The organism is Collinsella sp. OM08-14AT, assembly GCF_003438115.1.
Lineage (GTDB): Bacteria > Actinomycetota > Coriobacteriia > Coriobacteriales > Coriobacteriaceae > Collinsella.
On the sequence record NZ_QSTE01000013.1, the window covers coordinates 1 to 85,828 of the forward strand.

General features: G+C 60.8%; 65 protein-coding genes. 18 read left to right on the plus strand and 47 right to left on the minus strand.

Annotated elements, in window-relative coordinates; all coding sequences use genetic code 11:
• Positions 1–341 precede the first annotated feature (341 nt).
• The 9 genes from DXC18_RS07680 to DXC18_RS07720 form a co-directional block, all read right to left on the minus strand.
• Positions 342–731, minus strand: a complete 390-nt coding sequence (locus tag DXC18_RS07680) for a metal-dependent transcriptional regulator (protein ID WP_117583779.1) — start codon at positions 729–731, stop codon at positions 342–344.
• Positions 732–940: 209 nt separating this feature from the next.
• Positions 941–1,711, minus strand: coding sequence for a Cof-type HAD-IIB family hydrolase (locus tag DXC18_RS07685; protein ID WP_117583780.1), 771 nt, complete (start codon positions 1,709–1,711; stop codon positions 941–943).
• A gap of 6 nt (positions 1,712–1,717) precedes the next feature.
• On the minus strand, positions 1,718–3,577 hold the full coding sequence (locus DXC18_RS07690) for an ABC-F family ATP-binding cassette domain-containing protein (RefSeq protein ID WP_117716842.1): 1,860 nt from the start codon (positions 3,575–3,577) through the stop codon (positions 1,718–1,720).
• 203 nt (positions 3,578–3,780) lie between these two features.
• Complete coding sequence (gene pstB, locus DXC18_RS07695; RefSeq protein WP_199412244.1) at positions 3,781–4,653, minus strand: phosphate ABC transporter ATP-binding protein PstB; 873 nt, start codon at positions 4,651–4,653, stop codon at positions 3,781–3,783.
• Entirely contained in the window at positions 4,650–5,567 is a 918-nt protein-coding gene (pstA, locus tag DXC18_RS07700) for a phosphate ABC transporter permease PstA (RefSeq protein ID WP_117716843.1), read from the minus strand. Before pstA ends, pstB begins: the two co-directional genes overlap by 4 nt.
• A 1-nt stretch (position 5,568) precedes the next feature.
• The gene (pstC, locus tag DXC18_RS07705; protein ID WP_117716844.1) at positions 5,569–6,477 is read right to left on the minus strand and encodes a phosphate ABC transporter permease subunit PstC; all 909 of its coding nucleotides are present in this window, start codon (positions 6,475–6,477) and stop codon (positions 5,569–5,571) included.
• Positions 6,478–6,501: 24 nt separating this feature from the next.
• A complete protein-coding gene (locus DXC18_RS07710; protein ID WP_117716845.1) occupies positions 6,502–7,440 on the minus strand; it encodes a phosphate ABC transporter substrate-binding protein in 939 nt (312 codons plus the stop codon).
• A gap of 432 nt (positions 7,441–7,872) precedes the next feature.
• Positions 7,873–9,309 carry a M20 family metallopeptidase gene (locus DXC18_RS07715; RefSeq protein ID WP_117716846.1) on the minus strand — a complete coding sequence of 479 codons (1,437 nt, stop codon included), beginning with the start codon at positions 9,307–9,309 and terminating at the stop codon, positions 7,873–7,875.
• Positions 9,310–9,363: 54 nt separating this feature from the next.
• Positions 9,364–10,026, minus strand: coding sequence for an HAD hydrolase-like protein (locus DXC18_RS07720; protein ID WP_158552050.1), 663 nt, complete (start codon positions 10,024–10,026; stop codon positions 9,364–9,366).
• 156 nt (positions 10,027–10,182) lie between these two features.
• On the opposite strand from DXC18_RS07720, the gene DXC18_RS07725 reads away from it, so the two are divergent.
• Positions 10,183–11,043, plus strand: coding sequence for a DegV family protein (locus DXC18_RS07725; RefSeq protein WP_117716848.1), 861 nt, complete (start codon positions 10,183–10,185; stop codon positions 11,041–11,043).
• A gap of 223 nt (positions 11,044–11,266) precedes the next feature.
• On the opposite strand, the gene DXC18_RS10600 is transcribed toward DXC18_RS07725, so the two are convergent.
• Complete coding sequence (locus DXC18_RS10600) at positions 11,267–11,464, minus strand: hypothetical protein (RefSeq protein WP_199412245.1); 198 nt, start codon at positions 11,462–11,464, stop codon at positions 11,267–11,269.
• 293 nt (positions 11,465–11,757) lie between these two features.
• On the opposite strand from DXC18_RS10600, the gene DXC18_RS07735 reads away from it, so the two are divergent.
• On the plus strand, positions 11,758–14,769 hold the full coding sequence (locus tag DXC18_RS07735) for a DEAD/DEAH box helicase family protein (protein ID WP_117716850.1): 3,012 nt from the start codon (positions 11,758–11,760) through the stop codon (positions 14,767–14,769).
• A 64-nt stretch (positions 14,770–14,833) separates the two neighbouring features.
• Here DXC18_RS07735 and DXC18_RS07740 read toward each other — a convergent pair whose 3' ends face one another.
• From DXC18_RS07740 to DXC18_RS07760, 5 genes are all read right to left on the minus strand, one after another.
• Positions 14,834–15,142, minus strand: a complete 309-nt coding sequence (locus tag DXC18_RS07740; RefSeq protein ID WP_117716851.1) for a type II toxin-antitoxin system YafQ family toxin — start codon at positions 15,140–15,142, stop codon at positions 14,834–14,836.
• 2 nt (positions 15,143–15,144) lie between these two features.
• A complete protein-coding gene (locus DXC18_RS07745; protein ID WP_117716852.1) occupies positions 15,145–15,444 on the minus strand; it encodes a type II toxin-antitoxin system RelB/DinJ family antitoxin in 300 nt (99 codons plus the stop codon).
• Between the two features lie 114 nt (positions 15,445–15,558).
• Positions 15,559–16,317: a TIGR00730 family Rossman fold protein gene (locus tag DXC18_RS07750; RefSeq protein WP_117716853.1), complete on the minus strand. Its 759-nt coding sequence runs from the start codon at positions 16,315–16,317 to the stop codon at positions 15,559–15,561.
• Positions 16,318–16,531: 214 nt separating this feature from the next.
• A complete protein-coding gene (tgt, locus tag DXC18_RS07755; RefSeq protein WP_117716854.1) occupies positions 16,532–17,671 on the minus strand; it encodes a tRNA guanosine(34) transglycosylase Tgt in 1,140 nt (379 codons plus the stop codon).
• Between the two features lie 405 nt (positions 17,672–18,076).
• Complete coding sequence (locus DXC18_RS07760) at positions 18,077–18,877, minus strand: SDR family NAD(P)-dependent oxidoreductase (protein WP_117637303.1); 801 nt, start codon at positions 18,875–18,877, stop codon at positions 18,077–18,079.
• A 295-nt stretch (positions 18,878–19,172) separates the two neighbouring features.
• Between DXC18_RS07760 and DXC18_RS07765 the strand changes: the two genes are divergently transcribed.
• A complete protein-coding gene (locus DXC18_RS07765; RefSeq protein WP_117716855.1) occupies positions 19,173–20,954 on the plus strand; it encodes a hypothetical protein in 1,782 nt (593 codons plus the stop codon).
• 306 nt (positions 20,955–21,260) lie between these two features.
• Here DXC18_RS07765 and queA read toward each other — a convergent pair whose 3' ends face one another.
• From queA to DXC18_RS07780, 3 genes are all read right to left on the minus strand, one after another.
• Positions 21,261–22,472, minus strand: a complete 1,212-nt coding sequence (gene queA / locus DXC18_RS07770; RefSeq protein ID WP_117629596.1) for a tRNA preQ1(34) S-adenosylmethionine ribosyltransferase-isomerase QueA — start codon at positions 22,470–22,472, stop codon at positions 21,261–21,263.
• 70 nt (positions 22,473–22,542) lie between these two features.
• Positions 22,543–23,118 (minus strand): epoxyqueuosine reductase QueH, encoded by a 576-nt coding sequence (locus DXC18_RS07775; RefSeq protein ID WP_117564473.1) that lies wholly within the window; start codon positions 23,116–23,118, stop codon positions 22,543–22,545.
• A gap of 67 nt (positions 23,119–23,185) precedes the next feature.
• Positions 23,186–23,755 carry a DUF3267 domain-containing protein gene (locus tag DXC18_RS07780; protein ID WP_117564474.1) on the minus strand — a complete coding sequence of 190 codons (570 nt, stop codon included), beginning with the start codon at positions 23,753–23,755 and terminating at the stop codon, positions 23,186–23,188.
• A 133-nt stretch (positions 23,756–23,888) separates the two neighbouring features.
• On the opposite strand from DXC18_RS07780, the gene DXC18_RS07785 reads away from it, so the two are divergent.
• The gene (locus DXC18_RS07785) at positions 23,889–26,039 is read left to right on the plus strand and encodes a methionine--tRNA ligase (RefSeq protein WP_117629595.1); all 2,151 of its coding nucleotides are present in this window, start codon (positions 23,889–23,891) and stop codon (positions 26,037–26,039) included.
• Positions 26,040–26,075: 36 nt separating this feature from the next.
• Positions 26,076–27,179, plus strand: coding sequence for an RsmB/NOP family class I SAM-dependent RNA methyltransferase (locus DXC18_RS07790; protein ID WP_117629594.1), 1,104 nt, complete (start codon positions 26,076–26,078; stop codon positions 27,177–27,179).
• A gap of 24 nt (positions 27,180–27,203) precedes the next feature.
• Here the strand turns inward: DXC18_RS07790 and DXC18_RS10475 are convergent, their stop codons facing one another.
• Positions 27,204–27,374, minus strand: coding sequence for a hypothetical protein (locus DXC18_RS10475; RefSeq protein WP_156058414.1), 171 nt, complete (start codon positions 27,372–27,374; stop codon positions 27,204–27,206).
• A 190-nt stretch (positions 27,375–27,564) separates the two neighbouring features.
• Between DXC18_RS10475 and DXC18_RS07795 the strand changes: the two genes are divergently transcribed.
• A complete protein-coding gene (locus tag DXC18_RS07795; protein ID WP_117629593.1) occupies positions 27,565–28,656 on the plus strand; it encodes a hypothetical protein in 1,092 nt (363 codons plus the stop codon).
• A gap of 81 nt (positions 28,657–28,737) precedes the next feature.
• Here DXC18_RS07795 and DXC18_RS07800 read toward each other — a convergent pair whose 3' ends face one another.
• The gene (locus tag DXC18_RS07800) at positions 28,738–29,628 is read right to left on the minus strand and encodes a DegV family protein (RefSeq protein ID WP_117629592.1); all 891 of its coding nucleotides are present in this window, start codon (positions 29,626–29,628) and stop codon (positions 28,738–28,740) included.
• Between the two features lie 320 nt (positions 29,629–29,948).
• Here DXC18_RS07800 and DXC18_RS07805 point away from each other — a divergent pair, with 320 nt between their 5' ends.
• The 3 genes from DXC18_RS07805 to DXC18_RS07815 all read left to right on the plus strand — a co-directional run bounded on the left by DXC18_RS07805 (position 29,949) and on the right by DXC18_RS07815 (position 32,965).
• Positions 29,949–31,865, plus strand: a complete 1,917-nt coding sequence (locus DXC18_RS07805) for a fructose-1,6-bisphosphatase (RefSeq protein WP_117629591.1) — start codon at positions 29,949–29,951, stop codon at positions 31,863–31,865.
• Positions 31,866–31,943: 78 nt separating this feature from the next.
• On the plus strand, positions 31,944–32,339 hold the full coding sequence (locus tag DXC18_RS07810) for a GtrA family protein (protein ID WP_117629590.1): 396 nt from the start codon (positions 31,944–31,946) through the stop codon (positions 32,337–32,339).
• Positions 32,340–32,557: 218 nt separating this feature from the next.
• The gene (locus tag DXC18_RS07815) at positions 32,558–32,965 is read left to right on the plus strand and encodes a GtrA family protein (protein WP_117629589.1); all 408 of its coding nucleotides are present in this window, start codon (positions 32,558–32,560) and stop codon (positions 32,963–32,965) included.
• A 160-nt stretch (positions 32,966–33,125) separates the two neighbouring features.
• On the opposite strand, the gene DXC18_RS07820 is transcribed toward DXC18_RS07815, so the two are convergent.
• The 7 genes from DXC18_RS07820 to DXC18_RS07850 all read right to left on the minus strand — a co-directional run bounded on the left by DXC18_RS07820 (position 33,126) and on the right by DXC18_RS07850 (position 43,642).
• Positions 33,126–34,019 (minus strand): DUF4430 domain-containing protein, encoded by an 894-nt coding sequence (locus tag DXC18_RS07820; protein WP_233505679.1) that lies wholly within the window; start codon positions 34,017–34,019, stop codon positions 33,126–33,128.
• 9 nt (positions 34,020–34,028) lie between these two features.
• On the minus strand, positions 34,029–37,808 hold the full coding sequence (locus DXC18_RS07825; protein ID WP_158552055.1) for a DUF4430 domain-containing protein: 3,780 nt from the start codon (positions 37,806–37,808) through the stop codon (positions 34,029–34,031).
• Between the two features lie 431 nt (positions 37,809–38,239).
• Positions 38,240–40,003: an AarF/ABC1/UbiB kinase family protein gene (locus tag DXC18_RS07830; protein ID WP_117629587.1), complete on the minus strand. Its 1,764-nt coding sequence runs from the start codon at positions 40,001–40,003 to the stop codon at positions 38,240–38,242.
• Between the two features lie 8 nt (positions 40,004–40,011).
• Complete coding sequence (locus DXC18_RS07835; protein ID WP_117583986.1) at positions 40,012–40,428, minus strand: hypothetical protein; 417 nt, start codon at positions 40,426–40,428, stop codon at positions 40,012–40,014.
• Between the two features lie 99 nt (positions 40,429–40,527).
• Complete coding sequence (locus DXC18_RS07840; RefSeq protein WP_117629586.1) at positions 40,528–42,051, minus strand: C69 family dipeptidase; 1,524 nt, start codon at positions 42,049–42,051, stop codon at positions 40,528–40,530.
• A gap of 101 nt (positions 42,052–42,152) precedes the next feature.
• On the minus strand, positions 42,153–43,007 hold the full coding sequence (locus DXC18_RS07845) for a bifunctional 5,10-methylenetetrahydrofolate dehydrogenase/5,10-methenyltetrahydrofolate cyclohydrolase (protein ID WP_117716856.1): 855 nt from the start codon (positions 43,005–43,007) through the stop codon (positions 42,153–42,155).
• Positions 43,008–43,009: 2 nt separating this feature from the next.
• Positions 43,010–43,642 (minus strand): cyclodeaminase/cyclohydrolase family protein, encoded by a 633-nt coding sequence (locus DXC18_RS07850; protein WP_158551663.1) that lies wholly within the window; start codon positions 43,640–43,642, stop codon positions 43,010–43,012.
• Between the two features lie 308 nt (positions 43,643–43,950).
• Here DXC18_RS07850 and DXC18_RS07855 point away from each other — a divergent pair, with 308 nt between their 5' ends.
• Positions 43,951–44,538, plus strand: a complete 588-nt coding sequence (locus DXC18_RS07855; RefSeq protein WP_117583982.1) for a hypothetical protein — start codon at positions 43,951–43,953, stop codon at positions 44,536–44,538.
• Positions 44,539–44,842: 304 nt separating this feature from the next.
• Positions 44,843–47,332, plus strand: coding sequence for a phosphatidylinositol-specific phospholipase C (locus DXC18_RS07860; protein ID WP_117716857.1), 2,490 nt, complete (start codon positions 44,843–44,845; stop codon positions 47,330–47,332).
• Between the two features lie 95 nt (positions 47,333–47,427).
• On the opposite strand, the gene DXC18_RS07865 is transcribed toward DXC18_RS07860, so the two are convergent.
• On the minus strand, positions 47,428–47,697 hold the full coding sequence (locus DXC18_RS07865) for a hypothetical protein (protein ID WP_117583980.1): 270 nt from the start codon (positions 47,695–47,697) through the stop codon (positions 47,428–47,430).
• Positions 47,698–47,785: 88 nt separating this feature from the next.
• Here DXC18_RS07865 and DXC18_RS07870 point away from each other — a divergent pair, with 88 nt between their 5' ends.
• Positions 47,786–48,226, plus strand: a complete 441-nt coding sequence (locus tag DXC18_RS07870) for a helix-turn-helix domain-containing protein (RefSeq protein WP_117583979.1) — start codon at positions 47,786–47,788, stop codon at positions 48,224–48,226.
• A gap of 94 nt (positions 48,227–48,320) precedes the next feature.
• On the opposite strand, the gene DXC18_RS10605 is transcribed toward DXC18_RS07870, so the two are convergent.
• Positions 48,321–48,788: an SHOCT domain-containing protein gene (locus DXC18_RS10605; RefSeq protein WP_117583978.1), complete on the minus strand. Its 468-nt coding sequence runs from the start codon at positions 48,786–48,788 to the stop codon at positions 48,321–48,323.
• A 114-nt stretch (positions 48,789–48,902) separates the two neighbouring features.
• A complete protein-coding gene (locus DXC18_RS07880) occupies positions 48,903–50,240 on the minus strand; it encodes a hypothetical protein (protein WP_117716858.1) in 1,338 nt (445 codons plus the stop codon).
• Between the two features lie 218 nt (positions 50,241–50,458).
• On the opposite strand from DXC18_RS07880, the gene DXC18_RS07885 reads away from it, so the two are divergent.
• The gene (locus tag DXC18_RS07885) at positions 50,459–51,640 is read left to right on the plus strand and encodes a cation diffusion facilitator family transporter (protein WP_117583976.1); all 1,182 of its coding nucleotides are present in this window, start codon (positions 50,459–50,461) and stop codon (positions 51,638–51,640) included.
• Between the two features lie 12 nt (positions 51,641–51,652).
• Here DXC18_RS07885 and DXC18_RS07890 read toward each other — a convergent pair whose 3' ends face one another.
• The 12 genes from DXC18_RS07890 to DXC18_RS07945 all read right to left on the minus strand — a co-directional run bounded on the left by DXC18_RS07890 (position 51,653) and on the right by DXC18_RS07945 (position 74,383).
• Positions 51,653–52,642: a hypothetical protein gene (locus DXC18_RS07890; RefSeq protein ID WP_089572154.1), complete on the minus strand. Its 990-nt coding sequence runs from the start codon at positions 52,640–52,642 to the stop codon at positions 51,653–51,655.
• Between the two features lie 176 nt (positions 52,643–52,818).
• Positions 52,819–54,486 (minus strand): formate--tetrahydrofolate ligase, encoded by a 1,668-nt coding sequence (locus tag DXC18_RS07895; RefSeq protein ID WP_117583975.1) that lies wholly within the window; start codon positions 54,484–54,486, stop codon positions 52,819–52,821.
• Positions 54,487–54,632: 146 nt separating this feature from the next.
• On the minus strand, positions 54,633–55,700 hold the full coding sequence (gene ruvB / locus DXC18_RS07900; protein ID WP_117716859.1) for a Holliday junction branch migration DNA helicase RuvB: 1,068 nt from the start codon (positions 55,698–55,700) through the stop codon (positions 54,633–54,635).
• Positions 55,700–56,320: a Holliday junction branch migration protein RuvA gene (ruvA, locus tag DXC18_RS07905; RefSeq protein WP_117583973.1), complete on the minus strand. Its 621-nt coding sequence runs from the start codon at positions 56,318–56,320 to the stop codon at positions 55,700–55,702. The genes ruvB and ruvA overlap by 1 nt, the downstream gene beginning before the upstream one ends.
• Positions 56,320–56,841: a crossover junction endodeoxyribonuclease RuvC gene (ruvC, locus tag DXC18_RS07910; protein ID WP_035137351.1), complete on the minus strand. Its 522-nt coding sequence runs from the start codon at positions 56,839–56,841 to the stop codon at positions 56,320–56,322. Before ruvC ends, ruvA begins: the two co-directional genes overlap by 1 nt.
• A gap of 137 nt (positions 56,842–56,978) precedes the next feature.
• Positions 56,979–58,964 (minus strand): hypothetical protein, encoded by a 1,986-nt coding sequence (locus DXC18_RS07915; protein WP_117583972.1) that lies wholly within the window; start codon positions 58,962–58,964, stop codon positions 56,979–56,981.
• 117 nt (positions 58,965–59,081) lie between these two features.
• A complete protein-coding gene (locus tag DXC18_RS07920) occupies positions 59,082–59,444 on the minus strand; it encodes a desulfoferrodoxin family protein (protein ID WP_089572163.1) in 363 nt (120 codons plus the stop codon).
• Positions 59,445–59,594: 150 nt separating this feature from the next.
• On the minus strand, positions 59,595–63,059 hold the full coding sequence (locus tag DXC18_RS07925) for an SNF2-related protein (protein WP_117716860.1): 3,465 nt from the start codon (positions 63,057–63,059) through the stop codon (positions 59,595–59,597).
• A gap of 28 nt (positions 63,060–63,087) precedes the next feature.
• A complete protein-coding gene (gene dnaE / locus DXC18_RS07930) occupies positions 63,088–66,891 on the minus strand; it encodes a DNA polymerase III subunit alpha (protein ID WP_117716861.1) in 3,804 nt (1,267 codons plus the stop codon).
• A 175-nt stretch (positions 66,892–67,066) separates the two neighbouring features.
• Positions 67,067–70,690, minus strand: a complete 3,624-nt coding sequence (locus DXC18_RS07935) for a UvrD-helicase domain-containing protein (protein WP_117583969.1) — start codon at positions 70,688–70,690, stop codon at positions 67,067–67,069.
• Between the two features lie 3 nt (positions 70,691–70,693).
• The gene (locus DXC18_RS07940) at positions 70,694–73,864 is read right to left on the minus strand and encodes a PD-(D/E)XK nuclease family protein (protein ID WP_117583968.1); all 3,171 of its coding nucleotides are present in this window, start codon (positions 73,862–73,864) and stop codon (positions 70,694–70,696) included.
• A gap of 219 nt (positions 73,865–74,083) precedes the next feature.
• A complete protein-coding gene (locus tag DXC18_RS07945; protein ID WP_022094855.1) occupies positions 74,084–74,383 on the minus strand; it encodes a YerC/YecD family TrpR-related protein in 300 nt (99 codons plus the stop codon).
• A gap of 323 nt (positions 74,384–74,706) precedes the next feature.
• Between DXC18_RS07945 and DXC18_RS07950 the strand changes: the two genes are divergently transcribed.
• Complete coding sequence (locus DXC18_RS07950; protein ID WP_117583967.1) at positions 74,707–75,072, plus strand: phage holin family protein; 366 nt, start codon at positions 74,707–74,709, stop codon at positions 75,070–75,072.
• Positions 75,073–75,209: 137 nt separating this feature from the next.
• On the opposite strand, the gene DXC18_RS07955 is transcribed toward DXC18_RS07950, so the two are convergent.
• On the minus strand, positions 75,210–75,638 hold the full coding sequence (locus DXC18_RS07955) for an Rrf2 family transcriptional regulator (protein WP_117583966.1): 429 nt from the start codon (positions 75,636–75,638) through the stop codon (positions 75,210–75,212).
• Positions 75,639–75,891: 253 nt separating this feature from the next.
• Between DXC18_RS07955 and cysK the strand changes: the two genes are divergently transcribed.
• Both cysK and mnmA read left to right on the plus strand, forming a co-directional pair.
• Positions 75,892–76,830, plus strand: coding sequence for a cysteine synthase A (gene cysK, locus DXC18_RS07960; RefSeq protein WP_055250951.1), 939 nt, complete (start codon positions 75,892–75,894; stop codon positions 76,828–76,830).
• Positions 76,831–76,887: 57 nt separating this feature from the next.
• Positions 76,888–78,111 (plus strand): tRNA 2-thiouridine(34) synthase MnmA, encoded by a 1,224-nt coding sequence (gene mnmA, locus DXC18_RS07965; RefSeq protein WP_255413462.1) that lies wholly within the window; start codon positions 76,888–76,890, stop codon positions 78,109–78,111.
• Between the two features lie 92 nt (positions 78,112–78,203).
• On the opposite strand, the gene DXC18_RS07970 is transcribed toward mnmA, so the two are convergent.
• A complete protein-coding gene (locus tag DXC18_RS07970; protein WP_117583964.1) occupies positions 78,204–79,223 on the minus strand; it encodes a M42 family metallopeptidase in 1,020 nt (339 codons plus the stop codon).
• Between the two features lie 274 nt (positions 79,224–79,497).
• Positions 79,498–80,664 (minus strand): lactaldehyde reductase, encoded by a 1,167-nt coding sequence (gene fucO / locus DXC18_RS07975; RefSeq protein WP_022094861.1) that lies wholly within the window; start codon positions 80,662–80,664, stop codon positions 79,498–79,500.
• Positions 80,665–81,076: 412 nt separating this feature from the next.
• On the opposite strand from fucO, the gene DXC18_RS10360 reads away from it, so the two are divergent.
• Positions 81,077–81,382, plus strand: coding sequence for a hypothetical protein (locus tag DXC18_RS10360; protein ID WP_147330264.1), 306 nt, complete (start codon positions 81,077–81,079; stop codon positions 81,380–81,382).
• Positions 81,383–81,738: 356 nt separating this feature from the next.
• On the opposite strand, the gene DXC18_RS07980 is transcribed toward DXC18_RS10360, so the two are convergent.
• Positions 81,739–82,455, minus strand: a complete 717-nt coding sequence (locus tag DXC18_RS07980) for a YoaK family protein (protein WP_089572184.1) — start codon at positions 82,453–82,455, stop codon at positions 81,739–81,741.
• A gap of 250 nt (positions 82,456–82,705) precedes the next feature.
• On the opposite strand from DXC18_RS07980, the gene DXC18_RS07985 reads away from it, so the two are divergent.
• Positions 82,706–84,838 (plus strand): YgiQ family radical SAM protein, encoded by a 2,133-nt coding sequence (locus DXC18_RS07985; RefSeq protein ID WP_233503843.1) that lies wholly within the window; start codon positions 82,706–82,708, stop codon positions 84,836–84,838.
• On the opposite strand, the gene DXC18_RS07990 is transcribed toward DXC18_RS07985, so the two are convergent.
• The gene (locus DXC18_RS07990) at positions 84,835–85,746 is read right to left on the minus strand and encodes a CPBP family intramembrane glutamic endopeptidase (protein WP_147329348.1); all 912 of its coding nucleotides are present in this window, start codon (positions 85,744–85,746) and stop codon (positions 84,835–84,837) included. The two genes, DXC18_RS07985 and DXC18_RS07990, sit on opposite strands and share 4 nt — an antisense overlap.
• Positions 85,747–85,828: the final 82 nt, after the last annotated feature.

Sequence of the window (85,828 nt, forward strand, 5' to 3'; positions counted from 1 at the left end):
CATCGACGTCTTCAATACAGAAGATATCAGTGCGGAATGTTTTCAAAACCAAGCCCGGACCCGGCCTGCGGTGACGTTGCTGGCGGTTCTTGGGCATCGCTTGCTGGCGGGGTTCCTTGTCTGAGTTGGACTTAGTTGATGGGGCTACTGGTCCCGGTCGCTGTCCCGCGCCTTTGGCGCGTGACAGCGCGCCTCTTTGGGAACGCAGAGATGGCTCAGCTGTGGTGGCGTCGCGCACCGATTGCTCCACTTTGGACTGCGTCGGACTCGCTGTTGTTCGAATCCCCTATCCCCTTTCGCTGGTTCGCGTTTTGCGCGAACTCCGCACTATTGGGGGTCAATTAGGCTTCCGTTGTTGGACCCGTCGCATCTTCCTTGCTCAACATCGCCCTCAGCTTCTCGAAGCTCTCCTCGCTCAGGCAATGCTCCATGTGGCAACCTTCTTGCGAGGCAACCTCTGCCGAAACGCCTGCTTCCTCGAGCAGCTCTACAAAAAAGCAGTGACGCTCCCACATTTGGCGGGCGACCTCAAGCCCTCGCTCCGTCAGGTGCACATCGCGCTTGCCCATTTCGACATAGCCGTTGCTTTCCAGCGTCGCCATGGCCTTGGAGACGCTTGCCTTGGTTACGCCAAGGTATTCGGCAACGTCAATCGAACGAACGGTACCCTGCCGTTCCGAGAGCACATAGATAGATTCGAGATAGTCTTCTCCAGATTCACGCAGGGCCATGGGCCGCCTTTCGCGATGGCTTCTAGTTAGCCTTTGGATACTTTTGCTTGATTTACTTTACCGCAAAAGTTGCCCATGTCTTACTACTTTGCCTAAAAGTTAGCCGTGTTTCACAAAACATGCGGGACGAAAACAAAATGGGGACGCCCCGCAAGGAGTGTCCCCAGCTGCCGGCAGAAAAGGAACGTCCCCAGATGCCGAATCCGCAGCTACAGCAGGCCAAAGTGTTTGGCGGCGTTGTAGATGCCGTCGTCGTCCACGGCGGTCGTCACGTAGGTCGCCACGGCCTTCACGGTATCCTGCGCGTTGCCCATGGCCACGCTCGTGCCCACGGCGGCAAACATCGACAGGTCGTTCTCGCCGTCGCCAAAGGCAATCGCCTCGCTCGCGTCGATGCCCAGGCGCTCCAGCGTCGCCGCCACACCCAGGTCCTTGCCGCCGTTTGCCGGAATAATGTCGCAGAACAGATCGCACCAGCGCGTAGTGAGCGAATGCGACACCGCATCGGTCACGATATGCTCGTCGGCCGGGTCCACAAAGGCGCAGAACTGGTAGACCGGTGCGTCAAAGGCGCGCTCAAACGGTTCCTCGTGGTAGACGATCCCCGCGTTGTTGCCGGCCGTCACCACGCGCTCGGACAGGCGGTTCACAAACGAGTTCTCGCCCTGCATACACAGCGAGTCGCAGCGTCCCTGCGCCACCTGGTCCACGATCACCGCAACGTCGTCCGGATCGATCGGGCAGCTGCGGTAAACCCCCTCGGCATCAAAGCAGTGCTGGCCCGAGAGCGTAATGTACGCATCCCAACCCAATTCGAACAGCCAATCGGGCATCTGATAGGTCGGGCGACCCGTGGCGATCACGCACGCAATCCCCTGCTCATGAAAGCTGTCGAGCACCTGCTGCGCCGACGCCGGAATCCGATGGGTCTTAAAGCTCAGCAACGTGCCGTCGATATCGAAAAACGCGGCCTTGATCATCCTCGCCTACTCCTCGCCCTCGAGCCTCTCGCTCGCCTCGAGCCACGCCAGCTCCAACTCGTCCATGGCGGCGTGGGCCTCGTCGATCTTTGCCTGCTGCTCGCCCAGCGCCGTGTAGTTGGTGGGGTCGACCTGAGCCATCGCGGCCTCGGCCTCCTCCACGCGGGCGCGCTGCGTCTCCATTTTGCGCTCGAGCGAGCTCACCTCGCGGCGAAGCTTCTGGCGTTCGGCGTTGGAAAGGCCATTGGGCTGGCCGCTCGACTTGGGCTTTTCGGCCGCAGCCGCCGCGGCACCGGTGTCAAACGTGCCGGTCTTGGCGCTCGGTGCACCCACGGGCTCGCCCTCGGCGGTGGCGTTGCACAGGCGCAGGTACTGGTCGACGCCGCCAGGCATATGCGTCAGATGGCCATCGAGCAGCGCCCACTGCTGGTCAGTCACGCGCTCCATCAAAAAGCGGTCGTGCGTCACCAGAATCAGCGTGCCGGGCCAGCCGTCGAGCAGGTCCTCGACAATCGCCAGCATATCGGTATCCAGGTCGTTGCCGGGCTCGTCCAAGATGAGCACGTTGGGTTCGTCCAGGATCGTCAGCAACAGCGACAGGCGACGGCGCTGGCCGCCCGAAAGATCGCCGATGCGGCTCCAGAGCTGCTGCGTCGTAAAGCCCAGACGCTCGCAGAGCTTCTCGGGTGAAGTCTCCTTGCCGTCAATGACGTAGTACTTCTTATAGTTGCCGAGCACCTCGCGGATCGTGTCACCCATGTAGGGCTCGAGTTCCTCGAGCTGCTGCGACAGAACGCCAAAGCGCACCGTCTGGCCAATCTTCACACGGCCGCGCGTGGGCTCAATCTTGCCCTGGATCACGTCGAGCAAGGTCGACTTGCCGGCGCCGTTCTCGCCCAAAAGACCATAGCGGTCGCCCGCGCCGATGAGCCAGGTCACATCGGTGAGCACCTGCTTGGGCGCACCATCGGTATCCGCATAGCCGGCATCCACGTCGATGACATCGATGACCTGCTTGCCTAGGCGGCTCACGGCAAGGCGCTTGAGCTCCAGCTCGTCACGCACGGGCGGTACGTCGGCGATCAGCTCGCGAGCAGCCTCAACGCGAAACTTGGGCTTGGTGGAACGCGCCTGGGCGCCGCGGCTCAGCCACGCGAGCTCCTTGCGCGCCATGTTGCGACGGCGCTCCTCGGTAACGGCGGCCATGCGGTCGCGCTCCACGCGCTGCAGGATATATGCGGAGTAACCGCCCTCGAAGGGATCGACCTGGCCGTCGTGGACCTCCCACATGCTGGTGCAGACCTCGTCCAAGAACCAGCGGTCGTGCGTGACCACGAGCATCGCGCCCTGACCGCGCTGCCAGCGGGCCTTAAGATGGCGTGCAAGCCAGTTGATGGTGCGCATGTCCAGGTGGTTGGTGGGCTCATCGAGCATGAGCACGTCGTAGTCGCCGATCAGCAGGCGCGCGAGGTCCACGCGGCGGCGCTGACCGCCCGAGAGCTCGCCTACCATGCCCTCCCAGGGCACATCGCTAATGATGCCGGCGAGGATCTGGCGCGTACGGGGGCTCGACGCCCACTCGTACTCGGGCGTGTCGCCCACAACGGCATGATGCACGGTATCGGTGTCGACAAGCTGATCCTTTTGGCCGAGTAGACCGATCGTGGTGCCGCGGCGGTGCGTCACGCGTCCGTCATCGGGCTCCAGCGTGCCGGCGAGCACGCTCAGCAGCGTCGACTTGCCGTCGCCGTTTTTACCGACAATACCAATGCGGTCGCCCTCGCCCACGCCGAGCGTCACGCTATCGAAAATATGCTTGGTGGGAAACTCTAGGCTGACGGAATCGCATCCCAAAAGAATCGCCATATGCCCTGCTCCTTCGTAGAAATTCAACGTTGTCCATGATAGCGAAAACCACCACAAAGGGGACAGGCACCTTTGTGGTGGTTTTGGGCAAGCGCACCAGCACGCGACGCAAAAAGGCGGGCCATCTCCCGCAAGAGATGACCCGCCTCTCCAATCAGCCCCGCGGCAACCGTGGCCGCCGCGGGCCTCAAGCATGTCCCGGACTAGGAGAACATGCCGGTGAGGTAATCATTCAGCCGCTTATCCTTGGGCCGTTGGAAAATCTCGTCGGTCTCGTCGTACTCGACCATATCGCCCATGTAGAAAAACGCCGTGCGGTTGGAAACGCGCGACGCCTGCTCCATGTTGTGCGTCACGATGACGATGGCGCGGTCGGCCACGATCGACGACATGAGGTCCTCGATCGCCAGCGTCGAGATGGGGTCGAGCGCCGAGCAGGGCTCGTCAAACAGGATTACGTCGGGGTTGAGCGCAAGCGTGCGCGCGATGCACAAACGCTGCTGCTGGCCGCCCGAAAGCGCGTAGGCGCTCTTGTCCAGCTTGTCCTTGACCTCGTCCCACAGCGCGGCGCCACGCAAGCTCTCCTCGACCATGCGGTCGAGCTCGTCGCGGTCGGTGATGCCGTGGCGCTTGGGCGCAAACGTAATGTTGTCGCGAATGGACTTGCGGAACGGGTTTGGCTGCTGGAACACCATGCCAATGGACCGACGCAGCTCGTAGGTGTTCTCGGTCTTGGTGTTCACGTTGCGGCCGCGGTAGTTGATCTCGCCCTCCACGCGACAGCCGCGAATCTCGCGATTCATAAGGTTGAGGCTGCGCAAAAAGGTCGACTTGCCGCAGCCCGAAGGCCCGATGAGCGCCGTGATCTCGCCCTTGTGAAAGTCGAGCGACGCATCGTGCAGCGCATGGTGGTCGCCATAGTACACGTTGACGTCCTTGGTGGAGACCACGACCTCGTCGCTCACGGCCTTGCCGCTCACGCGAACACGTTTCTCGCTCTCCCCCACGCTCGACAAAAAGTCCTGGGTGTCGGACGATGCCGCCTCGGTTGCGGGCGTTGTGTTCATCTCGCTCATTCGGCCGTCATCTTCCTTGCCAGTTGCTTGCCCACGATACGGGCGACTACGTTAAACAGCAGCACGCAAATCATCAGCAGTGCCGCGATGCCCCAGACGATCTGCTGGGCCTCGGGGCTGCCCTCGCCATAGATCTTGTAGATGTGCACGGCCAGCGACTCGCCGGGACGGAACACGTTCCAGGCGCAGGTGGGGCTCGACAGGTTAAAACTCAAGAAGTTCAGGCGAACCGGCGAGCTCATGCCCGAGGTAAAGAGCAGCGCCGCGGCCTCGCCAAACACGCGGCCGGCCGAAAGCACGATGCCGGTCACGATGGCGGGCATGGCCTCGGGAATCAGGATGTGCAGTGTGGCCTCCCAGCGAGTGAGGCCCATGGCAAGGCACGCATCGCGCTGGGCCTGCGGCACGTCCTCGAGCGCCTGCTGAATCACGCGCACCAGGATGGGGATGTTGAACATGGTGAGCGCGACGGCGCCGGAGATGATGGAGTACTTCCAGCCCAGCTGCACCGAGAACACCAGAAAGCCGAACATGCCTACGACAATGGAGGGCAGCGAGGACAGCGTCTCGATGGCGGTCGAGGCGATGTCGCGAATAGGCCCATCGGGCGCGTACTCAACCAAAAAGACCGCGCCGCCCAGGCTGATGGGCACCGAGATGATCAGGGTGATCAGCAGCAGATAGAACGAGTCGAACAGCTGGTAGAGCACGCCGCCCTGCGTTCCGTTGGCGCGTGCGGGCTGCGTGAGAAAGCCCGGCTGGAACAGCGTCGAGATACCCTCGAACAGGATGTAGGCCACCATGGAGACGACGATAAGCATGACGATGGCGACAATCGCCGTCAGCACGCCCGTGGCGATGCGGTCCTGCTTTTGGACAAGCCCGAGTCTCGCCTCGTCGATGTGGATGCGCATGCTAGCCACGAGCCTTCGCCCCCTTGCGGCCAATGAGATGGATGATCAGGATAAAGATGAGGCTCATACCCATCAGCAGCAGACCGAGTGCCCACAGGACGTCGTCCTGGGCCGAACCCTCGGCATAGACCGCCATGGACGTGGTGAGCGTGGTGGTGATGGTCGACGCCGGCGACAGCAGCGACGTCGGCATGGCCTCAATACCGCCGATGACCATGCGCACGGCGAGCGTTTCGCCAAAGGCGCGGGTCATGCCAAGGATGACTGCGGTCATGAGCGACGGCATGGCGGACTTAAGTACCACGTGCCAGATGGTCTGCCAGCGGGTGTAGCCCAGCGCAAGCGAACCCTGGCGATAGCTGCTGGGCACGGCGCGCAGGCCATCGACCGAAAGCGTGGTCATCGTCGGCAAGATCATGACGGCTAGCACGATGGCGCCGGGCAAGATACCCAGGCCCGTGCTCGCGTGGAAAACGCTCTTCATAAGGCCGACGACCACGTGAAAGCCGATTAGGCCAAAAACGACCGAGGGAATACCGGTCAAAAGCTCAATAAGCGGCTGAAAGACCTTGGACCCAAACTTAGGCTGGATCTCGACCGCAAAGATGGCAGAGCCGATGGCGATGGGCAGCGCAATGAGCGTGGAGAGCGCCATGACCGCAAACGAGGTGACGATCAGGGGCAGGGCGCCGGTGTAGGGCAGGCCGTTTTCGGCCGTGTTGGCCAGGTCCCATTTGGTGCCGGTAAAGAACTCGACGACCGAAACGCCGTCCTTGAGAAAAGCCGAGAGACCCTTTTGGGCGACCATAAAGATGAGCGCGGCAACAACAAGCGTCACGAGCGCTACGCACGCGCCCGTGACGCCCAGGCCCACGTTCTCAAGGTCGCGCTTTGGCAGCTGTTTTGCCATTGCAAACCTTTCCGGGGCGATTACCTATTTAGTGGAGACCTTGCCGCTGGCGTCCTTGACGACCTTCATGGCAGAGACGGGGATAAAGCCCTGCTCCTCGACGAGTTTGCCTTGGACGTCGTCGGAAAGCATGAACTTCAGGAAGGCCGTGGTGGCCTCGTCGGCGTCCTTAGCACAGTACATGTGCTCGGTCGCCCAGATCTTGAAGGAGTCGTCGGTGACGTTTGTGCTCTTGGGCTCGACGCCCTCGACCATGATGGCGTTGAACTTGGAGTCATCGAAGTGCGAGAAGTCAAGGTAGGAGATGGCGTTGTCGGTGCTGCCCATCTGAGTCTGGACATCGCCGGACTTGTCGAGCTCGGCGTCGCCCTTAAAGTCGACGGCCTCGTCGCCAAAGACGGCGGCCTCGAAGGTGGCGCGGGTGCCGGAGCCGGCCTTGCGGTTGAGAACGACGATCTTGGCGTCGTCGCCGCCGACCTCCTTCCAGTTGGTGATCTGGCCGGAGAAGATGCCCTTGAGCTGCTCGAGGGTCAGGTCGTCGACTGTCACGTTCTTGGAGACGACGGGGCCCATGCCCACGACGGCGACCTCGTGATCGACGAGGTTCTTGACCTGATCGGCCTCGAGCTTGGTCTCGGCGAAGACATCGGAATTACCGATGGTGACGGTGCCGGCGGCGACAGCGGTCAGGCCCTTGCCCGAACCGTTGCCCGAACCGGAGACGGAGACGTCGGGGTTGGCATCCATAAACTTCTCGGCAGCAGCCTCGACGAGAGCCTGGAACGAGGAGGCGCCGTCGTAGGTTACCTCGCCCGAGACGGACTCGGCAGCAGCGGCGCTACCCTTGTCGGCGGCGTCGGTTGCGCCTGCGCCGCCGCAACCAACGAGACCGAGGCCGACGATGCTGGCAAGACCACCAGCGAGGCCGAGGAACTGACGACGAGAATAAGCCTGATCGAGCATGATCTTCCTTTCATACAAGCGACTCGCGGGCACCCTGCCCGCTTTGCTGTTTGGAAAGATACGATCTCGATCGGGCAGCGCCCGCGTCAGCTGCGCTTTATTACGGGCATCTGATAGACCCTTACCGCAAGCGCGGCTCGGCTTTACAAACGAATAACAAACCCGCCACCAAGCATGACCCGCCTTTTACACCAGAGGAAGGTAGTCATTGGAGACAGTCTTGTTTGACTAGTCATTTAAGAACGTCCCCAACGACTACCCCAGCAACGCCGATGTTTTGGCAACGACAGCGAAAGCCCGCCAGAGCGAGCAAGGTGCCTTGAAACAAGGTGGCATTGATCTTTTGATCATGCCACCGAAGTTGAAAGGCAGATTGCCGCTCTGGCGGGCTTGCAGCGTCGACTGGTTACGCGGTTTGGTAAAACCGCGTAACTATAGTTCGAGTTCGTTGAGGCGCAGGATTGCCACGATGTAGATCTTGAGCGCCTGCTTGAGCTGTTCCTCGCTGGCGCACTCGTTGGGGCCGTGCATCTGGCCGCCCCACGCGGGCAGCTCAAGACCGGTCTCCTCGGGGCCAAACGACACGGCGCGGGCAAAGTTGCGCGCGTACGTGCCACCGCCCATGGCGAAGGGCTCAGCATGCTTGCCCGTAAACTCGTTATAGGTATCAATAAGCGCCTTCACGGCCGGATCGTCGGCCGAAACTGAGAACGGCACCTTGGCACGACCCACGCGATACGTCACACCAAAGCGGCCCACGAGCGGCTCGAGCTGCTCGCAGATGGTATCGGCACTGGTGCTATCGGGGAAGCGCACGTCGATGACCTGCTCAATGTGGCCATCCGCCACGCGAATGACGCCAGCGTTGCAGGTAAGCGGGCCAAACGCCGGGCTCGTCGCGTCGATACCCAGGCCGCGGCCATAGGCGTCCGCATGCACAAAGGCCAAAAACTTGACAAACTCGTGCTCGGCAGGCGTCAGCAGGCGCTCATCGCGTGCACCAAACGCGTCCTCAGCCTCGCGCAGATACGCCACGATCAGGCCGACGGCGTTGATGGTGCCCTCAGGCATCGAAGCGTGGCCGCCAATACCGTGGGCGAAAATCTGCGCATGCCCGCTATCGAGCGTCGTGATCTCCAGGCGGTCGGCGTTCTCGACCGGCGCCGGCAGCTCATCGGCGGCAATCGCAAGCTCGCAGATAGACTGCGACGGAATAGCGTTGCTCGCCTCGACACCGCTCCAGGACACAATGCGCCCGCCGTCGATCTTGGAGCTCACAAATGTCGCCCCAAACTGGCCCTTCTCGGCATTGCAGACCGGGAACTCGGCATCGGGCGTAAACAAAAAGTCGGGGTCTGCGTGGTTCTCCAGATAATGGTGAACGTCGGACATGCCCACTTCCTCATCGCAGCCCAGCAGCGCGCGGAAGGTATAGCGCGGCACAATGCCGTACTTGAGCAGGTACGCGCCGGCATAAAGCGACAACACCGCCGGGCCCTTGTCGTCGATCACGCCACGGCCGAGCAGCCAGCCCTCGCGGCGCTCCATCGCAAACGGGTCGGTGTTCCAGCCGGGGCCGGCGGGCACCACGTCTACGTGGCAGATGGTCGCGAGCTGCTTGTCGCCGCGACCCGGGATATCGGCAATGCCCACATAGCCCTCGTCGTCGCTCGTCTGGTAGCCGAGCTTTTGCGCAATGCCGAGCGCGCAATCGAGCGCATCACGGACCGGGCGGCCAAACGGCGCACCGGGCTCTGCATTGGCAGCAACGGCCACGGACGGATAGCTCACCAGTTGTTCGATATCGGCGACGACATCTTCCCAGACCTCGTCAACATACTCGCTAACGCTCTGCTCCACCTGATTCATGGACGACCTCCTTACCAATGAGCGACGGGTACGCCCGTCCCTCACATCACATACTTATATAGCGAAAAGTTTAGCAAGCTCGGCCACCGAGTGCACCACTGCATCGGCACCCGCCGCCTCGTGCTCGCCCGGCGCCGCCGCGCCCGAATAGATACCAATGCACGGCACGCTCATCGCGTGCGCGCCCTCGACGTCGTTAAAGCGATCGCCGATCATCACGGCCTCGTCGGCAGTCGCGCCGAGCTCTGCCAGGGCATCGCGGACCGAATCGGCCTTGGTCTCGCGCCCCTGAGGCGGATTCATGCCAACCACCGCTTCAAACTGAGAAAGCCCGAGCTCACGTACCATGTCGATGCACTTTGCCTCCATGCGCGACGTCGCCACGGCCATACGCTTGCCCCGGGCGGCCAACCCATCCAGCAACTCGGGGACCCCAGCGAACACGGGATACTCCTCCGGTCCCAGCTCATCAAAAAAAGCGCGGTACTCGTCGGCCACCACAAGCGACTCCTCGCGCGTAAAGCCGTAAAAGTCGTGAAAGCTCTTCCACAGGGGCGGCCCGATCATGCAGCGCAGGTCACCCATCTGCGCCTCCGAAAACCCGCGCGCAGCCAGCGTCTTGCGCGTCGAGGTCATCACCGCCCGGCCCGTATCGGCCACCGTGCCGTCAAAATCGAACAGCACGACCGGCCGCTTGCATATCTCCAGCGCCTCCATCGGCATTCCTCTTCCCCAGTTGACGATTTCCACACCGACACTTCAAACTGTTGACTATTCAACAATTGAACCTAGTAATGTGGAACGACTCAACTATACTTGTCGCACTTTGCTCTCAGAAGGCGGCGCGCAGGCGCCCCAACGAAAGGTGCAATTATGTCTTTTGCCATCATAACCGACTCCACGTCGGACATCTCCCCCGCCCGCGCCCAAGAGCTCGGCATTTACGTGATCCCGCTGCATGTGATTATCGAGGGCGAGGACCTGCTCGACCAGGTGCAAATTACCGCCCAGGAGTACGTCGCGCGCATGGCCGGCTCCGAGCAGCTGCCGCACACTTCGCAGCCGAGCGCCGGCGAGTTCAAGGCGCTCTTTGATCGCGTGCTCGCCGACGGCCACGACAGCGCCATCTTTATCTCGCTGTGCAGCGAGTGGTCCGCCTGCTATGCCAACGCCAGCCTGACGGCCGAAACGCACGAGCTCGACGTGCGCTGCATCGACTCGCGCACCGGCTCGGGTGCCGAGGGCCTACTGGTGGAGTACGCACTGGCCATGCGCGAGGACGGCCGCAGCCTGAACGAGACCGAGGCGCAGATCCGCGCGACGCTGCCCGACGCCCACCTGCTGCTGATTCCCCGCACGCTCGAGAACCTCGTTAAGAACGGCCGCGCACCCAAGCTCGCCGGCCAGCTCACGCAGATGCTCAACATTCGCCTGGCCGTTTCGCCGGAGTGGAAATCGGGCGAGATCAAGGCCATCAAAAAGGGCCGCGGCGCCAAGCGCATCGTCGCCAACACCATGGCCGATTGCCTCGCATTTTTGGCCGAGCATCCGGGCTCCAGCGTGCGCGTGCTCACGACCGGCGCCGCCGAGGAGCAGGAGCTCGTCAGTCAAGCGCTCGCAGGCCAGGACTACGTGGACGCCGGCACCGGCCCCATCGGCTGCACCATCGCCACCCACGTGGGCGTCGATGCCATCGCCATCAGCTACTGCCCCCGCTACCAACCTGCCAATTAGGGACAGGTTTATTTTGGCAGGTTTTATCTGGGCAAACGTTAAACGGTAACAAAGGCTTGCCTGGCAAGATCGGACATGCCAAAGCCGTCGAACAACCGAAGTACACCCAGCCACAACAAAGCCATCACGCCGACGCGCCGCAACTCAAGGCGCGCCGGCGTCTTTTTAGGAGTCGCGGCGGAAAAGGGGCCGTTTTAGCCAAAAGGCCGCGAAACGCTTCCCATTACGCCGCAACTTCATTGCCGCCCAACCAGCCAATCGAGAAATTGGCGGCGATCGATGCTTTGTCCAACCCCCTTGCGATACCCTCTGGGCAAAAAATGGCAAATATGAGTACTGTTACCAGTTTAGTAACAGCGAAATCTGGCTGAATTTGCCATCTTCCGCCAATTCCGAGCGTCATAAAGTCCCGAATCGCCATGTTTAGAGGGTTGATTATATCCAATCCGAATCGATTGGTCTTAAATACTTTCCAGATGATATGTTACCGCTCAAACCACAGTACTCATATTTGCCATTTTTTGCCCACAGGGTCTATTCGAGGATAGTTTCCTGCGCCTCCAGCCCACCTCATGGCCGCCAAAACCCATTCAGCAACAGCTACCGCACATTTTGACATCAGCCAAACACCACTCACGGAGCTGTACTCCGCTATCACCGAACCAAAATCAGAGTCGAGTCCCTTAAAAATCAAAATAACGTACCCTCATTTCAATGAACTCCGACAAGAACGGCATTTACATGAGCACCGTCACGCATCAATACGCCCTCATCGGGGGTACGCTATTCCAATTCAAGAAAACCGTCGCCCATGTATCGGAGCCGCACAGCCAAATCGTCATCTGCGGCAACGGTCCAGACATCCGTTATACAACGCTGGAAGAATGGGAGAAAGCTGGCACATCTTTCGATAGACGGGCGCAGGTCGAGGGTATCGTCACCAGTGCGAGCCCAGCGCGCGACAAACTCGAGCTCTTCCGCAATCTCTTTTCTGGCCGCAAAGATGTCTACGCTCATGGGTACCGCAGAAAAGACGGAGGAATCGGCTATACGCCCGTCTGCGCAAATGAGTGGAAGTCAGGCATTTGCCCCAAAGCAAGCCACCAGAGAGTCAAATGCACGGAATGCAGCAGCCGCGTCTTCCCCGAGTTGAGCGATGCCGCGATCATCGCCCATTTCAGAGGCAATGACGATAGGCTTCGAGACGTTATAGGCCAATATGTGCTCGATAAAGACAGTAACACGAAAGTCCTGGTCATCGATTTTGACGGAGCCGATTGGAAAGAAGCGACGAATGCCATTCGACATGTCGCAAAAAGCCACGGAATCGATGTCGCAGTCGAGCGATCGAGATCGGGCGACGGCGCACATGTCTGGTTTTTCTTCCTAGAGCTCGTCAGCGCAAAGACCGCACGAGATTTTGGAAGCGGCCTTATCACCGAAGCGGCGATACTGAACAAGACAATCACCTTCAAAGCATTTGACCGAATGCTGCCCGCGCAGTCCACCATTCCTGAGGGCGGCTTTGGAAATCTCATAGCGCTGCCTTTTCAAGGAAAAGCGCAGCGAAAAGGGAACAGCGTATTTGTTGACGAGCAATTTGAGCCCTTTCCCGATCAATGGCTTTACCTTTCGCAAATCCAGTTAATCCCGCGCGTGACGGTGCAAAATCTGATCGAGAGCATCGAAAATAGGTCACATGGAATAGCAGCTGTTGCGGCGGCAAACACCGGTGTGCCACATTCCCAGAGACTGCGAAAGCGGCTCCCGCTCACACCGCGGGACTTCCCGTCATCGCTGTCCGTCACGCAGGCCGATATGCTCTATATCCCCGAAAAATCTCTGAGTCCCGCAGCTCAAATGGAAGTCCGCAGGCTTGCAACATTTGCCAACCCAGAATTCTTCCGCGCACAATCTATGCATCAATCGGTATTCGGCAAACCGCGGTTCATAGACCTCAGCGAACTTAGAGATGGCTACGTCGCGATTCCCAGAGGCTGCAAGGTTCAACTTGAGCGGCTGCTTCAAGAAGCCGGCGTTTCTGCCCACTATTCAGACAAACGCAAGTCGAGCAATCCAATTGTGATGGCATTTAAAGGGACTCTTCGCCCTGAACAACAAATTGTCGCTGAACAGATGCTCGGCTATGAAGACGGGATCATGTCCGCACCGACGGGGTTCGGCAAAACCGTCATCGGAGCTTATCTTATTGCTGCCATTGGTCTTCCAACGCTCGTCATCGTTCCTAAAACTGCGCTCATTGCCCAATGGAAATCCCAACTCGAACGATTTCTCGACATCACGGACAACAGAGAGCCCGTCCGAACCCCAAAGGGACGAATCAGCAAAAGACAGCCTCCGCTCATTGGGCAAATCGGAGGAGGCAAGACCGCCATAAGCCGTCTCATCGACATTGCTTCATTCCAGTCGCTATCCGGCAAGGATCCCCAAACCGGCGAGTCATTAGCCAAGGAGTTTGTTCGCGATTACAGTCTCATCATCTGTGACGAATGCCACCATGCGGCCGCGCCACAGCTTGAGCTTGTCCTCAAGTCCGCTCCTGCCAAATATGTATATGGCCTTTCCGCAACGCCCGAGCGTTCGGACGGACTCACGCGGGCACTCTCGATGCTCTGCGGCCCGGTTCGCTATGTCGTCGATCCAAAAACGCAAGCAATCCAGCAGGGGATTCAGCGCATTGTTAGACCGCGTTTCACCGGAATTCGATTACCCACCTACGAACCAGGAGCATCCTTTAACCAAATTCTCGATCTCCTGTGTGTACACGCCGCGAGAAACGAAGCAATTATCGAGGACGCCCTCGAGGCCGCATCAAACGGCCGGCATCCGCTTGTGCTATCTAAAAGAAAAAAGCATGCCGAAGAGCTATGCAGGCTACTTCAAAGCCGTGGACACGAACCCATACTCTTAACCGGAGAAATCGACGCCAAAGAAAGAAAAGCAATACTGAAGAGTCTTCCCAGCTTTGAGCATGAGCATCGAATCATCGTCGCAACTGAAAGTCTTCTGGGCGAGGGCTTCGACCTGTCTTACCTTGACACTTTGCTCATTGCCACTCCAATATCTTGGGACGGCAGCATAACGCAGCAGGCAGGTAGGCTACACAGAAGCCACGAGGGCAAACAGCGGGTTGAGATATTCGACTATGTTGACCTGTCGATACCCATGTTCGCGCGCATGTACCAAAAGAGGCTCAAGACCTACGCCAAGCTGGGATATAAAGTCTTTGCGGCAAACGACAACAGACAGGACGATCGAAATATCCTCGTTAGGTCGGCAAGAGCCGTGGAGGCTTTAGCGAATGACATCGAGAACGCATCGAAAAGCATTTTTATTGCCGCACCCTACGCGTCCGCCGCATGCCTTGAAAAGCTCGCCGCTGCACTCGCGGATGCCGCTACCCGTGGAATTGCCCTTGAGATTTCTATTGCTTCAACTCCACGCGATGACGTGAAAGCGATTTTTGCCGAGATGAACGTCAACTATCTCATCAAAGCCGAAGGACGCCTGTGCGCATCAGTGATTGACGAGGAAACTGTCTGGTACGGAGCTATTCCGTTGCTGGCTTTCCCAAAGAAAGAAGACTGCAGCATTCGTTTCAAAAGCAGCGAAGTCGCAGCCGAGCTTTTGAGCGAAATTCAGCGAAAAGTGGAACCGGAGGCCGCGGCGACGAACGGGGTACCCCCAGCAGTTGCGGTTAAATAGGGACTGTTTTTGACTTATTAGCCGTCAATCAATCCCTATTCCACCGCAACTTAGAAATCGGCAATCAGCCCTGCGGGCCCTGGAACAGCTCCTCATGCGAGCCCATTCTGACCAGCCGGATCACAGGATTAGTCTTATGCGGTAAGTAGAGAACGACCACGTCGACCAAGCCATCGGATAGGTGGAAATCGATGTGGCCGTTGTAGTTTCCGCCCGGGTTTGAAAGCTCATGGGCGCCATATTCCGCGGGAAGCAAGCCGTGAGCTGCAAGCTCTGCGACTGCCGCCTTAAACTCACTCTTTAGCTGCGGATGCATGCGCATCGTTCGTTTGTAGTCCGCCTTAAATTGAGCCTCGACTTTAATCTCGAACATCGCTATTCCTCATCGAGGAATGTCATAAGCTCATCAGCGTTGTTGAATGACGGGCTATCGTCCGGCAAAATCCCCAACTCATGAGCCTCGGCGATCACCATGGCACGCCTCGTCGCCTCGTTAGGCACCTCCGCCCTTCCTACAATCTCAAAAGGAATCTTTCGCTGATTTACAAGCTGCCGAACGGCAAGATTGAGATAGGAATTGAGGCTGAGGCCGACCGAATCCAAGAACTCAGTCGCCTGCTCCTTGAGCCCCTCTTCGATGCGAACCGTCGTAGGCTTAACCGTTGCAGTAGACATACGCGACCTCCTCGCCCTCGTCTTTTACGTCAGTATACCCAATATAAATGTCAACCTGACGTTAGATAGCATCAGATTGCCATGCATATTCATGTCGCTGTGGGCACGATTGCTCTACATCAACCCGCCGAGCGCAATGTCGACGGCCTCGTTGAAGTCGTCAGTGATGTGCACCAGCTCCGGATCGAGCGGGCTAATCATACCGGCGTCCATCACCGGGCCGTTGAGCCAGTCGAACAGGCCCTGCCAGTACTCGGTTCCCACCAAAACGAGCGGCATGCGCTTGACCTTGTGCGTCTGTACCAGCGTGAGCACCTCGAACATCTCGTCGAGCGTACCAAAGCCACCAGGAAACACGATGGCGCCCGAGCTGGATTTGACGAACATGGTCTTGCGCACAAAGAAGTAACGGAAGTCCATGCCAAGGTTCACGTATTTGTTGAGCCCGTGCTCGTGCGGCAGCTCGATACCCAAGCCGACCGACTTGCCGTTGACACTTGCCGCTCCCCTGTTGGCCGCTTCCATGATGCCGGGGCCGCCGCCGGTGATGACCGCCACGCCACGTTGCGCGATCTTGCGTCCGACGGTACGCGCCGCCTTGTAGAGCGGATCGGTCTTGGGCGTGCGGGCGCTACCGAAGATGGTCACCGCAGGACCAAGCTCGGCAAGCGCGCCAAAACCATCGACAAACTCTGCCTGGATGCGCAGCACGCGCCACGGATCAGCATGCAGCCAGTCGGTCGAGTCCTCGGGCGCCAGCAGGTTGGCGTAGGTGTTGTCCTTGGGAATCATGGGACCGCGCATGACCACGGGGCCGCGGCGGTACGTCTCGTCGTAGGCTGGCTCGCCCTCGACGTTCTCATTCTTAATCATGGGATACTCCTATCGAGAAAAAGAAAAACGGGCGGGGTCGACGCCATGCGCCAAACATCCGCCCGAACATCAACTATTCGGTATGGTACCCACGATGCATCAAGTGCTTGCAAGCTATCGGTCATCGGTCGCGCAGACAGTGTTAGCGAACGTGATGACCGGCCGGCGCTCGCCCCTTGCCGTTGCCCGCGCTCTGCAAGCGCCCGCGCCGCTCTTAGTAATCCACCGCCGCAGGGCTGTTCATCCAGTCGTTCACGAACGCACCGTAGCGGCCCTCGATAATGGCCTGACGCGCCTGCTTCATAAGATTGAGCAGGTAGTAGATGTTGTGCATCGACAGCAGAATACCGCCGAGCATCTCCTTCTGCGTGACCATGTGACGGATGAGCGCGCGGCTGTAGCCGCCCGTGCACACCGGGCAGGTGCAGGTGGGATCGATGGGGCCGTCGTCGTGCGCAAAGCGCGCGTTGCGGAAGTTAAGGCGACCTTCACTGGAGAACGCCGTACCCATGCGGCCGGTGCGCGTCGGCAGCACGCAGTCGAACATGTCGATGCCCACGCCAACGCCGCGCACGAGCGTGGTAGGGTTGCCGACGCCCATGAGGTAGCGCGGCTTGTGCTTAGGCATATACTCGGAAACCAGCGGCGCCAGTGTCTCGAACATGGTCTCGTGGTCCTCGCCCACCGAGTAGCCGCCGATGCCGTAACCGGGGAAGTCACCGCACTCCTCCAGGTGGCGCAGCGATCGCAGGCGCAGATCCAGATGCATGCCACCCTGGACGATGCCAAAGAGTGCCTGGTCATCACGGGTGTGGGCCTTGTAGCAGCGCTCGGCCCACATACTCGACAGCTCCACGGCGCGCTCGACGTAGGCACGCGTGGCGGGATAGCCGGGGCACTGGTCGAGCTGCATGCAAATGTCGGAACCGAGCTTCATGGCGATTTCCATGTTGTCCTCGGGCGTCCAGAACACGTGGCGACCGTCGTAGTCGTTGACGATAAAGCGCACGCCCTCGTCGGTGAGCTTGACGGCGTCGTTATGGCTAAAGACCTGGAATCCGCCCGAGTCGGTGAGGATGGGGCCGTGCCAGTTCATGAACTTATGCAGTCCGCCCAGCTCGGCGATGGTGTCCTCGCCGGGGCGCATGGACAGGTGATAGGTATTGGCGAGCACGATCTGCGCACCGAGCTGCTTGACGGTCTCGGTAGGAATACCCTTGACGTTTGCCTTGGTGCCCACGGGCATGAAGATCGGTGTCTCGATGTCGCCGTGCGGGGTGTGCAGCACGCCGGCACGCGCATGTGTGGTCGGATCCTCGGCGATCAGGTCGAATTTAAAAAGGCTCTGGTCCATAAACTGGAACTCCTTGGTTGCGGCTCATACGCAAACCATTATACGGGCAACCCGCAAGAAGCACCGACTCGACAGAAACTAGTGCATTAGGATCAGGTTCCCGCGCTAGTCGTTGGGGACGTTCTTAAACGACTAGACGTTGGGGACAGCCTTCAGCGCCATCTTGCAAAGGAGTGTCCCAATCTGCCGGCACTTAGGGACTGTCCCCAACTGCCGACAACGCCGATGCTCTGGTAACGCCGATGCTCTGACAACATCAGCGAGCGGTCGCCAGGGCGAACAAATTGGCATGAAAAGAGGGCGGCATAGACCTTCTGGTCATGCCGCCCTCTTTGAATGACAAGTTGTCGCTCTGGTGACCGCGCAGCGTCGGCCGGTCCGCCGTTCGGTAGAACGGCGGAACACCTAAGGACGCTGGCCCATGCCGCCCTCGAGGGTGACGGTCTCGCCGTTCATGTACTTAAAGTCGGGGCCGCAGAGCTGAACGACCACGCGGCCGATCTCCTTCTCGACGTCGCCGTAGTGGCCCGCCGGCGGCATGTGGACGTTGGCCTTGAACGCCTCGGGATAGGCATCCTGGAAGTTCTCGAGCGCAGCAGTCCAGGCAAGCGGGCAAACGATGTTGACGTTGATGCCGTCCTTGCCCCACTCGTTGGCGGCGACGCGAGTCAGGCCGCGGATGCCCTCCTTGGCAGCGGCATAGCTGCACTGGCCGTAGTTGCCAAACAGGCCGGCGCCCGAAGCAAAGTTGACCACGGAGCCCTTGGTCTCCTTCAGGTGCGGATAGGCCTTCTGCATGTACAGGTAGGTGGCATACAGGCCAGAGTAAATGGCCAGGTCAAACTGGTCCATGGTGTGATCGGCAATGGTCACGCCCGAGGCGCTGGCCTGAGCGTTGTTGACGACGGCGTCGATGCGACCGAACTCCTCAATCGCTTTGTCGATGACGTTCTGGACGACGGCTTCGTTGTCCTGACCAGCCGAGACATCGGCCTGAACAGGCAGAACCTTAACGCCGTACCCCGCCTCGAGAGACTCCTTGGCAGCCTCGAGCTTGGCGACGTTGCGGCCGGTAATGACGAGGTTTGCGCCCTCCTTGGCAAAAGCGATATCGATGCCGTAGCCGATGGAGCCAGCGGAGCCGTCCTTAAGCGTAGCCTTGCCGCCGCCGGTGATAATCACGGTCTTGCCAGTGAAAAGTCCCATAAGAAAGTCCTTTCAAATCACGACGGGCACGCCCGCCGACTGCGCGCACCCAAATTCACGCGCCAAAAGCTGAAATGCAACTTTAACGTGTTCAAGTGAAAAATAAAGACCGCAGCAGGCGAACGGCACAACGTTATTCGGCGAAGGGGATGTCAAGCACGAACCGGATAAAGAGGCCGAATTTTTGTCATCCAAATGAGCTATCGAACACGTTTTGAAACTTTGCTGCGGCGCGTGGGATGTCGGCGCGAGACTTTATCATAGGGTGACAAACAACGATGAGGAGCGCATGCCTATGACAGACGAGCTGGACCCCCAGACTCAGCAGCATATTGATCATTCCGCAGACGCCATCGACGGCTGCGACACTTCTGCCAGCAGCGATGGCGGCATTGATGCCGCTGTCGAGGAGGCTCCTGCCGCCGCAGACGAGGCCGCAGACGCAAATGTCACCGCAGAGCAAGATAAAGAAGAGCAGCTAGAGCAGCCGGACCCGAGCGATACCGAGCCCAAGACTGAGAACGCCCCGCAAGCAGCAGGCCCCATCGAGGTATCTTCGGAAGAAGAGCTCGACGCCGTCATGGACTCCATGATGGATGCCGTCAAAGCGATGAAAGACGCCGTGGCCGACGCTGACGTTGACGCCGAGGAAGAGGAGGCCGCCGAGGCAGCCTCGACCTTCGTACCCGGCGAGACTCCGGTTGCCGACCAGGGCAGCACCATGCCCTCGTTTCTGCAGCTCGAGCATCCCACGATTGGCGCCGATGCGGTCGACCCGCACGCAGCAGGCTTTTCTGTGATCGAGGGCGGTACCGGCAATATCGCCGTGCCGCAGGCTGCCGATACGGACGCTGCCGACACCGCTCGCCCGACTGCCCCGCACTCCCCCGCCGCGAGCCGCGATCTGGGGACCGCTGTCTCGAACACTGCGAACGCCGTGGGCACCTTTATCGCCCAGGGCGCCTCGGCCATGCGCGAGATGAACGCCGCGAAAAAGGCACTTGCCGATGGCCGCGCCCACCTGGCCGAACTTGAGCAGCGCATTGCCGATCAGGCCGAGGAACTCGAGACGCGCCAGGATATCGCAGGCCGCTACGACCAGATCGTCGCCGACCAGCGCCAGGCGATTGCCACGGCCCAAAAGACTGCAGCGGCCGCCGAGATTGACCGTGATGCCCACGCCTCCAAAGCGACAGAGCTCAAGGGTCAGCTCGAACAAATGAAGACAGAGGATGACGCGACTGAGCTCCGCCTGAAGGCCGCGCTCGACGCCGTGGAGGCCCGCGAGGCGAGCTCACGCGAGACCGGCAACCGCCTCGTTCGACGTCTTGAGGATTCCAAGCGCATCCGCGACAAGGTGAAGGCAGAGCGAGACGCCGGCATTGCCGCCGCACAACAAACCGTCGACGCCACGCGCGCCCAGCTCGAGACGCTGCGTCATGAGTATGCCGAGCTGCAACGCAATCCCTCGGCAAATCCCGCCAACTATACGGTGCGCACCAGCGAGCTCTCGATGCAGATTTCCGACACGGCAGATGCCCTGCGTAAAGCCGAAGAAGATGTCCCGCGCATCACCGCCGACCTTGAGCACTCGCTTGCCGCAGCCGAGCAGGCCGTCGAGCAGGCTCAAGCCCCTATCGCCGACGCAAAACGCGCGCACCAAGCCGTGACGACCGAAGCCGATGCCGCGCGCGACGAGCTGCAGACGGCGAAGACCGCCGCCGCGACTCATCAGCGCGAACTGCGCGAGAAGATCGCCGCGGAGGACAAGGCACGCCGCGAGCAGGAGCAGACCATCGCCAACGCCCAAGCAGATGCCGCACATGCACAGTCGATCATCGAACAGGCGACCGAGGTGCACGACCACCCAGAAATCACTGAGTCGCTTGCAGGATCCTTGGCCCGAGACAAAGCCGAACACGCCAAGACCGAGCAAGAAGTCGACCAGCTCGAGGCCGCCGAAGACGACGTACGAGAGCGCACCCGCGACTCACGCATCAAATTCACCGGCGCCATCGTCTGCATCGTTGCCGTAGTTCTCGTGATCATCTTGATCTGGCTGTTCGCGAGCAAGTAACCACTCCCCAACGATTACAAGGACTGTCCCCAGGTGCCGGCACATAAGGAACGTCCCCAAGTGCCAACAAAGGCGACGCCGATGTTTTGGCGCGGACAGCGAAAACCCGCTAGAGCGGCATCCTCTTGACAACCAAAGAAATGCCGGTGTTTTGGCAACGACAGCGAGCGGGTCGCATTTGAGACAAGGTGACGTGAAACGAAAGGGCGCTGACCTTCTGGTCGCGCCCTTGAAGTTGAACGTCAGATTGTCCAAATGCGGCCCGCGCAGCGTCGGCCGGTTACGGCGTTTGGAAAACGCCGTAACCTACAAAATGAGCATGGCGTCGCCAAAGCTGAAGAAGCGGTAGCGCTCTTCGATAGCAGCGGCGTAGGCATCCATGATCTGGTCGCGGGTGGCAAGCGCGCTCACGAGCATCATGAGCGTGGAGCGCGGCACGTGGAAGTTTGTGATCAGCGCGTCGACCACGTGATAGGTCGATCCGGGCATGAGGTAGAGCTGCGTCGTGGCGTTCTCGCGCACCACGATGTCACCGCGGCCAAGTGTATCGGCCCCGTCCTCGCGGCCCTCAAAATAGCGCGCCGTCACGGCCGGATCGGACACCGGTGCCTCAGCGTCAAAGGCGCTCTCGAGCGAGCGCACTGCGGTGGTACCGACAGCAATCACGCGGTGTCCCTCGGCCTTAGCCTTATGCACGGCGTCGACAACCTCCTGCGACACGTGGTAGCGCTCGGTGTGCATCACGTGCTGCGTGGGGTCGTCCTCCTCCACCAGACGGAAGGTATCGATGCCCACCTCGAGTTCGACGGCGGCAAACTTGGCACCCTTGGCCTCGATGGCAGCCATAAGCTCGGGCGTAAAGTGCAGACCCGCCGTGGGAGCGGCAGCCGAGTGCTCCTCCTTCATGGCGTAGACGGTCTGGTACTTCTCGGGATCGCCCTCGTAATCGGTAATGTAGGGCGGCAGCGGCACGTGACCGGCAGCATGAATGGCCTCGTCGAGCGTGCGCGGCTCGCCGGCGGCATTGCAGCCGGCCGGCTCAAAGCGCACCAGACGGCCTCCGCGGCTATCGGTGACAAAGTCGATGACCTCGGCCGTCAGCACCACGGGAGCCCCCTCGGGCGCATGGGCGCCACCGGCGCGATACTCAATCTGAGCACCGGGCTTCAGGCGCTTACCCGGCTTGACCAGGCACTCCCAAACGTGGCCCAGCGGGTCAACATCCTCACGGCGCTTGAGCAGCAGCGTCTCGACCACGCCACCCGAGCCGGCTTTGCGACCGATCAGGCGGGCCGGCATCACACGCGTCTTGTTGATGACGAGCACATCGCCCGGCTCGATATAGTCGATGATGTCGCGGAAGATGCGGTGCTCAACGGTACCGCCGTGCTCCAGCGGCTTCCCCGCCTGGGAGCCTTTGCGATCCACCACCAGCAGGCGGCAGGAGTCGCGCGGCTCGGCAGGAGCCTGGGCAATCAGTTCCTCAGGAAGGTTGTAGTCAAAATCATCGGTACGCATAGACACGTCGGATACTCCTTATATAGCTAAAGTCCGCTCTACATCCTAGCAGGCTGACGTCCCAAACGAACTACTTTTTGGCGGCTTTGCGCTCGTCGCGGATGCGGGCGCGGTCCATGGCCGCCTCGACAGCAGAAAAGCGGCAGCCGCAGTAGTTCTGTCGATACATGCCCAGTTCGCGCGAACGGCGCGTAGCCTCGGGATAATACGGGCGAAAATCGCGAATCACCGGGGTGAGCCCATGGGCGGCCGCCAAACGCTCAAGCACGTCATTGCAGGTGTCGAACAGCTGATACGGCGAGACGGCGAGCGTCGTACCCACATATTCAAACCTGCGCTCCTGGGCAACGCGGCATGCCTCGGCCAAGCGCAAGGCATAGCACGAGCGACAGCGACGGGGCCGATCGGCACCCAGCGGGGCCACGCCGGCCTCCCAGCGCTCGCGGTCCTCCCCCGCCTCGATGAGCTCGATGTCGCCATCGGCACACCACCGGCGCAGCTCGTCCAGACGCCGCCGCCATTCATCGCGCGGTTGAATATTGGGATTGGTCCAGCAAATCGTGGGCTCAAACCCCTCCTCGCGCAGCAGGCGAACCGGCTCAAGCGAGCATGGTGCACAGCACGCATGCAGCAACAACGACTTCATCGACATCCCCGTCCCAGAAAACTCACCCCGACATCATGGCAGCTAAAATAGCCCCGTCCCAAAAAGACTACTTTGCGAAAAAGCGCACGCCAAAGGACGTATCCTCGCAGGCGACGATGCGGCGGTCGCGCAGAATGGTCCGCACGTAATACCAATCACCCACACAGCCCGACAAGTGCAGACCAGCCGCCAGGTAGCACAGCAGCGGATAGTCCGAGAACGCAAACCCCAGGGCAAATGCTGTCGTCACAACAACCGTCGGCGCCAGGCAAACCGCCATGTACCGCCGGCGCGAATACACAACGCCCTCGGCGCAGGCATAGATCATCGCCGTCTCGCGATTCGCCCCAAAGGTCACCTGCGCGCCCGCAGGCGCCAGCAGCTTAAAAAACACCGCATGCACCAGCTCGTGCACGGCAAACGATGCCATTGAGACCGCAGCCAAGCCGACTATCCAGCCCACGACAGCCATCCAGCCGCCCGCCTCAGCCGCGTCCAAGTCCGCAGGCCCGCCCAACAGCATAAACACCGGCACCAGGCACACGGCAAACACCGCGATCACGGCCATCCCCCACACGAAGCAAGCGTGTAGAAAATCCTCGTCCTCAAACGCATGTATGTTGGAAATCTCATTCATAGCATCTTAGGATAGCGCCCCTGCCACGCACCCGCCCGCATGTGCGATAATGTCGAACGATATGCACGAATTGACCACCGCGCCGCCGAACCCCGTGCCCGGCCGCGCTCTTACCTATATGCGAAGGAGTCCCATGGCATCCAAATACTCCATGAACGACCGTCCCAGCTGGCCGCGCCGCGCCATCGTTACCGCCGGCGAGCCCTACGGCAACAAGGGTCTGCACTTTGGCCACGTCGGCGGCGTCTTTGTCCCGGCCGACTTCTTCGCCCGCTTCCTGCGCGACCGCCTGGGCCGCGAAAACGTCATCTTCACCTCGGGCACCGACTGCTACGGTTCGCCCATCATGGAGAGCTACCGCAAGCTCAAGGAGAACGAGGGCTACGACAAGTCCATCGGCGAGTATGTCGAGTCCAATCACTCCCGCCAGGCCGCGACCCTCAACAACTACAACATCAGCTGCGACATCTACGGCGGCTCGGGCCTTGAGCCGGCGGCCCAGATCCACAACGAGGTGACTGCCGAGATTATCGAGCGCCTGCACGAGCAGGGCACCATCTCCAAGCGCTCCACGCTGCAGTTCTACGATGCCAAGGCCGGCACGTTCCTCAACGGCCGCCAGGTCATCGGCCGCTGCCCCATCCAGGGCTGCAAGTCCGAGAAGGCTTATGCCGACGAGTGCGATCTGGGCCACCAGTTTGAGCCCGAGGAGCTCATCGCGCCCAAGAGCCAGCTCACCGGCGAGGTGCCCGAGCTGCGCCCGGTCGACAATCTCTACTTTGACCTGCCGGCCTACCTCGACTTTATGAAGACCTACACCGCCAAGCTCGCCCAGAACCCGCAGGTTCGCTCCGTGGTCTCCAAGACCATGGAGGAGTGGCTGCTGCCGGCTCAGCTCTACATCCAGAACAAGTTCCGCGAGGCCTTCGATGCCGTCGAGGACCAGCTCCCCGAGCACACCGTGCTGGAGCCCGAGGGCAACAAGAGCAGCTTTACCGTCACCTTCCCCAGCTGGAAGGAGCGCGACGACGCCCACGCGGTGCTCGCCAACGGTGGCGTGCGCTTCCGCAGCGGCAAGGCACTCGTGCCCTTCCGCATCACCGGCAACATCGACTGGGGCGTTCCGGTGCCCGAGGTCGATGGCGTCTCCGACGTCACCTGCTGGTGCTGGCCCGAGAGCCTGTGGGCGCCCATCAGCTATACGCGTACCGTGCTCGCGCGCGATGCCAAGGCCGCCGGCGTGACCGAGGGCGTCGCCGCCCAGGATGCCGCCCTCATGGGCGAGCCCGCCGCCGACTCCACGCAGGTGCCCGCACCCACCTACCAGCACAGCTCGCTCGACTGGCGCGACTGGTGGTGCTCTGACGACGCTCAGATTTACCAGTTCATCGGTCAGGACAACATCTATTTCTACTGCATCGCGCAGACCGCCATGTGGGAGGCCCTGGGCTGGGACCTCACGCAGAGCACCGTCAGCGCCTGCTACCACCTGCTCTACATGGGCAAAAAGGCCAGCTCGTCCTCGCAGACGCCTCCCCCGCCGGCAGACGACCTGCTCAACCACTATACCTGCGAGCAGATGCGCGCGCACTGGCTGTCGCTCGGCCTATCCGAAAAGCCGGTGAGCTTTAGCCCCAAGGCATACGACACGCGTGTGACCGGCAAGGACAAGGACGGCAACGAGGTACGCGCCTGCGACGACAAGCGCGTTATCGACCCGGCCCTTAAGGAGAGCGCGCTGCTGACCGGCGTGTTCAACCGTCTGGCCCGCAGCTGCTTCTACGGCGTCGCCGTCAAGGAAGGCGACGAGAGCCCCTACCGCAACGGCTGCATCCCCGCCGGTGCCGCTTCTGACACCGTGGTCGAAGCCGCCGAGCAGGCAGCTCTCGCCTTTGAGCAGGCTATGTACAAGTTCGAGACGCACCGCGCGCTTGCCGTGTGCGACGACTACCTGCGCGCCGCCAACAAGCGCTGGAGCGACGCTTCCAAGGCCGCCAACAAGCTCGAGGGTAACGAGGCAAACGCCGCAATGACGCAGGCGCTCGTCGACGCCTTTACCGAGCTGCGCGTGGTGACCGTGCTCATGCACGGCATCGTCCCTGCCGGCTGCGAGCTCATCTGCGAGTACTTCGACATCGACCCGGTCGCCTTCTTTAGCTGGGATAACATCTTCGCCTCCACGGATGAGTTTGTGGAGAGCTTGGGCGAGAAGCCCGGCGAGCACCGCGTAAAGCCGCTGCCCCAGCGCTTCGACTTCTTTAGCAAGCACGAGAGCCAGTACTAAACACTCGACATGTAATGGAATGGGAAGGAAAGACGGATGTCCAAGCCGCGTCGTCGTAAGCAGAAAAAGCAGGTCAAGGCCGAGCTCAAGCTCAGGCAGTTTGCCGCCACCGAGCTTTCCGACCAGCTTGCCGCCCTTCCTTGCGCCGCCGACCTGCCGCGCTTTATGGTCGACACGGTCGCCGGCGCCTATGCGCCCGCCGATGCCGAGCTCATGATCGAGGGCTTCGGCGCCGCGGCCACACGCCCGGTCACGCTGCGCGCCAACACGCTCAAGGCAACCGCCGAGGACATCGCTGCGGCGCTCGATGCCGCCGGCATCGCCCACAACGCTGTCGCCTGGTACCCGGACGCCTTTATCCTGCCCGAGGCCCAGGTTTCCGATCTGTGGGATCTCGACATCTACCGCGACGGCAAAATCTACCTGCAGAGCCTGTCGTCCATGATGCCGCCGCTGGTCCTGGGCGCACAGGCAGGCGAGGACATCCTGGACATGTGCGCAGCCCCCGGTGGCAAGACGACGCAGATCGCCGCCCTCACGCAGGGGCAGGCGCACCTTACCGCCTGCGAGATGAGCATTCCCCGCGCCGAGAAGCTCGAAGCCAACCTCCACCGCCAAGGCGCAAAAAACGTGCCCGTCATGCGCATCGACGCACGCGAGCTCGACGAGTTCTTCCGCTTTGACCGCATCCTGCTCGACGCCCCCTGCACCGGCACGGGCACCGTCATCAGCGGCAACGAGAAAAGCCTGCGCGGCCTGACCGAGCAGCTGCTGAGCAAGTGTGCCCGCTCGCAGCGAGCACTTCTGGACCGCGCCATGGGAGCCCTTAAACCGGGCGGCACGCTCGTCTATTCGACTTGTTCGATCTTGCCGCAGGAAAACGAGGACGCCCTGCAAGAGGCCCTCGACAAGCACATGGATTGCGAGCTTATCCCCCTCGACGGCACGCCGAGCGAAAGTGAAACGCGCCGTGCTCAGGAAGTTGGCGAAGAGCCACGCATCGAGTGCAACGCCCTCACCGAGGCCATCGCCGCCAGCCACGTCTCGTCCGTCGCCAACGGTATGCCCGGCACGCTGACCATTCCGCCTAGCCGCGACTTTGAGGGCTTCTACATTGCCCTGATCCGAAAACGCAGCTAGCGCACGGATCCAAAACTCAACAAGCTATCTCTGTGCGCGTTTGCCCTGCTGGTCGCGATGCTGTTTAAGCATCGTGCGCTCCTTGCGTTCGGCCCTTTTGCCCTTAATGGCCGTGACCACAAAGTAGATGACCGCGGCGGCTACGATTGCGCCCACGCATAGGCCAATCGAGCCCAACATTGCCGAAAATTCCATACCGCGTCACCTCTCTTTTAAACGGGACTTTCAAGATAGCACCCCGATCACCGCCACCACAGCTCCTTCACGTTCGCCGCCCTTCGGTCTAACGGAGGACGCGGCGGGGAAAAATCAACTCGTCAAACGGTTTAGCATTCGCAATTCCGGCTGCATCGCGCCGGCCGTCATCACATAGAATCGAGCTTCCATGGATACCCTCAACGATCTAAATGAGCGCGTCGACGCCTTCGTCGGCACCAGCTCTTTCGACACGCCTGCCGCGGCAAACGACCAAGCCCCCATCGATGTGCCCGCCGAGGTTCACGAGGACATTGTCGCCTCGGTCGATTTCTCCGAGGTCGAGCTCGCAGACGAGTTCACCGAACCCCAGGTAGCTGTGACCCCCAACGGACTGCTTCCCATGGAGCCGCTGCCCATCGACGGGCGCCTGCGCAAGGCGGCCCTTCGCATGCCTGACGAGATTGAGGAGGCCAGCGGCTTCACGCTCTTCGGCCGTCGTATCAAATCGCTCATCTACACCACCGACGTCGCGGTCATCCGCAACTCCAACGCCGATGCCGTCTTTGCCGTTTACCCCTTCACGCCGCAGCCCGCCATTACGCAGGCGCTGCTGACCGTCGCCGAGTGCCCGGTCTTCGTAGGCGTGGGCGGTGGCACCACCACCGGCAAGCGCTCCGTTCAGATGGCAGCCGTCTCCGAGATGCAGGGCGCGGCGGGCTGCGTGGTCAACTCCCCCGCCACCGCCGAGATGGTCGAGCACATCACCAACATCGCCGACATCCCCGTCATCGCCACGGTCGTACGTTGCGACGACGATGCTCACGCAAAGGTGCGCGCCGGCGCCAAGATTCTTAACATCGCCGCTGGCAAAAACACGCCGCAGGTCCTGCGTGAACTGCGCGAGCACTATCCCAACCTGCCGCTCATCGCGCCGGGCGGCAAGACGCCCGAGAGCATCCGCGAGACCATCGCTGCCGGCGCCAACGCCATCATCTGGACGCCGCCTTCGGCACAGCAGCTACAGACCGACATGATGCAGCGTTATCGCAAGATGAAGGAAGACGCCACACCTGTCATCTCGCACGACGATGTGCCCATTATCGACCAGGTCTCCGCCGCCGAGGTCAGCCAGGTCGAGAACATGAATCCCGACGTGCCGATTCCCGACGAGGTCATCGAGCGCGTCGCTTCGATCCACGAGCGCGTCGAGGAGCGTCGCGCCAACCGCGGGCTCAAGCCCTCACTGCACGGCTTTTTCTTCCGAGGAAAGAAACGCTAACCCCAACAGCAAGGCCCGCCCCACAAACGTGAGGCGGGCCGTTTTCGTTTGAGCAATCATGCAGCGATGTGATGGGGCAAATTAATCCACGCGCTTGTCGCCCATAAAGAAGAGCGCCACCGTACCAGGTCCGGTATGCGAGCCAATCAGAGTACCGATGTTATTGATCTCAATCTTGCCTTTAAGCTGCGGAACCTGTTCCTCAATCAGCGCCGCAACTGCCTCGGCATCCTCGCGGCACGCCGAGTGCGACATGATGCACTTACCCGAATAATCCGCACCGTCCTGCACGTGTGCCATCATGGTCTTAGCCATCTCGGAAATCGCGCGCTTCTTAGTGCGAATCTTCTCACGTGGCGACAGCTTACCTTCGCAATCGACCGTCATAAGTGGGCAAATCTTAAGCGCCGTGCCGATGATCGCGCTCGCAGCCGAAATGCGACCGCCGCGCAGGTAGCTCGACAGATCGGTCGAGAAGAACCAGTGGTGCAGGTTGAGCTTATGCTCCTCGATCCAAGCGGCCGTCTCGTCGAGTGAAGCCCCGCTATCGCGCACGTCGGCGGCACATTCCGCCAGCAGGCCAAAGCCCGAAGACGCTGCCAGCGAATCGATGACGCGCACCTTGCCGCCCTGGGGATAGCGATCCGCGAGCATCTGCGCCGCAACGCAGGCCGATCCATACGTGCCCGAAATACCCGACGACAACGTCAGGTGCAGCACGTCTTTGCCCTCGGCAACAAGCGGCTCCCAAAACTCTTCGTACTCACCCACGCTCACCTGAGACGTCTTGGGCATGGCGCCCGCGGATATCTGGGCAAAAAACTCGTCCGGCGTAATCGACTGATACAGATCGTCCGTATAGACAACATCGTCGATCTCGTAATGAAAACACACGACGGGGATATTGCGCGATTCAAAGAACTCACGGGTTCGATCGGCGGCAGATTCACAGGTCAGGACAAAATCACTCATATGAGGCTCCTTAAGTATTGCTGCGCAAATTATCGCACAGCAAGCCTAAATACGATACAAATGTCCGCTATTTACCAATGCGAACCATTTGCATCCAATATCTTTATCATGAACATCCCCATCCCCCGCCATGGGCCAACGTGGGCAAAATCACCCGCTTCGTCTCCACTCAACCGCCATATCTACCTCCACTAAATCGATTTAGCAAACCGTTCGGCTAACAATTCGGCCGCCCATCCCCAATCGAAACAAAAGCGGCGCATACTGATAAACGTTTGACACTGTTTATCAGTTTTACCAGCCCTATCGGAAGGTGTTTCATGGTCGCATTCGATCGCAATCCGCAAGACTTCAAGTATCTGCGCCTGCTGTCGAGACAGTTCCCCACCGAACAATCCGCATTTACCGAAATTATCAACCTCTCGGCCATCCTCAACCTACCCAAAGGCACCGAGCATTTTATGAGCGACGTGCATGGCGAGTACGAAGCCTTTATGCACATCCTCAACAACTGCTCGGGCGTCGTGCGCGAACATGTCGACGAGATTTTTGGCGACACGCTTTCCTTTGACGAAAAGGGCGAGCTGTGCACGCTCATCTACTACCCGCGCGAGAAGATCGACCTGGTCCGCAGCCGGCGCGAAGACTCGCCCACCTGGTACAGGACGATGCTTGACCAGCTCATCATGGTCGCCCGCTCGCTTTCGAGCCGCTATACGCGCTCCAAGGTGCGTAAGGCCATCCCACGCGATTACGCCTACATCATCGACGAGCTGCTGCACACGCATCCGGACGAGAACAACTATCGCGTGCGTTATCACGAGCGCATCGTGGAGTCCATTCTGGAGACCGCCAGCGCCGACGACTTTATCGAGTCGCTCGCCTCGCTCATCAAGCGCCTGGCCGTCGACCACCTGCACCTGGTGGGCGACATCTTCGACCGCGGCGGCGGCGCTGCCAAGATTATGGACCGCCTGCTCACCTACCATTCACTCGACATCCAGTGGGGCAACCACGACCTGCTGTGGATGGGCGCTGCGGCCGGTGAGCCCGCCTGCATCGCAACGGTGCTGCGCAACAACCTACGCTACGACAACTACGAGATCCTGGAGAACGACTACGGCATCTCGCTGCGTGAGCTTGTCGCCTTTGCCGATGCCACCTACACCGCCGGTGAGTCCATCACCCCACTGATCAAGGCCATCAACGTCCTGCTCTTTAAGCTCGAGGGCCAGATTATCCAGCGCCATCCCGAGTTCGACATGACCGACCGTCTGTTACTCGACAAGATCGATCACGGCACCGGCACGGTCACGCTCGCCGACGGCAGCGTGTGGCCGCTCACGACCAACGACTTCCCCACCGTCGACCCGGCGGACCCCTATACGCTCACGTCTCAGGAGCAGCACATCATCGACAAGCTCGTGTCCGAGTTTGTCACCGCCGATCACCTGCATCGCCATATCGATTTCCTCTATTCCCACGGCTCGATGTACAAGGTCGCCAACGGCAACCTGCTGTTCCACGGCTGCGTGCCGCTCAACGAAGACGGCACCTTTAGCAGCATGAACTGCCTGGGCACCTGGCACGCTGGCCGCGATTATCTCGATTTTTGCGACCACATCGCCCGCCGCGCCTGGCGCGTGGGCGACCGCGACGCTCTCGACTGGATGTGGTACCTGTGGATTGGCTTTAACTCACCCGCCAGCGGACGCCTGGTGCGTACCTTTGAGCGCGCCTATATCGCCGACAAGAGCACCTGGGTCGAGCCGATGGACCCGTACTTTACGCTTACCAAGTCGCCCTCGGTCTGCGACGACATCATGCGCGAGTTTGGCGTCGCGCCCATGGCATGCTCACCGACCGGTCACATCATCAACGGCCACACGCCCGTTAAAACCACCAAGGGCGAGCAGCCCATCCGCGCCGAGGGCAAGCTGCTGGTCATCGATGGCGGATTCTGCCGCGCTTACCATCCCAAGACGGGCATCGCCGGCTACACGCTTATCTCGAGCTCGCGAGGATGCCGCCTCAAGTCGCACCAGGCCTTTACCACCGTTGCCGAGGCACTCACGCGCAACGTGGACATCGAAAGCGAGACCAACCGCTTTGACGAGGCCGACCGCCGCCGCATGGTGAGCGACACCGATACCGGCGCCAAGATCCGCAGCCAGATCCAGGATCTGCGCCAGCTGCTCGATGCATATAGAAACGGTGCTATCGAGGAGCGCGTCTAGCCCCACCCGCGGGGATTGGCTAAACTTGCTGAGTTTGTCATCCCCGCGGCGCCCCGGCGCCACCATAAGGCAGGTACCATGCAAAAGCTCCTTGCGCAGATCATGAAGTTTGGCGTCGTCGGCGTCATTGCCACGGTCATCGACTTTGGCATTATGAATCTGCTCCACTACGGTCTGGGCCTTAACATCCTAATCGCCAACACCAGCGGCTTTATCATCTCACTCATCTTTAACTACCTCGCAAGCATGAAATACGTGTTTGCGCACAAGGAAGGCATAAGCCGCCGCCGCGAGTTCATTATCTTTGTCGTGCTGTCCGTGATCGGCCTGGCACTCAACGACGGTATCGTGTTGACACTCAACGCCGGCCTGGGACTCGAGGCCAATATCGCCAAGATCTGCGCCACCGCGCTTGTCATGGTCTACAACTTTGTGACCCGAAAGATCTTCCTGGAAGGCGACGAGACCAAGTAACTCGCAACCTTACAGCTTTACAATGCCCACGGATGACGCGCGTCGAGCGCCGTGTTGTTCGCGGGCATTGCTCGTTTACGGGCAAGTTTTCAACGTTTGCGGATTAGCTCTTGAAAATTTGGCGAGTTCGTATAGTTCTTGGCAAGGACCTTACGTTTCCCTTGCAAAAGCTCTAAAGTATCCTCTGCTCGATTCATCAACGCATTGGATGTGATTACGTGCGCAAGGCACTGGCACAACCTCATACCAAGCAGTTCCTCAAGTTCGCTGTCGTGGGTCTTGTCTCCTTTGGCATCGACTGGGGTATGCTCATTGCGCTCGTCGAGCTGTTTCACCTCGACTTCTTGATGAGCACCACGGTTTCGTTCATCACGTCCGTCGTGGTCAACTACTGGCTCAGCATGAAGTACGTGTTCGACCACCGCGAGGGCATGAGCCGCAAGCGCGAGTTCACGATCTTCACCATCCTGTCGGTGATCGGCCTGGGCCTCAACGACCTGTACATGTTTGTGGGCGTCACGTTTTTGAGCATCGGCTACCAGGCCATGAAGGCCATCGCCACGTTCCTCGTCACCTGGTACAACTACTTCAGCCGCCGCTTCTTCCTCGAGGGCGCACGGTCGTAGTCGATTCACTATTTGCTTGAATGTAAAACCGGTTGGAATTCCCGTTCCAACCGGTTTTTTTGTTTGCCGAGAGACCCGGCGACCCAGTCCCATTCGCATGAAAAACGGGCGGCCCGGATGTTTGTCCGAACCGCCCGTCTGGCGCACTATGTCGAGGTCCCTAGCCTGTAACGTAATACCAGACCACGTTGTCGCCATTGGAGAGAACGTAGTTACTGCAGGCCGTCATGGGCGTTGTGCCGTTGACGGAGTACATCCAGCCGCTCGTGCCACCGTGCTGTTTCTCGGCCAAACCACCAATCGCGGAGACATACGTGCCGTACGACGAGCCATGTGCGTTAACGGAAAGGCCCAGCGCGCACAGGGCATCATAGACGGTAGCGCCTTCGTTAAAGGTAAAGGTGCCACCAGAAGACACAGGATTGCCCACAGCGCTCGATGTGACCGAAACCGTCACTGTTACGTAGCTGGACTCCTGCGAGCCGCTCTGGCCGCCCGAGGAGGCGTTTCCACCATTAGAGGATGAGGCTCCATCAGACGACTGGCCACCGCCAGACGCATTGGAAGTATCACCGGCTCCCGTATTTTGGGCAGCGGATTTATCGCCAGACTTCTTGCCGTCCTGGTCCTCGGACTTCTTGTTATCCGAGTTCTTGTCCGATTCCTTGTTTGAAGACTCGGAATCGTCCTTGGACTTGGACTCATCAGAATGCTTGGACTCATCTTTTGCGTCATTCGATGACTTGGAATCCTTGGAACTGGCCTCGCCCGAAGTCGTAGTCGAGCCAGACACCTTGGTGTCCTTGGTGACGACGCTCTCCCCCGTCACGGTCTGAATGATCCAGTCGATGGACCAGGCACCGCTCTCGGAAGGATGGACGAAACCCAGCGAGACGACGATCAGAATGGTGCACGCGGCAGTCAGGACGCCGAGGAACGTCTTGCGACGAAGGGCGGACGCCGCCGAAGCGGCGCCCTGTTGCTTTGCATCGTCAAGCTGGATAAACGAGGAATCTGGTTGCTTGGGGTCAGCGTCCTTGGATTTATTGGACACAGCCCTCACCTACCGACGTTTGGTGAACACGAACACGCCGACGATGGCGAGACCGATGACGCCGGCGGCAACGCCAACAATGGCGAGCGGGTTGGTGCCAGCCTCCTGCTCGGAGGCACTAGAGGACTTCTTAGCAGTGGTCGTGGAAGCAGCACCCGTATCGGACTTGGAATCGGACTTCTTGTCGGACTTGCTGTCCTTCTTGTCAGACTTCTTCTCGTCCTTCTTATCGGACCTATCGGTGTCCTTCTTGTCGGACTTGTTGTCCTTGGTCTCGGTCTTGGTCGACACCGTCGTCTTGGTCGTCGGCTTATGACCCGGGGCGATAGCGCCGCCGGCCTGCTGGCCCTTAGAGCCGGAGCCGGAACCCGTGCCAGTGCCAGCGCCAGCGCCGGAACCGTTGCCAGCGCCACCGTTGCCACCATTAGTGCCAGAACCGCCATTGCCGCCAGGGTTAACGGCATTCTTGGTCCACTTGGCATACAGTGTCAGATCGGCCGTCACTGGCGTACTGAAGTCATACGCCTGCGTGCAAGCCTCATCGGTATACCAACCACCGAAAGTGTAGCCATCGCGCGTCGGATCGGCCGGCTTGACCAGCTTGCCGTCGGCCGTAGCAACAAACTTAGTGTCGCAAGCAGACCCGCCGTTGGAATTAAAGGCAACCGTCCAAGACTCAACAGCCCCCAGCTTGAACAGAGTACCCGAATCATTGATGTAGTACAGGTTGCCAGAAGCATCGGCAATGACCGGAGAGTCACAGTACTGGTAATGGCCGGCCGCATCATAGATCTGCGTCGCCTCTGCATCGCCGAGAGTATAGCGATACACGCCACCACCAGCAGAGTAGTTGACGTAATCCTTGCTATCCGCGCTGTTCACGGTGAAGTACACATAGGTCTTGCCGCCCTGAACACTCACCAGCGGAGTAGCAGCAATACCGTTGAGGCCAGCCGGCAGCGCCTTGCCGTCGGCAGCAGCGACCATCGTGGTCTTGTCCGTCTTCAGGTTATAGAGAACCAGAGCAGAGCCCGTAGCCGTCTGTCCGCCGACAATCAGATTGTCACCAGACACCGCAGGGGCGCTCAGATTATTCGTAAGGCCCAGATCAACCGTCTTCTGTTCACTCAGCACGCCCTTTGCCGAAAGCAAAATCACATGGAGCTTTCCGTCGTGCGTCATCTGATAGAAGGTCGAACCATTGGACGGATCGGCAATGCAATCGGCATTTGCGACAGCGCCGAGCTTCATGGCCGAAACGACATCGCCCGTCGTCTTATCAATGCACTTAAGCGTGCCCGCGCTCGTAGGAACAATGGTGTACTTATCCGTCAGCGCAGCGCCAGTCCAATAATAGCCCTCGGAAGGGTCAATGTTCTGCCAAGAGACTTCGCCCGTGGCAATCTTGATACGCTTCAGGGAGCCGTTGCCGTAGGTCGCGTTGTAATTCTCGTCATACGAAATATCGACCGAGCCTACATAGACGTACTCGCCGTCCGAAACGACGGTGCAGGAGCTCTGCGTCAAGTCCGTCAAACCAGGCGTCAGCCACTTGCAGATCAGCTTGTCTGCAGTAATCGCCTGGACCGCACCGCCGTTGAGCGGAACGATGATAAGGCCATTGGTATAGATCGGACGAGAGGTATAGCTCACCTTGGAGGCAAGCGGCGCAGAGGCAACCTTTTTGCCCGTGGACGAATCGATCTTAATGAGCTCGTTCTCGGTCGCGATGTACACAAAACCGTTAGCAATGACAGGCTCGCTGCAGTTGGCATACTGCTGACCAGACTCGGCCTTCCAATCGAAGGCCCACTTAAGACCGGCGGCCTGCGCAGGCGTCTTGGCGTCCGTAACGGACGTACCGTTGCCGCTGTTGCCGTAGCCGGCCCACTCGGCATCCCAATCAGGAGTCGTCGCACTCGGGTCCACGACAATCTTGTCGGGATCGGGCATGGGCGAATCGTCGGTGGTATAGGCAAGCGTAACCTTATCGCCGCTCTTGAGCGTAATCTGGTTGGCGCAGAGTAAGGAGGGCTCTCCATTGATATACAGGTGCCAAGATTTATTGGTCGCAGCATCCCAGGCATACGGCTTGTGATCGAACGGCGAGTTGATGGAATTGAGGAACCAGTACTCACCACTCTGGGAGCCGTTGTACGTAACGCCCTTGGCCTTCAGGACCGTCTCAATAAGGTTCTGGGCAGTAGAGCCTTCGGGCAAAGAAACACTGCTTGCCGAGCCCCAGCAAGTATTGTTGCCGTTGACATCGGGGCCGACAACATCGACAGACCCAAGAACCTGACCGGGGAGGGCATCGGCGTCAGCACCATACATAAAGGTGACGGCGTCGCCCTCTTGGAGCTCGTAGTTGCCGGCACCGACCGTGGCGGACTTGCCATTTACATAGAATTGCCAATAACTGCGGGTCGCAGGATCATACTTATAGGTCTTACCGTCAAGCGGCGAAGTAATGCCGTTGAGGAACCAGCCCCAAGACGATTCGCCAGCATCGAGAGTAAGGCCGGTCTGCTCAAGGAGATCCTTGGCAGTAGAACCCGCCTTGAGACTCGTCTGGCCCGTCGAAGCCCAAACCTGCTGCTTGCCGTCCTTGTCCTTACCGAGGACCTGAACGGAAGCATGGACGGAATCGGACGGCAACTGGTCGCCCCAGCCACCGTAGAACCACGTAACGGTATCGCCAGCATGAATGGTGACATTGTCTGCCGTGTAGTCGCTCGACTTGCCGTTGATGAACAGCTGCCAATAGGTCGAATAATCGAGCGGCTTACCCAGCTCAACGCCGTTGTACTTAAGGCTCAGAATGAAGGAGCCCGCAACAACGGCATCGATGTCATTCGCCTCGAGCGCGACCTTCGTAAGGTCAAGTGCGTTCGAGCCGGACGTCACCACATACTGCGCGTTATCGACCCAAGTCTGAGTCTTGCCCTGGGCATCGCGACCAATGACGGTCACATTTGCGGCAACCTGGTCCTTAACGACAGGGGACGAGCTACCAGCCGTATAGGCAAACTCAATCTTCTGCCCCTGGGTGAGCTTGACGCCGCTCGCGCCAACCGAGGAAGACGCGCCGTCAACAAACAGCTGCCAGTAGGCATAAGTCGCCGGATCGAAGGCAAGCGTGCGGCCATCGCTCGGGGACGTGATGCTTTCGAGGTAAAAACCGTATGCCGTGTTCGGATCGTATTTCGCCTTGAAGCCCACCTTCTGCTGCAGCTTAACGAAGGCGTCCGCAGCCGTCGCGCCCTCGTCGAGCTTGAGTTGCGTAGGTGCCACCCAGGTCTGAGCCTTGCCGTCGGCATCGATGCCGATAATCGAGAACGAGACCTCGACTTGCTTCTTGGCGACATCGCCGGTTTCTGTCGGGTTCTCTGTCTGGACGGCAGTCGCGGCGGCAGATCCTGCTTGGCCAGCGGCTACCGTCGAAGACTGCTCACTCGCGGCAGGGTTCTCCCCCGTCGCCGAGCCTTCGTCGCCAGCTGCCGCCCCTGTTGTGGCGGCACTAGCTGCGGGCGCGCTCCCAGAATCTGAAACCTCGGCGCCGCTCTGCTCGGCGGCACCGCCCGCAAGCGCTGCGTCCTCACTCGGCGTCGCAGCCTGAGCCACAGCCTCGGCAATGCCCTCGGCGCCCTCGGCCCACAGCTGAGCCGGCGTGGTGCCAAAGGCCATCGCGAAGGCCAGGAATGCCACCAGGCCGCGCTTGGCTACGCCGCGCGCAATTGCGCCTCGGCGATGCGAGACGCGCTGGCGCTCGTCCACAAACATATCCATTTGTCCCCCATTGTCTGTACTTGGAGCGTTGCCTTGAGGCTGCCCCACGTCATCGCGCATGTTGCGCTCGAGTTCCCCCATCGGGGTCCTCCTTCCCTCCAGAGCCCTATGCACACCGGCGGCATACGCCGCAGCCGCACGCAAGATGGGAGGCGATCCGACTTAACCTTAACGACTCGGGCGCGCCGTCCGATCTGCGACGCGAACATCCCGAGCCAAGAGGAATTACGGTTACTGGTACAGCCGGGGACTTGCACCCCGATTCTCCCAAACGCGCAGGAAAACCGCGCATTCGTGCGTCTCCGCACCACCATCTAGGCCATCGATTATTACCGTCAAAATGGTATCACGCAAAAGGGCCTCGCACGCAGGCGAAGCCCAAGGTAAAAGCTATTGTTTGCGATAGGAAAATGCGGTGACGGTCGCAGCCTCTAGTGCTTGCCGCCGTGGCTGTTGAGCCAGATATTGCGGCCCAGCATAAGCGCCAGCACCAGCGCGCTCACGTAGCCAAAGAAGCCGATGACCGGAATGCCGAGGACAACCGGCTCGATGCGCGCGTAGTACACCACCGACGAACCGATAAACAGACCGGCGATCACGATAGCCATCGACATGCGGTCGATAATTCCGCCCAGCTGTCGCAGCGCCTTATCGCTGCTCATGATCTGCGTGTTCACCTTAAGCTGGCCGCGCGTGAGCATACGCGAAGCCAAGCCCAAATACTCGGCCGCCTCGAGCGAGCCTTTTGCCGCGCGATAGCTGCTCGCGGCCAGATCGCGTCCCATATCACGCATGCGGGCATAGGTGCTCTTCTCGTTTTTGATGTGCGTCTGGATGATCTGGATCATGTTGACGTTGGGCATGTACTCGGTCAACAGGCCCTCGAGCGTCACCATGCCGCGGGCGAACATCGTCACCACGCTCGGCAGCTCAACGTCATTTTTGCGCGCCAGATTGAGCAGCGAGGTCAAAAACTCGCCGATATCCAGGTCTTTAAGGTCGAGCCCGGCAAAGTCGGCAACGATAAAGTCCAAATCGGACAAAAAGGCCGAATGATCGAGCTCAGCCGAGTCGCCACGCGTCACGGCGAAGCGCATGAGCGAATCCTTGAGCTTGGGCACGTCACCCTCGGCCACGGCGAAAATCATGTCCTTTACGATACCGCGATCGTGGCTCGACATGCGTCCGACCATGCCCAGGTCAATAAAGTAGACGATGCCATCCTTGAGGATGATGTTTCCCGCATGCGGGTCGGCATGGAAAAAGCCATCGTCGAGCACCTGCGTCGAGTAGTCCTCGACGATTGCGGCACCGATCTTTTCCAAGTCATAGCCCTCGGCCACCAAGCGTTCAGGATCGGCGATCGAAATGCCGTCGACGTAGTCCATAACCACCACGTGCTCGGTGCACAGGTCCAGATAGGATTTAGGGCACGTCACGCCATGAACGCTCTTATGGAACTCGTAGAAGTCGTTGAGGTTTTTGGCCTCGGCCAAAAAGTTGGTCTCCTCGCGAAACGAGGTCCACAACTCCTCGACTACACCGTGCAGGTCAACGAATTGATCGGTGTTGACGAACTTGGAAACGATACGCACCACCGAGCGGATGATATCGATGTCCTGTGCCATAACCTGCTGCGCACCGGGGCGCTGCACCTTGACGGCCACGTCCTCGCCCGTCACCAGACGTGCGCGGTGCACCTGCGCAAGCGATGCGCTACCAAGCGGATTGGGGTCGATCGCATCGAACATCTCCCCCAGGCGCAGGCCGTATTCTTCTTCCAGACAACTGAGTACGACCTCGTACGGCACCGGCTCCACGTCGGAGCGCAGACGACGCAGCTCGTCGCAAAAGCGTTGCGGCAGAATCTCGGACCGGTTGGCCAGAATCTGCCCCATCTTGACGAACATGGGGCCGAGTTCCTCGAGCAGGCGGCGCAAACGAACCGGCGTGAGGTTATCCCACACGCGGTACTTTTTGACCAGGCGAACAATCTGTCCGATGCGCTCGCGGCGACCCGCCGGCGTGAGCTGGTATTCCTCGTCCGGCGCCATCGCGTCGGGCTCCTCGGGGACCATATCGACAGCGCGCGGCTTCTTGCGAGCGCCCGAGACGACGGCATCGACCTCATCGACAACCGCCGCCTCGTCACCCAAGGGATCTAGATTGTTGTAATCGGTGGTGGAATCTGCCATCTGCGCTGCTACTCGGCCTCTTCGGTATCCTTCGCATCGTCGGGCTCAACGGACTCGACGGGCACCGAGGTCACGTTGTCCTCGACCGAATCGACGATGTCGCGCACATGGGCCAGGAAGGCCGTGCGCTCGGGGGCGGTCATGACGCGGACGCGGGCCAGGATGAGCTCGTCGAGCACGCGCTGGGCCGCGGTCTCGCCCTGCATGCCCAAGCGCTCGGTCAGATCGGAGATGGTGCCACCGGCCTGCTCGAACATGTCGGACACGCTGCGGGCGATATCGGGGGTGGCGGTGTCCTTGCGGACCTGCTCGCCTTTGGTGTTAAGGTCGTCGAGGACCTTCTTGCCGCCTTCGACAGCAACGGCGGCAGCGCCAAAGCCCACGTTGATGGCGCCGTTAACAAGCTGATCGAGTTTCATAACCATGGTTGTCTCCAATCACAAACAACTGCATTGGCGTTCTTGTACCCAAGATTGAGTGAAAGCGACAAAGCGTTTAAGCGCTATTCGATCGACGGGAAATCCCTATCTCACGTTGTCGTTCATCGCGAAAGAGTTCTTCATGGCGCAGCTCGTGGTGTAGAGCACCTTGCCCAACAGGGCATCGGTCTCCACGCGCGCGAGCTCGGCAAACTCCTCGTTGGCGCGTGCAAGCTCGGCAGGCACCTCGGCCTCGGGCAGCGCGGCTACGGCAGCGTCGACGTCATGGATCTGCTTGTGGCCCATGCCACCGACCTTCTCCTGGTAGTCCTCCACAGCGCGGCCGCACTCATGGAAGCGGACGTCGGCCAGCGCTCCGATCAGGCGGTTGGCCCAGTAGAAGTTTTCGGACGTCACGCGAGCCTGCGTATCGGCATAGTACTCGGGCATGGTCTCGACGTTGGCGTACAGCGGAACCAGCGCGTTAAACGAGTTGGAACCAAAGGCCATCCACTGCACGGCGCGGTAGGCCGGCTGCGCATAGGGGCGCAGCTGCAGCACGGCGAGCTGGCTGTTACGGTTGATGCCGATGGGGCGATAGGCACCGCGCGTGGCGGGCGTGCCCTTGCTGCCGTAGCAGTCGTACTCCGTGCCCTGGTAGTGGCTCGAAAGCACGTACTTGATGTCCTCGATGGTCACCTTGCGCTCGGGCACGCGGCTCCAGGGGATATCGTCGCTCTCGGGCGTGTAGTCGGCCTCGGAACCGTCCCACACATCGCTGGGGTTGAGGCAGCGCTGCATGTACCAGGCGCGCGGCGTGTTGTAGACATGGTCGCTGTCGCTGTGCGAGCCAAAGGCCTCGCGCGGGTTAAAGATCGCAGCCGGGCCGTCGCCATCGACGCCCAGCGTCAGGTCCAGATGCCACTCGGCCATCCAGGCACGCAGGTCGGCGGAGCACATGTGGTCGGCCTGGGCGCCCTCGGCGTCATCCAGGTCAAAGCTGTCGATACCCAGCTGGTTGGGCATGGTCACATAGGCGTCATCGGGCACGCGCTTGGCGATCCAGTGGTGGCCGCCGATGGTCTCGAGCCACCAGATCTCGTCCACGTCGCTAAAGGCGATGCCGTTGTTCTCGTAGGTGCCATAACGCTCGAGCAGGTCACCCAGAATGCGTACGCCGTCGCGGGCGGATTTGGCATATGGCAGCACCAGGGTCACCATGTCCTCCTCGCCCAGACCGCCGGGCTGCGCCGGAACATAGCCGTCCTCGTCCTCGTTGCCCTTGGCGGGCACGTAGTCGACGAGCGGGTCGGCGCCGCGAACGCGCTCGTTGGTGGTGAGCGTCTCGGTTGCGGACATGCCCACATTGAGCTCGTTGAAACCGGCCTCGGCCCAAATGCCATGGCCCGGGACAACGTCGGGGACGCTTGTGTAACGCATGGGATTGTCGGGCAGCTCAACGGTCAGGTGGCTCAGGAAGCTCGTGTAGACACGCGGCTGCTCGTCGGGATGTACTACGCGCATGCGCTTGGGCTCAAATACTCCATTGGACGAGTCCTCATTGCGGGCAACCAGCGTCGAGCCGTCGTAACTCGCGTTCTTACCAACCAAAATCGTTGTGCACGGCATGCGCATCCTCCTTGAGCGAAGAAATCAAACGGCAACAGTGTATCGCTTCGGCACAAAAAGGGCGAAACCGCGACCTCGGCAACCTCTGTGGTCAAAAACGCCTATTTCGATGCGCGCTCCGCCGCCTCAATCACGTGCTTGGCGAGAATCGCGGTGGTCACAGCCCCCACGCCGCCCGGCACGGGAGTAATGGCACCAACAACCGGCTCTGCAGCATCAAAATCAACGTCCCCGACCAGCTTGCCAGCGGCCTCGTCCCAATTAATGCCAACATCGATAATCGTCTGGCCATCGCGAACCGCATCCGCGCCAATCGTGCGCGCGCGTCCAACGGCCGCAACCATAATATCAGCCGCACGGCACTCGGCAGTCAAGTCACGCGTATGCGTATGGCACGTCGTTACCGTGGCATTGCGAGCCGTAAGCATGGCGGCAACGGGACGGCCAATCACCAGCGATCGACCGACGACCGCGACCTTGGCCCCATCCAGCTCAACGTCGTAATGGTCCAGCAACGCCAACACAGCCTCGGCCGTGCAGGGAGCAAAGCCCTCGCCTCGCCCCGAAAGCGTGGTAAGCAGCGAGGCCGGCGTCATGGAGTCAACATCCTTGGCGGGATCGAGTGCCGCGGCAACCGCATCCTCGTCAAGCCCAGCGGGCAACGGACGAAACATCAGGCAGCCATGAACAGCGTGGTCGGCATTGATGTCCTCGATGGCGGCCAACAACTCGTCCTGCAAAACATCGGCGGGAAGCAAAATGCGGCGAGCCTCAATGCCAACCTTTTCGCAGCGCTTGAGGGCGCCGCGCTCGTAGGACAGGTCGTCCTCGCGCTCGCCCACACGCACGATGGCCAGCGTCGGAACAACGCCGCGCTCGCGCAGGGCTGCGCAGCGAGCAGCATGTTCCACGGTCAAAGCGCGAGCAACGGGAGCACCCTTCAGCAGTTCAGCCATGGCTATCCCCTCTTCCTTGCAGCGTCGGAGGCGCGGCGCGCCAGCGCATCGGCGCGCGGCAACCATGTGTCGAGCAACTCATCACACGCCGTCTCGAGCTCCTCAGCACGAGCGCGATCCTTCATAGACGTGGTGTTCGCAAAGAGCGTCAAACTCGCGCCCTGCATAGCGGCACGGCAGAACACGGCGCCGCACGCCACATCGGACAGCAGCTGACGCGAACCCTTATCGGCCATGTCCTCGAGCAGCGCCAGTGCGCGCCCGCAGGCATCCATAATGCGATACGGCGGCATGGCTGCCACATGCAGCGCATCCTGAATCGCGGTCGCTCGAGCCGGATCGTCACGCGGAATACCGTACGCCGCGGACACCCGCCTGTAGGCACGAACGTCCTCGGAAACCAACTCGACAAGCTCCTGGGCCAGCTCATCAGCCTGGGCAAACGCGCGCGTCAGGTCATCCGCACGATCAGCAAGCGCGGGATTGGTCGCACCGTAGCGGGCAACCATTCCACACAGCGAGGCGCCCAGCGCGCCCACAAAGGCGCTCGCGCTGCCACCGCCGGGAACCGGCTCGCGCGCGGCCAGCGCCTCGGCAAACCCGCGACAGGTCTTGTCCATCATCTCTTGGCTCATACGCATGCACCTTCAAGTCATATAGATCGGTCGGGCGGCAACCGCCGGCCAACCGCATCAAACACGTAATGATGCTAAGTCTAGCCCATAAGCACATAAGCGTCAGCACACCTGGCCATCGCGGATTTCTATGACGAACGATAGGCGTCGGCACCGGCCCTCCCCTCTTTTGCGCCCGCGCATATTGCCACTTAACGGCGCAAATCCGGCACCCAGAATGGGACACATGGCCCACCCTAGCGAGCCGTCCGCGCGTACAGTAAAGGCAGGTAATCCATGGGCGGTTACAGATCGAGGAGGACACGACCATGAAAAAGAAGGCCTTTGCGATTCTCACCCTCTGCATGAGTCTCTTTGCCGCAGTTGCCCTGGTGGGCTGTGGCGGAAGCGGTGGAGCTACCGGCAGCGGTGGCGGTGCGGAAAAGCCAGCCGTGGATATGAGGACCGACTTCATCTGGTTTAAGGTCGAGGTCCCCGAGGGCGTCGAGGTCACCGACGTCGCAGGCGATACCGCCGACAGGGCCCAGTTTAAGTTCACCGAGAGCGAGCACGCCAGCGATCGCTTCATCCCCGTCTTCGATCCTGACAAGAACGCCGACGAGCTGTTCGACTACGAGGCAAAGTGGAATGCCAGCTTTGAGTGGACCGAGAATGACCCCGTCAAGTACAACGGCAAGACTTGGCGCAACGCTTCCTATACACACTCGGGCGGCGTGACGACTGAGTACTTCACCGAAGCAGGCGGCGGCAGCGTCTACGTGCGCATCGACAACGTCGAGGAGCACAAGGATGCCGTCGAAACCATGATGAAGTCTCTGGAATTTGCCGATGATATCGCCAAGGCCAAGACCGAGGCCATGGATGTTAAGCTCGACGATATCGAGATTAAGCGCTAAGCGACTCGCGAGCGCAACGAAAAACACGAGCGCAGCGCCAACAAGCGGCGGTGCCCCAGCGTTTCGTACTAAGGGAGGATCGGCTCGCCGGCCCTCCCTTTCTTATGCCGATAGCCGGCGAACGCGAGGGTGCCGGACGGCAAAACCACCCCCAGCGCGGTAGCAACACAAATAGACAAGCGCCCCAACGCGTCCGCCCGCCGATTAATAGCACCGCGCAGACAATTAAGCCAACACGTTTAGACATCCGGGCAGTATAGTGACCAAAACGAGCGCATAACCGCACCCCGCGAATGGAGGAGTTATGACCGAACACCACGCCATCAGTCGTCGAGCATTTACGCTGGGCCTAGGACTCGCAGCATTGTCGCCATTTGCAAGCCTGCCCGAAACCGCGGCGCTGGGCCTTCCCGTGCGCGCGGCATTTGCAGAAGACACGCCCACACCGGCGGCCACCCTCGACAAGTTCATCATTCGCCTTCGCCCCGCGGGCTATTTTCGCACCGCGAGCGTCAACCAAGACGGCAACGTTCGCGGCAACGTCTGCCACCTGTTTAATGACGGCACGTCCAGCAAACTCATCCTTGAACACGTAGTGACCGATGCAGATAATACAAATTGGTATGCCATCCGCACCTTACTCAATTTCGAAGAGCATAAAAAGACGGGCTACAGCATTTGGTCGGTCGACGGCGACTCGGACAAAGATGGAAAGGTCATCCACGTATGGAGTGGCGAGTATGACGACAAGCCCAGCCGCGCTTTTGCGTTTAAACGCCAGTCAAACGGAACCTATATCATCCGAGACCGCACGGTCGAGAAAGAAACCGAGAAAAAAGACATTAAGTACCTGGCAATAGAATCGGACGGCAAAGACCAGGACAACAATAAGATCTGCCATAAGAGTAAGAGCATCCCGTGGGAGCTCGAACTTATCGGTTACGATATGAAAAAGAACGATGCCACGGTTAGCAGCCTCGACTGGATCACGTACAGCAGCTACGTCGACGGGCCCTGTTGGATGAAATACGTCGACAACAGCAAGTTCCTCGACGAACTGAGCATCCCGGGCACGCACGATTCGGGCACCTGCAGCGTGGACAATGACACCGAGCCCCAATCCTCCCAAGCAAAATGCCAGCAGGATTACATCCCCACGCAGTTGCTCGAAGGCATTCGCTACTTTGATATCCGACTTGGAAAGAACGACGAGAACGGCGACCCCGGCATCGACCACGGAGCTTGTTACCTGCTCAAAAAAGACGGGAACTTTATGCATCTCTCCGATGTCATCGGGTACTTCAATACGTTTTTGAGCGAAAACCCGACAGAAGCGCTCATCATGCTCGTGTCGCGGGGCAATGGCGAGGCTACCAACGAAAGCCTCACGACGGCCTTTGGCAAGGTTTTGGATGAGAACCCCGACCTGTTCTACACATCGAGTCGCATCCCCACGCTGGGCGAGGTGCGCGGAAAGATCGTCCTGCTGCGTCGGTTTGGGCTCGCCGGCAACAGCGTAAGCAGCCACACATGGGGCCTCGACCTCACCCAATGGGACGACAAAATCGCAGCACACACCGACAGCACCTCCATGTGTCTCGTTCGAGACGAGCGGGGCTTTGAAGCCGTGGGGAAAACGGGTGACGAAGAGCCCTATTGCACCAAGGTATACGCCCAGGACCATTACGAATGCACAGGAACCGACAAAATCGGCTGGGTCGATATGGCGCTGCAGGAGACAACCAAGCTCGCCCGCATCATGGTGGACGTCGAGGACAATGACGGGGCCAAGGTAAAGGTCCTGGAGCACAGCTTGTGTATCAACTACACCAGCTGCACGAACTACAAGCAAGGAAGCAATCCTTTTACCGCAGCACGAGTGGTCAACGAGCATCTATACAAGAGCCAGTATATAAACAGCACCGGAAATGAGAGCACAAAGGAGGACTGCCTCAAGCACATTGGCATCATTGCGTCCGACTTTGTTGATGCGGCACTGGCCCGAAGCATCTACCAGCGCAATTACGATGCGAAGCACAAGCAGACCGTTTCGTACTACCTCCCGACCCGTATGCGCATGACATACGGCGACTCGTTGAGCGATGCCTCACTCCGGGATGGAAAGACCGTTGGCGAGGGTCGTTTCCGCCTTGTCGACAGCAGTAACGTACTCAACGTGGCAGCTTCGGGCAACACGTTTGCTATCGAATACGTGGATGTCGACGCCCTGGGCAACGAGACCGTTACGGAACTGCAGGGTTCCGTGCCCATCGATATCGACCCGCGCGCATTGACGCCCCACTTTGAAGGGCTCGAGGGCCTTAAGGCCGGCGAGGACGTGCGCGCAAAGATCGCGGCGCCGCTCGACGGCAAGCTCGAAGGCGATGCCTGCACCGCCCAGCTCGAGTTTATGCACGATGCAAACGGCGCTCCGGGCACGGCAATGGCCGAGGATGAGGCATTTGCCGCGGGGACGTATTGGGTGCGTGCGAAAGGCCTGTTGGGCGACGCGGCGCAAAACTACACGCTCGCCACCGACGGAGCCGCAAGCTTTACTGTGACGACTTCGGGCAACGCGGACGGTGCAGGCAACACCGGCACCGGCACCAACGCGGGCAGCGCCAACAAGAACGGCAAGGGCAACAAGAGCAAGGAATCGGGCGAGAAGCTCGCCGGCACGGGCGACGGCTCTGGCATCGTCGCCGGGCTCGCCGCTGCCGCCGTGGCGACAACGGTCGCCGGCGCGGCAATGCTTGCCAACGATCGCGAAGACAGCGAAGGCGCTAGCGAATAGGCAAGCCGACCCTTTTGGACACATCGACCCGACGAGGGGCGCAGGACACCGTTCTGTGCCCCCAATTTTTACCTTGGCCCGAACGCCGCCATAGGCTACATCACCATATTCAGCACGTTAACAAACTCCTGGGCCTTCGCACGGCTGCTCAGGCTAAAGACGCAAGCAGTCAACAGCCTGTTACGCAGAAAAACATCGCGGCCTTTGATTCTATTGACGCCCGTGATGTCCTTAAGGTAGACAATCTCGGTGTGCTTGCCGCCGAAAGCGCCCTTCTTGAGCACCTCGATACGGTTAGGGTAGATCTTGACGTCTTTAAACCTACCCGAACCCTTGTCCTGAAACAGCAAGGTGTTGTTGTCCATGCGTGTCACTCCCATGGGGTTCGCTAAAACTGCCTCTATGGTCACATTTTAGTCACTTCGGGAATCCCGCACGAAGGCGCTAGGTGACATGGGAATTCGAGTCTTTGATTCGGACGGCGTCGTCGACGCTGTGCCATGTGGCTCGCTGGGCGGAGGTGGGACGTTCGGCTCCGACCTAAACGACGCCGTCGAAAGCGCCGCTGATTTTCTCGCATGTATGGTCGACGATCACCTTATGGGTGGCGTCGACCTGCCTGCGCCGGACTTTGGCCACGAGCCGCAGCACGGTGGCAAAATTATCGCCGTGGCCGTCAGTTGCGAACTCAACGATACCCCCGCCGTCACCGCAGCGGATGCCGCGCGCATGCTTGGCGTTAGCTCGGCAAGAGTATCGCAACTGATAAATGCTGAACTGTTGGATTCATGGAAGGATGGCACCAAGCGAATGGTGTCCAAAGCTTCCATCGAGGCACGACTCGCCGACGCACCAAAGGCGGGACGCCCCAAAGAGGTCCCTATTGCTGTATAAGGCGAGGCTACTGCGCACTTTTATTCCACACGATGTTTTCAGCCTAGTATAAACAAGTTCAATACCAGAATGCAAATCCAACCATCGTGTCTAACTACGAAAGGATTTTCGCCTTTTCTGCAGCAAACTCTTCCTCGGTAAGTACTCCACTATCACGCAGCGCTGCAAGTCTCTCGGGCCTTGCAACTACATCACCACTATCCACCAGCGTCTCAATAGTCTGTGAAACCTGCGGATACTGCTCGAGCTCCTTCGATAGGGCATCGACTATCTCGGCAATATTCTTTGCATTTTTGCCCCCGTTTAGTACGTTTGTCCTGACCTTAGATGACGAGTTGACAGTAACGCCAGATCCACCTTCAACTGGAACAACCGAAATACTGACATTTTCACCCCAGGACCAAAGGCTCATACCAATCTCGGCTGCAACTGTTCTTGTTGTGGGCGATGCGCTATCAACTTTTACTTTAGGTAGCTTTTCCATAGCTGCCTTCAAGGCATTAAACGTGTCGTCAGGAGAATACGGTATCTGAATCTGAAGCTGCTGATCGGCAAAACCCATAATCCGACCTCCGCTTTTGCAAGATTAAGGCTATCGGCAATGTTAGCACGTTCCCAGCACTTTTAAATTCATCTAATGACCTTGTGATGCAGCCCGACACCCCGGCACTACTCCCTACTTCCCAAATAGCGCACCCAGAAGACCACGGCGCTTGGGCTTCTCTTCTCGGTAGGAACCCTCGACGGCGGCTGTAACCTGGCGCGGTTGCTCGCCGCCTCCACGGCGCACGATCTGATATAGGAAGGGTGATTTAACGTATTTGACCTCGATGGGCGTGGCATGCACAGTGCTTTCACCGGACAGATGCAGGCTCGGGTTGAGTGGCGCCACCACATGCGTCTCGCGCTTGTCGCTAAACACCACCGCGGCCGCGCGGCCCGTCTGGCCGTTTACGGCAATGCGCACCTGCTCGCCATCGCGGCTGTCTGTCGCCGGACGATCGACAAAGTAGACCGGCACCATCAGCAAACCATCCTTGTGCTTGCGGGCCTTGCGCGCCCAGGTGCGGATGCTCTTTTTATTGAGCCCCAGCACCGCCTCGGCATCGTTGCCGGCAATGTCGAGCGCCAGCTTATCAATGACCACCTGGTCCTTGGTAGATGCATCGACGGAGACAACGCGGAAGTCACCTTCCTGCATGGCCGGGTCAAACGGCCCAACCTTGGCAAAGTCCCACGGCTCCAAAATCCCCATAAGGCGAACGTCCAGGTAGTTTGCCCTGGAATACGCCCAGTCGAGCACCTCGTAGTACACCAGGGTCTCCTTGCTCAGCCCCTTGCCCGGGAAGGACGCCATCATGCGTAGATCCGCGAGCGTCATGGGGAAGTAGAAGAGCATCATGTCATTTTGAATCGCGTCTTCCACGTCGTGCCCGGCAAAGGCGTCGGGGTACTGGCGCACCAGCTGCAGCGCGTTGGCACGTGCCTGCTGCGGCGAGATTTCGCAGGGAATACCCTGCTCAGGTACATACTCCGCACCAACGCCCATAGTCAGGCGCTTGCTAAAGGTACCGGGTTTGAGCAGGTCGGCAACGCCGATCGTATTACCGCAGGACGGGCACTCAAACACGCGCTGGGTCGATGACCCCTCAAAGGACGCACCGCAGAAGGGGCAGGGAATGCTCACGTGCGCTGCCTCTTGGAACTCTTGAGCCGTGCCGCGGTCCTCCCACAGCAGATGCTCCAGAACCGACTGGTTGCGCCAGTACGAATTGAAGAAATACCAGTCCGGGTCCTCCGGGCGCTCGAGCTGCGACACATAGGTGAGCTTAAGCAGTCCATCGACAACCGTCAGTGGCGTATGGCGAATGCCCAGGGCGCTCTTGGGCTCCCCCGCATCGGCCTGCCACGGAACGACCGTGCCGCAATAGGCGCACTCAAAGCTGCGTTTAGCCTGGTGTGAGTACATAGGGCCGCCGCAGTTTTGGCATTTAATGGCAAACATCTCGTCCATGGATACGTCCTCCTTTGCGCAGGGGCTGTCGACATTAAGTATGTCGGGCGGGCAGGCACATGCCCATACCCATGTGGCCCAAAATGGAGCACCCGGTCGGACAAGAAGCCCCACTCGTTAGCACCAGCAGACCATTGCTGCATTTTCTGAGCATCGGCGCACGGTGCGCCCATGCGAGCTACACTATCCCCTTAACCATGATTGTGAGGACGATTGCCATGCTATTTGTAAATCGGCTGGTACATACGCTTGTTCCCGGCAGTGAGGACGAGCCGGTCGATACAACTTGTCGCACCAACGCGGGCTTTGCCGCAAGCCTTATCTGCATTGGCCTCAACATTGCCCTGTGCCTAGCCAAGGGCATCGCGGGCCTGCTCGCCGGCTCCGTCTCGCTCATCGCCGACGCCTTCAACAACCTCTCCGACGCCTCGAGCAACATCGTGAGCCTGCTCGGATTCCGCCTTGCCAGCCGCCCGGCAGACGAAGGCCACCCCTATGGCCACGGCCGCTACGAATACCTCGCCGGCCTGTTTGTCGCCGTCCTCGTTTGTGCCGTCGGCATCAACCTGGTGCTCGAGTCCGTTACCAAGATCATCAAGCCCTCCCCCACCGCCTACACGCTCGTTTCCCTTGCGGCACTGGCTGCGTCCATGCTCGTTAAGCTCTGGATGGCCGCGTTTAACCGCACGCTGGGCGACCGCATCGACTCGGAGACGCTCATCGCCACGGCGCAGGACTCCAAAAACGATGTCATCACCTCGGGCTCGGTCTTAGCAGCGGCGCTTATTTCGCAAACGACCGGCTTTGACCTCGACGGCTGGGCGGGCCTGGGCGTGGGCGTCTTCATTTGCATCAGCGGCATGGGCCTGGTGCGCGACGCCATCAGCCCGCTGCTGGGGCAAGCGCCCGACCCCAAGCTCGTCCAGGAAATCCGCGACAGGATCATGTCGTACCCCCAGGTCCTGGGCACGCACGACCTCATGGTACACGACTACGGCCCCGGCCGTCAGTTTGCCAGCGCACACGTGGAAATGCCCGGCGAGGGTGATGCCTTTGAGCACCACGAGATTCTGGACACCATCGAGCACGATATCAAACGCCAGATGGGCATTGGCATTACGCTGCACTGCGACCCCATCGCAACAACCGGTGATGACCTGCGCGGCTGGGTCAAGCGCGGCGTAGCGCAGATCGACCCCGCGCTTTCCATCCACGACCTGCACGAGCACGACGGGTTCGTTTCGTTTGACCTGGTGCGTCCCGACGACTTTGACATATCCGACGAGGAGCTGTTGGAGCTCGTCACGCGCATCGTGCACGAGCGCCGACCCAATGCCTCATGCGTCGTTACGTTTGACTCGGGCTTTAGCTCGCCCGACCGTCCGGCCGAGCAGCTGTAGCCCGCTTAACAGCTAGTTTCCCTGCGCGCCCGAGATGCCGTTTTGCAGTGCATTCCAGGCACCCGTCGCCATGTCGCCCAAGTTCTGCGCGGTGTCGCCCAGGTTTTGTGCCGTATCGCCCAGCTCTTGCGCCTTGTCTCCCAACTCCTGTGCCTTGTTGCTCAAGTCCTCCAGCGTATTGGAACTCGAGCTGTCGGTACCGCTTTGGCCGTCGGGCGAGTTGCCCGAGCTATTCTTGTGCGTGAGTTGAATTTCGAGGTTGCCGCTGTCGTTATAGTAAGCAGAAGTAACGACCCAGTTGGCATCGATGACGGGCGTTGAGCCATCATCAGTCAGGACCACGGCATTCGAAAGATTGGCGCCGCGCGACTTGAGAAGTTTCTTGGCGTTGGACCAGTACTGCCCCGGGATATCGCTCAGATCGACGGTGCTAGACGAGGCGGACTCGGTTTGCTCGGCAGCGGTATCAGCCGTTGAACTCCCTCGCTTGTTGAGCATGCCCGACACAATGGCAAACACAACCGACAGCGCAAAGAAGATCGCCAGCACGATGAGGATCTTCTTGATCACGCTCGACGAACGCGACGGCTTCTTCTCCTCGTCCTCGCCATATTGCGGAATCGACTTGGGGTACTCGCGATACGGCTCGCGCGACTCGTAGCGAGACTGCGCCGTGCGAGGCATATACGTCGTCTGCTGAGGCTGCGGAATGGGATTTTGCGGCAGGTCATCATAGGGATTCGGCGTCGAGGCGGCATAAGAATCCTGCGGCGCGTAATCAAACGGGTCCGGAGCTGCGTTGCCATAGGGGCCTTGCGAAGATACGGCATAAGAATCCCGCGCTGTGTCGCCATAGCCCATAACCCGGGTTGGCTCGGCAGAAGGCTGCGTCGCGGCGGGGTCGGTATAACCGGGGTTGGGAACAACGCGGGTCGCATCGGCGCTATCGCCAGCCTGCGCGGAACCGTAGCCGCCCATCACGGTTGTCTTGTCCTGATCCATGCAACGATTCCTTTCCGTCGCCCGTAAGCATCAAGTTATCCATGCATTCTACCCGCGCAAAAGCCCGTGACGGACAGAGCCCGTCCATATCTACAAGACAAGCGCGGCTAGAAAACAAAAGCCCCGCCGGGCCTTGTGGGCACGGCGGGGCGGACAAGCAGCTATGGGCAGCAGGCTTAGAACAGGCCGGTAATGTTGCCGTCGTTGTCGACGTCGATGTTTTCGGCCGCGGGAACCTTGGGCAGACCCGGCATGGTCAGAACGCTGCCAGTCAACGCAACCACAAAGTGGGCACCGGCGGAAACCTTGAGCTCGCGCACGGTGATGCGGAAGCCCTCGGGAGCGCCCAGCGCCTTGGCGTTGTCGCTAAAGCTGTACTGCGTCTTGGCGACGCACACCGGCAGGTTGCCAAAGCCGTTCTCGCGCAGCTCGGCGAGCTGACGCTTGGCAGCCGGCGTAAAGTCGACACCATCGGCGCGGTAAACCTTGGTGGCGACGGCCTCGAGGGCATCGGCCACATCGGCGCCGTCCTCGTAGGCAAACTTGAGCTCGCTCGGCTGCTCAATCAGGCGCATGACCTCATCGGCCAGGTCGAGCGCGCCCTCGCCGCCCTTGGCCCAGACCTCGGAAAGCTTAACGTTGACGCCGAGCTGCTGGCACTCGGACTCGATGAGCGCAAGCTCGGCCTCGGTGTCCGTCGGGAAGCGGTTGATGGCGACCACGCAGGGAAGACCATAGACGTTCTGGATATTGTCAACATGGCGCAGCAGGTTAGGCATGCCGGCCTTGAGGGCATCGAGGTTCTCGTCGTTGAGGTCGGCCTTGGCAACGCCGCCGTTGTACTTAAGCGCACGGGCGGTGGCGACAATCACGACGGCGCTGGGACGAACGCCCGTCATGCGGCACTTGATGTCGAGGAACTTCTCAGCACCCAGATCGGCGCCAAAGCCTGCCTCGGTAATGGCGACATCGCCAAAGCGCATAGCCATGCGCGTGGCCATGATGGAGTTGCAGCCGTGGGCGATATTGGCGAAGGGGCCGCCGTGGACAAACGCGGGCGTACCCTCGAGCGTCTGCACCAGGTTGGGCTTGAGCGCATCCTTAAGCAGCGCAGCCATGGCGCCCTGAGCCTTGAGGTCGCGGGCGCGGACGGGCTCGCCGGCAAAGCTGTAGCCGACGACGATCTCGCCCAGGCGCTCCTTGAGGTCGTTGATGCTCGTGGACAAGCACAAGATCGCCATGACCTCGGAAGCAACAGTAATGTCGAAGCCATCCTCGCGCGGCACGCCCTGGGCCTTGCCGCCAATGCCGTCGATAACGTGGCGCAGCTGACGGTCGTTCATGTCGACGACGCGCTTCCAGGTGATGCGCTTAACATCGATACCGAGCTGGTTGCCCTGCTGAATATGGTTGTCGAGCATAGCGGCCAGCAGATTATTGGCGGCACCGATAGCGTGGAAGTCGCCGGTAAAGTGCAGGTTGATATCCTCCATGGGGATGACCTGGGCCCAACCGCCACCGGCGGCGCCGCCCTTGACGCCAAAAACGGGGCCGAGCGAAGGCTCGCGCAGGGCCACGGCGCTCTTGACGCCGCGACGGCGCAGGCCATCGGCCAGACCGATGGTCGTGGTGGTCTTGCCCTCGCCGGCGGGCGTGGGGTTGACGGCGGTCACGAGGACGAGCTTGGCCTGGTGGTCAGTCGGCTCGTTGAGCAGTGAATAGTCGACCTTAGCCTTGTCGAAGCCGTACGGAATCAGGTGCTTTACGTCGACGCCGGCGTTCTTAGCCACCTCGGTAATAGGCAGCGGCGTGACGGAACGTGCGATTTCGATGTCAGTAGGCATGGGCGGTCCTTTCGTTACCGGATGAGAAAAAGACCAATTCAGCATAGCACGGGCGCGCAATAGTAAAACACCCGTAACCGATGAATGGCGATATGTTTACCCGATGCCCAGCGATAGCCTACAGACCAGCCAAAACAAACCCGCCTCTAAACGGCTGGCTCGATGCCCAAGTGCTCAAAGGTGCGAAGCGTTGCCTGGCGGCCCTGGGGCGTGCGAATCATCAAGCCGCACTGCAGCAGGTAGGGCTCATAGACATCCTCGAGCGTACCCGGGTCCTCGCCCACCGCGCTGGCAAGGGTCGTCAGGCCCACGGCACGGCCGGAGAACGTCTTGGCAAGCGTCTCCAAGATACGAATGTCCATCCAGTCCAGACCAAGTTCATCAATCTCGAAGAACTCGAGTGCCTGACGGCAGATATCGAGCTCGATGGGGCCGTCGCCGCGCACCTGCGCATAGTCGCGCACACGCTTGAGCAGACGGTTGGCGAGACGCGGCGTACCACGCGAACGCGAGCCGATCTCGAGCGCGCTCGGATGGTCGATCGTCACGCCCAGAATGGTCGCCGAGCGCGTCACGATCTGGGCAAGCTCCTCGACCGTGTAGTAGTCCAGGCGATACGAAATGCCAAAGCGGTCGCGCAGCGGGCCGGTCAGCATACCCGAGCGGGTCGTTGCCGCCACCAGCGTAAACTTGGGGATATCCAGGCGAATCGAACGTGCGGCCGGGCCTTTGCCGATCACGATATCGAGCGCAAAGTCATCCATCGCGGGATACAGGACTTCCTCGACCGAACGGTTAAGACGATGGATCTCGTCGATAAACAGCACGTCACCCGGCTGCAGGTTGGTAAGGATAGCCGCCAGGTCACCGGTACGCGCAATGGCCGGACCACTCGTCGTCTTGATCTGAGCGCCCAGCTCGTTGGCGATAACCGTAGCCAGCGTGGTCTTGCCTAGACCCGGAGGGCCCGAGAAGATCACGTGGTCGAGCGTCTCGCCACGACTCTGCGCCGCCTCGATGAGCACGCGCAGGCTCTGCTTGATATGCTCCTGACCGCAGTAGTCGTCCAGGCGCTGGGGACGCAGGGTACGGTCGACATCGAGGTCTTCGGGCGTCAACTCCGAGCCCACCATGCGCTCACCGTGCGCCATGGATGCCGCCGGCGAGCTGCCGGGCGTCGCCCACAGGTCCTGAGAGTCATCGGCTTCCCACATCACGCATCCATTCCGAGTCGCTTAAGCGCCGCGCCGAGCAGGTCCTCGACACGCATATCCTGCCCATCATACCCGCTCAGGGCAACCTCGGTCTCTTGCGGACTAAAGCCCATGGAAAGGAGCGCCGCACGGGCGTCATCGATCGCCGAGGGAGCGGCGGCGGGAACCGGCATCGCAACCTGACCGGGAATTACGCCGACCGGAACAAAGCCCTTGTCCTTGGCAAAGGTACTCTTGAGCTCCAGGATGAGGCGCTGGGCGGTCTTTTTGCCCACACCGGGCACCTTAGCCATGCCTTTGTCGTCCTCGGCCATCACCAGAGAATACAGCTGGCCCACGGTATAGGTGGAGAGCACGGCAAGCGCCAGGCGCGGACCGACACCCGACACGGACACGAGCCGATCGAACATCGTGCGCTCGTCCTTGGAAGCAAAGCCAAAGAGCGTCATGGCGTCCTCGCGCACCTGCATACGGGTATAGAGGCGAACCTCACCGCCGGGCGTCGGCAACGTGGCCGCAGTGCTGCCCGAGATGCCGAGCTCAAAGCCAACGCCCGACACATCGACGACAGCAGAGCTCATCGTGGCCTCGACAAGCGTTCCGTGGAGCTGGGAGATCATCAGTATCCGGTTCCTCTCTGTTGATAGAACTCGCCGCCGGTAAGCGCCCGGGTGCGGCTGAGGTTAACGTGGCAGATGGCGCAGGCCAGGGCATCGGCGGCATGGTCGGGATGCGGGTCGTGATCGAGCTGCGTGAGCGTACGAACCATATACGCGACCTGCCGTTTGTCCGCAGCGCCGGTGCCCACAACAGCCTGCTTAATCTGCATAGGCGTATACTCGCCAATCTCGAGCGCGCATTCCGAAAGCGCCACGAGCGCGGCGCCACGGGCATGCGCCGTAGGGATGGCCGAGCGAACGTTGGCGCCAAAGTAAATGCTCTCGATAGCAGCGGTATCGGGTCGATAGCGCTCCACGACACCCTTGAGGTCGCGGGCGATATGCGACAGGCGCACCGCGAGCGGACTGCCTGCGCTGGTCTCGATGCAGCCATAGGCACGGCAGCGAACCTCGCCACGCCGCTCCTCGATAATCCCCCAACCCGTATGAGCCAAACCGGGGTCGATGCCCAAAATAACCAAGCCAACCTCCCCTCGTCTTTTACCAAGCGCAAGGCAAGGCCCCGCGCACTACTCACGAACGTCTGTTCTAGAATAACACAACGGGGTCAAGATGCTTAGTTGAAGTATCGGGGTTGAGAGCGAATCCCATCCCCAGTTTAGTTCTGCGAGAAGAATGGGAACTGTCGGGGATCAACCGGCGGATGCGGCATCGGGCCACCCTGGGGCCCACCCTGCGGGCCACCCTGGCCGCCCATCATCTTATCGATGGCGTCCTGAACCTCGCCCTCGAACTTTTTCATTCCCTCGTGTAAACGACGCTGACCGTCTTCAGAGCGCAACTCCTCCATTTGTTCGGGCGAAATACCCAGTAGCTCGCCCAGCACGCCCATCATCTCGTTTCGCACGCGCTCACTCGTATCCTCGTCAGCAAAACGGCGCACCTCGGCGCGCGCCAGCGAATCGACCGTCATACGCTCCTTGCCGTTAAGCCCCAGGTCGGACCACGCGAGCATGTACGGCCAGGAGCGCTCGGCAAACGAACGGGACGAAACGATCGGCGCCGTCGGCAACATGCGGCGGGCAGCCTCACCCTGTCGAACGAGCATCAGCAGCAGCGAGCAGGCCTCAGGCTTGGCAGCGGCCATCGGGATGTCGTCAAAGGGACGGTTGCGGTCCACGTGCGACTCGAGCGCACCATCGACCTCGCCCGGCTCAAGCCCGCCAAGCAGCTGCGCCGCGCGATCGAGCATATCAACCGGGCCGGCGAGCGTCGCGAGCGCCTGCGACAGCACGCGATCCATGCAATCCTCTACCGCGTTGAGCGTCACGAGCTCTTGGGGCACCACGGCAGACGCGCGGTTGCGCACACGCGCCACAAACTCAAGCGTCGACAGGTACACATCGCCAAAGGGCGCGTAATCGCCCTGGTAGCCGCCGCAAAGCGCCGGCGCCGCCAGCGCGTACTCGGTTTTGGACAGCGGACTCAACGCCATCGCACCCAGCTCGAGCGCCGTATCCTCCAGCATGAGGCCCAGCGTGCGAGAGCGCAGGCGCTCGGCGTCGCCCGCCGACACATCGCGGTCGAGCACGCGCGCGGCATCCGGCGCATCGCGCTCAACCGTGCGAATATGCAGGCGCTCGGCAATGGCGCGAACGGCGGCACAGCGAGCAGCCTCGGCCTCCTCCTGCGCCGGCGTAAAGATGCGGTTGCGCCCCAGCACCAGGCCAATCACATTACGTGGGCCCAGAGCGTCGACGGCCAGCGCCGCCAGCAGGGACGACGGCAAGTCGCCCTCGAGTGCCACCACGGCGCGCGACGCACCGTGGGCCCGGGCGTTGTCGCGCACGGCGAGCACCAGCGCCTGCCACAGCCACTCCTCGGAACGGAACTCGGGCAGTTCGTGATCTTCCAGGGCATCGAGCATCACGCCGCGCTGAATCTCCTGAACCAGCAGGCTCTCCTCAAAACACGGCGCTTGGGCCACCACGCGACCGCAGTCGTCGAGCACAAACGAACCGCCGGTATACACCGACTCGTCATAGGCACCGACCGGCGCCATACAGGCAAACCACACGCTGCGCTTGGATGCGATCTTGCGGTAGGCGCCGCTGCGAACGGCGGCAATGGCGGCAGTCTCGCGGTCGGTCATGTCAAACGCATTGAATTGGAAATACGCAATGAGGTCAACACCGGTCGGCAACATCTCGAGTTCGCGGTCCAAGTCAAAAATCACGGCGATGCGCACGCCGTCCACGTCGAACACCGGCGGCGCCCAACGCGTGTCGTTGTTCTCGCCACGCTGCAGGGCAATGCTCGAACGCGCCGGCACCACATGACCGTCCTTGAGCATCATGTAGTCGAGCAGCGGCTGACCCTCAAACGAAACCGCCGCGGGCACGATGCAGATCATGTCAAGCTCCTGGATGCGCTCGGCGACACCAGTCAAGCCGGCAAGCATGTCGTGCTCAAAGTCGGCAGCGCCCACCAGGCCACCGGGCATGGCGCCCATAAAGAGCGGAGCCGGAACGCACAGCACGCGCGCCCCGCGCTCGTGGGCCAGACGAGCCTGGTCCTCGATGCGGCCGCAAATGCCCTCAATATCACCCAGGCGCATATCGATCTGTGCAAGCGCGAGCTTCATGGCTCAGCCCTTTCCGTCGTAAACCATCGAAATCGTAGTAAAAGCGCCGGCCGCATGATGCAGTCGGCGCTCGCATGTGCATATGCTAGCTATGATACCCCGAGCGGGGGCGCGCTCCTAGAACGTCGCGGACCACAGCCCGTGCAGGTTGCAGTAGGCATAGACGGTACCGGTCTTGGAACCGCCGGCAAAAAACGTCGCGGGCTTCATGCCGGGCTCAAGGTAATGGACCTCTAAGCGGCCCTCGGCCTCAAGGGCGATCCACTCGATATAGTGCTCGGGCAGGCTGGGGTGCTCGACCGAGCCAACGCGTGCGCGAATCACGTGACCGTCGCGCTCGGTCTCGACAACAGGCACGTGCTTCTCGTGCGCCGCGTCCTCAGTGTTTGCGGTCAGTTCCGTGCAACCGGCAGGGGTTGCAACGTCGTTGCCAAGGGCGGCAATGAGCTTACCGTCGGGGTCCTTAAAGAATTTCGCCATGATGTTCTCCTTTGCTGACGTGCCAATGTTCTTGATGGTTCTTATGCCCAAAGGCAGACAAACCATCCACGGCATTGCAAACGAACACATAACGGGCGGGGACGATGGGGCAGCGTGCGCTATCCGCCCTGGCGGCCCCACCCGAGCGGGTTAGCGCCCGTCGCCGCCCAGCAGCGCCAGAACATCTTCGCGGGTAAACAGCGCCGACGAGATGCCGTCGCCGCCGAGCACGCTGTTGACCAGGTCGCGCTTGGACTCCTGCATCTGCATAATGCGCTCCTCGATCGTGTCCTTGGCGATGAGCTTGTACACGGTCACGGTATGTTGCTGGCCAATACGGTGCGCGCGGTCGGTCGCCTGGTCCTGCGCTGCCACGTTCCACCACGGGTCGTAGTGGATGACCACGTCGGCCGCCGTCAGGTTAAGGCCCACGCCGCCCGCCTTGAGCGAAATCAAAAAGACCGGAACCTCGCCCGCTTGGAACTGCGCGACCATCTTGGCGCGGCTCTCCTTAGACGAAGCGCCCGTGAGCTTAAGGAAGGCGATGTCCTCCTTGGCCAAGCGCTTACCGATGATATCGAGCATACCCGTAAACTGGCTGAACAACAGGATGCGATGCCCGCCGTCGAGTGCGCCGTGCACGAGCTCCATACACGTATCGAGCTTGGCGCTCCCCGCCTTGTAATCCTCGTAGTGTAGACGCGGGTCGCAGCAGATCTGGCGCAGCTTGGTGAGCTCGGCGAGCACCTTGAGCTTGTCTTTCTTAAACTCCCCAGCCTCGCGGTGCTGCACCTGCTGGGCGATGCGGTCCTGGTTGGCCAGGTAGAGCTTGCGTTGCTCGCCGGTAAGCTGTGCCATGACGGTGTCTTCGATCTTCTCGGGCAGGTCGGCCACCACGTCTTCCTTAACACGGCGCAGCACAAACGGCGACACGAGCGCCTGCAGGCGAGCGGCGCTATCGCCCTCGGCATGCTCGACGGGGCTCTCAAAGCGCTTGGCAAACGACTCGCGTGTCCCCAAAAGGCCCGGCATCAAAAAGTCGAAGATGCTCCAGAGCTCGGACAGGCGGTTTTCGATGGGCGTGCCCGTCAGGGCAAAGCGCACGCCGGCAGGCAGGCGCTTGGCAGCGCGCGCCACCTGCGTGAGCGGATTTTTAATGTACTGTGCCTCATCGAGCACCACGCGGGCAAAATCCTGCTCGACGTACTCGTCGATATCGCGCCGCATAAGGTCATACGACGTCACGACCACGCTATGCTCGGCCACGCCGGCGATCTGCACGCGGCGTTGAGCCTTGGCGCCCACAATGGCGCACACATCGAGCGACGGGGCAAAGCGCTCCAGCTCGGCAGTCCAGTTGTACACGAGTGAGGCCGGGCATACCACGAGCGTGGGCTTGGTGTCCCCCGCCTCCACGCGCGCCAGAATATGCGCAATCATCTGGAGCGTTTTGCCCAGGCCCATGTCGTCGGCCAAGATGCCGCCAAGGCCCAGGTGTTCGAGCGAGCCGAGCCACTGGTATCCGTCGACCTGGTAGCCGCGCATCGTTGCCTTGAGCGATGCCGGCACCGTAAAGTCCATCTTGCCGAGCGTGTCCAGGCGCTCGACGGTACGGCGGAACGCAGCGTCGCGATCGGCCTCGAGCGCCGGCGTGCGTGCGAGCATGCTGTCGACGAACAGGGTGCTCGACGCGGGAAGCGACACGCCGTCGAGCAGGTCGACGGCATCGACACCCAGGTCCTCGGCAAGGCCAAACGCGGCGCGCGCCCCCTCGTCCAGGCGAATGATGTCGCCGGACGTAAGGCGCGCAAACGTTTGATGGCGCTTGTACGAATCGAGATAGACGGCAAGGTCCGCGGCCGAAAGCCCGCTCGCGCCCAGCTCGACATCGAGCAGATTGCTCTTAACGGTCGCACGAACCGAGAGCTTGGGCGCGGGGCGGACCGAGATCTGGCGCAGACGGTCGCTGAGCATGACCTCACCCAGTTCGGACAGGGCGGACAGGCCCTCGGTCAGCAGGCAGAACAAGCTCTCATCATCGCGCTCCTCAAACGCCAGACCGCCCTCGTAGAAATCGAAGTACAGGGCCGCCGTATCCATAACGCGAAACTCCGCCACCTCGTCGCGGGGCGGCACGCCGGGGCGCTGCTCTTCAAAGGGACTGCCCGGAGCGCCCAGGCTAAAGAGATCCGCCGACCAGTCGCCGTAGGTAACCGTAATCTTGCAGGTCACGAGCCCATCGTCGACGCCGATTGCCATGGCAAAGCTCGGCTCGGGCGCCACGGTATCGAGCGCGGCGGGCGCGGTGAGGTCGGTATAGTCGCGCAAAATGGGCAGCGCCATACGGCAGAACTCACCCACCTGCTCGGCGGCAATATGGGCGGGCGTGCGGCACGGCAGCAAGCGCGACAAAAAAGGTGCGGCATGCTGAGCAAATGCAGCGTCGGTACGGCGCGCGCGGCGCGTGTCAACCAAGTAGGCGGCATCGCCCGACGCAAAGCAGTACATATCGGCGGGCAGGCGCAGGTCATAGCTACCACCAGCCGCCGGCGCGATTTTGGCGGCAAGAAGTGGTGGGCGCTTAGCGGACGCCTCGTCCTCCCCTTGCGGAGACGGCTCAACCGCCACGTCGTAGGTGCGACGCGTCGTCGTCCCCCGCGACCAGGCGGGCTCAAAGGAGATGGTCTGGCCGCGCAGCAGGTCCAGCACATATACGATGCTATGCTCGGACAGCGGCAACTGACGCTCGGCAACAAAACCGCTGCGGGCAAAGTCGTACGACGCCGAACGCGAGCTTGTGATGTCATCGAGATAGGCAACTGTCGTCACAACAAGGTTGAGCAGCTTTGCCGATGTTTCGTCAAAGGCCTCAGGTGAATGGACAAACGTGAGCTTCTTGCCATAGGAGAACGTGCCGCCGCGCACGTAGGCATCGGCCATGCCGTCGATGTCCTTGACCACGTAGGAGACCGATCCACAGCGAATGCGGAACTCGAGCGCCCAGCTAAAGCGGTCAGCGAACAGCGGATTGTAGTACGGCACCAACGAGGGCTCCAACGCCGCTTTGGGGGCGTCGGGATCAACGGCACCGGCAAGTTTGCGGCGCATGCTCGCCAGCTCATCCATGCGCGCGTCCGAAAGATCGGAAAGCGCCGCCACAAGGCTCGGGCTCGTGGGGACGGGCGCCGGGAAGGGAAAGTTGGGGTTGACGGCCGGCGCGGCGGACGCGGCACGCGCGGGCTGTTTCGGCTGCGCCGTAAACGTGCGAACCGGCGTGCGCAGCCCCTCAACAGGCTCAATGCCGCTGGTGTCCAGGTACGCCAGCGCTGTGGCGATGGCGTGCTTGCACATACCGGGATAGCGGTATGCGGCGGGGCAGTCGCAGTCGTAGTCGACCACCTCGTGCTCGTCCATATCGAGCGCCACGTGCGTCTTGTACAGGTCGCCGCGCGAGCCGCGCACCGAGCCCTCAACCGTCACGTTTTTGGAGAAGCGCGAGCCGCTGTCCTCAATCGACAGCACGGCGCCGTTGAGCATGAGCGATCGGCCCTTCATAAAGGTGCCGCTCAACGCCGCCTCTTTGCGAAGCGCCTGCACAAACGTCCCCTGCGCCATCACTTCCTCCAATCTCACCCGGGGTAGCTTAGATCACCGTCACGCGACCCTGGTTACCCACAATGGCCTTGGCCTCGGCCAGCAGCGGAATCGAGCGCGCGTTGACCTTGGCCGGCACCTCGGCACGTAGCACGCGCCCGTCCACCTGCTCGATAAAGATCTCCACGCGATCGCCGCCCGGGTTGGCGGTAAGCACCGTGGCAAGACGCGCCATATTGCCCTGGCTAAAGCGGCTGTTGGGCACCATGACCTCAAACACCTTGGGCTTGTTGTTCTCCTCGTTAAGCTCGAGCGGCACGATCTCCTGCGCGATGATCTGGTCGCCGCGGTCCGAGCGCTCGAGCTTGCCCTTAATGCGCACAAAGGCATCGGACAGCTGCGCGCCGGTCTCGGGATCGACCTCGCCGTACAGGTACCCCTCGGCCTCTTTATAGGTCTTGGGGAACACGACGACGGTGGCCTCGCCTTCCATGTCCTCGAGCTGCACGATGCCCATGGGGTCACCGTTTTTGGTCACGCGCTTGGACACGCTCGAGACCATACCGGCCCACCACAGCGCCTTGCCCTCGGGAATCTCCTGGTTGATGGTGCCGCCCGTAGGATTCTGAACCTCGTAGCCGGTGTCGATCTGCGAGAACGAGAAGTCGCGCGCCTTGGCTAGTGCATACTCAAACGGGCGCAGCGGGTGGTCCGAGACATAGATGCCCAGAACTTCCTTCTCCTGGCTCAGCTTAAGGTGGCGGTCCCATTCCTGGCCATCCGGATCGGGCACGCTCACCTCAAAGCCCGAGCCCTCAACGTCGCCAAACATGTCGAAGAACGACGTCTGGCCGCTCGCGCGATCCTTCTGGCGCTTCACCGCGGCATCGATGATGTTCTCGGGGTTGTTCTTATCCACAAAGTGCATCATCTGGCGACGCGGATACCCCGTGGAGTCGAAGGCGCCTGCCTTGATGAGCGATTCGATCACGCGGCGGTTGGCCTGGCTCGAGTCCACGCGCTCGACAAAGTCGTGCAGCGTCTTAAACGGGCCGCCCGCCTCGCGCTCGGCGATAATCGCCTGCGCCACGCCGGTGCCCACGCCGCGGATGCCGGCCAGACCAAAGCGCACGCCCTCCTTGGTAGCCGTGAACTCGGTACCGGACTCGTTGACATCTGGCGACAGCACGGGGATGCCGTCGTGACGGCATGCCGAGACGTAGTGCACGATCTTGTCGGTCTTGCCAGTATAGGACGTCAGAACGGCCGCCATGTACTCGTGCGGATAGTGCGCCTTGAGCCACGCCGTCTGCATAACCAGAATGGCATAGCCGGCGGAGTGCGACTTGTTGAAGGCGTAGGACGCGAACTCGAGAACATCGTCCCAAATCTTCTGGGCGACCTCGCGCGTGTAGTTATTTTTGATAGCGCCGTTCATCCAGTGGTCGTAGGTGGTCTCGTCCGAGCCATCCTCCCAGTGAAGCACCGTCGACGTGAGCAGCTTGATCTTTTTCTTAGCCACGGGCTTACGGATACGCGAGTCCGATTCGCCCTTGGAGAAGCCGCACATCTCGACGGAGATGAGCATAACCTGCTCCTGGTAGACCATGGTGCCGTAGGTTTCGCCCAGGATGTCGTCCAGGCGGTCGTCGTAGGAGACCGCCGGCTCCTTGCCGTTCATACGGTTGATGTAAGACGAGACCATGCCGGCGCCCAGCGGGCCCGGGCGGTACAGAGCGATCAATGCCACGACGTGCTTGTACTCGGTGGGCTTCATGTTCTTGATCGTGGCCGTCATGCCGGCGGACTCGACCTGGAAGACGCCGGCGGTGTGGCCGGAACCCATGAGCTTAAAGATCTCGGGGTCGTCAAAGGGAATCTCTTCCTCTTTGATGTCGATGCCGAAGTTCTTTTTGATGTTTGCCTTGGCCTTGGAGATAACAGTCAGCGTGCGCAGGCCCAAGAAGTCCATCTTGAGCAGGCCCATGTCGGCAACGGTATGGCCCTCGTACTGGGTAATCTCGACGCCGCCCTTGGTGTCGAGCTTGGTGGGCACGTGCTCGTTGACGGGGTCGCGGCAGATCAGAACGGCGCACGCGTGCACGCCCTCGCCACGGGTGAGGCCCTCGATTGAGAGCGCCGTGTCGATGATGCGGCGGGCGTCGTCGTCCTTTTTATATGCCTCGGCAAAATCGGGGTTAAACAGGTCCTCTTTGCCGGGTTGCTTTTCGAGCACCTGCTTGAGCTTGACCTTGGGGTCGCTCGAGACCATCTTGGACAGACGCTGGCCCATGTAGACCGGGTAGTCCAGGACGCGAGCGGCGTCGTTGATGGCCTGCTTGGCCTTAATGGTCGAGTAGGTGATGACGTGGGTGACCTTCTCGGGGCCGTAGAGCTGGCGAACGTGCTCCACGACCTCGAGGCGCCGCTCATCGTCGAAGTCCATATCGATATCGGGCATCTCGGTACGCTGCGGGGACAGGAACCTCTCGAACATCAGGCCGTTCTCGAGCGGATCGAACGCGGTGATGTTCATGGCGTAGGCGACGATAGCGCCGGCAGCCGAGCCACGGCCGGGGCCGACGCCGATGCCGTTGTCTTTGGCCCATTGCACGTACTCGGCAACAATCAAAAAGTAGGCGGCAAAGCCCTTGTCGCAGATGACTTTGTATTCGTACTCAAAGCGCTCTTTGATGTTGACGCCACCGATCTCGCGCGTGGCCCAGTCGTCACCGTAGTGCTGGCGCAGGCCCTTCTCGCACTCGCGGCGGAACTGACTCTCGTGCGTCTCGCCGGGGTCGAGCAACGGGAAGCGCGGCAGGATGATGGAGTCCCAGTCCAGCTCGACGTAGCACTTGTCGGCGATCTCGAGCGTGTTGTCGCAGGCCTCGGGGCAATACGGGAACATCGCCCGCATCTCCTCCTCGGTCTTCATGTAAAACTCCGAGCCAGTCATGCGCATGCGGTTGGGGTCGTCGACCTTGGCGTTCATGCCGATGCACATGATGACGTCCTGCACGGGAGCGTCCTCGCGGCGCAGGTAGTGGAAGTCGTTGGTGGCGATGACCTTGACGCCTACCTGCTTGGCGATGTCGATGAGCGTGCGGTCCATCTGCTCATCGGTCAGGCCGTTGTCGGTGGTGATGCCGTGTTCCTGGATCTCGATATAAAAGTCGCCGGGTTCGAAGGTATCGCGGAAGGTCTCGGCCCACTTGATGGCGCCCTCCATGTCACCGCGGTCGATGTATTTGGGAATGATGCCCGCGATGCAGGCGCTCGTGCAGATCATGCCCTTGGCATGGCGGCGCAGGTTGTCGAGCGTCACGCGGGGCTTGTAGTAAAAGCCCTGCACGGCGGCCTCGGAAACCGTCTGCATCAGGTTGACGTAGCCCTCCTGGTCCTTGGCCAGGAGGATCATGTGGTAGAGCTCGGGCTTATGGTCGCGGGCAAGGGTCTCGTCCGGCGTAAAGTAGACCTCGCAGCCAAAGATGGGCTTGATGACCAGGGGCGGCTTGAGCTCGTCGATATTGCCCTTCTCGTCCCACATAGCCATGTCCTTAACGTACTGGGCATGCTCGCGCGGGTTTTCCTCGGGGTCGGGCTCCACCAGCTCGTCGCGGCGGTCCTTTTCCAAGAAGGCCTTGTCGTGGCTCCAGGTTTTGTACTCGGGCGTGTTGTGGTTAACGGCGTCGCAGGCCAGCGCCAAGTCGGGCACGCCATACATGTAGCCGTGATCGGTAATGGCCACGGCAGGCATGCCAAGCTCAACGGCACGGTTGACCATATCCTGGATACGGGTTGCGCCGTCGAGCATGGAGAAAACAGTGTGATTGTGCAGATGGACGAATGCCATGTGATGAGCTCCGATGCGGGTTCGTGTTCTGACTGAACGATTTTACCGCACGGCGCGGACGGCACCCGAACCTAGCCAAACCCACACGGCTCCTCACGCAGTTGCGGTGAAATGCGGACTGTTTGGCGGCTTTTTTGGCCAAAACAGTCCGTATTCCACCGCAAGTTATTGAGGGCTAGAGGCTGTAGGTGACCACCTGAGGCTCGCACGGGTTGGCGGGGTCGACTTGCTCCACGCGGACGAACTTGACGGTCACGGCCTCAAAGCCCGCCTTGTGCAGAACATCAGCGTAAACGCGCGCCTGCAGGGCGTGCTTCTCCTGCAGCTGTTCCGGCGTCTCGTCCGGTGTGCCGCCCGTCTTGTAGTCGATGACCAGCGCGCGTGACGAATCCGCCGGGTTCGTCGCCAAAGCATCGATGGCGCCCTCGGCATATGCACCGTAGCGAGCGATGTCCTCGTCCTCGCAGCCCAGCGAAAAGAACGGCACCTCGGCGCGAACGCACGGCCAGGCAAGCAGCTCGGCACGGACCGCCGACTTGAGCCAGCGATCCAGGGCAACGTCGAAGCGTTCGCGCTGTTCCGGCGTCAGGCGCCACAGGCGAGCCAGGGCGTCGGCACGCTCGGCGGGCAGCGCATCGGCACCCATCTCGATCAGCCACTGGCAGGCGGCGTGGAAGGCCGAGCCCAGCGCCATGGGATTGCCGGCGGGCTCGACAGCGGCCACGTCTGCATCCGCCATCTCGGAACCATCAGACTCCGCATCATCGCCAGCCTCGTCCATGGGCACATGCGCCTCGGTGGCACGGTCCTCGGACTCGGCATGCAGCGCCGCGGCAATTGACGAGTAGCTGTACGAATCGCGCACCGGATACGGGCAGATGCCCATGCGTACGCCCACCGCTTGGGGATGCACGAGCTCGAACGCATCGGGTTCGGGGTCGGCAGGACCGGGGACGATTGTACTGGCCGAATCGTCGGCAGTATCTGTATCGACATCGCCGCGAACAAGCCTGCCCTCGGCATCCAGTGAAGCGTTGGCCTCAAACGCCTGCTCGCCAAAGGAAAAGTCCGCGAGCGAAATGAGCTCGTAGTCGCCCGGCTGGGAGTTGTCGAACACCAGGCGGTCGGCATCGAGCTGCGGCATGTCCAGAGCGTCGGTAGGCAGAATACGACGCAGCACGTCATAGGTCAGATCGGTCTCGACGTCGAAGGTCGGCGCGCACAGCTTGCCGCGGCTCACGCCGGCATCCATCGCCAAGATCACCAGCTCTCGCGCACGCGTCATGGCAACATAGAGCAAGCGGGCCCGCTCCTCGAGCGAAAGCTGCAGGTCGTCGTCGCGCAGGCGGGCAAATGCCTCGGCGGGAGAGCCCGTCGCACAGACGTCCTCCATGAGCTCTGGCGGCAGCCACAACGACGTGCCCTTGCCCTTAAACGCATGCTCAAACTGCTTTTTGACGTCGTCGCCCTTCACAAAGGTTCCGTCGGCGAGCTTAACGCCGTCGAAGCGTGCCGGCAGCGCCACGATCTGCGCTCCGCCCTCGACGCGACCCATCTGTGCCGCACCCGAGGACTTACGCACGCCAAAACACTCGGCAACCGCTACGACCGGATACTCCAGACCCTTGGACGCATGCACCGTCATGATGCGTACCGCGCCGTCGCCCTCCTCGTTGAGCGCGCCCGGGGCCTCCTTGCCCGCCAAGAAGCGGTCGAAGGCGAGCGCAATGGAGCGCGGCGAGTTGCCGAGCTCGGCCTCTGCCTCGGCCACGGCGTCGAGCGCCTTGAGCACGTTGGCGGCAATGGCCTTGCCCTCGGGACCACGCTGTGCCAGACGTACAAACCAGCCGGAGGCGTTGACCACGTCGCGCGCGATGGCGGCGAACGAATCGCGGCCCACGCGACGGAGCGCATACCGCAGCACCTCGCGGGCGCGCGTCACGAGCGGCAAGTCTTGCAAACCCGGCACATCGGAATCGCTCATGATGCCCACGTCGATGTTGCGGCGCGAGGTTTCCCCCGTCTGGTCGTCCAGCTTGGTCGCCAGCGCCAGGAACTCCTGAGCGCCGAGCGCAAACATCGGCGAGGCCAGCAGCGGCATAAGACCCTGCGCCGTATCGGCCGGGTTAGCAAGCGCGCACACCAGGGCACGCACCGTCTGCACCTCGGCTGCCTGGGCAAAGACCGAGCCGCCTGCGATCACGCAGTCGAGCCCCTGGTCGCGGAAGGCCTGCGCATAGACATCGGCGTTGGTCATGCGGCCCAGCAGCAGGACCATGCTGCCCTGGGGCTGGCCCGCTTTAACGAGTGCTTGGAATCGCTCCGCAATCGCACGAGCTTTCGCCTGCGTTCGCTCCTGCGTACTGCCACCGGCAACGAAAATCGCCTGGCGGCGCGATGCCTTCGCCTTGAGCTTGTCCTCGCGTTCGTCGCTCGGTTCAAGATCCAAGAACCCCTGCATCAAACCACCGGTGTCGCCGTCAAAGACGCGCGCCACATAGCGCAGCACCTCGTCGTGGCTGCGGAAGTTGCGTACAAGCTTGACGAGCTCGCCGGCGGGGGCATCGGACGTGGCGACCGTCTCGGACGCCGTCGTCGAACCCACCTTGCGCTCCTGGCGACGGAATACCTCGACCTCGGCACCACGGAAGCGGTAGATCGACTGCTGCGCATCGCCTACGGTGCACAGTGCGCGCTCCCCCGCGCCCGTCAGGTGACGGATCAAATCGACCTGCATCTGGTCGGTATCCTGGAACTCATCGATCATGACCATCTTAAAGCGACCCTCATAGGCCGCTCGGATGGCGGGATAATCGCGCAGCGCCTCGTACGCCATGCGCAGCAGGTCGTTGTTATCAAGCGCGGACTGGTCAGCCTTGAGCGCGCGGTATTCCGCCTCCACAGCACGAGCAAGCCCCGCCAGCGCATCGAGCGCGGGACCACCGCAGGCCAGCACGATATTGATAAACGCATCGGCAGCCTCGGCCTTGAGTAGCTCCACCTGCTCCTTAGAAAACGCCTTGCTCGCCCGAGGCATGCTGCACGACATCATGAGTCGCGCCGCATCCTCCATGGTTTTGCCGCTCGCCTCAAACGCGTCGATGGCATCGAGTGCCACCTGCGCTTTCTCGGTCGCGGCCTTGCTTGCGCCCAGCGCCGCACGATAGGCATCGGCGAGTGCCGAGGTATCGGCCTGGCCGCGCGCCACGCACACGTCGTCCATACCGCCCGGCAGCTGGCTCGAGAGCTCCAGCAGCTCACGCACCAGCCCTTTAATGGTGGTACCGGCGCCAAACGGCCCACCCTCGCCCGCCATGGGATACCAAGCGTAGAGGGCCTTAAGCGAAGCGGCGAGCTCGGGGGCGGCATCGGGCGCCGTCGCGCGGGCCAGCACATGCTCAACAGCCTGGTCCATAAGCTCGTCGGTATCGGTGAGCACCGTGAACTCGGGATCGATGCCCAGCTCCAACGCATGTGCGCGCAGGATACGCGAGCACATGCCGTGAATGGTCGAGATCCACGCATCGTCGACGGTCAGGGCTTCCTCGTCCATGCCCTCGTCGATGAGCGTGCGGCGCACACGGTCACGGATCTCGGCCGCGGCGTCTTTGGTAAAGGTAATGGCGAGCACCTGGTCCAGATGCTCAACGAACGGACCGGATTCGGGCGAGAGCGCGTAGACGATGCGGCGCGTGAGGGTAAAGGTCTTGCCCGAACCGGCACCCGCCGAGACAAACAGCGGACGGTCGAGCGTTTTGACGATCTGCAGCTGTTGCGGCATCAAAGTCGAAAGATCCATGGTCTACACGTCCCTTCTTACAAACGTTCCTTCGTGGTTATACGAGCAGCGCGCATGCGCGGCCTGAGCCGACGTCGGGTCGACGGCGGCAACGTCGCCTGCCTCGAGTTCGTGCAGGCGCTCGGCGATGCCGGCCTCCACGCGATCGAGCAGGGCGTCGAAGTCCATGCTGCCACCCTCGCCGGGAAAGCCCTTCTTAAGCCCCGGGATGCGGCCGTCGCCGCGCTCTTCCTCGAGCAGCTCGGCACTCGCGGCGCCGCGCAGCGCCGGTTTGCCGCCCTTGGTCGAAAAATAGAGCGCCGCACGGGCATCCAGATCCAGCGCCCGGCGCATGGCCTGCGCATAGATAAGCGTCTGGGTATGGGGCGGCAGCCACCGCGGGTCGTCGATGGCGGCCTCGCCCGATTCCTCGTCGCGCACCGTGGGGTCGGCGAGTTTAAACTCCTCAACGCCCGTGCGATGCTTGTAGTCGATTACCACGGCGCGATTCTCAGCATCCACATCCACGCGGTCGATGCGCCCGCCGAGCGGCCAGCCGGCATACTCGACCTGGAGCTCGTTGAACGCAAACTCCAGGTAGCGCGGCGCGAAGGGCGCGAGCGCCTCGGACTCGTAGGCAAGAACGCCCTCCAGCTGCGGCAAAATCTCGGCCACCTGGCGCTCCTCCACCGGGGAGAGCGGCACGAGCGGGCCCTCGGTACCGCGCTTGCCCGCATGCTCGGCCAAGGTCTCGTCAAAGACCTCGCGCAGCAGCTCCTTCGCGCGTGGCAGATTCATGGGTGTCACGCGCTCCATGCCCTCCTGGGGCAGACGGGCATGCAAGTGTTCCAGCACGTCGTGGACAAAGTTGCCCTTCTCCATATTGCCAAAGCCAGCGTCGATCGACTGGGGCTTCACGCGGTACGAGACGAACCAGCATAGCGGGCAGGTCGAATAGGCCTCGATCTGCGAGGCAGACGTCAGGCGCGGCACCAGCGGCGCATCCTCGCCCTCGCCATCGCGACGACGCAGGACCAAATACGGAATGGCTTCATCGCTCAGGTGCTGAGGAGCTTCGCAGGTCACGCGCTCGCGCCTAAGACCTTCGCCTGCCGCGGGATCGAAGTCCCTTACGATATCGCCCTCACCCACACACTTCGCCTTGTCGGCGCCAACGGCCTTAGCGTCGTCAGCGGCCTTGTCGGCGTCAGCGGCCTTGTCGGCGTCAGCGGCCTTAGCATCGTTAGCGGCCTCGGCATGCGCCCGCAACTCGGTCCACACGGCCGCCGGATAGCACTCGCGCGCCTGACGATCGTGGGTCACACGGGCGAGCGTAACCGGACCACGCGACGCTTGTATCGCGCGGCCAAAGCGTGCGCGCAGCAAGGCCGCAGGCTCAAGCGTCACGCCCTCGCGACCGAGGCTCGCCGTCAGCGTTGCCAGCGGGCCCTCCTCATGTGAGAGCGGATAACTGTCCAGGTCGACGTCGGCAAACAGCACGGCATCGTAGCTATCGGGGCGCAGGGCCGCCGCATCGGCAAGCGAAGTAAAGCGAACCTGGGCACGTGGCGCACGGTCAACCTCGTAGGTCTCGTAATCGTAGGCGGTGCTACGCTTGTCCACCTTGGTGCGAATGCCATCGAGCACGGGCACGGTCGCGGCCTGCGACACGTCGAGCGCGCGAGCATCGTTCATAAGGATGTCGATCGCGTGGCGCAGCAGGGCCACCTCCGCCTGGCGACGGGCCTGGCCGTCGAGACCACCAAGCGCGCGATCTGGCAGTGCCTCGGCAACGGCAAGCATGGCCTTGAGCGCCGTCACGGGCTTGTCACGCCACAGCGCCTGGAACACGTCCGAGACCACGCACGGCACGTTCTTAAACCAGTTCTCGTCGCTCGCCGCCTTGCGCGCGCCCCTCACCTGGCCTTGGACGCTCTGCAGCAGGCTCTTAACGCCCGCGGTAGTCTTGCTGCGCGAGAGACGCATATTCTTATCGAAGGTACGGGCATTGACGGCATCAGCGCCCGAAAGCGGACTGTAAATCCAGTCGGTAAGCTCCGGCGCGGGCCACCACTCAGTCTTAGAAGCTGCCCCTTCGTCGGCGGCCTTCATACGCTCGATCAGGTTGGCGAGCGCCGTGAACTGCCTGCCCGCAATGGATTGAGAAAACGCCGTGAACTCAACTGTCTCGGCAGCGATATGACGGGCCGCCAGACGAGAGGCGAGCTCACCGAACAGCTGGGGTGCCCGGGCAGAAACAACGAGCACGCGCACGGGGTCAGCGGGCGTTGCAGTAGCTTTATCGTCCTTGGACTCCTTGTGCGTTTTCACCAACGTATCGATGGCGTCCGCATAAGCATGGGCACGGGCATGGGGGCCGGCGACCTCAATAAAGGCAGGCTGAGCGGCGGTCCCGCAAGCGGCATCAGACGCGACGGCGTCCTCCCTCAGCGGCGCGGCCTCGAACAGCACACCGCGGGCATCAAATGCCGCGGCAAGCTCCTCGCGCATCGCCGCCTGCTCGCAGGCAAGCAGTACGACGACCTCCCCCCCATTGTTCGCCACGGCAGACAGCAGCTCGAGCAGGCCGTGCGTAATCGACGTGATACCGCGCACGCATACGGCGCGGGTGCACGCCGGCAGGTTATCGGCCAGGGCATCGGCCATAATGTCAGCCGCCTCGCAGGGCTCGACCATATCTCGACGGTCCAAACCACCCGCGTAGGCACGCAAAAGCTCGAACACACGAGCCTCGGCATCGCTTTTTGGCTCAGGCTGGCAATTGTTGCCACGGCATCGCTCGGCCGTCGTCCCCGCAACGCCCGGCAACACGTCGCGGGCCATGCGCGCAAGCATGCGCACTGTGCCCTGGCTGCGCGAAAGCGGCTGCAGGTCGGCATCGTCGAGACGCGTGACCATGTCCGAGAACAGCATCTGACGCTGCAGGTTGTCGACGAAACCGCGCCCGTCGCCCAAAAGCTCCCAAAGCGAGCGAAGCCACGATGTAGGCGTTTTGTAGTCAATACCCAGCGAAATCCCGGCTTCCGCCGCATCATGGCGACACAGGTCGAGCTCGGCAAACGTTGACGCCAGAAGCACGGCACGTCCATGGCGGGCAATAAGGTCGGCAAGCAACGCCGACTCGGCATCGCTCAAATCCGTGCCGGCATTGGTGGTATAGATTCGAACAGGCATGGTCCTCCGCTCAAACTGTTCGCAATAATCAATGTATCCATCCTACCCGCCCACGCGGACAGATTTGCCCCACGCCAACAGATTTGATCCCTTGGGGACGGAGGAAAACGGATCACCGAAGGGGTCAGTCTAACCCGGTGATCCGTTTTCCTCCGTCCTTAAGGGATCAAAAAACCGCCCCCGGAGGAGCGGTTTTGCACAATTCGTTTTTGGCGCGGCCTACTCGCCATCCTCCAGCTTAATGAGGATTTTGCGGTAGCCACCGTACTCGCCGTTGAGCGCCTTGGACACACGGCTCACCGTGGTGGACGAAGCGCCGGTACGCGCCTGAACCTCAACATAGGGCTCGCCCTCGTCCAGATAACGCGCGACCTGCAGACGCTGCGATAGATCGCAAATCTCGCGCGGCGTGCAGATATCGGTCAAAAACGCTTGGATATCTTTCTCGTCGTCCAAAAGGCTAAATGCGTGGACCAGCTGCTTGACATCAGGCTTGTCAAACATGTTCTCGATATTCATCGATCACCGCCAAACCCGCCAAAAGGCATCGAAGTTGATACTGACATCGGGCATCGTTCGCCCGTTCTATGCAATAGGGCAACGCCTGTGGCTTTTGCCCGTAGCAGTTTAGCACACCACCAAACTAAAGCGACAAAACTCTCTGCCAGCGGCGCGTTTTCTAGGACGAACGCCGTTTTGAAACCGAATGCGCACGCAAGCTCCACGAATATCTGAGACAATGGGCGCCCAAACAGAGCCGTGCCCGAGCATCTGTCCGAGTTGCAAAGGCATGTGCCTCTCACGCTCCCTCACCACGCCATGCGCAAGAAAGGATTCACACCATGCGCTTTATGCTCAACTGGCTTTTGACCTCAATCGCCATCGCGATCGCAACGTTTCTCGTCCCCGGCATTCAGCCCTTCGGCATGGCCGACGCCTGGGTCTGCTTTGCCTTCGTGGGACTGTTCCTCAACATCGTCGACTCGCTCGTTAAGCCGTTCCTGACGGTCATCTCGCTGCCACTCACTATTATCACGCTTGGTATTTTTCAGCTTGTGGTCAACAGCTTTATGCTCGAGCTGGCCAGCTACCTGTCGGTCAATCTGCTGGGCGCGGGTATCTCCATCGCCAGCTTTGGATCGGCGTTTATGGGCAGCATCCTGGTATCCATCATGCGCAGCATTCTCGACAGCATCGCCAGGAACTAAAGCGACCGGATACGGGCCGCCACAACACGCCAAAACGAAGGCCGTCAATCGCAACGATGGGCGGCCTTGTCATTTGCCAAGCCTCAGAGGACAAGAAAATCTACCATTTCTGCCCCGTCCCCCAATAGCAGGTGGGGCTAGATGACGTAGTCGTAGCCCTCGTTGGGGGCAACGAGCGTATCGAGTGTCACGCCGTCGAGGTAGTCGTTGATGAGCTTGTCCAGGTTCTTCCAAACATCGAGTGTAGGACACTCATCAGATCGCGAGCAACCTTTGCAGTCGCCGTCCAGGCATGCGACCGGTGCTAGGCTACCCTCGGTCAGGCGCAGGATCTCGCCCACCGTGTACTGCTCGGGCGGGCGCGTGAGCACGTAGCCGCCGCCCTTGCCGCGCATGCCCGAGAGCATATTGGCGCGCACGAGCGTAGCCAAAATGTTCTCCAAATATTTCTCCGAAATCCCCTGACGCGCGGCGATCTCTTTGAGGGGAATGCGGCCTGCCGCCTGATGCTCGGCCAAGTCGACCATAACGCGCAGGGCATATCTGCCCTTTGTGGAAACCAACATATATATTGCTGCCTTTCGGTCTTTTAATTCGTAGAAATTCTAGCCGAAAAATTGGTTTTGAAAATACCTATTCCCGTCAAGATGGTTAATCGACTCGTAATAATCTTCTATTTCCTATTGCATTACTAGGCTTTAGTGCCTACTATGCTTGCCAACAGCAAAACGAACAACCCATAAGGTTTGTGGGTTTCGTTGCTACACACACCGTAAAACCACACGGTATCCAGTCATTTGAACACTTTGGAGGTTCACCATGAGCAATGTGTACACATCCATTGATCAGCTTATCGGCCACACTCCGCTTCTGGAGCTCACCCACTTTGAGGCCGATGAGGACCTCAAGGCCCGCGTGCTCGTCAAGCTGGAATACTTCAACCCCGCCGGATCCGTTAAAGACCGCGTCGCCAAGAACATGATTGACGAGGCCGAGAAGGCAGGCAAGCTCGTGCGTGGCGGCGACTACACCATCATCGAGCCCACGAGCGGCAACACCGGCGTCGGCATCGCCTCGGTGGCGGCCGCCCGCGGCTACAAGGTGATCATCACCATGCCCGAGACCATGTCCGTCGAGCGCCGCAAGCTGATGCAGGCATACGGTGCGCAGCTCGTGCTCACCGACGGCTCCAAAGGCATGAAGGGCGCTATCGCCAAGGCCGAAGAGTTGCAGAAGGAGACCCCCAACAGCATCATCGCCGGCCAGTTTGTGAACCCCGCGAACCCGGCCATTCACAAGGCCACGACCGGCCCCGAGATCTGGGACGACACCGACGGCAAGGTCGACATCTTCGTCGCCGGCGTCGGCACCGGCGGCACCGTGACCGGCGTGGGCGAGTTCCTCAAGGAGCAAAACCCCGAGATTCAGGTCGTCGCCGTCGAGCCCGCCACCTCCCCGGTGCTCTCTAAGGGCCAGGCCGGCCCGCACAAGATCCAGGGTATCGGTGCCGGCTTTGTGCCCGACGTCCTCGACACCCAGGTCTACGACGAGATCATCCCCGTCGAGAACGACGACGCCTTTGCCACCGGCCGCGCCGTGGGCCACAAGGAGGGCGTGCTCGTGGGCATTTCGTCCGGCGCCGCCGTGTGGGCCGCACTGCAGCTGGCCAAGCGCCCCGAGAACGAGGGCAAGACCATCGTGGCGCTGCTCGCCGACACCGGCGAGCGCTACCTGTCCACGGCACTCTTCCAGGACTAGAGCTCTCGTTCTTAGAACGAGTCCAAGGCACGCCGGTCTCCCCTCTCTTCTGGCAGCCTGAGCTCATCCCAACAGGGTGTCCCACAGGACGCCCGAACTTGCTACAATGTCTGCGGCGCGGAACCAGCCTCCCGCGCCGCTTTTCTTTTTTGGCCACATGCCACCAAGGAGAACCTCCCCATGCACAACAAGCGCGTGCTCGTCGCCATGAGCGGCGGCGTCGATTCCAGCGTGACCGCGTATCTGCTCAAAAGTCAGGGTTACGAATGTGTCGGTGCCACCATGCGCCTCACCTGCCCCGCGCCCGATCCCACCACGGGCATGAGTAAGGTCGACCGCGACATCGCCGATGCAAAGGCCGTCGCCGAGCGCCTGGGGATACCCCATCACGTGCTCGACTTGCAGCAAACCTTCGACCGCAACGTTGTCGAGCGTTTTATGAACGCCTACCAGGAGGGGCTGACGCCCAATCCGTGCATCATCTGCAACCGCCATATTAAGTTTGGCGCGTTGCTGGATGCGGCGCTGGATATGGGCTGCGACTACATCGCCACAGGCCACTATGCCAAAACGAGCCAGGCGCCCGACGGCACCTGGCAGCTGCATCGCGGCGAGGACCCCAAAAAGGACCAGAGTTACTTTTTGTATTCGCTCACGCAGGAGCGCCTGGCGCACACGATCTTTCCGCTGGCAGGCCTAGACAAAGAGCGCGACGTGCGCCGCATAGCCGCCGAGCAGGGCTTTACCAACGCCCAGAAGGCCGAAAGCGAGGACATCTGCTTTATTCCAGACGGTGACTACGCGGGCTATATCGAGCGCCGTTGCGAACATCCCGCTGCACCGGGCGACATTGTGTGGCGCGACGGCAGCGTGGTCGGGCGCCACAACGGCGCGCTGCGCTACACCATCGGCCAGCGCAAGGGCCTGGGCGTCGCGATGGCGCATCCCGTGTACGTAACGGGTGTCGACGCCGTCAACAACACCGTACATCTGGGCGAGGCAGAGGACCTGACGGCCACGGCGCTCACGGCCAACGACTGGATCTGGAGCGCCCCTGCCGACCGCATGGAGGCCGAGCTGGATGCCGGCGGCATCCGCGTGGGCGCCAAGTACCGCTACCGTCAAAAGGACCAGGCAGCAACCCTTACACGTGGCGAAGACGGGCAAATGCTGCTAACTTTTGACGAGCAACAGCGAGCCATCGCCCCCGGCCAGGCAGTCGTCGTCTACCGCGGCGACATCGTCCTGGGCGGCGGCACCGTTACGTCAGCCATCAAATAACAGCTCCCCGCCACCGCAAGTTATAGAGGACGCCCCGGCTGGCATCGCTGCAACAACCGGGGCGGCAGGCTCGATGAGCATTGTCGATGCGTCTAGCGCTGAACGTAGGCACGAACCAGCTCGTAGGTATTGCGCACGCCGTCGATGTGGCTGCGCTCGTAGTTGTGGCTCGCGTACACGCCGGGGCCGATCAGACCATGGCGAATGTCGTAGCCGGCCGAGAGCGTGGCCTCGACGTCCGAGCCGTAATGCGGGTACACGTCGATGGCGTAATCGAGCTCGAGCTCGCGCGCGATGTTGGACAGCGTGGTTACCAGGTCGTAGTTGTAGGGGCCACCCGAATCCTTAGCGCAAATCGAAACCATGCGCTCGGTGCAGCCCAGGTCGTCACCCACGCAGCCCATGTCCACGCTGATCATCTCGCGCGTGTCAGCCGGCACAAAGGCACCGCCGTGGCCGACCTCCTCGTACACCGTAAAGAGCAGCGAAACCTTGCGCGAAAGGGTCACCTCGCCGTCAGCAACGGCGCGGGCCAGACCCAGTAGAATCGACGCCGACAGTTTGTCATCCAGGAAGCGACTCTTAATGTAGCCGCTCTCCGTCACCGTGGTACGCGGATCCATAGCGATGATATCGCCCGTCTGAATACCCAGCTCAAGCACGTCGTCCTTACTGTCGACATTCTCGTCGAGCAAGATCTCCATGTTCTTCTCGATGGTTTTGACCGGCTCATCGGCCACATGCGCCGAAGGCTCGGTATTGAGGACCACACCCGTGTAGTTATTGCCATCGCGCGTATAAACGGTGCAGTTCTCGCCATCGGCCGTAGACCACTGATGCCCGCCGAGCGTCGTGGGACGCAGGCGACCATTGTCCTTGATGGAGCGCACCATAGCGCCCAGGGTATCGACATGGCTCGCCAGGACAAGCGGCTCGCCCTCACCACCAAGCTCAACCAACACGTTGCCCTTATTGGAGCGCTCGGGGCCAAAGCCCATATCGCGCAACGTTTCCATTAGATAGTCAGTAGCCGCACGGGTATAGCCCGTAGGCGAGGCAATAGAAGTCAGCGTCTTAAGCTGGTCAGTAATAAAACCAAGCGTAGAATCCATTTGGGACACCATCCACAACTCCAAAGTCAACATCCCGTAATCAGTAAAAGCCCCAACAACGATACCATCACGCACAAATATTTACCCAGCGAGATGACCCATCGAGCTCTTCCGAACAGCGCCCGCCACGACAACGAGCCGGCGGGCCCCGCCCGTTAGCCCCAGAATCTTTCCGCAGGACAGAAGGAGGCCCCGCCGCACGTAGTGCGCAGCGGGGCCTCCGACATGTCCGAGGACGATTCTGGGGCTAACGGGCGGGGCCCGCCGAACCAGGTTAAGCAGCCGGGCAGATCTTCTTGAAGAGCTCGATGACGTCGTCGAGCGTCGCCTCGCGCGGGTTGCCCGGGAAGCAGGCGTCAGCCATGGCGTCCTTGGCCAGGACCTCGATCTCGTCGGCCTTCATGGCCTCGCAGACATGCGGGATGTTCACGTCGGCGGAGAGCTGCTTGACGGCGGCGATGGCGGCGTCGGCAGCCTCGTCGGTGCTCATGCCCGTGGTGTCAACACCCATGGCAACGGCAACCTTGGCCAGGCGCTCGGCGCAAACCGGCTTGTTGAACTCCATAGCGATCGGCAGCAGCATGGCGCAAGCGACGCCGTGCGGGGTGTCGTAGTGAGCGGACAGGGTGTGAGCCATGGCGTGGTCGATGCCCAGGCCGACATTGGAGAAGCCCATGCCGGCGACATACTGGCCAAGAGCCATGCCCTCGCGGCCGGAGCCGGGCTGACCGGACTTGGCCTCGGCAACGGAGTCGCGCAGGTTCTCGCTGATCAGCTTAATAGCCTCAAAGTGGAACATGTCGGAGAGCTCCCAAGCGCCCTTGGTGGTGTAGCCCTCGATAGCGTGGGTCAGAGCGTCCATGCCGGTGGAAGCGGTCAGGCCGGCGGGCATGGAAGCCATCATGTCGGGGTCGACGACGGCGACCTCGGGGGCGTCGTTGGTATCGACGCACACGAACTTGCGGACCTTCTCGGGGTCGGTGATAACGTAGTTGATGGTCACCTCGGCAGCGGTACCGGCGGTCGTCGGCACGGCGATGGTGAACACAGCGTGGTTCTTAGTCGGAGCAACGCCCTCGAGGCTGCGGACATCGGCGAACTCGGGGTTGTTGATGATGATGCCGATAGCCTTGGCGGTGTCCATGGAGGAGCCACCACCGATGGTCACGATAGCGTCAGCCTCGGCGGCCTTAAAGGCCTCGACGCCGTCCTTGACGTTCTGGATGGTGGGGTTGGGCTTAATCTCGGAGTAGAGGCTCCAAGCAATACCGGCGGCGTCGAGCTCGTCGGTTACCTTGGCGGTAACGCCAAACTTGACCAGATCGGGGTCGGAGCAGACGAAGATCTTCTTGTAGCCACGACGCTGGAGCTCGCCGGGGATCTCCTTGATGGCGCCAGAACCATGATAAGAAATGGTGTTGAGAACGAAACGATTAGCCATTGATAGCCTCCCATCGTGTGCGGGGCGCCCATTACGCCCCACGCTATGAGTCCCATCCTAACGCTTTTGAAACAAAAAATGCATGAGAACGTCAAAAGTGTTAAAGCGTTTCAACATAATAACGGAGCCCCAGTCCTTCCCTCCCGACTGCAGCGAAGGCTAGATTATAGGAGCAATTGCCCAAAGAATACGACCAACTCAGTCTATAAATTGTTTCTGTTTTAGCAATATATGTTTGACAATACGTTTATAAAAGGATACTTTATAGTAATTAATATGCATGCAGCAAATAGTGTCATTCATTTTGTTAGAAATTGCCCATGCGGTTATTGCAGCTGCATGTACTGCAACATACAGCGTAATTCTCCGCACGAAGCAGAAGACGGTTCCAATTCAATCGAGGCGATGACGCGTGAAGGCTACTGGTCCTAAATCGAGCAAGACGGCTACAAACGAATATCGAATCTCAATTGAAGGTAACCCTTATCCGCATGCTCTGGCTCTCGTCAACCCAGCGGGAGACAACCTCAACATCAAAAGACATGGGTTCACGGGTCCACTAGGACAGCTATTGAGTCTTAAATACACCGTTTATGACGATGCAAATGAAAAGCTCTTTACTGTCGTCGACGGTGGTTTTAGTAACATGCCCAGGGTTGCGCTCATCATCGAACACAAGGAAGTTGCGGTGTTCGATTATGGCCTAAACAGACTTTAGATGAAGTGCGTAACGAACATACCGAATTACACAATAAAAGGTAACTTCCTATTTGGAGATTACGATATATTCAGTCAACGGGAAGTGAAGCTATCTTCAGTTAACGTCCTTCAATGTGATAAACAATCGTGCTTTAACATACAGGTTTTGGATAAAGCCGAATTAGCCGCCGCAATTGGAATACCCACAGCCATTGCCCTTCTGAGGGCTCGGATTGAAGAGCATCTCGAATAAATTGCAAAAAGCAGTTCGTAACAACATTCAGGAGCTAGATAGTTTTTTTCTGGCTCCTGAAGCTGTACTACATAGAGATGAAAAATAATGCGGCAAAGGGGCTGTCTCTTTGCCGCATTCGGTTACTTTCGGCAGCCCTCTTTCCAAGCCTCGGCCGCAACCTTCCAGCGAAAACGCAAGTCGCGCTCGCGGTCGATAAACATGATGGCAAACGCGACAAACAGCAGCACGCTCGCCACGACGATGGCGTGCAGGCCCATGCGCTCAATACACCAGTTGCCCAACACGGCGCCAAACACAAAGGTAAAGATCACGCCAAAGTACAGCAGGCCGTTTTCCAAAAAGCCGCGCTTGTGGGTAATGATGTAGTCGTCCACGTTTTGCAAGGCATTACGGAGGTTGCCGATACACATGGTCGTGGCGATGCCGTGTCCATGAATCTTGCGGAAGCTCTCGACCTGCATACCGCAGGCAAACGAAGTAAGGCAGTTGGCGAGCAGGTTGAAATCGCCACCGGGAATAAAACTCACGCCCAGCAAGATGACGGCTTCAAAGAACACCGTCACCTGACGCCAGTGGATCACGCTGCCAAAACGCTCGTGTACCAGGTCGGCAAGCATAATGCCCACAGCAAACGAAACCACAGGGAAGAAGTAACGCCCCGCAAGTGCCCAATTGCCCTCCGAGATGCTCACGCCCACCAGCAGGATGTTGCCCGTCTGCGCGTTGGCGAAAACATGGTCGCGCCCAATGTACGAATACACATCCATAAAGCCACCGGCGAGCGCCAAGATGATGCCCAGCTCAATGGATTCCGATATCTGTTTGGCACGCTGCATCGTCGTGCATCCTCCTTGTTGACGACTCTCTCGTGCGTTGGCGGAAACATAGCCGCCGTTCATACTGTAACCCATTGACAACATGGCGTACGCGCGAGACGGGTTCTCCAACGCGCAGATACACAGTCTGGAAACAAACGGCGGGCGCGGCACCGACACCCGAGACCTCGTGTACTCCACCAGTCTTTTTAGCCCCGTCCTAAAAAGACTGGTTACAATTACGTGCAGCATACAAACACCGGGAGGGATCGTGGCAAAAAAGCCTCAGCACGCTCAGAACAACCAGCGCAGTCAGCAGGGCAAACAGGGCCAGCAGCAAAAGCGCGGCGGTAAGGCACAGGCCACAACCGTCAAGGCGACACCCGTCCGCCCCTGGCGTCCGGGCCGCGACAAGTTCCTCCCCGTCAGCCGCGCCGACATGGATGCGCGTGGCTGGGACCAGTGCGACTTCGTCTACATCTGCGGCGACGCCTACGTGGACCATCCCAGCTTTGGCATGGCCATCGTCAGCCGCGTGCTCGACGCACACGGCTACAAAGTGGGCATTATCTGTCAGCCCGACTGGACCGATCCCGCCAGTATCACCGTGCTCGGCGAGCCGCGCCTGGGCTTTCTGGTCTCCGCCGGCAACATGGACTCCATGGTCAATCACTACTCGGTGACCAAGCATCGTCGCCACACCGATGCCTACACCCCTGGCGGTAAAGAGGGGCACCGCCCCAACCGCGCCGTCACGGTCTACGGCAACCTCATCCGCCAAACGTTCAAGGACGCGCCCATCATCATCGGCGGCATCGAGGCGAGCCTGCGTCGTCTGGCCCACTACGACTACTGGCAGGATAAGCTCAAGCGCTCGGTGCTGCTCGACTCGGGCGCCGACATCCTCATCTACGGCATGGGCGAGCACGCGATCGTCGAGATCGCCGACGCGCTCGACGCGGGCCTGCCCGTCGACCAAATCACCTATATCAACGGCACCGTCTACCGTACCAACTCGCTCGACGAGGTCTACGACTACGACCTGCTGCCCAGCTGGGACGACCTTGCCGCCGACAAGCTCAACTACGCGCGCAGCTTTAATGTGCAGCAGCAGAACATGGATCCCATCACCGGACACCGCCTGGTAGAGCCCTACCCCAACAGCGTCTATGTGGTGCAGAACCCGCCGTCGGCGACGCTCACCACCGATGAGATGGACGAGGTTGCCGAACTCCCCTACGCACGCGATTGGCATCCCGATTACGACGCGGCAGGCGGCGTGCCGGCCTTTGCCGAGATCAAGTTTTCCATCAGCTCTAACCGCGGCTGCTTTGGTGAGTGCTCGTTTTGCGCGCTGACCTTCCACCAGGGCCGCGTGCTGCAGATGCGTAGCCACGATTCGATTATGCGCGAGGCCGAGCTACTCACGCGCGACCCCGAGTTTAAGGGCTACATCAACGACGTGGGCGGACCGACGGCCAACTTTAGCCGTCCTGCCTGCGACAAACAGCTCAAGCACGGCGTGTGCAAGAACAAGCGCTGCCTGTGGCCGAGCGTGTGCAAGAACATGGTGGTCGACGAGAGCGGCTACACGCAGCTGTTGCGCGACCTGCGCCAGCTGCCAGGCGTCAAGAAGGTCTTCGTGCGCAGCGGCATCCGCTTTGACTACACCATGGCCGACGCCTCGGACGAGTTTTTGCGCGAGCTGCTGGAACACCATGTCTCGGGCCAGCTACGCGTAGCGCCCGAGCACGTGAGCGACGCGGTGCTCTCCGTGATGGGCAAGCCGAGCCGCGCCGTCTACGACGCGTTCTGCCGTAAATTTGAACGCCTGAACCGCGAATACGGACTCAAGCAGTATGTGGTGCCGTACCTAATCTCGAGCCACCCCGGTTCAACGATGAAGGAAGCCGTGGACCTTGCCGAGGCCGTGCGCGACATGGGCTACATGCCCGAGCAGGTGCAGGACTTCTACCCCACGCCGTCCACCATGTCGACCTGCATGTACTACACCGGCGTGGACCCACGCACCATGAAGCCGATCTACGTGGCACGCGACCCACACGAGAAGGCCATGCAGCGTGCGCTCATCCAATACCGCAAGCCCGAGAACTACAAGCTCGTGCGTGAGGCGCTGGAAAAAGCCGGCCGCCGCGATCTGATTGGCTACACCAAGCATTGCCTGATTCGCCCCGTGCCGCCGCGCCCGGGCGAGACATCTGCCGGCGGGGGGCATGGCACCGGCAAGAAGGGCGGCAAGGCCCACGGTGGCGTTGGCGGCGCTGGCAAGGGACCCAAAGGCAGCAAGGGGCACGGTGGCATGTCGCGTGCGCAGAACACCGCCGGGCGCAATCGCGCGGCCCAGGGGCGACAGGGCGCCAACGGCGGCGGGCGTCGCAACTAGGGCAGCGGTGCGCTCGCTGCATCCATCCCACACGCGCGGCGCAGCGACCGCATTGCCTCAACGAGGATGACGCCGGCGATGGCGACCGTAATTGCCACGTCGAACGGCGTGTTCACAAACCAGAGCAACGTCATGAGATACGACCCGGCATTAAAGGCGAAGTGCAGCAGGATCGTGTAGCGGAGCTTTCCGGTCGTCACGAGCACCCAACCAAAGATGAGGCCAGCGGCACCCGCGTAGCAACCTTGCACCCAATTCATGTGCATAAAACCGAAGATTGCCGCCTGCAGCACAATCGCCGCGGTGATACCCCACGTGCTCGGGGCCGCCCAGGGCACCATGGCGCCGTCCTGCGCACCCGCACGACGCCGGCGCTTCCAAAGTGGGCGGCACTGCGGATTAAACGCTCGAAGCGAAAACTCAAAAATAATGCCGCGTACCAGCAGCTCTTCACAAAATGGGGCGCCGAGCACCGTAGTCAGGACGGCGAGATAGCTGGTGTCGCCCATGCCTGTTTCCTCGACAAGCTCGCTGTAGTCGGCCGCAGCCTCGGGCAACAGCGACAGCACGGCGTCGGTCACGTAGCCAACGACCACCTGCAGGGCAAGGCCGATCACGATAACGCAGGCGATGCGCTTCCACGCCCCACGCGCTCCCCCGCCGAGCGGATGCGCGCATTGCCGGCGTGCCATAAACGAACGCGGCCACAGATAACGCCACCACAGCAGCGCCATTAAAAACGATGCCGTCTGCGCGACAGCCTGAAGCAATTGAATATCGAGGCCGTCAATCGAAAAGCCCATGAACACCGATGCGACGCCCAGAGCGGAGAACAAAACCACGCTCAGGGCGATATCGGCAGCGACGACGCCAAAACAGGCAAGCGCCCAAATCATCGCATTGAGCATGCCAACCTCCTCAAAACCCGGCACTTAGGGACGTTCCTTAACTGCCGGCAGAGACGATATGAGCAGGACATAAAAACATTGA

Excerpts from the sequence above, each read along its gene's own strand:
- DXC18_RS07800 (WP_117629592.1), bottom strand. The coding sequence starts at position 29,628 with ATGAGTGATTTTGTCCTGACCTGTGAATCTGCCGCCGATCGAACCCGT.
- pstC (WP_117716844.1), bottom strand. The coding sequence starts at position 6,477 with ATGGCAAAACAGCTGCCAAAGCGCGACCTTGAGAACGTGGGCCTGGGC.
- DXC18_RS07955 (WP_117583966.1), bottom strand. The coding sequence starts at position 75,638 with ATGTTGGTTTCCACAAAGGGCAGATATGCCCTGCGCGTTATGGTCGAC.
- DXC18_RS07825 (WP_158552055.1), bottom strand. The coding sequence starts at position 37,808 with ATGGATATGTTTGTGGACGAGCGCCAGCGCGTCTCGCATCGCCGAGGC.
- DXC18_RS07780 (WP_117564474.1), bottom strand. The coding sequence starts at position 23,755 with ATGAATGAGATTTCCAACATACATGCGTTTGAGGACGAGGATTTTCTA.
- DXC18_RS07855 (WP_117583982.1), top strand. The coding sequence starts at position 43,951 with ATGAAAAAGAAGGCCTTTGCGATTCTCACCCTCTGCATGAGTCTCTTT.
- queA (WP_117629596.1), bottom strand. The coding sequence starts at position 22,472 with ATGCGTACCGATGATTTTGACTACAACCTTCCTGAGGAACTGATTGCC.
- pstB (WP_199412244.1), bottom strand. The coding sequence starts at position 4,653 with ATGAGCGAGATGAACACAACGCCCGCAACCGAGGCGGCATCGTCCGAC.
- dnaE (WP_117716861.1), bottom strand. The coding sequence starts at position 66,891 with ATGGCATTCGTCCATCTGCACAATCACACTGTTTTCTCCATGCTCGAC.
- DXC18_RS07840 (WP_117629586.1), bottom strand. The coding sequence starts at position 42,051 with ATGCCGTGCACAACGATTTTGGTTGGTAAGAACGCGAGTTACGACGGC.
- DXC18_RS07870 (WP_117583979.1), top strand. The coding sequence starts at position 47,786 with ATGGGAATTCGAGTCTTTGATTCGGACGGCGTCGTCGACGCTGTGCCA.
- DXC18_RS07880 (WP_117716858.1), bottom strand. The coding sequence starts at position 50,240 with ATGGACGAGATGTTTGCCATTAAATGCCAAAACTGCGGCGGCCCTATG.
- DXC18_RS07785 (WP_117629595.1), top strand. The coding sequence starts at position 23,889 with ATGGCATCCAAATACTCCATGAACGACCGTCCCAGCTGGCCGCGCCGC.
- DXC18_RS07970 (WP_117583964.1), bottom strand. The coding sequence starts at position 79,223 with ATGGATTCTACGCTTGGTTTTATTACTGACCAGCTTAAGACGCTGACT.
- DXC18_RS07720 (WP_158552050.1), bottom strand. The coding sequence starts at position 10,026 with ATGGAGGCGCTGGAGATATGCAAGCGGCCGGTCGTGCTGTTCGATTTT.
- ruvA (WP_117583973.1), bottom strand. The coding sequence starts at position 56,320 with ATGATCTCCCAGCTCCACGGAACGCTTGTCGAGGCCACGATGAGCTCT.
- DXC18_RS07685 (WP_117583780.1), bottom strand. The coding sequence starts at position 1,711 with ATGATCAAGGCCGCGTTTTTCGATATCGACGGCACGTTGCTGAGCTTT.
- DXC18_RS07795 (WP_117629593.1), top strand. The coding sequence starts at position 27,565 with ATGGATACCCTCAACGATCTAAATGAGCGCGTCGACGCCTTCGTCGGC.
- DXC18_RS07845 (WP_117716856.1), bottom strand. The coding sequence starts at position 43,007 with ATGGCTGAACTGCTGAAGGGTGCTCCCGTTGCTCGCGCTTTGACCGTG.
- DXC18_RS07990 (WP_147329348.1), bottom strand. The coding sequence starts at position 85,746 with ATGCTCAATGCGATGATTTGGGCGCTTGCCTGTTTTGGCGTCGTCGCT.
- DXC18_RS07945 (WP_022094855.1), bottom strand. The coding sequence starts at position 74,383 with ATGAATATCGAGAACATGTTTGACAAGCCTGATGTCAAGCAGCTGGTC.
- DXC18_RS07890 (WP_089572154.1), bottom strand. The coding sequence starts at position 52,642 with ATGGATCAGGACAAGACAACCGTGATGGGCGGCTACGGTTCCGCGCAG.
- DXC18_RS10475 (WP_156058414.1), bottom strand. The coding sequence starts at position 27,374 with ATGGAATTTTCGGCAATGTTGGGCTCGATTGGCCTATGCGTGGGCGCA.
- DXC18_RS07790 (WP_117629594.1), top strand. The coding sequence starts at position 26,076 with ATGTCCAAGCCGCGTCGTCGTAAGCAGAAAAAGCAGGTCAAGGCCGAG.
- DXC18_RS07735 (WP_117716850.1), top strand. The coding sequence starts at position 11,758 with ATGAACTCCGACAAGAACGGCATTTACATGAGCACCGTCACGCATCAA.
- DXC18_RS07850 (WP_158551663.1), bottom strand. The coding sequence starts at position 43,642 with ATGAGCCAAGAGATGATGGACAAGACCTGTCGCGGGTTTGCCGAGGCG.
- DXC18_RS07860 (WP_117716857.1), top strand. The coding sequence starts at position 44,843 with ATGACCGAACACCACGCCATCAGTCGTCGAGCATTTACGCTGGGCCTA.
- DXC18_RS07775 (WP_117564473.1), bottom strand. The coding sequence starts at position 23,118 with ATGAAGTCGTTGTTGCTGCATGCGTGCTGTGCACCATGCTCGCTTGAG.
- ruvB (WP_117716859.1), bottom strand. The coding sequence starts at position 55,700 with ATGTGGGAAGCCGATGACTCTCAGGACCTGTGGGCGACGCCCGGCAGC.
- DXC18_RS07760 (WP_117637303.1), bottom strand. The coding sequence starts at position 18,877 with ATGGGACTTTTCACTGGCAAGACCGTGATTATCACCGGCGGCGGCAAG.
- DXC18_RS07810 (WP_117629590.1), top strand. The coding sequence starts at position 31,944 with ATGCAAAAGCTCCTTGCGCAGATCATGAAGTTTGGCGTCGTCGGCGTC.
- DXC18_RS07745 (WP_117716852.1), bottom strand. The coding sequence starts at position 15,444 with ATGTCTACTGCAACGGTTAAGCCTACGACGGTTCGCATCGAAGAGGGG.
- DXC18_RS07690 (WP_117716842.1), bottom strand. The coding sequence starts at position 3,577 with ATGGCGATTCTTTTGGGATGCGATTCCGTCAGCCTAGAGTTTCCCACC.
- fucO (WP_022094861.1), bottom strand. The coding sequence starts at position 80,664 with ATGGCTAATCGTTTCGTTCTCAACACCATTTCTTATCATGGTTCTGGC.
- DXC18_RS07725 (WP_117716848.1), top strand. The coding sequence starts at position 10,183 with ATGTCTTTTGCCATCATAACCGACTCCACGTCGGACATCTCCCCCGCC.
- DXC18_RS07925 (WP_117716860.1), bottom strand. The coding sequence starts at position 63,059 with ATGGCGCAGGGGACGTTTGTGCAGGCGCTTCGCAAAGAGGCGGCGTTG.
- DXC18_RS07740 (WP_117716851.1), bottom strand. The coding sequence starts at position 15,142 with ATGTTCGAGATTAAAGTCGAGGCTCAATTTAAGGCGGACTACAAACGA.
- DXC18_RS07805 (WP_117629591.1), top strand. The coding sequence starts at position 29,949 with ATGGTCGCATTCGATCGCAATCCGCAAGACTTCAAGTATCTGCGCCTG.
- DXC18_RS07835 (WP_117583986.1), bottom strand. The coding sequence starts at position 40,428 with ATGGTTATGAAACTCGATCAGCTTGTTAACGGCGCCATCAACGTGGGC.
- DXC18_RS07950 (WP_117583967.1), top strand. The coding sequence starts at position 74,707 with ATGCGCTTTATGCTCAACTGGCTTTTGACCTCAATCGCCATCGCGATC.
- DXC18_RS07710 (WP_117716845.1), bottom strand. The coding sequence starts at position 7,440 with ATGCTCGATCAGGCTTATTCTCGTCGTCAGTTCCTCGGCCTCGCTGGT.
- DXC18_RS10600 (WP_199412245.1), bottom strand. The coding sequence starts at position 11,464 with ATGGCGATTCGGGACTTTATGACGCTCGGAATTGGCGGAAGATGGCAA.
- DXC18_RS07765 (WP_117716855.1), top strand. The coding sequence starts at position 19,173 with ATGACAGACGAGCTGGACCCCCAGACTCAGCAGCATATTGATCATTCC.
- DXC18_RS07980 (WP_089572184.1), bottom strand. The coding sequence starts at position 82,455 with ATGCAGCGTGCCAAACAGATATCGGAATCCATTGAGCTGGGCATCATC.
- DXC18_RS07885 (WP_117583976.1), top strand. The coding sequence starts at position 50,459 with ATGCTATTTGTAAATCGGCTGGTACATACGCTTGTTCCCGGCAGTGAG.
- DXC18_RS07940 (WP_117583968.1), bottom strand. The coding sequence starts at position 73,864 with ATGCCTGTTCGAATCTATACCACCAATGCCGGCACGGATTTGAGCGAT.
- DXC18_RS07920 (WP_089572163.1), bottom strand. The coding sequence starts at position 59,444 with ATGGCGAAATTCTTTAAGGACCCCGACGGTAAGCTCATTGCCGCCCTT.
- DXC18_RS07715 (WP_117716846.1), bottom strand. The coding sequence starts at position 9,309 with ATGAATCAGGTGGAGCAGAGCGTTAGCGAGTATGTTGACGAGGTCTGG.
- DXC18_RS07750 (WP_117716853.1), bottom strand. The coding sequence starts at position 16,317 with ATGATTAAGAATGAGAACGTCGAGGGCGAGCCAGCCTACGACGAGACG.
- tgt (WP_117716854.1), bottom strand. The coding sequence starts at position 17,671 with ATGGACCAGAGCCTTTTTAAATTCGACCTGATCGCCGAGGATCCGACC.
- cysK (WP_055250951.1), top strand. The coding sequence starts at position 75,892 with ATGAGCAATGTGTACACATCCATTGATCAGCTTATCGGCCACACTCCG.
- DXC18_RS07680 (WP_117583779.1), bottom strand. The coding sequence starts at position 731 with ATGGCCCTGCGTGAATCTGGAGAAGACTATCTCGAATCTATCTATGTG.
- DXC18_RS07830 (WP_117629587.1), bottom strand. The coding sequence starts at position 40,003 with ATGGCAGATTCCACCACCGATTACAACAATCTAGATCCCTTGGGTGAC.
- pstA (WP_117716843.1), bottom strand. The coding sequence starts at position 5,567 with ATGCGCATCCACATCGACGAGGCGAGACTCGGGCTTGTCCAAAAGCAG.
- DXC18_RS07915 (WP_117583972.1), bottom strand. The coding sequence starts at position 58,964 with ATGAAGCTCGCGCTTGCACAGATCGATATGCGCCTGGGTGATATTGAG.
- DXC18_RS07935 (WP_117583969.1), bottom strand. The coding sequence starts at position 70,690 with ATGGATCTTTCGACTTTGATGCCGCAACAGCTGCAGATCGTCAAAACG.
- DXC18_RS10605 (WP_117583978.1), bottom strand. The coding sequence starts at position 48,788 with ATGGGTTTTGCCGATCAGCAGCTTCAGATTCAGATACCGTATTCTCCT.
- DXC18_RS07895 (WP_117583975.1), bottom strand. The coding sequence starts at position 54,486 with ATGCCTACTGACATCGAAATCGCACGTTCCGTCACGCCGCTGCCTATT.
- DXC18_RS07865 (WP_117583980.1), bottom strand. The coding sequence starts at position 47,697 with ATGGACAACAACACCTTGCTGTTTCAGGACAAGGGTTCGGGTAGGTTT.